Genomic DNA, 113781 nt, shown 5'->3' with positions numbered 1-113781 from the left:
CCCGTGCGCGGTGCCCTTGTGACCTGCTCGCATATACGTTTCACCAGCAAGATCGCGACGGGCGGCGGGTGGGGCGTGCGGCGGTTCTCCGGTCACACCGGTGTCAACAACCGAGAGGTTATCCACAGATCTTCCGACCTTTTCCCCACTGTGGATGTCCCTGTGGATAACTCTGTGGATGGTCGGGGCGAGAGGTTGACGCGGCCGTGGGCCCGCGCCTGCCGACCGCTGTCACACCTCCGGCTGGAGGAGGCCCCGCACGAGGGCCTCCCGCGGCACCGCTACTTCCACTGCGTCGAGACGACGAAGCCCCCCGCGATGAAGCCGAAGCCCACCACGATGTTCCAGTTGCCCCACGCCTCGATGGGCAGGTTCCCCGTGGTCACGTAGAAGACGACGATCCACGCCAGACCGATCAGGAACAGCGCCAGCATCAGCGGGGCGACCCAGCGGCGGCCCGTGTGCAACCTGAACGCTGCGGTGGTCTTCTCCGGCGGCGGCGTGAAGTCGGCCTTCTTGCGGATCCGTGACTTCGGCACGAGGGGCTCTCCTGTCGATGCGCTGCGGGACACGCAGGGCGGATGCGGTGTTGTTGCGCCAGGCGGGGAGCGTGGTGTGCCGCCCCCGGGCGTCCGTTAGCGTAGTGCTTCCGCGGGTGCGAAGGAGATAAGGGTCCCATGAGCGATTCCGCCGGCGCTCCGGTGCGCCCCGCCCGCCGCCCCGCACTGTCGAAGGTACTCTCGGCGGCGGTCTTCGCGCTCGCCGGTGTGCTGTTCTGGACCAGCTACGACACCGCGCACGGCGGCAACATCCGCACCGACGACTCGCTGCTGCGCACCTCCGACCTGATCCGCGCCAAGAGCCACCAGAACGCGGACCTGGAACAGCAACTGTCCGCACTGCGCGGCGACGTCGACGCCCTGGCCCACCGTGAGAGCGGCCAGAGCCCCGCCGAGCAGCGCAGGACCGACACCCTGGGACAGGCCGCCGGAACCAAGCCGTTGACCGGCGACGCCGTCACCGTGACCCTCAACGACGCGCCGCCGAACGCCACCGCCCGTATCCCCGGAGTCCCCCAGCCGCAGCCCAACGACCTCGTCATCCACCAACAGGACCTGCAGGCCGTGGTCAACGCACTGTGGCGGGGCGGCGCCCAGGGCGTCCAGGTGATGGACCAGCGGCTGATCTCCACCAGCGCGGTCCGCTGCGTCGGCAACACCCTGCTGCTCCAGGGCCGTGTCTACTCGCCGCCGTACACCATCACCGCCGTGGGGGACCAGAACGCGCTGCGCACCGCGCTGGACAAGGATCCGTCGATCACCAACTACCGCCAGTACGTGACCGCGTACGGCCTCGGCTGGAAAGTCGAGGCGCGCAACCAGGTGACTCTTCCTGGGTACTCGGGCACAGTGGACCTCCACTACGCACAGCCCATGGGATAGCTCCGGCAGCGCCTGGAGGGGATCCGCGTGACGCTGACAGTACGCGGGATCGTACGCACCGTCAGCGAACTGTGCGTCACCGTGGGGGCGTTGATCGTGCTTCTGGTGGTCTATCTCCTCTACTGGACCGGGGTGCGCGCCAACCACGCCATGGACGACGAGGTCGGCGCCCTCCAGGACCGCTGGGCCAGGACCCCGGTCAGCTCCGCACCCCCGTCGCCCGCCACCACCGCTCACGGCGCCGGTTCCCCGCCGCCCGCCGCGTACCGGGCGGGACAGCCGTTCGCGATCATGTACATCCCCCGGTTCGGCGCCGACTGGCACAAGCCGGTGATCCAGGGCACCGGCACCGACGACCTCCAGCACGGCCTCGGCCACTACACGGGCACCGCCCGGCTCGGCGCGCAGGGCAACTTCGCGGTGGCCGGACACCGCCGCACCTACGGCGATCCGTTCGAGGACTTCCCCGAACTGCGGCCCGGCGACAAGGTCGTCCTCACCGACGGCGTCGCCTGGTACACCTACGTGATCGACAGGCCGCCGTACCTCACGCTCCCGGACGACATCGGCGTCATCGACCCGCTGCCCGCCCCGCTGGACCGCTCCGCCATCCCGTACACCGCCCCCGGCCGCTATCTGACCCTCACCACGTGCGACCCGCCGTGGGGACACAGCCACCGGTTGATCGCCTGGGGCCATCTGGACGCCACCCAGCCCGTTGAACAAGGGATGCCGAGAGCTTTGCTCAGCTGACCCGCAACACCCACCCCTCTCCCCTTACTCTGGTGCGGAAGTGGCCTGGAGAAAACGGAAGGCACCGAATGTACGGCTGGATCTGGCGGCATCTGCCGGGCAACGTGTGGGTGAAGGCGGTCGTTTCGCTCCTGCTCGTCCTGGCGATCGTCTTCGTCCTGTTCCAGTGGGTGTTCCCCTGGGCGGAGCCGCTGCTGCCGTTCAACGACGTGACGGTGAACGGTGGAGGCAGCGCGGGCTGATGAACGCACGGATTCTGGTCGTCGACAACTACGACAGCTTCGTTTTCAACCTCGTCCAGTACCTGTACCAACTCGGCGCCGAGTGCGAGGTGGTGCGCAACGACGAGGTGACCACGGCGCACGCCCAGGACGGCTTCGACGGCGTGCTGCTCTCGCCCGGACCCGGAACGCCGGAGCAGGCCGGGATCTGCGTCGAGATGGTGCGGCACTGCGCGGCCACCGGCGTACCGGTCTTCGGCGTCTGCCTCGGCCTCCAGTCGATCGCGGTGGCGTACGGCGGCGTGGTGGACCGCGCGCCGGAACTGCTGCACGGCAAGACCTCGCTGGTGACGCACGAGGGCCGGGGGGTCTTCACCGGCCTGCCGTCCCCGTACACCGCGACCCGCTACCACTCGCTGGCGGTGGAACGGGACACCGTGCCGGACGAGTTGGAGATCACCGCGTGGACCGAGTCCGGCGTCATCATGGGGCTGCGGCACCGTGAACTGGCCGTGGAGGGCGTGCAGTTCCACCCTGAGTCGGTGCTGACCGAGTGGGGGCACCGCATGCTCGCCAACTGGCTCGACGCCTGCGGCGACAAGGGCGCCGTGGGGCGTTCGGCGGGGCTCGCGCCGGTGGTCGGCAAGGTCGGGGCGTGACGACCCTACGACCGGAGAACACGGCGGAACCTCCCGGTTTGCCAGGCGGCTTCGAGGACACCGCCGAGTTCGAGGCCGCCGTCGACCGGCTCGCCGATCCGCTGACCGACCCGCTGCCGATACCGGGCGCCGCCCCCTCCCGCTGGCCCCGCCCCACGTCGGCCGACCCGGCCGCTACGCCGTACCCGATGGGCGTGCCGCAGGCGCGGCCGGTACCGGAGGCCACCGCCCAACTCCCGGTGGTCGAGCCGCCCGCCCGCCGCCGCCCCGACACGACCGCACCGCTTCCCGTCGTACCGCCCGCCGAAGGGGACCCGGTACCCGGTGGCCGCGCCGCCCGCCGCCGTGCCGCACGATCCGGGCACGCCGCCCAACCACCGGGCGGCGACCAGGAGTCGCCCCCTACGCCGGGCGGCCGTGCCGCGCGGCGCAAGGCCGCCAAGCACGGCGGACGCGCCCCCGCACCGGCGCCCGTGGCACGCCAACCCGCCTCCCGGCTGGAGGCCAGACGCGCGGCCCGGGCCGCCAAGGACGGCCTCGGCGTGATCGCCTGCCGCGCCCTGGGGGAGGTCTTCATCACCCTCGGCGTGCTGATGCTGCTGTTCGTGGCCTACCAGCTGTGGTGGACCAACGTCCTGGCGCACGAGGCGTCCAACAGCGCCACCAACAGCCTCCAGCACCAGTGGAACAGCAAGCCCAGCTCCAGCGACGACCGCAACCCCGGCGCCTTCTCTCCCGGTCAGGGCTTCGCCATCATCTACATCCCGAAGCTCGACGTGGAGGCCCCGATCGCCGAGGGCACCGACAAGACCAAGATCCTGGACAAGGGCATGGTCGGCCACTACTCGGGCGCCCAGGAGACCGCGATGCCCTGGGCCAAGACCGGCAACTTCGCGCTCGCCGGGCACCGCAACACCCATGGCGAGCCGTTCCGGTACATCAACAAGCTGGTGCCCGGGGACAAGGTCGTGGTGGAGACGGCGAGCACGTACTACACGTACGAGATCACCAGCTGGCTGCCGCAGACCTCGCCCTCCAACGTCGGGGTGATCCAACCGATCCCGGTCGGCTCCGGGTTCACCAAGCCCGGCCGCTACATCACGCTCACCACCTGCACCCCCGAGTTCACCAGCACCTACCGCATGATCGTGTGGGGCAAGATGGTCGACTCCCGGCCACGCAGCGAAGGCAAACCGGACGCACTGCTCGGCGGATGAGCGCGGAACAGCAACTCGTACACAGAACGGGGTGACCGGTGGCTACCACCGAGCACGAGAACGACAGCCAGGTCGCGCCCGCGACCCACCGGCGCCGACGCGGTCGCGGCAGGATCGCCACCACCATCAGCGTCATCGGTGAACTGCTCATCACCGCCGGACTGGTGCTCGGACTGTTCGTCGTCTACTCGCTGTGGTGGACGAACGTCATAGCCGACCGCCAGGCGCAGAAGGAAGCCGACCAGGTCCGCCGGCACTGGGCGCAGCAGCAGACCGGCGGCGGCCCGCCCGGACCGCTGGACACCGCTGACGGCATCGGCTTCCTGCACGTCCCGGCGATGGGCAGGAACTACGAGGTGCTGGTGAAGAAGGGCACCTCGGTCGACGTGCTGAACGAGGGCGTCGCCGGGTACTACACGGACCCGGTGAAGTCCGCGATGCCGTGGGACAGGACCGGCAACGTCACCCTCGCCGCCCACCGGGACGGCCACGGCGCCAAGTTCCACAACATCGACAAGATCAAGGACGGCGACGCGATCGTCTTCGAGACCAGGGACACCTGGTACGTCTACAAGGTCTACGACATCCTCAACCAGACCTCGAAGTACAACGTGCACGTCATCGACCAGATCCCCAAAGAGTCCGGCAAGACCGGTCCTGGCCGCTACATCACCCTGACGACCTGCACCCCGGTCTTCACCTCCGAGTACCGCTACATCGTCTGGGGCGAACTGGTCCGCACCCAGAAGGTCGACAGCAAGCGAACGCCTCCGGCGGAGCTGGGCTGACCAACGACCAACGGCAGGGGCCGCGGACGATCACCGTCCGCGGCCCCTGCCGTATCAGTTCCACGGCGTCAGCCGAACGTGCCGCCGAACCAGCCGCCGCCGTTGTTGCCGTTGCCGCCGCCGCCCGGGGCGTCCATGGTCTGGAGGGTGACGGCCTGGCCCTGGGTGACCTGGCTGCCGGGCTGCGGGTTGCTGCCCACCACGATGGCCTTGTCGTCGTTCGGGCCGGAGACCGAGAGCTGGAGGTTCAGCCCGGACAGCTCCGACTGCACGTCCTTCAGCTTCTTGCCCACGATGTCCGCGGGCAGCGTCTGCGGGGTGGGAGCCTGGGCGATGGTCAGGGTGACCGTCGAGCCGATCGGCGCCTGGTTGTCGGGGCCGGGGCTCTGGCTGATGACCGTGTTCGGCGGCTGGGTCGACTGCTGGTTCTGGACCTGGACCTTGAAGCCGATGCTCTGCAACTGCGCCTGCGCGTCGGCCAGTTGCTTGTTGGTGACGTTGGGCACGGTCCTCGTCGTCGGCGCCTTGGCGACCGTCAGCGTGATCGTGGCGCCCTTGTCCGCCTTTGAGCCAGGTGACGGGTTCTGGTCGAGGACCGTTCCGGGGTCCTTACCGGAGGTGCCGTCGTCCTGCTTCTCCTGGACGTTGGTGAAGCCCTTGGACTGCAGGTCCTGCTGGGCGTCGTTGAAGGACTTGCCGGTCTCGTCGGGGACGTCGATCGGCTGGGCGCCCTTGGAGAGCACGACGCTGATCGTCTGGTCCTTGTTCACCGGTGTACCCGCGGACGGGGTCTGGGTGCACACCTGCCCCTTGTCGTACTTGGGGCAGTAGTCCTCGCCGCTCCTGACCACCTTCAGCCCGACGTTGCCCGCCGAGGTCTGGGCGTCCTGGAGCGACTGGCCCACCAGGTTGGGGGCGTCCACCTTGCTTGAGGCGCTGCTCCCCGAGAACAGCGACTTGCCGATGAAGATCGCGCCGATCAGCACCAGGATGGCCGCGAACACCAGCAGCACCGTGGAGGTGCGGCTCTTCTTCTGACGGCGGCGCCCGGGCCGGTCGTCGTACCCGCCGCCGTAGCCGTCGTCGTCGCTCAGCGGCGGCATCATCGACGTCTTGGGGCCACCGTCCTGCGGCGGCAGCGCGGTGGTCGGCGCGCCGTCGCTGTACGAGCCACCTCCGTAGCCGTAGCCGACCGCGCCCATCGCGGCGGTGGCGGCGACCGGCTGGCCGTCGAGGTACGCCTCGATGTCGGCCCGCATCTCGTCGGCGCTCTGGTAGCGGTAGTCCGGGTCCTTGGTCAGCGCCTTGAGGACGATGGCGTCCATCTCCGGCGTGACCTCGGGGTCGAACGCGCTCGGCGGCTGCGGGTCCTCGCGCACGTGCTGGTACGCGACGGCCACCGGGGAGTCGCCGACGAACGGCGGCCGCACGGTGAGCAGCTCGTAGAGCAGACAGCCGGTGGAGTACAGGTCGGAGCGCGCGTCCACGGTCTCGCCCTTGGCCTGCTCGGGCGAGAGGTACTGGGCGGTGCCGATGACCGCCGCGGTCTGCGTCATGGTCATGCCGGAGTCGCCCATGGCCCGGGCGATGCCGAAGTCCATCACCTTGACCTGGCCGGTCCGGGTGAGCATCACGTTCGCGGGCTTGATGTCCCGGTGCACGATGCCGTTGCGGTGCGAGTACTCCAGCGCCTGGAGGATTCCGACCGTCATCTCCAGCGACCGCTCCGGCAGCAGCTTGCGCCCGCTGTGCAGCAGCTCACGCAGCGTGGAGCCGTCCACGTACTCCATGACGATGTACGGGATCGAGACCCCGTCGACGTAGTCCTCGCCGGTGTCGTAGACCGCGACGATCGCCGGATGGTTGAGCGAGGCGGCCGACTGGGCCTCCCGGCGGAACCGGGCCTGGAACGACGGGTCACGGGCGAGGTCCGCCCGCAGCGTCTTCACAGCCACGGTGCGGCCAAGGCGGGAGTCATGGGCGAGGTAGACCTCGGCCATGCCACCACGGCCGAGCACCGAGCCCAGCTCGTACCGGCCGCCGAGGCGACGCGGCTCATCCATAGTCTTCCAGCCTCTCCCTTTTTTGCGGCGTTCGGCTGCGTTCTGCTCGGGCTTACGGTACCGGCCATGCCGCGGCGATCCTGGCCCTCACCACAAGCCGATATAGGACTGGTACCGCGACGTGCGGAAACGCAGCTAGCCCGGCAGCTGGACGTGACCGGAGTCACTTGTTCAGTACGGCCTCCATCACGCTCTTGGCGATCGGCGCGGCCAGACCGCCACCGGAGATGTCGTCCCGGTTGGCGTTGCCGTCCTCGACCACCACGGCGACGGCGACCGGGGAGCCCTGCGCGGTCTTGGCGTAGGAGATGAACCAGGCGTAGGGCAGCGCGCTGTTGTTGATGCCGTGCTGCGCAGTACCGGTCTTACCACCGACAGTGACGCCGGGGATCTTGGCCATGGTGCCGGTACCGTCCGAGACCACGGTCTCCATCATCTGCTGGAGCTTCTGCGCGGTCGCCGGCGACATCGCCTGGCTGAACTCCTTGGGCTGGGTCTGCTCGATCACGTTCAGGTTCGGCGCCCGCAGCTGGTCGACCATGTACGGCTGCATCAGCTTGCCGTCGTTGGCCACCGCGGAGGCGACCATCGCCATCTGCAGCGGGGTGGCGGCGGTGTCGAACTGGCCGATGGACGACAGCGCGGTCTGCGGCTTGTCCATCGAGGTCGGGAAGTTGCTGGCCGCGGACCGGACCGGGGTGTCGATGGTCTGGTCGAAGCCGAACTTCTTCGCCTGCGCCAGCATCTTGTCCTTGCCGAGGTCGGCGCCGATCTTGCCGAAGACCGTGTTGCAGGAGTACTGCAGCGCCACCTGCAGCGTGGCGTTCTGGCAGGGGATGTTCCCCTCGTTCTTCAGCTCGGTGGTGGTGTTCGGCAGGGTGTAGGGCAGCGGGGAGTTGGTCGGCTGGTCGATGCGGGAGTACAGGCCGTTCTCCAGCGCCGCGGCGGCGGTGACCACCTTGAAGGTGGAGCCCGGCGGGTAGGTCTGCCGCAGCGCCTTGTCGATCATGACGCTGTCCGGGTCGTTCGGCTTGAGGTTCGTCCAGTTCTGCTTGTCCTGGTTGGACATCCCGGCGATGCTGCCCGGGTCGTACGACGGCGTGCTGACCAGCGCCAGGATCTTGCCGGTCTGCGGGTCTATGGCGGCGACGGCGCCCTTCTTGTTGCCCAGCCCGTTGTACGCGGCGGCCTGCGCCTTGGCGTTCAGCGTGGTGACGACGTCGCCGCCCTGCTGCTTCTTGCCGGTGAGCATGTCGATCGTGCGGTTGAAGAACAGCCGGTCGTCCTGGCCGGTGAGGATCTTGTCCTCGATGCTCTCCAGCGCGTTGGAGCCGAACGCCTGCGACGCGAAACCGGTCACCGGCGCCCACATCGGACCGTCGGTGTAGGTGCGCTTGTACTTGAAGTCACTGCCGCTGACCGTGGTGGAGCCGGTGATCGGCTTGCCGTCCACGATGATGTCGCCGCGCGGCTGCGCGTACTCCTGCATCATCACGCGGCGGTTGTGCGGGTCGTTCTTCAGCGAGTCGGCCTGCACGAACTGCACCCAGTTGTCCCGGAGCAGCAGGGCGAAGACCAGCAGGCCGCAGAAGATCGCGACCCTGCGCAGGGGCTTGTTCACAGTCGGACCACCTGGGTCGGCTCGGCGTCGGGGGACGGGGCGGGCGCGGGCGCCGGGCGGCGCGCGGTGTGGCTGATCCGCACCAGGATCGCGACCAGCGCCCAGTTGGCGACCACGGAGGAACCGCCCTGTGCCAGGAACGGCATGGTCATACCGGTCAGCGGGATGAGGCCGGTGACCCCGCCCGCGACCACGAACACCTGGAGCGCCATGGCACTGGACAGCCCGATCGCCAGCAGCTTGCCGAACGGATCACGGGCGGCCAGCGCGGTGCGCACTCCGCGCTCGATGAGCAGACCGTACAGCAGGAGCACCGCCATCAGTCCGGCCAGGCCCAGCTCCTCGCCGACGGTGGCCAGGATGTAGTCGCTCTTGGCGCCGATGCCGCCGATCAGCCGGGAGAACCCCTGGCCGAGCCCGGACCCCAGCACTCCGCCGGAGCCGAAGGACCACAGCACCTGCGCGGCCTCGGTGGCACCGTGCTGGGCGACGCCCGCGAACGGGTCGAGCCAGTTCTGGATGCGCACCTTGACGTGCCCGGAGGTCATGCCGACCGCCGTGGCACCGCCGGACGCCAGCAGCAGTCCGAAGATCACCCAGCTGGTCCGCTCGGTGGCGACGTACAGCATCACCACGAACAGGCCGAAGTACAGCAGCGTGGATCCCAGGTCGTCCTCCAGGACCAGGATCATCATGCTCAGCGCCCAGATCGCCAGGATCGGGCCGAGGTCCCGGCCGCGCGGCCAGTACAGACCCATGAAACGGCGGCTGGCCAGGGCGAGCGCGTCCCGCTTGACCATGAGGTAGCCCGCGAAGAACACCGCCAGGATGATCTTCGCGAACTCCCCGGGCTGGATCGAGCCCACTCCGGGGATGACGATCCACAGCTTGGAGCCGTTGATCGCCGGGAAGAACACCGGGGCGACCAGCAGTACCAGTGCCACCGCGCCCGAGATGTAGGTGTAGCGCTGGAGGATGCGGTGGTCCTTGAGCAGCACCAGGATGCCGATGAAGATCGCCACCGCCAGCGCCGACCAGATCAGCTGCCCAGGCGCCTTCGGGCCGCCCAGGCCTCTGGTGGTGATCGACGGTTCCAGGTCGAGCCGGTAGATGAAGACCAGGCCGAGCCCGTTGAGCAGGGTGGCGATCGGCAGCATCAGCGGATCGGCGTACGGCGCGAACCTGCGCACCATCAGATGCGCCACCGCGGCCAGCAGTCCGAGCCCGAGTCCGTAGCCGAGCATTCCGCCGGGGACCGAACCGTCCTTGGCCAGGCCGACGTTGGCGTACGCCAGCACCGGGATCGCCACGGCGAACAGCAGCAGCACCAGTTCGGTGTTGCGACGGTTCGGCGCCCCGATCGAGGAGATCGTGGTCGTGTTGGTGACAGTGCTCACGGCAGGCCGCCCCCTCCTGCTATTGCGTCCCGCCGTCGCACTGCTTGGCCAGGTTCTGGTCTTCCACCGAGAGCGTTGGGCCGGGCGACGGAGCGGACTGGGTGGTCTGCGACGTCTTTGTCGTGTTGTTCGTGGTGTGCGGGAGTTCGGCGGAGCGGCTGGGGTCGGGGCTGGGCGAGCCGCCCTTGGTGTCGCCCGGCTTGCCCGCCGGGTTTCCGGAGGCACCGCTGGCGGGCTTGGACTTGGCGTCGGCCACCGCCTTGCAGATCGCGGCCTGCTTGCCCAGGTCGTCCGCCTTCTGCGTGGCCTGGTCCAGGTTGTCGGTGGCGATGGTGCCCTGCACCTGGGTGCGCTGGTAGCTCGGCAGGTACTTGAGTTCGATCTGCGGGTAGTCCTGGTGGACCTTGGACAGGTCCATCCCCAGCAGGTTCTGGCTGATGCCCTGGTAAACGGCCACGTGGTCGCCGTTGGCGCCCACGTAGTACTGGCTCTGGGTCCACTGGTAGCCGCCGTAGACACCACCGCCGATCAGTGCGAGCACCACCACGGTGATGGCCGAGCGCTTGAGCCACTTGCGCTTGCGCTTCGGCTTGGCGTGCCCCTCGGCGGCCGTCTCGTCGTACGGCCCGAAGCTGCCCATCGGCGGGGCGCCCACCGGCTCGCCGCTGTCCGGCGGGCCGAACGCGCCCTCGGGGGACGGGGACTGCTGCGGTACGGAACGGCCGAGCTCCGCGGCTCGGCCTGCCGGGGTCTGCAGGTGACTGGGGTCGTGCAGCGCGTGCTGGTTCTCGGCGACCGCGCCGACCACCACCGGGCTCTCGTTGAACTGCCCGGCGAGGCTGTCGCCGTCCTCCACGTCGAGGACGTCCGCCACGATGCAGGTGATGTTGTCCGGGCCGCCGCCGCGCAGCGCGAGCTGGATCAGCTCCTGAACCGTCTCGTACGGACCCTGGTAGCTGGCGAGCGTCTCCTCCAGCGTCTGGTGGCTGACCACCCCGGACAGGCCGTCGGAGCAGATGAGATAACGGTCACCCGCCCGCACCTCGCGGATCGACAGGTCGGGCTCGACCTGGCCGCGCCCGTCCAGCGCCCGCATCAGCAGCGAACGCTGCGGATGCGTACCGGCCTCCTCCTCGGTGATCCGGCCCTCGTCGACCAGCCGCTGCACCCAGGTGTGGTCCTGGGTGATCTGGGTGAGCACACCGTCCCGCAGCAGATAGCCGCGCGAGTCGCCGACGTGCACCAGACCGAGCCGCTGGCCGGTCCACAGCATCGCGGTCAGTGTGCAGCCCATGCCTTCGAGCTGCGGGTCCTCCTCGACCATCACCCGCAACTGGTCGTTGGCGCGCTGCACGGCGGTACCGAGCGAGGTGAGGATGTCGGAGCCGGGGATGTCGTCGTCGAGCGTGACGAGGGTGGAGATCACCTCGGAACTGGCGACCTCACCGGCCGCCTGGCCACCCATGCCGTCCGCGATGGCGAGCAGCCGGGGACCGGCGTAGCCGGAGTCCTCGTTGCCCTCCCGGATCATGCCCTTGTGGGATCCGGCGGCGAAGCGCAGGGACAGACTCATGCGCACCTCGCCGGTCGGCTCGGGGTACATCCGCAACGTCCCCACCCTCCGTTGATGAGCCTGCCGAGGCCACCCTGCCTCATTCGCTCGCCCATTGCGCGACTACTTCCGCAGCTCGATGACGGTCTTGCCGATGCGGATCGGGGCACCGAGCGGAACCGGCGTCGGTGTGGTGAGCCGCGTGCGGTCCAGATAGGTGCCGTTGGTGGATCCGAGGTCCTCGACGATCCACTGACCATCGCGGTCCGGATAGATCCTGGCATGCCGGGAGGACGCGTAATCGTCGTCCAGCACGATCGTCGAGTCATGCGCCCGACCGAGGGTGATCGTCTGGCCCTGCAGTGCGACCGTCGTACCCGTAAGCGACCCTTCGGAGACCACCAGCTTGGTCGGCGCGCCGCGCCGCTGGCGGTTGTTCCGGCCCTGCTGGGCCTGTGGCTGCTGCTGGCGCTGCTGCGGTGGCCGCTGCTCCGCGCCCGCGGCACGGCGGGTCCCGCGCTGGGTGACCTTGGTGCCGAACAGATCACTACGGATGACCTGTACGGCCACGATGACGAACAGCCACAGCACGGCGAGGAAACCCAACCGCATGACCGTCAGGGTCAGCTCTGACATTCTCCCCGCTTCACCCTTCGGCTTGCCGGTACACGATGGTGGTGCTGCCCACGACGATGCGCGAGCCGTCGCGGAGCGTAGCGCGTTGGGTGTGCTGCCCGTCCACCACGATTCCGTTTGTCGACCCCAGATCCTGGATCACACTCGGCGTTCCGACTCGGATCTCGCAGTGGCGGCGCGACACTCCGGGGTCGTCGATCCGTACGTCCGCCTCCGTGCTGCGGCCGAGCACCAGGGTCGGCCGGGAGATCTGGTGGCGGTTGCCGTTGATCTCGATCCAGCGCCGGGTGCTCGCCGAGGGGTCGCCGGTGCCCGGCAGCCTGGTGACCGGGGCGCCGCCGGGGCGTCCGGCACCGGGCGGGCTGGGCGGCATCGGCGGCGCACTGGCGGGCGGCGGCGGGAAGCCGTAGCCGCCCGGACGCTGCGGGGCCTGCCCGGCCTGCGTCGGCGTCGGCCCGCCGAAGTGCCCTCGGGGCTCGGCGGGGTGCGGCTGGGACTCGCTGGAGGCGAGGGTGCGACTGCGCACCCGGTACAGGCCGGTGTCGAGGTCGTCGGCCTTCTCCAAGTGGACCTTGATCGGTCCCATGAAGGTGTAGCGCTGCTGCTTGGCGTAGTCCCGGACCATGCCGGAGAGCTCCTCGCCGAGCTGCGACGCGTACGGGCTGAGCCGCTCGTAGTCCGAGGTGCTCAGCTCCACGATGAAGTCGTTGGGGACGACCGTGCGCTCGCGGTTCCAGATCGTCGCGTTGTTGTCGCACTCCCGCTGGAGCGCGCCCGCGATCTCGACCGGCTGGACCTCGGACTTGAACACCTTGGCGAAGGTGCCGTTGACGAGCCCTTCGAGTCGCTGCTCAAAGCGCTTCAGTACTCCCACGGGGCACCTCCCTCCTAGACGTTCTCGTACGTTGACGTGTCTGCGTTGTCGTACTGCTTACTGATCGTATCCACGCGGCGGGGAAACTAGTGGTTCCCCTTGGCTACCGACTACAACAGTGTCGACCCTCACAGAGTTCCCGGATCCCATGGTGGGGACGCCCTGGGACGCGCTCTGTCCGGTTCGCCGCACCGCGCCGCCGGTGTCTTCACAGGGATGGTAGATGCGCCCCCGGCCAGTGTCCCGCAAGTGCCGAGGGTTCCCCTCTCCCGGGGCCGGGAAACGGATGTGAATCCACCCTCCGGCACGTGCTAATGTTCTGCATGTCGGAAGGCGCGCCACACAAGCCCCGGAAGACCGGTCCAGCGGACCGGGCGCCTCGGAGAGTGTGGCAGAATCAACTGACAACACCCAATGCGCGGGTGGCGGAATAGGCAGACGCGCTGGATTCAGGTTCCAGTGCCCGCAAGGGCGTGGGGGTTCAACTCCCCCCTCGCGCACAACAGGTCCCTCTACGGATTCGTAGGGGGACCTTTTCTTTGTCCCGTTCCGCTGCCGCCCGTCGCGTTCGTCCGGGTCGCTGCGGGGTCGTTTCCCGGTCCGAGCCGTCAGTGCGCCTTCTGCTTGTGGTGGTGATGGCCCGTGGACGGTGCGTGTTCGCGGGGGGTCTTGTGGGCGGCGACCCAGGAGGCGTTGTCCTGCCAGGCGTACAGCTCCTTGCCCCTCAGCACGGCGTTGTACGTGCCGCCGCAGGTGGCCTGGGGCTTGTGGTCGGTGCCCTTGGGGAACCAGGAGGCCCTCAGATGGGCGCGGGCCTGGGTGCCGCCCGGCTTGCAGCCGTGCGGGAGCCTGGACTCGGAGAGGGTGGCCTTCAGCAGACGGTCGCCGCCGGTGGTGGACATCCGGTAGTGGACCGCGGTCGCGGTGTCCGGCAGCCAGCGGGGCATCGAGGCGCGGTCCGACTTGGCGACCCGGCCGTTGTCGTACGAGGCCTGCTGCACATGCCTTCCCCTGAACCAGTCGACGGCGCCGGGGCCGCCGATGACCGCCAGGCTGCCGAGGCCGACGGCACCGAGGGTGACGGCCGTTACGAGGCTCGCCTTGGGGGGCATGAGGGGTCCTTTCGCGGTCCGCGGGAGCGTCCTGGTCACCTCCAAGCGTTCCCGCTTCCCGGCCCGATTGCGTCCACCTGTGGTGCAAACGGGGTGTACGCCTTCTGGTTGACCCCGGGTCCGGCATACCTCGCAGGTCTGAGGGAAGCACCCCCCGAAGGAGGGGTGGCGGCCGGGAACGCCTTGCGCGGCAAGCCCGTTGAGCCTACAGGGCAAAGTAATCGTCAAGTGGCGTGGCCCGCGCCGGATTGCGCAGGAGATCCATGGGCGTCAGCCTCAGCAAGGGCGGCAATGTCTCGCTGACCAAGGAGGCCCCGGGCCTGGCCGCGGTCACCGTCGGACTGGGCTGGGACGTACGGACCACCACGGGCAGCGACTTCGACCTCGACGCGAGCGCGCTGCTGCTGGACGCGTCCGGGAAGGTGCCGTCCAACGGGCACTTCGTCTTCTTCAACAACCTCCGCAGCGCGGACGGTTCGGTCGAGCACGCCGGTGACAACCTCACCGGTGAGGGCGAGGGCGACGACGAGTCGGTCAGGGTGAAGCTCTCGGCCGTCTCTCCCGAGATCGAGCGGATCGTCTTCCCGGTCTCGATCTACGACGGCGAGGCGCGCGCCCAGAACTTCGGCCAGGTCCGCAACGCGTTCATCCGGGTGGTCAACGAGGCCGACGGCAGGGAGCTGGCCCGCTTCGACCTGACCGAGGACGCCTCGACCGAAACCGCCATGGTCTTCGGTGAGTTGTACCGCAGCGGCGGCGACTGGAAGTTCCGCGCCATCGGCCAGGGTTACGCCTCAGGGCTCGCCGGAATAGCCGGCGACTACGGCGTCCAGCTGTAACCGGCAGAAAGCGGAACGGGGTCGGCCGCTCCCGCCCCGGGGGGGGGCGGGCCCGACCCCGTGTGGCCCGCCGGGGATCAGCTCCCGTACGGGCCGGCGGGCTCAGGCGGCCAGGCGGCTGACCAGTTCCTTGGCCTTGGTGGCCGCGTCCTCGTGCGCCTTGGCCTTGGAGGCGTCGGCCAGCTCGATCAGGTCGGCCATCGCCGGGTTGGTGCGGGCCAGCGTCAGCTCCGGAACGATGAACTCGACCTCAAGGCCGAGCATGCCGCCCAGCACCTTCTCCAGGTAGGTCTGGACGAACTCGAAGCCCTCCCGGGGCGTGCCGGGCGCGTAGGAGCCGCCACGGCTGGCCACCACGACCACCGGGGTACCGGCGGCGGTCGGCTTCTCGCCCGCGGTGCGGCCCATGATGATCACCTGGTCCAGCCAGGCCTTCAGGGTGGAGGGAATGGTGAAGTTGTACATCGGCGCGCCGATGAGGACGGCGTCGGCCTCCTCCAGCTCGGCGGCGAGCTGGTCGCGCAGCACGAAGGCGGCGGACTGCTCGGGGGTGCGCTGGTCGGGCGCGGTGAAACCGGCCAGGGCGGCGTCCGTCTCCAGGTGCGGCAGCGGTTCGACGGCGAGGTCGCGGTAGATGACCTTGCCGTGCGGGTGCTGGGCCTCCCACTCCTTGCGGAAGGTGGCGGTGACATCGCGGGATGCCGAACCCTGCGGGTACAGGGACGAGTCAAGGTGCAGCAGGGTGGCCATGGGGGGTACCTCCGACAAGGAAGTTGAAATCCGTACGTCAGCTATAGATACCACACCTACTAACAAAACTGCAGCCCCTAACGGGGAGGGGGGTACGATGGAGGGCATGGTGGTCCCCCAGGAATGCAGCGCGGTCGACCAAGGCATCACGCGGGTGTTCGCGCTGCTCGGCAAGCGGTGGACCGGCGTGATCATCGCCGTGCTCATGAGCAACGGCCGCTCGCACTTCGCCGAGCTGCGCCGGTCCATCCCCGGGATCAGTGAACGGATGCTCTCGGACCGTCTCACCGAACTCGCCGGTGCCGGGCTGCTGGTGCGCCAGGTGGACGAAGGTCCGCCGCTGCGGGTGAGCTACGAACTCACTTCCGCGGGCGACGCGTTGGCCCCCGCGATGAACGAACTCGCCGACTGGGCCGCGAAGCACATGCCGGAGGCCCCGCCGTGCCCCCGCGGCCCGGCCGCCTGACCCTCCCTGCGGGCGTGGGTGCTCGGGGCTTGGGGGCTTGCCCCCGGGAAGGCCCTTCCGTCCCGGGGCGCGCGCACTTTCAGGACTCAGGACGCACGGATGTGCGCCCGTACCGCTCCAGGTACTCCGCGAACCGCGCCAGATCCTCCTGTGACCAGTCCGCGAGGCGCTCGCGGAAGACCGCCCGGCGGCTGGCCGCTACCGACGCCAGGGTCTCGTACCCCAGCGATGTGGGGTGCAGCACCTGCACCCGCTGGTCGTCCGGGTCGGGGCGGCGCTCCACGAAACCCAGCTTCTCCAGCGCCGCGACCTGCCTGCTGACCGTGGACTTGTCCAGCAGGTAGTGCGCCGCCAGGTCCGTCGCCCGGCATCCCTGCTGGTCGGCGAGGTGTGCCAGCAGGGTGAAGGAGACCAGCGACAACTCGGGGTGCATACGGGCGGCCGTCGCCCTGGCGCGCCGAGCGAAGGCGGTCAGTTCGCGCTGGATCGTCTCGACGGATTCGTCCCGGTTGGGCGGCATGGTGGTTCTCCCTTCAGATGGTTGTATAGTACAACGTGAATGTCGTTGCAAAAGCCAACCAGTTTCCTCGGAGGCCCCACCGATGACCGGGAACACACAGCCTGGCGCGATCCGCCATGTCCTCACCCATCTGCTGACCCCCCTGCTGATGTGCGTCGGCATGGGCCTCGGCTACCTGGGCGCCTTCGGCGATCCGGCTCCGCACCATCTGCCGGTCGCCGTCGTCGGACGGGCGCCCGCACAACTGGTGATGGCGCAGACCCTCCAGGACAAGGCCGGTGAAGCGCTCGACGTACGGACGGTGCCGTCCCGCCTCGACGCGGTGCGGCTGCTGGAGGACCGGCAGGTCTTCGGCGCGTACGTGGCCGGTGGTGCGCAGCCGGAACTGCTGGTCGCCTCGGCCGGTTCCGATACCAACGCCTCGGCCGTGGAGAAGGTCTTCACCCCGGTCGCCGCCCGGCAGGGCGCGCCGCTGAAGGTCACCGACGTGGTCCCGCCCGCACCGCACGACCCCACCGGGCAGGGGCTGTTCTTCCTGCTGGTCGCGGTGAGCATCGGCTCCTACGCCTCGGTCGCGGTGATCGGCGGGGCGGGCGCGGTGCTGCCGATGCGGATACGGGCACTGCTGGCCGTCGGGATGTCGCTGGCGGTGAGCGCGGTCGGCGCCCTGTTCGCCGGTCCGGTCTTCCACATCGTCGACCACGGGCTGCCCGGCGTGTGGGGGCTGGTCTGGCTGTACTCGGCCGGAATCCTGCTGGTCGGAACCGGTCTGCACACCTTCCTCAAGCGTTGGACCACGCTGGGGGTGATGGTGCTGTTCGTCATGCTGAACTTCACCAGCTCCGGCGGCATCTTCCGGCCCGAGTTGCAGAACGGGTTCTTCGGCGCGCTGCACGCCTTCTGGAACGGCGCCGGGTTCATCGAAGGCGCCCGCGACCTGGTCTACTTCGGCAGCCGCGGCCTGGGCGGCAACGTCCTCACGCTGGTCGTATGGCTGGCCGTCGGCGCCCTGGCGGTGGTCGCGGCGGCTCTCACCGAACGCCGCCGGCGCGTCGCCGAGGAGGCCGTGGCGGTCACGGCCATCGAGGCGGAAGAGGAAACGGAAGAGGAGATGGAAGAGGCCGTCGCGGTCTGACGCCCCGAGGGGCTCGGGGCGCCCCCGACTAGGCCGACGGCAGCGGAAGTTCGAACCACACCACCTTTCCCACCGCCTGGCGGCTCGTCCCCCAGCGGTGGGAGAGGTTGCTGACCAGGGCGAGCCCCCGGCCGTCCTCGTCGTCCTCGTCCGCGCGCCGCAACTGCGGCAGGTTGTGGTCGTCGTCGCTGACCTCGACCAGCAGCTTGCCCACCCGCATCAGCCGAAGATGCACCTCATGACCGGCCACCCGCAGCGCGTTGGTCACCAGCTCGCTGACCAACAGCTCCGCGAGGTCGCCGAGTTGGCCGAGCCCCCAGTCGGCGAGCTGCTTACGGGTGAACGCACGCGCCGTGCGCACCTCCGAGTGGTCGAGCCGCAGCCGCCGTTCGGCGACGTCCTGCGGCGCAATGCCCTCGAACCGCGCCACGAGCAGCGCCACATCGTCGCCGCGCTCCTCGTAGTGCACCTTGCTGAGGATCTGGTTGCACACGTCCTCGGGCGTCTGCTGCGGCTCGATGACGTTGGCGCACAGCGCGGCCAGCCCCGCGTCTATGCCCTGCCCGCGCACCTCCACCAGGCCGTCGGTGCACAGCACCAGCCAACTCCCGTCCGGCACCGGGATCTCCACCGTCTCGAACGGCACCCCACCGACGCCGATGGGCGCCCCCTCCGGGATCCGCAGCGGTTCGCTGCGCCCGTCGTGCCGGGCCAGCACCGGCGGGATGTGGCCCGCGTTGGCCACCGACAGGGTGCGGTGGATCGGGTCGTACACCGCGTAGACACAGGTCGCGAGGTGGTCCGTGGTGCCGAGCCGGTGCGCCAGGTTGTCCAGGTGGCGCAGCAGCTGCGCGGGCGGCAGGTCGAGCGCGGCCATGGTCTGTACGGCGGTGCGGAACTGGCCCATCACCGCGGCGCTCAGCAGCCCGTGCCCCATCACGTCGCCGACCACCAACGCCACTCGGCCGCCGGGGAGTTGGATGGCGTCGAACCAGTCGCCGCCGACCTGCGCCTGGCGGTCGCCCGGACGGTAGTGGTGGGCGATCCGCACGCCGGGGATACGCGGCGGACTACTCGGCAGCATGCTGCGCTGCAAGGTGGCGGCGGCGCGCGACTCCAGCCGGTGCAACCGCGCGTTGTCCAGGTGCACGGCGCCGCGCGCGGCGAACTCCACCGCGGTCGCGGCGTCCTTGGCGTCGAACGGCCGCCGGTCCGGGTCCCGTACGAACCGCATCTGGCCCAGCACCACACCGCGTGCGATGAGCGGGGTGACCAGTATCGAACGCCCGGCGAGCAGATCGCCGAGGGCCGCGGCGCCCAGATCGGCGGCCACGTCCTCGGCCAGCGCCGGATCCACCACCGGCACCAGCAGCGGTTCGGCCAGCCCGGACGCCTGCCCGCTCGGTCCCGCGGGCAACGAGAACAACTCGCCCTCCGGCACCATGGAATCCCACGACGTACCGGCGCAGTTGCCGGACACCGCCAGTCTGCGCACGGTGACGGTCCGGTCCCTGCCCCGCCCGGACGGCGAGCCGTCGCGCAGGGCGTCGGAGAAGAGGTCGTCGACGATGAGCACACTGGCGAAGTCGGCGAACCGCGGCACCGCCACCGAGCACAACTCGGCCGCCGTGGTCTCGGGTTCGAGGGTGGTACCGACCCGCGCACCGGTCTCCCGGAGCAGCGCGAGCTGCTGGTCCAGCACCCCGCCGGGCGCGGGCGACGGAAAGCCGGGTGGCGGTACGGGGGTGAGGGGCGGCCTTTTGCGGGTGCGGTGCCGTGGCGCGGCGGGGAGTTCGGCGCGCCGCCGGGCGGGCACGGCGGGGTCACCACGGCGACCGGTCCGCGACGACTGGCCCGCCTCGTACGGCAGGACGGCGAGCGGTGCGCTGCCCTCGATCTGGAGCGCGGGGGCGCCGAGTCGGGCGATCTGCCGGGTGATCCGGTCCAGCCGCCCGGGGCTGACCCGGGGCAGTGCATCGGCCAGCCGTATGGTCAGCCGCGGCTCGGCGCCTTCGTCGGGCGCGGGGGTGAACCGAGGCGTGAGCCGGACGCCGTCCGCCGCCGCCGTCTCGGCGAGCACATAGGGCAGCATGCGGTCGCCGATGGCCAGCCGCAGGGCGCCGGAGCGCAGCGGCTTGGCGTGCGCGGCCAGCACCAGCAGACCGCTGCCGACCGGTTCGGCCGTCCGGTACGACCACCACAGCGTGTCGCGCAGCGCACCGGCGTGGTCGGTGACCGGGAAGGCACCGCACCACCGGGGCTCGCTCAGGCCGTCCAGCATCTCGATGGCGTCCCGGTCGCCGGACGCGGGCGGTTCGGCGGGGGCGGGCAGCAAGCCCCTGGCGCGGTGGCCGAAGACGGATTCCCAGCGGTGGCCGAACAGCTCCTCCGCGCCCCGGTTCCAGTAGGAGACGTCCCCGTCGGCGTCGACGCAGACCACGGCCAGCCGCAGCAGGGCGGCGATTCCGTCGGGCGGCGGATGTCCGTCGTGGGACTGCTCGCCGAGCGGCTTGATCATCTTGTCCAACGTCGTGCACCCGAGGTCGTTGTGGGAGGCGGCCGAAGGAGTGGCGGCCCTGACAAGGCAAGCATGAAACGTCACAGGAGGTTGGGAAAATACCGAGTTTGACCGCCCGTGGTGGAAGCGAGCCGCTATGGCTCCGGACATCGGCTCACGCCGGTCCGCGCGGTACGCCCCGGACGGCGGTTCGGGGCGACGGTGGAACGGCCGGTGCGCGGCTCCTCGTAGGCTGGGCGGGTGATGAACCCGGAGGGCGTACAGCCAGAGCAGCAGGGTGCGGAGGACCGCCTGGAGAAGGCGGTGCGGGCCGCGGAGCAGGCGCTGATCGAGTTCGAGATCGCGGTGGAGACCTTCCGGGTCGAGGTGGAGAACTTCTCCCGGCTGCACCACCAGCGGCTCGGCCCCATGTACACCAGGCTGGACGAACTGGACGCGCTGATCGCCGAGGCGGTCGCCGCGCACACCGGTGAGCGCGAGGACATCGCGCGTGCCTGGGAGGCCCGCGCCCTGGTGATGCCCATGCCGGGCGTCGAGGAGCTGTTCGAGGGGCTGCTGGGCTCCGACGGCGTGCGGCAGGTGGACGACCCGCAGGCGCCGCGCCGGGTCCGGCCCGGCGAGGAGGCCCGCCGCCTCTACCGCGAACTGGTCCGCCAGGCCCACCCCGACCTTGCCCAGGACGAGGCGGAGCAGAAGCGGCGGGGCGACTTCATCGCCCGCGTAAACGAGGCCTACGGCTACGGGGACGAGGCCGCGCTGCGCGCGCTCGCGGAGGAGTGGGCGGCCGGTCCCCCGGCTGAGCGGCCCGCGCCCAGCAAGGCGGAGGAACTCTACGCACGTCTTGAGTGGCTGGCGGAGCGCAAGGAGGCGCTCGCGGCGGTCGCCGCCGAACTGGAGGCCAGTGCGATCGGCCAGATGATGAAGATAGCCCCCGAGGACCCGGACGGGCTGCTCAACGAGATCGCCGAGCAACTGCTCGCCCAGGTCGCGGAACGGGAGCGGCGGCTGGCGGAGCTGCTGCGTCCGGCCGCCGACTGACCGGGGCGACGAGATACGTTGGAACGGGATCGATCCCCAGGACCCTGGAAAGGCTGACCCATGAACTTCGCCCCGCTGCCCGAGGTGCAGGCCGCCGCCGTGCCGTCCGACGGGTTCCTGCTGGATGTCCGGGAGGACGACGAGTGGGCGGCCGGGCACGCCGAGCAGGCGGTGCACATTCCGATGAGCGAGCTGGTCGCCCGGTTCGGCGAGGTGCCGGCGGACCAGCGGGTGCATGTGGTGTGCCGGGTCGGCGGGCGCTCCGCACAGGTCGCCCAGTATCTGATCGCCCAGGGGCTGGACGCGGTCAACGTGGACGGCGGCATGCTCGCCTGGGAGCGGGCCGGCCGCCCGCTGGTCACCGACCACGGCGGCCCCGCGGTGGTCGTCTAGGGACGCATGGCGGCTACGCCGGGACGGAGGTCCCCTCCGCCACGACGCGGGCAGCCGCTTCGGGGGGAGCCGGTCCGGCGGTGCCATGGCGTCCATCAGCGGCCTTCGGCCGCGGGCACCGCACCCGCGACGAGGTTCGTGCCGGGGCCTGGCGGCAGCAGGCTCACAGCACCGCGCCGGAGGCGAACTCTCACCCGGTGTGAGCGGCCAGTAGCGCGCCCAGCCGTTCCTCATGGGCGGCGGCCGGGCCCAGGGACAACTCCAGCGTCTTGGCCCAGGCGTGATAGCGGTGCAGCGCGTAGTCGGTGTCGGCGCCGAAGCCGCCGTGCAGGTGCTGCGCGGTCTGTACCACGCGGCGCACGCCTTCCGCGGCCCAGATCTTGGCCACCGACACATCGGCGGTGACCGGCAGTTGGCCCGCGGTGCCGGTGCTCAGCCGCCAGGCGGCCTGCCAGAGGGTGACCTCCATCGCGCGGGTGTCGATGTAGCGGTCCGCGGCCTGTACGGCGACCGCCTGGAAGGTCGCGATCGGATGCCCGAACTGCTCGCGCTTACCGGTGTATTCGCTGGTCATGGCGACCACCCGGGTGGCCAGCCCGAGTGCCAGCGCACAGGTGCCGGTGGCCAGCAGATCGCGCAGCCATTCCCAGGCCCCGGCAGCGGTCACCACGTCACCGGCCGGGACCGCCACCGAGTCCAGCCGCAACCGCGCGTAGCGCTCACCGTTGGTGGACACCTGGTCGTCCAGGGCCAAACCCTCGTGCACCCGGGGCACCAGCGCGATCACCGTACGGTCGGCGGCGGTACGGGCCGGGACCAGCAGGTGATCGGCCTGCTGCGCCCACGGCACGGCGGTCTGCGCCCCGTCCAGCAGCCATGCTCCGTTCGACTCCCTTGCGGTGACGGCGAGTTCGGCCGGTTCGTGCCCGGTACGGCCGCTGGCGGCGACGGAGAGCACGGTCTCGCCGCGGCCGACGGCGGGCAGCAGCCGCGCCTTCAACTCGCCCTCGCCGTAGGTCTGGACGGCCAGTGCGGCGGCGCAGGTCTCCAGCAGTGGAACGCGTGCCAGCACCCGCCCGGCCTCGCGCAGCACCAGGCACAGCGCGACCGGATCGAGTCCGGCGCCGCCGTACTCGGGGTCGAGCACCAGGCCCAGCAGATCGGCGTCGGCGAGCCTGCGCCACAGCGCGCGGTCGAAGTCGGCGGCGACCGCACCGGGCGTCAGCGACGGGCTGGGTACCGCGTCGGGCGCCACCGACGAGAAGACCGCGCGCGCCGCCTCCACGGCGGCCTGCTGCTCCTCGCTGAAGCTGAAGTCCACTGCTCGCCCCTCCCGCCGCTGCACCACTTACTGACTGGGCGTCAGGTTAGAACAGGTTCTATCAACTGAACAGGCTCCGGAGCGCGGGGAGTTGGACTCCCAGGTGGGCGGCCTCGCGCCTTACGCGTCGAAGTCCACCGTCACGCGCTCGGTGGCCGGATGGGACTGGCAGGCCAGCACATATCCGGCCGCCAACTCATCCGGTTCCAAGGCGAAGTTTCGGTCCATCCGCACCTCACCCTCGACCAGCCGCACCCTGCAGGTGCCGCACACCCCTCCCTTGCACGCGTACGGCGCGTCGGCGCGGTTGCGCAGCACTGTCTCCAGTACCGACTCCCCCTCCCGGGCGGGCCAGCTGCCGCCGCGTCCATCCAACGTCGCACTGATCGTGGCGCCGGTGGCCTTGCCGGTCGCCGCCGTGCCGGGGGCCTTCGCGGAGCCCTCGTCCACATGGAAGATCTCCTGGTGGATCCGGGCCCTTGGCACCCCGAGGCCGCGCAACGCCCGCTCGGCGTCCTCGACCAGGCCGTACGGCCCGCACAGGAACCAGCCGTCCACGCTCTCCAGCCGCAACAGCGCGGGCAGCAGCTCGGTGAGCCGCTCCTGGTCGAGCCGTCCCGTCGGCAGACCGGCCTGCTGCTCCTCCCGGGAGAGCACATGGACGAGCTGGAGCCGGTCCGGATAGCGGTCCTTGAGGTCGGCCACCTCTTCCAGGAACATCGTCGAGGCCGTGGACCGGTCGCTGCGTATCAGACAGAAGCGTGCCTGCGGCTGCCGCTCCAGTACCGTCGCGGCGATCGACAGCACCGGGGTGATGCCGCTGCCGCCCACGATCGCCGCATAGTGCCCGGGACCGGACAGCGGCAGCGCGTGCCCGAACCGCCCCGCCGGGGTCATCACCTCCAGCGTCTCACCCGCCACCAGCTCCTTGAGGGCGTAGGTGGAGAACTCGCCGCCCTCCACCAGCCGCACCCCGACCCGCAGCCGCCGCGGCCCCTCCGACTCGGCAGCCGGTGCCGGGTCGCATACGGAGTAAGTACGGCGTATCTCCCCGCCGTTGGCGTACCGCCGTAGCGCGATGTGCTGGCCCGGCGCGAAGCGGAAGACGTCACGCAACTCGGCGGGCACCTCGAAGGTGAGCACCACCGCGTCGTCGGTGAGCCGCTCGACGTCCGCCACCCGCAGTGGATGGAAGGCGCCGTGCCGGGCGACGGAACCGGCCACCATCAGAACTCCTTGAAGTGGTCGAAGGGCTCACCGCACGAATCGCACCGCCGCAGCGACTTGCAGGCCGTGGACGAGAAGCGGTTCAGCAGCGAGGTGTCCAGCGAGCCGCAGTGCGGACAGCGCACCGACAGCGTCAACGGCACCGGCCCGCCCGCCCTGGTCGGTCGCGGTGGCGCTATGCCGAACTCCGCGAGCTTGCGGCGCCCTTCGGCGCTGATCGCGTCGCTGCTCCAGGGCGGCGACAGCACGGTCCGTACCGACACCTCCGCCATGCCGCGCTCCGTGAGCCGCTCGGTGATGTCGGCCGCCATCGCCTCCACCGCCGGGCAGCCGGTGTAGGTCGGGGTCAGCTCGACCTCCACCCGGCCGGGGCCGGTGACCCGCACCCCGCGCAGCACGCCCAGTTCGTCCAGGGTGAGTACCGGCAGTTCGGGGTCGGGGACGCTGCCCGCGATCCGCCGTAGCTCCTCCTCCAGCACCGTGGTCACCATGACGCTCCCGGGTGTGCGCGGTGCAGATGCTGCATCTCGGCGAGCATCCGGCCGAACGGCTCGGTGTGGATCCCCTGCCGTCCGGCGCCAGCGGCCCACGGGGTGTGGTCCGGCCCCTCCGGTTGGGTCAAGGTGGCCTGCCGTATCACCGCGCCGACCGCGTCCTGCCAGCGCTCGCGCAGCGCGGCGGGGTCCACCGGCAGTCCCTCCACCGGGGCGAACAACTCGCCGGTGTACCGCCACAGGGCGTCCAGGGCGCGCTGCATCCGTGTCCGACTCTCCGGCGTGCCGTCGCCCAGCCGCAGTGTCCACTGCACCGCGTGGTCCTGGTGGTAGGCCACCTCCTTGACCGCGCGCGCGGCCAGTGCCGCCAGTTCGCCCTCGACCGCCGCCAACTCCGCGTACAGCAGGCCCTGGTAGCAGGAGAAGTAGAGCTGGCGCGCGATCGTGGTGGCGAAGTCGCCGTTCGGCTGCTCCACCAACTGCACGTTGCGGAAGGCGCGTTCCTCCCGCAGATAGGCCAACTCGTCCTCGTCGCCCACCATCGAGTACAGGAAGCGGGCCTGACCCAGCAGGTCCAGCGCGATGTTGGCCAGCGCCACCTCCTCTTCCAGTGCCGGCGCGTGACCGATCCACTCGCCCAGCCGGTGGGAGAGCACCAGCGCGTCATCGGCGAGCGACAGGGCCGCGGTGGTGGGCACGGTCGTCGTGGTCACAGGTGCTTCACCCCCTCCGGGATCGTGTAGAAGGTCGGATGGCGGTACGTCTTGTCGGCCGCCGGTTCGAAGAACGGGTCCTTCTCGTCCGGGGACGAGGCGGTGATCGCGGCGGCGGGCACCACCCAGATCGACACGCCCTCGCCGCGCCGGGTGAACAGGTCCCGTGCGTTGCGCAGCGCCATGGTGGCGTCCGGGGCGTGCAGGCTGCCCGCGTGGCTGTGGCTCAGTCCCCGCTTGCTGCGCACGAAGACCTCCCACAGCGGCCAGTCGGTGTTCTCGCCGCTCATACCGCCATCGCCTCCTGGCCCGTCCTCGTCAGCTGTTTGGCCGCGTACGCGGCGGCCGCCTCGCGCACCCAGGCGCCCTCCTCATGGGCGGTGCGCCGCTGGTTCAGCCGCTGCTCGTTGCACGGGCCGTTGCCCCGCAGCACCTGCTGGAACTCCTCCCAGTCGATCGCCCCGAAGTCCCACCGGCCGCGCTCCTCGTTCCACCGCAGGTCGGGGTCGGGCAGTGTCAGGCCCAGCGCCTCGGTCTGGGGGACGCATATGTCCACGAAGCGCTGGCGCAGCTCGTCGTTGGAGTGCCGCTTGATGCGCCAGGCCATGGACTGCGCGGAGTGCGCGGACTCGTCGTCCGGCGGGCCGAACATCATCAGCGACGGCCACCACCAGCGGTTGACGGCGTCCTGCGCCATCGCGTGCTGCTCCTCGGTGCCGTGCGACAGCGTGTGCAGCAGCTCGTAGCCCTGGCGCTGGTGGAAGGACTCCTCCTTGCACACCCGCACCATCGCCCGGGCGTACGGCCCGTACGAGCAGCGGCACAGCGGCACCTGGTTGGTGATCGCGGCGCCGTCCACCAGCCAGCCGATGGCGCCCATGTCCGCCCAGGTCAGGGTGGGGTAGTTGAAGATCGAGCTGTAGCGCTGGCGGCCGGAGTGCAGCTTGTCCAGCAGTTCCTCGCGGCTGACGCCCAGGGTCTCGGCCGCTCCGTACAGATACAGGCCGTGCCCGGCCTCGTCCTGCACCTTGGCGATCAGGATGGCCTTGCGGCGCAGGCTGGGCGCCCGGGTGATCCAGTTGGCCTCCGGCTGCATGCCGATGATCTCGGAGTGCGCGTGCTGCGCTATCTGCCGGATCAGGGTGGTCCGGTAGGCGTCCGGCATCCAGTCGCGTGGCTCGACGCGACCGTCCGCACTCACCACCGCGTCGAACTCCGCCACCAGCTCGGCGGGTGCCGTCTCGTCGGCGGCGCCAGCCGCCGGTGCCGTGGTCATCACAGAAGCCTCCCTGCTCCCGACCGACCGTTCGGTTCAATGGTGGAGCCGGCGACGTAGGGTGTCAAGGCTGATCCAGGGCTGTGGAAAACCCTCGCCCCGGGGCCGCACCGCCCTGTGGAAAACCTGCACGGCCTGTCCTGCCGGCGGCGGCATGAGTACCGTTCCGGTGCGAACGGCCACAGCGAAGAGACGGGGAACGACATGGAGCCACCCGAGTCCAGGGCGGCGGACGAGACAGCGGGGTCCAGCCCACCCGACACCGTGGGTCCCCCGGCCTCCGGCGACGCCGGAACCGCCGCGGGCGACGCGGCGCGGACCGCTGACGGTGCCGAGGAACTGGGCGGGATATCCCGTCTCTCGGTGACCTCGCGGATCGTGCTCGCCCTCGCCGTGGCGGCCGTCACGGTGGGCGCCGCCGTCCACCTCGCGATGGTCTTCCTGCACGTCGCCCCGACGAACACGCTCTCCCAGAAGTACGCCCAGGCGATCAACGGCTACATCTATCCGGAGTTCGAGCAGAACTGGAAGCTGTTCGCGCCCAACCCGCTCCAGGAGAACAGCGATGTCCAGGCGCGCGCCGAAGTGCGCAAGCCGGACGGCACCCTCGTCACCACCGGCTGGGTCGACCTGACCGCGATGGACATCGCGCGGATACGCCACAACCCGATCCCCAGCCACACCGAGCAGAACGAACTGCGCCGCGCCTGGTCCTTCTACACCGACACGCACGACGACCAGAACCGCTCCAACGGACTGCGCGGTGACCTCGCCCAGTCCTACGTCCTGCGGATCGTGGCGCACCGCTTCGGTCCGCACCTCAACGGCGGCGACGTACAGCGCGTCCAGGTGCGCTCGGCGACCGCGGCGGTGGGCGCCCCGCCGTGGAGCACGGAGAAGATCGACACCCGGACCTACTACCGCGTCCTTCCGTGGTGGGCCGTCAGCCCCGAGGACTTCACGTGACCGACCAGCCCACCGCCGCCCGCCGCCCGTCGACCGGCCCGGCCACCGCGCCCGTACCGTCGCCGTTCGCCGGGCTGCTGCGCGGCGCCGACCGCACGGTCGCACGCGGCCTGTCGCGGATCACCGGCAGCGCCATCGCGCCCTACCAGTCCGCGGTCGTCCGCATCGGCTTCTCGCTGACCTGGCTGCTGTTCCTGCTCCGCGAGTGGCCGCACCGCGACGAGCTCTACGGGCCGGGCAGCCCGTGGAGTTGGGACATGGCCCGCACCCTGATCGGCACCAACCACGCCTTCAGCCTACTGATGTGGTCCGACAGCAGGCTGTGGTTCGAGGTCGTCTACACGGCCGCCATCGCGTTCAGCGTCATGCTGCTGCTCGGCTGGCGGACCCGTACCGCCTCGATCCTGTTCATGATCGGGGTGCTGGCGCTACAGAACCGCTCCGTGTTCGTGGGCGACGGCGGCGACAACGTCCTGCACATCATGGCCATCTACCTGGCGTTCACCCGCTGCGGACAGGTCTGGTCGCTGGACAGCCGGCGGGCCCGCCGTGCCGCCGCCTCCGCTGCGGACGGCCGTGATCCGGTGGGGCTCGCCCTGTGGATCGGCTCCGCCCTCGTGCTGGCCTGGGCCACCGCGGTCGGCGACCTCAGCGGCTTCTGGGCGGTCGCGCTGTGGGCGGCGCTGGCGACGCAGGCGGCCTGGCGGCTGGTGCGCCGCCACGCCCCCGGTGAGCCGCGAACCGTGCTCGACATGATCGCCAACCTGGTGCACGGCGGGGCGATGCTGGTCATCGTCGTCGAGGTGTGCCTGGTCTACGCGACGGCCGGCTGGTACAAGATCCAGGGCTCGCGCTGGGAGGACGGCACCGCCCTGTACTACCCGCTGCACCTCAACGACTTCACCCCCTGGCCCTCGCTCTCCCACGCGCTCGCGGGCAACGGCCTGATGGTCATGCTGATCACGTACGGCACGGTGATCGTGCAGGTCGCCTTCCCGTTCACGCTGTTCAACCGCCGGGTGAAGAACGTGCTGCTGGCCCTGATGATGTGCGAGCACGCGGGGATCGCGGTCATCCTGGGGCTGCCGTTCTTCTCCCTGGCGATGATCGCGGCGGACGCGGTCTTCCTGCCCACCGGGTTCCTGCGCTGGATCGGCGACCGCGTCGTCCGCCTGCTGCGCCCGGCCCGCAGGGCCGTCATCCCCCGGCAGCGCTCCGCGGACGAGCCGACGACGTCCACCTTGGTATAGCGGACGGGTCTACGCGTGCCGCGTGGTGGACAGCCAGTGGTACAGGCCCATGGCGACGCTGGTGGCCAGGTTGAAGCTGGACACCTGCGGTCGCATCGGGATCGCGAGCAACTTCGTCGCCTGGGCGCGCAGTTGCTCCGACACCCCGTGGCGTTCCGAGCCGAACGCCAGTAGCGCGTCGTCCGGGATGGTGGTCGAGCGGATGTCCTCGCCCTCCGGGTCGAGGACGTACAACGGTCCCTGGGGAAGGCCGGCGGGGTCCAGTCGTTCCACGGCCGTGGCGAAGTGCAGCCCGGCGGAGGCGCGCACGGCGTTGGGGTGCCAGGGGTCGAGGTCGCCGGTGGTGACCACACCGGTGGCGTCGAACCCGGCGGCGAGCCGGATGACGGCGCCGACGTTGCCCAGGTTGCGTGGATTGTCCAGCACCACAACGGGAGTTGGCCGGGGCAGCCGGTTCAGTGTCCCGATGTTGGCCTGAGTGCTGGGCCGGATCGCCAGGGCGGCGACACCGGTGGGATGGGCCCTGGGCACCAACTCCCGCAGCACCTCGGCCGGGACCTCCCGGGCCATCGCGTCCAGCCGGTCGGCGACATCGCTCGCCAGCTTCCCGGAAAGCGCCCGCACCGCCGCCCTGTCGCTGGTGAGCACCAGCCGTACGTCCGCGCCGAAGCGCAGTGCGTGCTTCAGCGCGTGGAAGCCGTCCAGCAGCACGGCCCCGGGGGCGATGGTGCGCCACTCCAGCGCCGCGGCCATGGCTTCGTCCTCGCTCATGGCCTCAGCCTACGGTCCGCCCCGCCGCCCTCGGGGCGGCCCCGGGTGGGGTCCGCCCCGTCTGGTCGGCGCGCCTTCGCTACTGCGGCCTGCGCACCTCCACCGTCCGGAACCGGCTCGCCACGAACGCCCCGTCGCACAGCGCCGCGTTGGCCGCCGGGTTGCCCCCGGTGCCGTGGAAGTCGGCGAACGCGGCGGTCTGGTTGACGTACACCCCGCCGGTCAGGTTCAGCGACAGCTGGGCCAGCTCCTCGACGCACACCTCCTCGATCGCCCGCTCCACCTCCGGCGAGGTGGTGTAGGCGCCGACCGTCATCGCGCCCTTCTCCCGGATCGTGCGGCGCAGCAACTCGGTGGCGTCCGCCGTGGAGTCCACCGCGACGGCGAAGGAGACCGGGCCGAAGCACTCGGACAGATACGCCGCCTCCGCGTCCGGCTTCGCCCCGTCGAGCGAGACGATCACCGGGGTGCGGACCACCGCGTCGGGGAACTCCGGGTGCGCCACGGTCCGCGAGGCCAGCGCCACCGAGCCCAGCGACGGCGCGGCCTCAAGCCGCTCCAGCACCTGCGGGTTGACGATCGCGCCCAGCAGCGCGTTGGCCCGGGCGTCGTCGCCCAGCAGCCCCTCCACCGCCGCCGCGAGGTCGGCCACCACTTCGTCGTAGCTCTTGTGCCCGGCGTCGGTGTCGATGCCGCCGCGGGGGATCAGCAGGTTCTGCGGGGTGGTGCACATCTGGCCGCTGTAGAGCGACAGGGCGAACGCGAGGTTGGAGAGCATGCCGCGGTAGTTGTCGGTGGAGTCGATGACCACCGTGTTCACCCCGGCCTTCTCGGTGAACACCTGCGCCTGCCGGGCGTTGGTCTCCAGCCAGTCGCCGAAAGCGGTCGAGCCGGTGTAGTCGATGATCCGGATCTCCGGGCGGACGGCGAGCGACTTGGCCAGCCCCTCGTCCGGCCGCTCGGCCGCCAGGCACACCAGGTTCGGGTCGAATCCGGCCTCGGCCAGCACCTCGCGGGCCAGCCGGACGGTGAGCGCCAGCGGCAGCACAGCGCGCGGATGCGGCTTGACCAGCACCGGGTTGCCGGTCGCCAGGGAGGCGAACAGGCCGGGGAAGCCGTTCCAGGTGGGGAAGGTGTTGCAGCCGATGAGCAGGGCGACGCCGCGCGGCACGGGCGTGAACGTGGTCCGCAGCCGCAGCGGATCGCGCTTGCCCTGCGGCTTGACCCACTCCGCCCCGCCGGGCACCCGGGTCTGCTCCTCGTAGGCGTAGGCCACCGCCTCCAGGCCCCGGTCCTGCGCGTGCGGCCCGCCCGCCTGGAAGGCCATGGTGAACGCCTGGCCGGTGGTGTGCATGACCGCGTGCGCGAACTCATGGCTGGCCGCGTTGATCCGGGCCAGCACCTCCAGGCAGACCATGGCGCGGGTCTCGGCTCCGGCCTCCCGCCAGCGCGGGATCGCCGCCCGCATCGCGGGCAGCAGCGCGTCGACGTCCGGGTGCGGGTAGCTGATCCCCAACTCGATGCCGTACGGGGAGGCTTCGGTGCCCGTCCAGTCGTCGGTGCCGGTCTGGTCCAGGTCGAAGCGCCGGCCCAGCAGCGCCTCGAAGGCGGCCTTCCCCTCGGCCGCGTCCAGTCCGCTGCCGTCTCCGTAGGCCTTCGGGTGCTCGGGGTACGGCGACCAGTACTCGCGCGTACGGATCGCCTGGAGAGCCTTGTCCAAAGTGGCTCGATGCCGTTCGATCAGCTGTGCGGCGGAAAGCTCTGCGGCCATGCGGCCACTCCTCGCTGAGTGGGTACGGGCAATATGGTGTGCGGGATCAGTCTTGACCGAATGGTCGGTCGGGGCAAGAGGGGCTTTCGGTCCTGTGGACAACTCTGGGAGCGGACACGATGAAAGAACCGGTCGCGCGCACCACCGTCGCCGTCGTCGGCACCGGCACCATGGGCCAGGGAATCGCACAGGTCGCACTGGTCGCGGGCCACCCGGTGGTGCTCTACGACGCGGTGCCCGGCCGGGTCGAGCAGGCCGCGGGGGCGATATCCGCCCGCCTGGACCGGTTGGTGGACAAGGGCCGGATCGGCAAGGCCGCGCGGGACGCCGCCGTGGCCGCGATCACCCCGGCGGACGAACTGGCCGGGCTCGCCCACGCCGGTCTGGTGATCGAGGCGGTGGCCGAGGACCTGTCCGTGAAGCAGCGGTTGTTCACCGACCTGGAAGCCGTCGTCGCCGACGACTGCGTGCTGGCCACCAACACCTCCTCGCTGTCCGTCACCGCCATCGCGGGCGCCCTGCGGCTGCCCGGTCGCTTCGTCGGGCTGCACTTCTTCAATCCGGCCCCGCTGCTTCCGCTGGTCGAGGTGGTCTCCGGGTACGCCACCGACGAGTCGGTGGCCGACTTCGCGTACGAGACGGCGGCGGCCTGGGGCAAGACACCGGTGCGCTGCACCGACACCCCCGGCTTCATCGTCAACCGGATCGCCCGCCCGTTCTACGCGGAGGCGTTCCGGCTGCACGAGGAGCGGGCCGCGGACCCGGCCACCATCGACGCTGTGCTGCGCGAGAGCGGCGGCTTTCGCATGGGGCCGTTCGAACTCACCGATCTGATCGGCCAGGACGTCAACGAGGCGGTGACCAGGTCCGTTTGGGAGTCCTTCTTCCAGGACCCGAAGTTCACCCCCTCGCTCGCCCAGCGCCGGCTGGTGCAGTCCGGGCTGCACGGCCGCAAGTCCGGCCGGGGTTGGTTCCGTTACGGGTCGCAGGACGACCAGCCGGAACCGCACACCGCGACTGCGGGCGACCCGCCGGAGGCGGTGGTCTTCACCGACGGTCCGGCGCCGGTCCGCGAGTTGGTCCAACTGGTGGCGGAAGCCGGAATTCCGGTGCGCCGCTCGGGGGTTGGTCGATACGGCTTCCTCGGGCTGCCCGGCTCCGGCCAGTTGATGCTCGCGGACGGCTCGCTCGCGGCAAGCCACGGCACGGACACCATCCAGTTCGACCTGGCCCTGGACTACCGGGGCGCCACCCGGATCGCCCTGGCCCCGGCGCAGGGCGCGGCGCCCGAGGCGGTGGCGGCGGCGGTCGGCCTGTTCCAGGCGCTGGGCAAGCGGGTCAGCGTGGTGCGTGACACCCCGGGGCTGATCGTCGCCCGTACCGTGGCGATGCTGGTCGACTTCGCGGCGGACGCCGTCGCACGGGGCGTCGCCTCGCCCGCCGACGTCGACACCGCCATGCGGCTCGGCGTCAACTACCCGCTCGGGCCCCTGGAGTGGGGCGAGCGGCTGACACCGAGGTGGGTGGCCGGAGTGCTCGACCGGCTGCACGGCAGCTACCCCACCGGCCGCTACGCGCCGTGTGTGGCACTGAGCCGCTGGAGCACGTCGCCGGGAGGTGTGCTCTCATCATGACCATGGCACAGCGCGGCACCTCCGACCCCAAGCGGGACACCTACACGCCCGAAACCCTCCTCGCGGTCGCCGTCGAGGTGTTCAACGAACGCGGTTACGACGGGACCTCGATGGAGCATCTGTCGCGCGCCGCCGGTATCTCGAAGTCGTCGATCTACCACCATGTGCGCGGCAAGGAGGAGTTGCTGGAGCGCGCGGTGGGACGCGCGCTGGACGGCCTGTTCGGCATCCTGGAGGAGCCGCGGGCGTGCCAGGGCCGGGCCGTCGAACGGCTGGAGTACGCGGTCCACCGCACCGCGGACGTGCTGATGGCGGAGCTGCCGTACGTCACCCTGCTGCTGCGGGTGCGCGGCAACACGCACACCGAGCGCTGGGCGTTGGAGCGGCGCCGGGAGTTCGACCAGCGGATGGCGGAGCTGCTCGACGCGGCGGTCGCCGAGGGCGACCTACGGGCGGACCTCGACGTGCGGCTCGCCACCCGGCTGCTGTTCGGCATGATCAACTCGATCGTGGAGTGGTACCGGCCGCCGGTCGGCGGCCCGGCGGTCAGCCCCCAGGTGTCGGACACCGTGGTGCGGCTCGCCTTCGACGGCCTGCGGACGTAGGCGGCCCCCGCGCGGTCCCGGTGGAGTCCCCGGGGCACCGGGGGCTCTACCGGGAGTGGTCGTCCACCACCAGGTCGGTCTCCTCGAAGACCAGCAGCGTCCGGCTGCTCAACACCTCCGGCACCGCCTGGATCTTGGTCAGGACCAGTTCCCGCAGGGTGCGGTTGTCGGCGGTGTGCACCAGCATCAGCACGTCGAAGTCCCCGCTGACCAGGGCGATGTGCGCGACGCCCGGCAGTGTCAGGAGCTGTTCGCGCACGGTGCGCCACGAGTTCTGCACGATCTTGAGCGTGATGTACGCGGACGCGCCCTGGCCCGCCCGCTCATGGTCCACGCGGGCCGCGAAACCGCGGATGATCCCGTCCTCCATCAGCCGGTTGATGCGCGCGTACGCGTTGGCGCGGGAGACGTGCACCCGGTCGGCCACGGAGCGTATCGACGCCCGCCCGTCCTCCTGGAGCAGGCGCAGGATCGCCCGGTCTATGGCGTCCAGAGAACGCGCGGGCCGCTGGAACTCGGCCATCTGTTCAGTCGCCATCCCCCCGGGCCTCCCTACCATGGACGTACTGCCTCCATCAGAGGGTGTGGAGAACCGTTTGTCCACAGGCTGAACGCGACTGTGGCCAAAATGCCGCCGACGACCGAACAATCGGTAGGCGAGTGGAACCCCACTCGCCCTGCGTGGCACTCGCCCTTCGGCGGGTGCGCGGACACCGCCCATGAGGAGGTGCGCAATGGCCCACCTGTCCCCACCGTCGCCGGCCGCCGCCGGTCCCGCGAAGCGCTCCGCGCGGCCCGCCGCGAAGCCGCCGGAGAGCAGCGGTTCCGGCCACACACCGCCGCCCGGCTGGCACGCCCGGATCGACCCGGCACCGCTGCTGCCCGAGCCCGAGCCGTACCGGCTGCTCGGTACCCCCGCGGCCCGGGACCTCGACCCCGCGCTGCTGTGCCGGTTGTACGAGGAGCTGGTGCGCGGCCGCCGCTACAACCGGCAGGCCACCGCGCTGACCCAGCAGGGCAGGCTGGCGGTGTACCCGTCGAGCACCGGGCAGGAGGCCTGCCAGGTCGCCGCGGCGCTGGCGCTGCGCCCGCAGGACTGGCTGTTCCCCAGCTACCGGGACACCCTCGCGGTCGTCGCCCGCGGCGTCGACCCGGTGCAGGCGCTGACCCTGCTGCGCGGTGACTGGCACACCGGCTACGACCCGCGGGCCCGGCATGTCGCGCCGCTGTGCACCCCGCTGGCCACCCAGCTGCCGCACGCGGTCGGCCTCGCCCACGCCGCCCGGCTGGCCGGGGACGACACGGTGGCGCTGGCCATGGTCGGCGACGGCGGCACCAGCGAGGGCGACTTCCACGAGGCGCTGAACTTCGCCGCCGTATGGCGGGCACCGGTCGTCTTCCTGATACAGAACAACGGGTTCGCCATCTCCGTACCGCTGGAGAAGCAGACCGCAGCGCCGTCGCTCGCCCACAAGGCGGTCGGCTACGGGATGCCCGGACGCCTGGTGGACGGCAACGACGCCCCGGCGGTGCACCAGGTGCTCACCGAGGCGATCGAGCGGGCCAGGACCGGCGGCGGCCCCACGCTGGTCGAGGCGGTCACCTACCGGATCGACGCGCACACCAACGCCGACGACGCCACCCGGTACCGCGAGGCCGCCGAGGTCGAGGCATGGCGCGCCCACGACCCCATCGACCTGCTGGAGCGCGAGTTGCGCGACCGGAACCTGATCGACGACGCGCGGACCAAGGCTGTGGCGGACGGCGCCGAGGAGTTGGCGGCCCGGCTGCGCGAGGAGATGAACGCTGACCCGGTGCTGGACCCGATGGAGCTGTTCGACCACGTCTACGCCGATCAGACCGCCCAACTCCGTGAACAAGCCGCTCAGTTGCGTGCCGAGCTGGACGCCGAGGAGGACCGATGAGCACCGCCACCGCCCCGGCGGCCGCGCCCGCCGGGCGCAAACCGGCCACCATGGCCCAGGCGTTGCGCCAGGCGCTGCACGACGCCCTGGCGGACGATCCCCGCGTCCATGTGCTGGGCGAGGATGTCGGCACCCTGGGCGGGGTCTTCCGCATCACCGACGGCCTCACCAAGGAGTTCGGCCCCGACCGGGTCACCGACACCCCGCTGGCCGAGGCGGGGATCCTGGGCACCGCCGTCGGGATGGCGATGTACGGGCTGCGGCCGGTCGTGGAGATGCAGTTCGACGCCTTCGCCTATCCGGCGCTTGAGCAACTGATCAGCCATGTCGCCCGGATGCGCAACCGCACCCGGGGCGCGATGCCGCTGCCGATCACCGTCCGCGTCCCGTACGGCGGCGGGATCGGCGGCGTGGAGCACCACAGCGACTCCTCGGAGGCGTACTACCTGCACACGCCGGGCCTGCACGTGGTCACCCCGGCGACCGTCGCCGACGCCTACGGGCTGCTGCGCGCCTCGATCGCCTCCGACGACCCCGTGGTCTTCCTGGAGCCCAAGCGGCTCTACTGGTCCAAGGCCGACTGGACGGCCGACGCGCCACAGAGCGTGCCCCCGCTGGGCCGCGCCGCGGTGCGCCGCGACGGGCGCTCGGCGACGCTCATCACCTACGGCCCCTCGGTGCCGGTGTGCCTTGAGGCAGCCGAGGCGGGACGGCAGGAGGGCTGGGATCTGGAGGTCGTCGATCTGCGCAGCCTGGTGCCGTTCGACGACGAGACGGTGTGCGCCTCGGTCCGCAGGACGGGCCGGGCGGTGGTGGTCCACGAGTCCAGCGGGTTCGGCGGGGCGGGCGCGGAGATAGCGGCCCGGATCACCGAGCGCTGCTTCCACCACCTGGAGGCCCCGGTGCTGCGCGTCGCGGGCTTCGACATCCCGTACCCGCCGCCGATGCTGGAGCGGTACCACCTGCCCGGTGTCGACCGTGTGCTGGACGCGGTGGCGCGTCTGCAGTGGGAGGTGAACTGATGGCCCAGGTGCTGGAGTTCACCCTGCCCGACCTGGGGGAGGGGCTGACCGAGGCCGAGATCGTACGGTGGCTGGTCGAGGTCGGCGACGTGGTCGCCGTCGACCAGCCGGTGGTCGAGGTCGAGACGGCGAAGGCCATGGTCGAGGTGCCGTGTCCGTACGGTGGCGTCGTCACCGCGCGCTTCGGGGAGCCGGGCGACGAAGTGCCGGTCGGCCGGCCGCTGGTGACGGTCGCGGTGGGCGGTCAGGAGGCGGCTGCCGGTGCCGTTGCGCGGCCCGGCGCCGAGTCCGGTGGCGCCGAACAGGGTTCCGGGAGCGTGCTCGTCGGATACGGGACGGGCGGTGCGGTGCCGCGCCGCCGCCGGGTCCGGCCCGGTGCGGAGCCGAGCGCCGTCGTGGAGCGGCCGGTCGTCGAAGGACCGGTGCCCGTGGTCTCCCCGCTGGTCCGCCGACTGGCGCGGGAACACGGCCTGGATCTGCGGACGTTGCGGGGCAGCGGCAAGGACGGCCTGATACTGCGGGCGGACGTGGAACGCGCCATCGCCGAGACGCAGCCGGTACCCGCCGCTTTGGCCAACGGCTTCGCGGTACGGGCCGACGCGCCGCAGTCCAGCGGCGCGGAGACCCGGGTTCCGCTGCGTGGACTGCGCGGGGTGGTCGCCGAGAAGCTGTCCCGCAGCCGCCGGGAGATCCCGGACGCCACCACCTGGGTGGACGCCGACGCCACCGAACTGCTGGCGGTGCGGGCCGCGATGAACGCCGCGAGCGGTGCGCCGAAGGTATCGGTGCTGGCGCTGCTGGCCCGCATCTGCACCGCGGCGCTGGCCCGCTACCCCGAGCTGAACGCCACGGTGGACACCGAGCGCAACGAGGTGGTCCGGCTGCCCGCCGTGCACCTCGGGTTCGCCGCGCAGACCGAACGCGGCCTGGTGGTACCGGTGATACGCAACGCCCACACCCGCACCACCGAGGAACTGGCGGCGGAGATCGCCCGCCTCACCGAGGCGGCCCGGGCGGGCACACTCAGCCCGGCCGAACTCACCGGCGGCACCTTCACGCTCAACAACTACGGGGTGTTCGGGGTCGACGGCTCCACGCCGATCATCAACCACCCCGAGGCGGCGATGCTCGGCGTCGGTCGTATAGCGCCCAAACCATGGGTGTTCCAAGGCGAGTTGGCGGTGCGGCAGGTGGTCCAGCTGTCGTTCACCTTCGATCACCGGGTGTGCGACGGGGGGACGGCCGGGGGCTTCCTGCGGTATGTGGCGGACTGCGTCGAGCAGCCCGCGGTGCTGCTGCGCGGGCTTTAGCCCGCGCGGGTCCTGGGGGCGGGTGGCGGTTCTTCCGGCACCGCCGGACTGCGCCGTGGCGGTCGCTCGCCCTCGCGGTGGGATCTCTCCGGGACGAGTCACGGCCCGCGGCCCTGAGCTGGGGGCATACTCGCGGGCATGGGGACCGAGAGCGGATTCGACGCCGTCGTGCTCGCCGGAGGGGCCGCGCGGCGGCTCGGCGGGGTGGACAAGGCCGCGCTGCGGGTGGGCGGCACGACGTTGCTGGACCGGGTGCTCGACGCCTGCGCCGGTGCGGGCGGCACGGTCGTGGTCGGGCCGCCCCGGCCCACCGCGCGGCCGGTCCGCTGGACCCGGGAGAGCCCGCCCGGCGGCGGCCCGCTGCCCGCGCTGTCGGCCGGGCTGCGGCACGCTTCGGCCGGGCTCGTCCTGGTCTTCGCCGCCGACCTGCCGTTCCTCACCCCGGCCACGGTCTGCGCACTGCTCGGCGGTGTGTCCGACGACGCCGACGGCGTCGTCCTGACCGATCCAGAGGGCGTCGAGAACCCGCTGGTCGCCGCGTACCGCACGGCGTCGCTGCGCCGCGAACTGGAGCTGCTGGAGCGGGAACGCGGCGCGCTGGCGGGCCTGCCGCTGCGGCTGCTCACCGCCCGGCTGGACCTTCGGCGGATGCCCGACCCCGGCGGCCTGGCCTCCTTCGACTGCGACACCTGGGATGCCCTGAGTACCGCCCGGGCGCGCATCAGGGAGCATGGACACGTGTTGGATGAATGGATTGCCGCGGCCAAGGCCGAACTCGGCGTCGATCTCGACGTCGACACCACGACCCTGCTCGACCTGGCGCGCGACGCCGCACACGGAGTGGCCCGCCCGGCCGCGCCGCTGACCACCTTCCTGGTCGGATACGCGGCGGGGCGCGCGGGCGGCGGTCCCGAGGCGGTGGCGGAGGCCGCCCGCAAGGCCGCGGAGCTGGCCCGGCGTTGGGCCGAGGAGGACACCGAAGGCGGCTCGGGCGGGTCCGGGGCGGGAACGTCCGCCCGATGACCGACTTCGCCGCATCCAGCCGTCCGGCGACCGGGGCGCGGAAGACCGCTCCGGCCGCCCTGTCCTGGCCCGAGGCCCGCCGCGTCGCGACCGGCGCGGGGCGACGCCTGGCGGGGGTGCGGCGGCCGTTGGACGAGGCCCTGGGGGGCGTGCTGGACGGACCGCTGGAGGCGCTGACCGACCTGCCCGCGTTCGACACCTCGGCCATGGACGGCTGGGCGGTCGCCGGAACCGGCCCGTGGCGGGTCGTCGGCGAGGCGCTGGCCGGACAGCGCCCGCACCCCGCACTGCTGGACGGCCAGGCGGTCCGCATCGCCACCGGAGCCGCGCTCCCGCCGGGGGCGACCGCCGTCATCCGCAGGGAACACGGGTGCGCCACCGATGACCAACTGCGCGCGTCCGTACCGGAATTGCCGGTTCCGGGGCAGGACATCAGGCCGCGCGGCCAGGAGTGCCGAGCCGGTGACCAGCTGCTGCCGCCCGGCGCCGCGGTCACCCCGGCGGTGCTGGGCCTCGCGGCGGCGGCTGGATACGACGAGCTGCGGGTCGTGCCCCGGCCCAGGGTGGAACTGCTGGTGCTGGGCGACGAGTTGCTGGGGTGTGGCCTGCCCCGCGACGGGCGGGTCAGGGACGCCCTCGGCCCGCTGCTGCCGCCCTGGCTGCGTCGGCTCGGCGCCGCGGTGGACGGGGTACGGAGGCTGGGCGATGACGCGGAGTCGTTGTTCCGGGCGGTTGACGGCAGCGATGCCGATTTGATCGTCACCACCGGGGGCACGGCGTCGGGACCGGTCGACTTCGTGCACCCCGTGCTGCGGCGAACCGGCGCACGGCTGCTGGTGGACGGTGTCGCGGTGCGGCCCGGCCATCCGATGCTGCTGGCCCAACTGCCCGACGGGCGGCCGTTCGTGGGGTTGCCCGGTAATCCGCTGGCCGCGGTCTCCGGCGTGCTGACGCTGGTCGCGCCGGTACTGCGCGCCCTCGGCGGTCGCCCCGAACCGGCCGCGGGCCGCGCCGCGTTGGCCGACGGTGTTCCCGCCCACCCCACGGACACCCGGCTGGTCCCCGTCGCGCTCGACGATCGCGCACGCACGGCCGAGCCGTTGCGCTTCCACGGCCCAGCGATGCTGCGCGGCCTGGCGGCGGCGGACGCGATGGCCGTCATCCCTCCCGGTGGCACGGCCGAGCGGGGTACTGAGGTCGAGGTGCTGGTCCTCGACTGGGAGTAGCGCCTAACCACCGGTCTGGGTGATGGTGATGACCCGGTCCGTCAGCTGGAGCGTCTCCGCCTCCGGGTCGTTGAAGCCCAGCAGCCGGTTGCCGCGCACCACGGCCACCACCAAATCGGCACAGGCTCTGGGCGATCGACCCGACTCGGACCTGGTCACCGGGCGTTCCCGCACCTCCAGGCCCTCGCCATGGGTGAGCAGGTCCTCCAGGACGGCGCCCACATGCGGGCTCATCATCGACATTCCCAGCAGCCGCCCCGCCGAACTGGAGCTGGTCACCACCACGGTGGCGCCGCTCTGCCGGAGCAGCGGAACGTTTTCCTCCTCTCGGACCGCGGCCACGATGGTGGCCCGTTTGTTCAGTTGCCGGGCGCTCAGCGTGACCAGTACCGCGGTGTCGTCGCGCTGGGTGGCGACCACCACCCTCGCGGCGCGCGGGAGTTCGGCGCGCAGCAGGGTCTCGGAGCGGGTCGCGTCGCCGAGCACCGCGGTCAGGCCGTCGCTGTTGGCGGCGTCCACCGCCTTCGGCTGCGGGTCGACGGTGACGATCAGGTCCTTGGGTACGCCCTGGCCGAGCAGGGTCCGCGCGGCGTGCCGCCCCTTGGAGCCGTAGCCGACGATGACGGTGTGCTCGCGCATGCGGGATCTCCAACGGCGGATTCGCAGTTGCCGACGGGTACGTTCGGTGAGTACTTCCAGCGTGGTGCCGACCAGGATGATCAGGAACAGCACCCGAAGCGGCGTCACCAGCAGGATGTTGGCCAGCCGGGCCCCAGCGCTGTACGGGACGATGTCGCCGTATCCGGTGGTGGAGAGGGTGACGGTGGCGTAGTAGAAGGCGTCCAGCAGACCGAGCGGGTGGCCGGCGTTGTCGTGGTAGCCGTCGCGGTCGGCGTAGACGATGAACGCCGTCGCGACCAGGACCACCGCGGCGACCGCCAGCCGGCGGGCCACCTGCCGCAGCGGTGCGACCGTGGCCTCGACGGGCAGCAGCACATGGCCGCCGCCGTCCGGCTCGGGCACCGTGGCGGCCTCCGTGCCGCTGCCCGTACGGCTCCGCGGTGACCGCAGCCGGGCGGCCCTGCCGGTCCTCGGTCGATGGTCTGTCATCTCGGGCACCTCGGCGGGTGAGCGGACGTAACGTATCGGTCGTTTGCTGGCAGAAGCCGCGACTTCGCGGGTGTTCCATGGTCGCTGATGCGACGGGACGGGCGGAGTAGCCTCGCGGTCATGTACGCGATCACGATTCCCGAACCCGGCGGTCCCGAGGCCCTGGTGTGGGCCGAGGTCCCCGATCCCGAACCCGGCGAGGGCGAGGTTCTGGTCGATGTGGCGGCCAGCGCGGTCAACCGTGCCGATCTGCTGCAACGGCAGGGCTTCTACGACCCGCCGCCCGGCGCGCCCCCGTATCCGGGTCTGGAGTGCGCCGGACGAATCTCGGCGCTGGGCCCGGGCGTCTCCGGCTGGTCGGTGGGCGATGAGGTGTGCGCGCTGCTCGCGGGCGGCGGCTACGCCCAGCGGGTGGCCGTACCGGCGGGCCAACTCCTGCCCGTGCCCAAGGGCGTTGACCTGGTTCACGCGGCGGCGCTGCCCGAGGTGGCCGCCACGGTGTGGTCCAACGTCTTCATGATCGCCCATCTGCGGCCGGGTGAGACGCTGTTGGCGCACGGCGGTTCGAGCGGTATCGGCACCATGGCGATCCAGCTCGCCAAGGCGGTCGGGGCGCGGGTCGCGGTGACCGCCTCCGGCGGGCGGAAGCTGGAGCGCTGCGCCGAGTTGGGCGCGGACGTGCTGATCGACTACCGCGAGCAGGACTTCGTGTCCGAGGTGCGCGCGGCGACGGACGGCGCGGGCGCGGATGTCATCCTCGACATCATCGGCGCCAAGTACCTGAGCCGTAACGTGGACGCGCTGGCGGTCAACGGCCGGCTCGCCGTCATCGGCCTACAGGGCGGTGCCAAGGCCGAGTTGGACCTCGGCAAGCTGCTGGCCAAGCGGGCCGCGGTGACGGCCACCTCGCTGCGCGGGCGTCCGCTGGCCGAGAAGGCGTCGATCATCGCGGCGGTACGCGAACACGTCTGGCCGCTCATCGAGAGCGGCCGGGTCAAGCCGATCGTGGACCGCGCCTTCCCCATGCGCGAGGCGGCCGAGGCGCACCGGGTGGTCGAGGCGAGCGAACACGTGGGCAAGGTCGTACTGGTCGCCTGAGCGGGACCTGTGGCGGCGGAGGCGAAGCGGCCTCCGCCGCACCGCCCTTGCCCGGGATGCCGGGTTTGTCGCTCTGTGTAACGCTGAAGGCACCGCATGATCAGGCCGTGGAAGGCGGAGGTGCCGTGCCGTGACGTCAGCAGCCCGAGCCCGGTGCGCGCCCCGAAGGGCCGCGGGCCTCGCCGTCGCCGCCTCCGCCCTGCTGACGTCGTTCGTGCTGCACGCCCCGCCCGCCGCCGCGCACGGCATGCACCACATACGGCACACCGCCCGCCCGACGGCGCCGCGCGCCGCGCACCGGCCCCCCACCGGCCGCCCCAGGCCCGGCGCCAGGCCGCTCGGGAACCGGAGGGCACAGGGCGCAGGGCACCCGGGCCGCCACACACCGTCCTCCCCCCACCCGGCCAAGCCCCCGCGCCGCGGTCCCGCCGCCGCGTCGCACGCCCCTGTGGCCGCCCGCCAGCCCCGGCCGGACATATCCCGGCCGGCCCACCAGCAGCCCGCCGAGCGGCGGCGGGACGCCGTCGACGCCGCACCGCCCGACCCCTGGCAGGACCTCGACCAGCGCCTGGACGACCAGCGCCCGGACCAGGAGGACCCGCCCCAGGCGGACCAGGCGCGGCCGTATGTCGCCAGGACCATGGCCCCGCCCGCCCTGCCCTTCCCGCCCCCGGCGGCGGCCCGCACGGCGCCCGCCATCCCCAGCGCCTCCCCCACCGGCACCGCCGACCTCATCGCCGCCTCGGGCGTCCGCCGCCCGGTCGGGCCGGTGCTCGACATCCTGCCGCTGGGCATCGGGTTCGCCCTGACCGGGCTCGGACTCGGTTTCATGGCGCTGCGACTGCGCCGCGGCTGAAGTTCGGACGCCGGGGTGGAAAGGTCCCGGGTCCGCGCACGTTGGATCACGGATGTGCCGGGGCACACCCATGGGTGAACCAGGTGTGCGAGACAATGGCGGCATGGAGATGCCGATGAACGAACGGTCGCAGCAGGACAGCCCGCACGTGCTGGTCGTCGGCCCGGACGGAATGGCCCTGGGCGGTGGCCACAACGGTCAGGAGACCGAGTCCCGCGAGACTCCGGTCACCGAGATGGTCGAGCAGCCCGCGAAGGTCATGCGTATCGGCAGCATGATCAAGCAACTGCTGGAGGAAGTGCGGGCGGCACCTCTGGACGAGGCGAGTCGGCAGCGCCTCAAGGAGATCCACCACAGCTCGATCAAGGAACTGGAGGACGGCCTGGCGCCGGAACTCGTCGAGGAACTGGAGCGGCTCTCGCTCCCGTTCACCGAGGAGAGCGTGCCGAGCGAGGCCGAACTGCGCATCGCCCAGGCGCAGTTGGTGGGCTGGCTGGAGGGCCTGTTCCACGGCATCCAGACCACGCTGTTCGCTCAGCAGATGGCGGCACGGGCGCAGCTGGAGCAGATGCGGCGGGCCCTTCCGCCCGGTCTCGTCTCCGGCCACGAGGACGAGGAGGGCGGCCACCCGGGCGCCACCCGCTCCGGCCCGTACCTGTGATCCCGCGGGGATGAAAGGGTCCCGGCACACCTCGGTGTGCCGGGACCTTCGCGTTGGGCGGCTTCAAGCGACGCCGGCGCGATGACCTGCGGGCGCCTCAGCCGCTGCTCTTGCCCGTGGACACGATCAGCGTGATGACGTCCGACTTCGGGTTGAACTCGCTGTACTTGTTCGGGGTTTCGCTCATCACGATGCCCTTGCCCCAGACGTTCTCGTCCTCGTGCTGGAGCTTGTACTTCCAACCCGCCGCGTCCATGCAGGCCTTGACCGAGTCGATGTACTTGAAGGTCAGGTCCGGCATGATGACCTTGCCGCCGCTGTCGGTGAACCCACCGGACGCCTGGGTGCAGGTGCTGGCGTCGACGGTCCGGCTCGGGTCGCCCATCTTGATGTCGCTGCCGCTGGTGCCGCCGGTGCCGCTCTCACTGCTGGACGAGTCGCTCTGCTGCGACACCGTGGTGGTGTTGTTGCCCTGCTGCTTGTTCTTGCTGTTCATCGACGCGATCACCGAGACCAGCACCACACCGATCACCGCCGCGACCCCGACGAAGACCAGCAACGGCTTCCAGTTGCCGCCGCTCTTGCGCGGCGCGGGCGGCGGGGTGCGGTACGCGGACGCCGTCGGACGCGTGGCGGGCGGCGGGGTCTGGTATCCGGCCGGGCTGTACGGCTGCTGCTGGTACTGGTTGGGCGGCGGGGTCGACGGCCCGTAGTTCAGCTGCGGCGCGGGCGCCTGCTGCTGGTACGGCGAAGGCGTCTGGGCGTGCGGATCGCCGGTGACGTTCGGGAAGACCGCGAAGGCGTCGGGCTGCGGGGTGGCGGCGGGCTGGTGGGCCCTGGGTCCCTCGCTGATCACCAGGGGGGTGGCGATGCCCTTGGCGGCCGCGGCGACCCGCTCGCACTCGTCCTGCATCGCGTCGGCGGTAGGGAAACGGTCCGCCGGGTTCTTCCGCAGCGCCCGCGCCACCAGCGCGTCCACCGCGGGCGGCAGCGACTGGTTGATCGACGAGGGGGCGGGCGGCTCCTCCTGTACGTGCTGGTAGGCCACCGACAGCGGGGAGTCGCCGTCGAACGGCAGCCGCCCGGTCAGTAGCTCGAACAGCATGCAGCCGACCGAGTACAGGTCGGAACGCGCGTCAACACCGCGACCCAGCGCCTGTTCAGGAGAGAGGTACTGAGGGGTACCGACCACCATGCCGGTCTGTGTCATGGACGTGACGCCGGACTGCAGCGCCCGGGCGATGCCGAAGTCCATCACCTTGACCACGCCGCGTTTGGTCAGCATGACGTTGCCCGGCTTGATGTCCCGGTGCACCAGGCCCATCTCGTGGCTGACCGCGAGCGCGGCCAGTACATCACCGGTGATCTTGAGCGCCTTGTCGGTCGGCATCGCGCCGTGCTGCGCCATGTCCTCGTCGAGGATCTGCCGCAGCGGCTTGCCGTCCACCAGCTCCATCACGATGTACGGGACGGAGCGGCCGTCGATCTCGTCCTCACCGGAGTCGAAGACCGAGACGATGTTGGTGTGGTTGAGCTTGGCGACGGACTGCGCCTCCCGGCGGAAGCGCTCGCGGAAGGACGCCTCACGGCCGAGTTCGCTGTGCAGGGTCTTGATCGCGACCGGACGTTCCAGCACAGTGTCGTAGCCGAAGTGGACGGACGCCATCCCGCCCTCGCCGAGCAGGCCGCGCAACTCGTACCGGCCGCCACCGACCGTAGTGCCCGAGAAGTCGCCCCGTGCGTCCCCGCTCATGTAACCGCTTCCCCCTCGGCGCACGCGAGCCGCACGCACAAGACACCGATCTTCATCCTGCTTGATCCTGCCCGCCAAGTCTGCCGAAGTCGGTTGACGCGTCAAGCTGCTTGACCGATCCGTCACCGGATGCCCGGGAAACCGTTCCCGAACTGTGAACAACGTGTTCGCCGCCGCTGTGAGCAGACTGTGCGCAATACGGTTTGCGCAGGTGAGGGCGGTACGGACGGGCTTGTCCCGAGTGACGCGTCCCATGGTTCACCGGGAAGGCGGTAGCGTTCATCTTCGGACCACGTAGGTCCACCCGAGTATGCAGCACCTGTACGAGGCGATGAGCGACGGCGAGGACTGATGGACCAGACGCAGCCCTCGGGCGACCCCGAGGAGTCCTCGGCCCTCGGCGCCGAGGCGTACGACACACCGGAGCTGTGGGGCGCGAACGGGTTCATGGGTGACGGCCGGTACCGGCTCACCCGACGCCTGGGACGCGGCGGCATGGCCGAGGTCTTCGCGGCCGAGGACGTGCGGCTGGGCCGTACGGTGGCGGTGAAGCTGCTCCGCAGCGACCTCGCGGAGGACCCGGTCTCCAAGGCCCGGTTCACCCGGGAGGCACAGTCGGTCGCCGGGCTCAACCACCACGCCGTCGTCGCGGTGTACGACTCCGGCGAGGACCGGGTCGGCAACAACGTTGTCCCGTACATCGTCATGGAGCTGTGCGAGGGCCGCACCATCCGCGACCTGCTGATCAACTCCGAGGCGCCACCGGTCGACCAGGCGTTGATCATCGTCTCCGGGGTGCTCGAAGCGCTCGCCTACAGCCACCAGCACGGCATCGTGCACCGTGACATCAAGCCCGCGAACGTGATCATCACCCACACGGGCGCGGTCAAGGTGATGGACTTCGGCATCGCCCGGGCGCTGCACGGCGCCTCCACCACCATGACCCAGACCGGCATGGTCATGGGCACCCCGCAGTACCTCTCGCCCGAACAGGCGCTGGGCAAGGCCGTCGACCACCGCTCGGACCTGTACGCGACCGGCTGCCTGCTCTACGAGCTGCTGACGCTGCGCCCGCCGTTCACCGGTGAGACCCCGCTGTCGGTGGTCTACCAGCACGTCCAGGACGACCCGCGGATCCCCTCGGACGTCAACGACCGGGTGCCGCCCGAGCTGGACGGCATGGTGCTGCGGGCGCTCGCCAAGAACCCCGACGACCGCTTCCAGAGCGCCGAGGAGATGCACGGGCTGGTGCAGTACGCCCTGCGCATGCTCCATGAGCAGGGCGGCTGGACCGGCGCCTGGGACACCGGCTACGTCGACCACTCGGCCTCCTCGGCGCCCGCCGCCGGGGCCGCGGCCACCACCGTGATGCCGCACGCGCAGGCGGGGCACACCGCCGAGCTCGGTCCGCCGTTGCTGATGGGCCCGCCCGGTGGCGGCGGCACCGGCGACTACGGCGGCCACGGCAACGGCGGCCGGGACGGCCGCAACGGCGGCGGCCACCGCGGCCGCAACACGGTGCTGCTGGTGCTTGCCGCCATCCTGGCGATCAGCCTGGGCGTGTTCATCGCGGTCAGCGCCAGCCACCAGGGCAACAAGGGCGGCACGACCAACGACCACAGCCCCGCGCCGAGCACGTCGCAGAGCGTCAGCCCGAGCGACTCGCCCAGCGACAGCACCTCGCCGAGCGACTCGCCCAGCGTGGACACCAGCAGCGGGCAGGGCGGCGACAACACGACGGGCGAGCCGAGCTATCCGACGCACAGCCGTCAGCCCAGCTCGGAGCCTCCGTCCTCGCCGCCGCCCTCCTCGCCGCCGCCGTCCTCGCCGGGAACGTCCGATGGCGGCGCGAACGCCGGCACCTCGCAGGGCGGCGCCAACAGCGGGACGACCAGTGGCTCCGGCGGCAAGGGCGGCACGACCAGCGGCACCAGCTCCGGCACCACGCAGGGCTCAACGGACGGTCAGTCCAGCGGTACCCAGGGCAGCGCCCAGGGCGCCATCCAGGGCACCATCGGCTGAGCCCCGCCCGGTGCCGCCGCTCAACCGGTGAACGCCGCGAGTACGGCCTCGTACTCGCGGGTCCACCACACCGCCAGCCCGGCCGCGGCCGGGAACAGCGGATCGGCCCTGAAGTCCTGCCGCTGGTAGCGCCAGCGCAGCATCCAGAAGTCGTTCAGCCGCTCCCACCACACCCGGTGCACGGCCGCCGCCAGCTCCGCCACGGGCACCTCGGCGGCCGCCTGGTAGGCGTGGGCGTACTCGCGCACCTTGGCCAGGTCGAGGGTGCCGTCGCAGTCCCGGACGAAGAAGATCACCGCGGCCCGTACCGCCTCCTCCGCCCGCGGCTGGACGCCGAGGCGGTCCCAGTCGACGATCGCGGCCGGTTCCGCGCCCTGGTAGAGCAGGTTGAGCGGATGGAAGTCGCCGTGCACCCAGCCGGTGACCCGGGTGGTGGCGTCGGCGGGACGGCGGTGGGCGTGCCGTTCGAGCAGCGCCCGGCGCTCCAGGAGGCGGTGCTCGGCCAGTTCGTCGAAGGAGTCGCGTGGCCGCCGTTCGCGGGCCAGCCGCAGTAGTTCGTCGATGAGCGCGTAGGTGTCCTCGGGCACCGCGGACGAGTGCGCGGCCGGGTGGGCGGCGTCGTCGGGCAGCACCCGGGCCAGCGCGGTGTGCACCAGGCCGAGCAGCGCGCCCAGGTGGCGGCACTGCCGTTCGGTCAGCTCCGTGCCCGCCCGGTGCCGTCCCTCGACCCAGGGGTACAGCGCGTACGGGCGGCCTCCGATGACCGCCACCGTGCGGCCCTCGGCGTCGGCCAGCGGCGCCGCGACCGGCAGCCCGAGGGCGCCGAGCCGCAGGGTGGCGCGGTGCTGGCGGGCGATGGTGGCGGGGTCGGCGGTGTCGCGGTCGGTGCCCCGGTCCGGATCGTGCAGATAGTGCTTGAGGAAGAACCGGCCGCGGGTGGTGGCGAGCTGGTAGCCCCGGTTGAGCAGACCCTGTGCCACCGGCTCGCAGGACAGCGGCGTCCCGGCACCGTCGTAGCGGCGGAGCAGTGCTCCCAGCGTGTGGTCGGTTGGCGGCGGCGCCGTCGCCGGGCTAGGAGGGGGCACCCGGCGAATGGTAGATCACCGCAGATCACGTGGTGTATCCGCGAGACCGCTCCCGAGCGGTGCCGAAGCCGGGCGCACGGCTCAAAGCGCAGGTGGCGGCGGTCGCCGCGACGCTTCCGTACGTTCCCCGAACGATACAATTGCGCGGAGCCGTGCTCACCTGAGTTATGACGGATCGGGTCCGGTCTGACGATCTCCGGTCCGCATGCGGGCCACATAGGCGGCCGCCTGGGTGCGGCGTTCCATGCCGAGCTTGGCGAGCAGCGAGGAGACGTAGTTCTTCACGGTCTTCTCGGCCAGGTGCAGCCGTTCGCCTATCTGCCGGTTGGTGAGGCCCTCGCCGATCAGGTCGAGGATCCTGCGCTCCCGGTCGGTGAGGTTCTCCAGCCGCGCGTCACCCCTGTCGTCACCGCGCCGCAGCCGCTCCAGCACCCGGGCGGTGGCCACCGGGTCCAGCAGCGACCGGCCGGCCGCCACGTCCCGTACCGCGGTGAGCAGATCGGTGCCGCGGATCGCCTTGAGGACGTAACCGGCGGCACCCGCCATGATCGCGTCGAAAAGCGCCTCGTCGTCCGCGAAAGAGGTGAGCATCAGGCACTTGATCTCCGGATGCGCGGAGCGCACCTCACGGCAGACCTCCACCCCGCTGCCGTCCGGCAGCCGCACGTCGAGCACCGCGACGTCCGGCCGGGTGGCCGGGATGCGGACGAGCGCGTCCGCTGCGGTGCCCGCCTCGCCCACCACTTCGATGTCATCCTCTACGGAGAGCAACTCATGGACACCACGGCGTACTACTTCGTGGTCGTCAACCAGGAATACCGTGATTTTTCCTTCATAAGGCACCAAACCAGCCTCGCACACAATTGGATCTGCTGACCTCTTACGCAGTTTCGATCCGCGAGATAGCGTGCCGTTGTCCCGGTGGCCTGCCGGAATCGCCAGTTACTAGGAAATCCAAGCAAAACCGCAGGTAGATGCCCCTTCGCGCATTTGCGGGAGTAGTGGGTAACGTGCTTTTTGCAGGCCGTCAGCCGGGGACAGAAGTCACTCCTGGCACGGCCCGCCGCACACACCCCGTGCGCCGCGCCGAGTCGGGTGAGCCCGCACTGGTTCCCGGCGGACCCCGGGGGCCGGACAGACGGAGGAGCAGACGTGAGCGTGAAGAGCACTGCCGCGCGCAGCAGCCGCGGTGGCGCGAAGCGTCGAGGGGGAGCCGGGCGCAAGCCCGAACTCGTACAGCTTCTGACCCCCGAAGGTGAACGCGTCGAACACAGCGAGTACTCCATCGACCTGACCCCGGAGGAGCTGCGCGGCCTGTACCGCGACATGGTGCTCACCCGGCGCTTCGACGGCGAGGCGGTCACGCTGCAACGCCAGGGCGAGCTGGGCCTGTGGGCCTCGCTGCTGGGCCAGGAGGCCGCCCAGATCGGCTCCGGTCGGGCCACCCGCCCGGACGACTACGTCTTCCCCACCTACCGTGAGCACGGTGTCGCCTGGACCCGTGGCGTCGACCCGCTGAACCTGCTCGGCATGTTCCGCGGGGTCAACAACGGCGGCTGGGACCCGAACCAGAACAACTTCCACCTGTACACGATCGTCATCGGCTCGCAGGCCCTGCACGCCACCGGTTACGCCATGGGCGTGGCCAAGGACGGGGCGGACTCCGCGGTCATCGCCTATTTCGGCGATGGCGCCTCCAGCCAGGGTGACGTGGCCGAGGCGTTCACCTTCGCGGCGGTCTACAACGCTCCCGTGGTGTTCTTCTGCCAGAACAACCAGTGGGCGATCTCCGAGCCCACCGAGCGGCAGAGCCGGGTGCCGATCTACCAGCGGTCGGCCGGATTCGGCTTCCCGGGCGTGCGGGTGGACGGCAACGACGTGCTCGCGGTGCTCGCGGTGACCCGGGCGGCACTGGAGCACGCCCGCTCCGGCGAGGGGCCGATGCTGGTCGAGGCGTTCACCTACCGGATGGGCGCGCACACCACCTCCGACGACGCCACCCGCTACCGGCTGGACGAGGAGACCGCGGAGTGGGCGGCCAAGGACCCGATCGCCCGGCTGAAGACCTACCTGGCCAACGAGGGCATCGCGGATGACGCGTTCTTCGCCGAGGTCGACGCGGAGAGCGACGCGCTCGCCAAGCGGGTGCGTGAAGGGGTACGCGCCATGCCCAATCCGGACCCAATGGCGATCTTCGACAACATCTACGCGGACGGGCATGCGCTGGTGGACGAGGAGCGCGCACAATTCGCTGCATACCAGGCCTCGTTCGAGGGTTCCGAGGAAGGGGCTGCGCGATGACGTCGCCGAAGTCCATGACGATCGCCAAGGCGATCAACGAATCGCTGCGCACCTCCCTGGAGACCGACCCCAAGGTCCTCGTGATGGGCGAGGACGTGGGCAAGCTCGGCGGTGTCTTCCGGGTCACCGACGGACTGCAGAAGGACTTCGGCGAGGAGCGGGTGATCGACACCCCGCTCGCCGAGTCGGGCATCATCGGCACCGCGATCGGCCTGGCGCTGCGCGGCTACCGCCCGGTCGCGGAGATCCAGTTCGACGGTTTCGTCTTCCCCGCGTACGACCAGATCGTCACCCAGCTGGCGAAGATGCACGCCCGCGCGCTCGGCAAGGTGAAGCTGCCGGTCGTCATCCGCATTCCGTACGGCGGTGGCATCGGCGCGGTGGAGCACCACAGCGAGTCGCCGGAGGCGCTGTTCGCGCACGTCCCGGGGCTGAAGGTGGTCTCGCCGGCGACCCCGTCGGACGCGTACTGGATGATGCGGCAGGCCATCGAGTGCGACGACCCGGTCATCTTCTTCGAGCCCAAGCGCCGCTACTGGGACAAGGGCGAGGTCGACACCGCCGCGGTGCCCGCGCCGCTGCACCGGGCGCGGGTCGTCCGCGAGGGCACCGATCTGACGCTGGCCGCCTACGGTCCGATGGTGAAGACCTGCCTTGAGGCCGCCGCTGTGGCCGAGGAGGAGGGCCGCAGCCTGGAGGTGGTGGACCTTCGGTCGATGTCGCCCATCGACTTCGACACCCTTCAGGCCTCGGTGGAGAAGACCCGGCGACTGGTGGTGGTGCACGAGGCACCGGTCTTCCTGGGCACGGGCGCCGAGATCGCGGCCCGGATCACCGAGCGCTGCTTCTACCACCTCGAAGCGCCGGTGCTGCGGGTGGGCGGTTTCCACGCCCCGTACCCGCCGGCCAGGCTGGAAGAGGACTACCTGCCGAACCTGGACCGGGTGCTCGACTCCGTCGACCGCGCACTGGCCTTCTGAGAGCCGAGGAGAGCAGTGACCGTGACCGAGACCGCGCAGCGCTTCCGCGAGTTCAAGATGCCCGACGTGGGCGAGGGACTCACCGAGGCCGAAATCCTCAAGTGGTACGTGGCCGTTGGGGACACCGTCTCCGACGGGCAGGTCGTCTGTGAGGTGGAGACGGCCAAGGCGGCCGTCGAACTCCCCATCCCCTTCGACGGGGTGGTCTCCGCGATCCGCTTCGACGAGGGTGCGACGGTGGACGTGGGTACGTCCATCATCACCGTCGACACCAACCCCGGCGCCCCCGCCGAGTCGGCGGAGCCCGCCTCCGCGGCGGCCGAGCCGGAGGCGCCCGCCGCCCCGGAGCCGCCGAAGCGGCAGGCGGTACTGGTGGGTTACGGGGTCGCCGAGTCCTCGACCAAGCGCCGCCCCCGCAAGGCGTCCGCCACCCCGGCCGCCCCCGCGGCGGCGCCCCAGCAGCCGGTGCTCAACGGGCACGGGGCCGCCGTTCCGGAGCCGCCGCTGACGGACGAGACGCCACGGCCGCTGGCCAAGCCGCCGGTGCGCAAGCTGGCCAAGGACCTCGGCGTCGATCTGGCCACGGTGGTTCCCACCGGCCCGGACGGGACCATCACCCGCGACGACGTCCAGGCGGCGGCCGCCCCCGCGGCGGCACCCGTCGAGCAGGTGGCGCCCGTCGCTCCCACCGCACCGGCCGCCGTTTCACGTGAAACACGTGAAACTCGCGTGCCGATCAAGGGAGTTCGCAAGGCGACCGCACAGGCGATGGTGGCCAGTGCCTTCACGGCGCCGCACGTCACCGAGTTCGTCACCTTCGACATCACCCGCACCATGCGGCTGGTGCAGGAGCTGAAGACCGATCCGGCGTTCGCCGGGCTCAAGGTCAGCCCGCTGCTGCTGGTGGCGAAGGCGCTGCTGGTCGCCATCAAGCGCAACCCGGAGATCAACGCCTCCTGGGACGAGGCGAACCAGGAGATCGTGCACAAGGGGTATGTGAACCTCGGCATCGCCGCGGCCACTCCGCGCGGCCTGATCGTCCCCAACATCAAGGACGCCCACGCCAAGACGCTCCCCGAACTCGCCCGCGCTCTGGGCGAGTTGGTGGCCACCGCCCGCGAGGGCAAGACCGCCCCCGCCGACATGCAGGGCGGTACGGTCACCATCACCAACGTCGGCGTCTTCGGCGTCGACACCGGCACGCCCATCCTGAACCCCGGTGAGTCCGCGATCCTCGCCTTCGGCGCGGTCAAGGACCAGCCCTGGGTCCACAAGGGCAAGGTCAAGCCCCGCCAGGTCACCACCCTGGCGCTCTCCTTCGACCACCGCCTGGTCGACGGCGAACTCGGCTCCAAGGTGCTCGGCGACACCGCGGCCATCCTGGAGTACCCGAAGCGCCTGATCACCTGGGCGTAGCGGCCGTTTCCGCGCGGGATCCGAACGCACACGACGCGTTCGGATCCCGCGCGTTCGCTTTATGACCGGTCCGTATCCCGGACACACGTTTCTCGTGCATACCTGTTGTATCTATGCTGTGCGCATCATGAATGCCGCCACTTCCACCAAGCAGCCGCCCGCCGCCGAGCGGGTCTACGCACACGTCAAACGCGCCGTGCTCGACCGCTCCTACGAAGGCGGCACGCTCCTCACCGAGGGCGATCTCGCCGAGGCGGTAGGGGTGTCGCGCACTCCGGTGCGCGAGGGGCTGCTGCGGCTTGAGGCGGAGGGGCTGATCAAGCTCTACCCGAAGAAGGGCGCGCTGGTGCTGCCGGTCTCCGCCCAGGAGATCGCCGATGTGGTGGAGACCCGGCTGCTGGTCGAGGAGCACGCGGTGCGCAAGGTCGTGCCCGCCCCCCTTCAACTCCTGAACCGGCTTGAGGAGTTGCTGGACGAGCACGAGGAGCACCGGAAGACCGGTGACCTGGCCGCCGCCGCGGCCACCGACCGCTGCTTCCACGCCACGATCGTCCGGGCGGCGGGCAACGAGATCCTCTCCCAGCTCTACGACCAGTTGCGCGACCGCCAGTTGCGGATGGGTGTGGCCGTGATGCACGCCGAACCGGACCGGATCGCCAAGAACATCGAGGAACACGCGGAAATACTCGCCGCGTTGCGCGCGGGCGACGGCGAACGGGCCGCCGCCGTGGTGCGGCAGCACGTCAGCCGGGTCAAGGCCATCGTCAGGGGGGAAGCATGAGTGCGCTCGACACGGGCCGAAGCCGGCTGCGGCTGCCCGGCGATCCACCCGGCGGGCCGCGCGCCTGCGCGGTCTGGGGCCTTGGCGTCCTCGTCTACTTCATCGCCGTCGTACACCGCTCCAGCCTCGGCGTGGCCGGGATCGACGCGGCGGCCAGGTTCCACATCAGCGCCTCTGAGCTGTCCACGTTCTCCATACTCCAGGTGCTGGTCTACGCCGGGATGCAGATACCCGTCGGCATGCTGGTGGACCGGTTCGGGACCAAGAAGGTGCTGACCGTCGGGGTCGTCCTGCTCACCGCGGGCCAACTCGGCTTCGCGCTCAGCCACTCGTACGCGATGGCGCTGGGCTCCCGCGCGGTGCTCGGCTGCGGGGACGCGATGACGTTCATCAGCGTGCTGCGGCTGGGCTCCCGCTGGTTCCCCGCCCGGCGCGGACCGCTGATAGCCCAGGGCGCCGCCCTCTTCGGCATGGCGGGCAACCTGGTCAGCACCATCCTGCTGGCCCGGCTGCTGCACTCCGCGGGCTGGACCCCGACCTTCGTGGGTACGGCGCTCGGCGGCGCCCTCGTCCTGGTACTGATCGTGCTGTTCATGAAGGACCACCCCGAGGGGTATGAACCCCTACCCAGCGGTCCGCGCCCGCGCGGTGCGGTACGGCGTCAACTCACCGACGCCTGGCGGGAACCCGGCACCAGGCTGGGCCTGTGGGTGCACTTCACCACCCAGTTCTCCGCGATGGTCTTCCTGCTGCTGTGGGGCATGCCGTTCCTGGTCGAGGGCCAGGGGCTGTCCCGAGGCGCCGCCGGCTCACTGCTGACCCTGGTCGTGCTGTCGAACATGGTGTTCGGCATGGTCTTCGGCCAGATCATCGCCCGCCACCACGGCGCGCGGATGCCGCTCGCGCTGGGCACGGTGGCGGTGACCGCGGCCAGTTGGGCCGCGGTACTGGCCTGGCCCACGCCGCACGCGCCGCTGTGGTTGCTGATCACGTTGTGCGCGGTGCTCGGCGCCAGCGGCCCGGCCTCGATGATCGGCTTCGACTTCGCCCGTCCGGCCAACCCGCCGGAGCGGTTCGGCACCGCCTCCGGCGTCGTCAACATGGGTGGCTTCACCGCCTCGATGATCGTGCTGCTGGCGGTCGGCGTACTGCTGGACGCGACCGGTGACAACTTCACCGTCGCGCTCAGCAGCGTCTTCGTCGTGCAGGCGCTCGGTGTCAGCCAGATCCTGCGGCTGCGCGGGCAGGCGGCGCGGCGCGAGCGCGAGACGATCACCGTGAGCCGGGTGGAGGCGGTGCACACCGCCGAGGCCACCGCCTGACCCCGGCACGACGGCTCAAGTCGTCACGGCTCAGGGCGTCACGGCGAGGGCGGCCAGCACCGCGTCCGCCAGCTCCTGGTCGCCCTCGACCTTGACCCGGTCCGCGACCCCCTCCGGCCGCACCCGCCCGCAGGTCAGCCGCACGAACGTCTCCCAGTCCATCGCCAGCGTCACCGTCGGCCCCAGCGACACACTGCCGTCGATGGTGCCGGTGCCCTCGGCGTCCACCCGTACCGTGCGCATGAACTCGACCGGGCCGTGCACGTCGAACACCACCGTCGAACCGGCGGGCGCGGCGGCCGTCTTGGCGACCACCTTCGGCAGCTGCGGCAGCAGGAAGTCCCGGGTGAGCGCGGCGCCCGGCGAGTCCAGGTTGCCGGGCCTGCCGAGCGCCCGGCGGATGTCCTGCTCGTGCACCCACACATCGAATGCCCGCATGCGCAGGGACAGTTCCAGCGTGCGCTCCGCGCCCATCGGGCCGCGCACCGTGGTCTCCGGGTCGCGGTTCTCGTTCCGCAGCTGCCGGGACCGGCGGATGATCGTGTACTCCAGCTCCGCGGTCATCTCCGGTCCGGTGTGGCAGCGCCGTACGTCCACCTGCACCTCCATGTACCGGCTGAACTCGTCGGTGACGTGGAAGAGGTCGCGCGGCAGCGAGTGGATGGGACGCGGGTCGCCCATCGCCTCGCACTCAAGCCCGATCACATGCGAGACGATGTCCCTCACCGACCAGCCTGGGCACTCTGTGGGCCGGTTCCACTCTCCCTCGGCGAGCGGCGAGACCAACTCCGATATCGCCTCTATTGAGTGGGTCCAGGCGTCGATGGAGGGCTGGAGCTTGCTGTGGACGGTCACGGTGCCCCTCGAGCGGATCGGTGCGGTCGTGGCTTGTTCTGTACTGGATGGTTTCGCGCTGGCGTGCTTAATGGTGACGTGCGCCCAAATTACGCTGTGCGCTGGCACCATGGCAGTGCTTTCGTGTGACGATGGTAGGCCCGCGTTGACGCGGCGAACTCTTGGGCGGTGGTACGGTGCGCGCTTCGCTCCTGCAGATCGATGTACGGCCCGACGAGCAGGTCGCGGACCGGCGCTCCAGGGTGGCCGCTCTCGTACGTGAACAGGCGGGCGCTGACCTGGTGGTTCTGCCCGAGCTGTGGCCGGTGGGCGCGTTCGCGTACCAGGACTTCGCGACGTACGCAGAGCCGTTGGACGGTCCGACCGCGCGGGAGTTGGGCGCGGCGGCGCGGGCGGCGCGCGTCTGGTTGCACGCCGGGTCGATCGTCGAGCGGAGCGCCGCTGACGGGCCCCTTTACAACACCTCGCTGCTCTTCGCGCCGGACGGTCAACTGCACCGTTTCTACCGGAAGATCCACCGGTTCGGTTTCGACCAGGGCGAGGCGGCGATGATGGCCGCGGGCGACGAGATCGTCACCGCGCGGCTGTCCGGGCCGCAGACCACCATCGGCCTGGCCACCTGCTACGACCTGCGGTTCCCCGAGCAGTTCCGGCTGCTGGTGGACGCGGGGGCGCAGTTGCTGGTGATCTGCGCGGGGTGGCCCGAGCGCCGCGGCGCGCACTGGTCACTGCTGGCGCGCGCCCGCGCGGTGGAGTCCCAGGCGTACGTACTGGCCTGCGGGACGGCGGGCACGCACGCGGGGGTCCAGCAGGCCGGGCGCAGCGTGGTGGTCGACCCGTGGGGCGAGGTCCTCGCCGAAGCGGGCACCGGCGAGGAGGTCCTCACCGTCGACCTCGACCCGTCCCGGGTCGAGAAGACGCGGGCGGAGTTCCCCGCCCTGCGCGACCGGGTCCTGGGCTTGCCCAAGCCGTAGCGCTCCGGCGCCGCGGATGTCCCCCGCGTACAGCCCCCGGGTCTGCTCGCCGACGCTACGGCAATCGGGTCCCGGTGACCGTCCCTGTGGGCGTGCCTGACGCACCCGTACGTCAGGTGATCGGATCATCGCATCCGGTAGTGCACGCCAGCCGGGGAGTCGCCATGTACCGCGCCAGAGCCCTGACCGCCGTCGTAGTGGCCGTCCTCGCGTTGTGCGGCGCGAGGACCGCGCCGCACGCCGTGCGGTACGTGGCCCTCGGTGACTCCGCCGCGGCCGCGCCCGGGGTCCCCAACCAGGTCGACGCCCGCTGTGCGCGATCCGACCACAACTACCCCGCCCTGGTCGCCGCCCGCCTGCGCACGGCCGGCTTCGCCGACGTCACGTGCAGCGGCGCCACCACCGCCGACCTCGGCGGCCAGTTCCGCGCGCTGTCCAGCCGGACCACCCTGGTCACTCTCACCATCGGTGCCAACGACGTCGGCTTCGCCGGAATCATCATGAAATGCACGGCACTCGGGCTGTTCCACCCCGACGGCGCCTACTGCCGCGCCGCGTACACCCGTACCGGGACCGACGAACTCGACGAGCGCGTCGCCGCCACGAAACCGAAGATCGCGGGCGCGCTGCGCACCGTCCACCGGCTGGCCCCGCACGCCCGCGTGCTGCTCGTCGGCTATCTGCGGCTGACCCCGCTGGACCACCACGGCTGCCGCCCGCGTGAGCTGTTCGGCAACGGTGACCTGGCGTACCTGGACGCCTTCGAGAAGAAGATGAACGCGATGCTCCGCCGCACCGCCCGGGCGAACGGCGCCGTCTTCGTCGACAACCACCCGGTCAGCGCCCAGCACGACATCTGCCGTCCTGGCGGCCTGCGCTGGACCGAGGGCCTGATCCCCACCAGTCCGACCGTCCCCTTCCACCCCAACGCACTGGGCGAACGCGCCATGGCGGAACGGGTGTTGGCGGCGGCCGGCCAGTGAGCGCCGGGCACCGCCGGGTCTCCGTCCCGGGCGGTTACCGGAGGACGGCACCTTTGGCGGCATGAACGCCTCCTCGGCCACACCGCGCCTGTGCCCGCCGAGACGGCCGGTAGGTTCCGCACGGAGGAGCGCCCCGCCGCGCGGGATGCTCGCGAAACCGCTGAACGGCCCCCCGTCCGTGCGCTGTGCCCCCGTGGCGCCGGGTGGGGCCTCCCCGTGGTGGTGCTCACAGCCGGGCCGGGCTGGAAGCTCGCGAGCCGGATGGCACCCTTGATCCCATGACCGACGCCTCGCCCGCACCGCGCCGTGCCCGTGTCCGTGCCCCCGAGCTGATCGGCAAGGGTGGCTGGCTGAACACCGGCGGGAAGCAGCTGTCCCTCGCCGACCTGCGCGGATCCATCGTCATCCTGGACTTCTGGACGTTCTGCTGCATCAACTGCCTGCACGTCCTGGACGAGCTGCGCGAGCTGGAGGAGCGGCACCGCGACACGGTGGTGATCGTCGGGGTGCACTCGCCGAAGTTCGTGCACGAGGCGGAGCACGCCGCGGTGGTCGACGCGGTCGAGCGGTACGGGGTGCACCACCCGGTGCTGGACGACCCCGAGCTGGCCACCTGGAAGCAGTTCGCGGTACGGGCCTGGCCGACGCTGGTGGTGATCGACCCCGAGGGGTACGTGGTCGCCCAGCACGCCGGTGAGGGGCATGCACACGCCATCGAGAAGCTGGTCGAGGAACTGGAGGCGGAGCACGCCGCCAAGGGCACACTGCGCCGCGGTGACGGCCCGTACGTCCCTCCGGAGCCGGAGCCGACCGTGCTGCGCTTCCCCGGCAAGGCGCTCTCGCTGCCGAACGGCAACCTCCTGGTCTCCGACTCGACCCGGCACGCACTGGTCGAGCTGGCGGCCGACGGCGAGACCGTGGTGCGGCGGATCGGGTCCGGTGAGCGCGGGTTCGCCGACGGCCCGGCCGAGCAGGCCCGGTTCAGCGAACCGCAGGGCCTCGCGCTGCTGCCGGGCGGTACCGCGGTCGTGGTCGCCGACACCGTCAACCACGCGCTGCGCGAGGTCGATCTGACCAGCGGCGCGGTGCGCACCCTGGCCGGTACCGGCCGGCAGTGGTGGCAGGGGTCGCCGACCAGCGGCCCGGCGCGCGAGGTCGACCTGTCCTCGCCGTGGGACGTGGCGTGGTTCGACGGCCGGGTGTGGATCGCGATGGCGGGCGTGCACCAGCTGTGGGCGTACGACCCGGCCACCGGGACCGTGTCCGTCGCCGCCGGTACCACCAACGAGGGGCTGGTCGACGGCCCGGCCGACGAGGCGTGGTTCGCGCAGCCGTCCGGGCTGGCGGCGACGCAGGACCGGCTCTGGGTCGCCGACTCCGAGACCTCTGCGCTGCGGTACGTGGCCAAGGGCGACGGGGACGGCTACACGGTCGGGACCGCGGTCGGCACCGGCCTGTTCGACTTCGGCCACCGCGACGGCGCCGCCGAACAGGCCCTGCTCCAGCACCCGTTGGGCGTCACCGCGCTGCCGGACGGTTCGGTGGCGGTCAGCGACACGTACAACCACGCGCTGCGCCGCTATGACCCGGTGAGCGACGAGGTCAGCACGCTCGCGACGGACCTGCGCGAGCCGTCGGACGCGGTCGTGGTGGACGGCGACGTGGTCGTGGTCGAGTCGGCCCGGCACCGGTTGACCCGGCTGCGGCTGCCCGAGGAGGCGGTACGGGTGGCCGCCGCCGCGCACCGTACCCAGCGGCCCGCGACCGAAGTGGCGCCCGGGCGGCTCCGGTTGGACGTCGTCTTCACCGCGCCCACCGGCCAGAAGCTCGACGAGCGGTACGGTCCCGCCACCCGGCTGCTGGTCGGCTCCACCCCGTCGGAGTTGATCGCCTCCGGTGCGGGTCAGGGCACCGACCTGTACCGCGACCTCACCCTCGACCCGGGCGTCGGCGAGGGCGTGCTGCACGTCTCCGCCATGGCCGCCTCCTGCGACGACGATCCCGGCAACGAGTACCCAGCCTGCCATGTCCATCAACAGGACTGGGGGGTTCCGGTCAGGCTCACGCAGGACGGCGCGACCAGGCTGCCGCTGGTACTGGCCGGGATGGACGAGAACGATGCGTGATCATCGGATTCCGCTGCGTGCAAGGTAATTCGGTCGAGCTACTCCCGTGAGCGAGACCGAGGAGCTGCGGCGTCGGCTGGCCGCGCTGGAGGCGGAGTTCGCTTCGCGACCGTCCGCACCGCCGTGAGGCGGTCGCCGACTGTCTCGGCGACCGCCCGGGCGGTAAAGGGCTAGCCCTCCAGGAACGCCTTCAGGGTGGAGGCGAGCAGGTAGGGGTCCCGGGCGCCGCACAGTTCGCGGGCCGAGTGCATGGACAGGATCGCCACGCCGATGTCGACCGTGGTGATGCCGTGCCGGGCCGCGGTGATCGGGCCGATGGTGGTGCCGCACGGCATCGCGTTGTTGGAGACGAAGGACTGCCACGGCACGCCCGCGCGCTCGCAGGCGGCGACGAAGATGCCGCGGCCGGTGCCGTCGGTGGCGTACCGCTGGTTGACGTTGACCTTCAGGATCGGGCCGCCGTTGGGCAGCGGCAGGTGGCCGGGGTCGTGCCGCTCCGGGTAGTTGGGGTGCACGGCGTGGCCGGTGTCGGAGGACAGGCAGACGGTTCCGGCGAAGGCGCGTGCCCGGTCCTCGTAGGAGCCGCCGCGGGCGAAGACCGAGCGCTCCAACACCGTGCCGAGCAGCGGGCCCTGGGCGCCGGTGTCGGCCTGGCTGCCGTTCTCCTCGTGGTCGAAGGCGGCCAACACCGGGATGTACGGCAGCGTTTCGCCCGCCACGGCGGTCAGCGCCGCGGTGGCCGCGTGCACTGACAGCAGGTTGTCCATCCGCGGCGCGGCCAGCAGTTCGCGGTCCCGCCCGAGGTAGCTGGGCGGCTGTACGTCGTGCGTCATCAGGTCCCAGCCGACGACGTCGGAGGCGTCGACTCCGGCCTCCTGGGCCAGGAATCCGATCAGTGCGCCCTCGTCCGCGCCGCCCAGACCCCAGATCGGCTGCATGTGCCGCTGCCGGTCCAGCGTCATGCCCTCGTTGACCTGCCGGTCCAGGTGGATGGCCAGTTGCGGCACCCGCAGCAGCGGACGGTCCACGTTCACCAGCCGGGTCGTGCCGTCCCGCAGGGCCAGGCGGCCCGCGAGCCCGAGGTCGCGGTCGAGCCAGGAGTTGAGCAGGGGGCCGCCGTAGATCTCCACGGCGACCTGCCGCCAGCCGTACGCCCCGCTGTCCGGGCGCGGCTTGACCCGCAGGTTGGGCGAGTCGGTGTGCGCGCCGACGATCCGGAACGGGGTCTGCGGCCCCGCTCCCTCCGGCACGTACCAGGCGACGATGGCGCCGCCGCGCAGCACGTACTTGCCCCCGGACGAGCCGTCCCACGCCTCCGTCTCCTCGACCCGCCGGAACCCGGCCTTCTCCAGCCGCTCGGCCGCGCTGGCCACCGCGTGGTACGGGGACGGGCTCGCGGCGATGAACGCGATCAGGTCGTCGGTGTGGGCGCGGTCAAAATGAGGGGTCATGCGCACCAGCATAGAAGCGGGCGGCGGCCCGCCACCGTGCTGGTGGCGGGCCGCCGGATCACTTGACCGAGCAGCTCAGAAGGCCTCTTCCGGCAGCTCCATCAGCTCGTTGGTGACCGACTCGGCGAGCTGGCGCTGCATGCCCACGCCCGGCAGCACGTTCTCCGCGAAGAACTTCGCCGCGGCGACCTTGCCGAGGTAGAAGGCCTTGTCCTTCTCGTTGGCGGTGGCCAGCTTCTCGACGGCGACGGCCGCGCCCTTGAGCAGCAGGTAGCCGACGATGACGTCGCCGGAGGCCATCAGCAGGCGGGTGGTGTTCAGGCCGACCTTGTAGATCGACTTGACGTCCTGCTCGGTGCCCGCGAGGTCGGTCAGCATCTGGCCGACGATCGCCTCCAGGTCCACCGCGGCCTTGGCCAGCGCCGCACGGGCGGCGGACAGCTCGGCACCGCCGGTCTCGGCGCCGAGGAACCGCTTGATCTCCTCGGACACGGTGGTGAGCGCCTGGCCCTGGTCGCGGACGATCTTCCGGAAGAAGAAGTCCTGGCCCTGGATGGCGGTGGTGCCCTCGTAGAGGGTGTCGATCTTGGAGTCCCGGATGTACTGCTCGATCGGGTACTCCTGGAGGTAGCCGGAGCCGCCCAGGGTCTGCAGCGACTGCGCCAGCTGCTCGTAGGACTTCTCCGAGCCGTAGCCCTTGACGATCGGCAGCAGCAGGTCGTTCAGCCGGTGCGAGGCGGAGGCGTCCTCGCCCGCGGCCTCCTTGACCAGGATCTCGTCCTGCACGCTGGCGGTGTAGAGCACCAGGGCGCGCATGCCCTCGGCGTACGCCTTCTGCGTCATCAGCGAGCGGCGCACGTCGGGGTGGTGGGTGATGGTGACGCGCGGCGCGGTCTTGTCCATGAACTGCGCCAGGTCGGCGCCCTGGACGCGCTCCTTGGCGTACTCAAGGGCGTTGAGGTAGCCGGTGGACAGGGTGGCGATGGCCTTCGTGCCGACCATCATCCGCGCGAACTCGATGATCTTGAACATCTGGCGGATGCCGTCGTGCTTCTCGCCGAGCAGCCAGCCCTTGGCCGGGTGGTTGGCGCCGAACGTCATCTCGCAGGTGTTGGAGGCCTTCAGGCCCATCTTGTGCTCGACGTTGGTGGCGTAGACGCCGTTGCGCTCGCCGAGTTCGCCGGTCTCCCAGTCGAAGTCGTACTTCGGCACGATGAACAGCGACAGGCCCTTGGTGCCCGGACCGTGGCCCTCGGGGCGGGCCAGCACGAAGTGGATGATGTTCTCGGCCATGTCGTGCTCACCGGAGGTGATGAAGCGCTTCACACCCTCGATGTGCCAGGAGCCGTCCTCCTGCTGCACGGCCTTGGTGCGCCCGGCGCCCACGTCCGAACCGGCGTCCGGCTCGGTGAGCACCATGGTGGAGCCCCACAGCTTGTCGGTCATCCGCTGCGCGATCTTGTGCTGCTCCTCGGTGCCCTCCTCGTAGAGCACACCGGCGAAGGCCGGACCGGACGCGTACATCCACACGGCCGGGTTGGAGCCCAGGATGGTCTCGGCGAAGCCCCACAGCAGCGAGCGCGGCGCGGTGGTGCCGCCGATGGCCTCCGGGATACCCAGGCGCCACCACTCGGCGTCCATGTAGGCGGAGAAGCTCTTCTTGAAGCTGTCCGGGACCGGCGCGGTGTTGGTCTCCGGGTCGAAGACCGGCGGGTTGCGGTCGGCGGCCGCGAAGGACTCGGCGAGCTCGTTCTCCGACAGACGGGCGATCTCGGCAAGGATGTCCTTGGCGGTGTCCACGTCCATGTCGGCGAACGGACCGGTGCCGTAGACCGTGTCCCGGCCGAGCACCTCGAACAGGTTGAACTCGATGTCGCGCAGGTTCGACTTGTAGTGGCCCATGACGAAAGGCTCCGTCTGTTCGTGAGGACACGCCTGAGGACATGCCTCGCACATCTACTGATTAGTAGTTCACGATGATGCTACCCGTCGGTAATAAGAAGCAAGCCCCTACCGCCGAAGTGTGACTCGCTACTCTTGGGCGCGTGTACGGCTACGACCAGACCGCTGCCCAGGGTGCCGCCGCTCCGCCCGCCGGAGGCTACGGCCCCCAGCCGCCGCTCTACCCCGAGCCGTCGCCGCCCTCGCTGGCCGACGCGGTGCGCGCCTTCACCACCGGTTCGATGTCGGCGGAGGACTTCCAGAGCATCTTCGCGACCGCCCGGGTCTACTGCCCGCGCGGCGACAACCCGGGTTTCCTCGCGCTGCACAACACCCAGCAGCCGGTCATCCCGATGTTCAGCTCGCTCAAGGAGCTGCGCCGCTACGCGGGCAAGGACTCCAAGTACTTCGTGATCACCGGCGCCGAGGTGCTGGACCTGCTGCCGACCGGCTACGGGTTCGTCCTCGACATGGAGGGTGACCACCGGATGGTCTTCGACGCGAAGGCCGTGGAGCAGATGGTCGACTTCGCCATGCGGCGGATGTACGGCTGACGCCTCCCGCGGGGTCCGCGCACGGTCGCGGCGGGTTCGGCACCGCCGCGGCGCCGTCGCTCGCTGTCGCGGCGCGTGAACGTCTCACGGAATCCGGGTGGGAACAGGTCCGCCTTGCGGGTTGTTCACTGTTCAACTAACTTGGACGGTGAGACCGAGGAGGTCCCATGCCCGCCGTGACCGTTGAAAACCCGCTGACCCTGCCGCGCGTAGCGGCGCCCGACGGGGCCGTGAACCGTCCGGTGCTCGCGGTGTCCACCGCCCCCGGCGGGTTCGAGGGCGAGGGCTTCCCCGTCCGCCGCGCCTTCGCGGGCATCGACTACCGGCACCTCGACCCGTTCATCATGATGGACCAGATGGGCGAGGTGGAGTACGCGCCCGGCGAGGCCAAGGGCACCCCGTGGCATCCGCACCGCGGCTTCGAGACCGTCACGTACCTGATCGACGGCACCTTCGTGCACCAGGACTCCAACGGTGGTGGCGGTGTCATCAACGGCGGCGACACCCAGTGGATGACCGCGGGCAGCGGACTGCTGCACATCGAGGCGCCGCCGGAGGAACTCGTCGTCAGCGGTGGGCTGTTCCACGGCCTCCAGTTGTGGGTCAACCTGCCGCGCGAGCACAAGATGATGCCGCCCAGGTACCAGGACATCGACGGCGGCCGGGTCGCGCTGCTGACCTCCGCGGACGGCGGTGCGCTGCTGCGGCTGATCGCGGGTGAGATCGCGGGCCACCGCGGTCCCGGTGTCACCCACACCCCGATCACCATGCTGCACGTCTCGCTGAACCCGGGCGCCCAACTCACGCTGCCCTGGCGGCCGGACTTCAACGCGCTGGCCTACGGGCTGGCCGGCCGGGGCCTGGCGGGAGCGGAGGAACGGCCGTTCCGCACCGGGCAGACGGTGGTGTTCGGCCACGGGGAGACGCTCACCCTGCGGGCGGACGCCAGCCAGGAGTCGCGCAGTCCGAACCTTGAGGTGGTGCTGCTGGGCGGCCTGCCGATCCGGGAGCCGATGTTCCACTACGGCCCGTTCGTGATGAACAGTCATGCCGAACTGGCCCAGGCCTTCGAGGACTTCCAGGCCGGACGCCTGGGCACGGTCCCGGCCACCCGGCGGACTCAGCCGGAGACGGACGCGTCCGCCTCGTAGAGTTCGAACCAGATCGACTTGCCATGCCCGCGGGGTGAAACCCCCCAGGCGTCGGCGAGTTGGTCCATCAACAGCAACCCCCGCCCGGACGACGCCATTTCACCCTGCGCCCGCCGGTGCGGCATGTCATCGCTGGGGTCGGCCACCTCGACGCGCAGCCTGCGCGAGCCGGGCCGCCCCAGCACCTCCGCGGACAGCACCGCGTCGCCCTCGGTGTGCACCAGCACGTTGGCAGGCCCGTACGGTGGCGGCGTGCACGGTGCGGGCGCCTGGCGGCAGGCCGAGCAGTGCGACGGCCGCGTCGTCCAGGGTGACGGTTCCCGAACCGTTGTCCCAACGCCACAGACCGGTGCCGACAGCGGCCAGCACATCCTCGGCCCGGCGCGGCTGCGTGTACATCGTCCTTACTTTAGTGATATGTCCGCCTACGGTACGCTCCCCGACTCCAGGCGTGCGCCCCGCCCACTCTGAGGGCCGCTCGCCAGGACCCCGGGGGACGCCATGTATATGCCAAGGGTTGACGCGGGGCGTCACGGTACGCTTGGGGGGCCTGCTGTGTTATTTCCGGGGTGTCCCGGATCCCAGACTTGGATGGACGATGCATCGGTACCGGTCCCACACTTGCGGCGAGCTGCGCGCCGCTGACGTCGACAAAGAGGTGCGCCTGTCCGGTTGGCTGCACAACCGGCGCGACCTGGGCGGCATCCTCTTCGTCGATCTGCGGGACCACTACGGCCTGGTGCAGCTGGTAGCCCGCCCGGGCACCCCCGCGTACGAGGCGCTGGACCGGCAGACGAAGGAGTCCGTGCTCCGGGTCGACGGCCGCGTGCTCGCCCGTGGCGCGGAGAACGTCAACCCCGAGTTGCCGACCGGTGAGATCGAGGTCGAGGTCACCGAGGTCGAGGTGCTGGGCGCCGCCGACCCGCTGCCGTTCCCGGTCTTCCCGGAGGACAACGCCAACGAGGAGGCCCGGCTCACCAACCGCTTCCTCGACCTGCGCCGTCAGCGCATGCACCGCAACATCATGCTGCGCTCCCAGGTCATCGCCTTCCTCCGCAGGGAGATGACCAACCTCGGCTTCACCGAGATGGCGACCCCGATCCTGTCCGCGACCTCCCCCGAGGGCGCCCGCGACTTCCTGGTCCCGTCCCGGGTCCACGCCGGCAAGTTCTACGCGCTGCCGCAGGCCCCGCAGCAGTTCAAGCAGCTGCTGATGATCGCGGGCTTCGACCGCTACTTCCAGATCGCGCCGTGCTTCCGCGACGAGGACAGCCGCGCCGACCGCTCGCCGGGCGAGTTCTACCAGCTCGACGTCGAGATGAGCTTCGTGGAGCAGGAGGACGTCTTCTCCGTCATCGAGACGGTGATGACCGACCTGTTCGAGAAGTTCGGCGGTGGCCGCCACGTCACCTCTCCGTTCCCCCGCATCCCGTTCCGCGAGGCGATGCTCAAGTACGGCTCCGACAAGCCGGACCTGCGCGCCGAGCTGGAACTGGTCGATGTCTCCGGCGTGTTCGCCGACTCCGGTTTCAAGGCCTTCGCGGGCAAGCACGTCCGTGCGCTGGCGGTGCCGGACACCGCGGGCCAGCCCCGCAAGTTCTTCGACCAGATGGGCGAGTTCGCGGTCGAGCAGGGCGCCAAGGGCCTGGCGTGGATCCGGATCGGCGAGAACAACGAACTCACCGGCCCGATCGCCAAGTTCCTCACCGAGGACGACACCAAGGCGCTGATCGAGGCCGTCGACGGCAGGCCCGGCACCGCCGTGTTCTTCGGCGCGGGCGAGTTCGACGAGGTCTCCAAGATCATGGGCGCGGTCCGTGTCGAGGCCGCCAAGCGGGCCGGCCACTTCACCGAGGACGTCTTCCGCTTCTGCTGGATCGTGGACTTCCCGATGTTCGAGCGGAACGAGGACACCGGCCAGGTCGAGTTCAGCCACAACCCGTTCTCGATGCCGCAGGGCGGCCTTGAGGCGCTGCAGACCAAGGACCCGCTGGACATCCTGGCCTGGCAGTACGACATCGTCTGCAACGGCGTCGAGCTTTCCTCGGGCGCGATCCGGAACCACGAACCGGACGTCATGTACAAGGCGTTCGAGATCGCGGGCTACTCGCGGGAGAGCGTGGAGAAGGAGTTCGGCGGCATGCTGCGCGCCTTCCACTACGGCGCTCCGCCGCACGGTGGCATCGCCCCGGGTGTGGACCGCATGGTGATGCTGCTCGCCGACGAGCCCAACATCCGCGAGACCATCGCCTTCCCGCTCAACCAGACCGCTCAGGACCTGCTGATGGGCGCCCCGAGCGAGGTCGACGAGGCGCGGCTGCGTGAGTTGCATCTCAGCATCCGCAAGCCCGCGGCCAAGCCGGGTGGAGAAAAGTAGGACATAGCACGACAAAGGCCCCGGAATCTCTCTATGGTTCCGGGGCCTTCGCGTATGCGGGCGCGCAGCCATGGCCACGGCATCTGGAACTGTCTACTAAGGTTCGCCTAAGCTAAGCCGCCGCCGGTTCGCGAGAGGAAGCGACGACATGTGGGACGACGCGTTTCCCAGCTTTCTGATCGGTCTCAGAGAAGGACTTGAGGCCGGTCTGATCGTCTCCATCCTCGTCGCCACCCTCGTGCGCGCCGACCAGAAGTCCCGGCTGCCGCAGGTGTGGACGGGTGTACTGGGCGCGGTCGCGCTCTCCATGAGCTTCGGCGCGGTGCTCACCTTCACCGCCGCCAACCTCTCCGCCACCGCGCAGGAGTCCTTCGGCGGCGCGCTGAGCGTCATCGCCGTCGCCTTCGTCACCGCGATGGTGTTCTGGATGCGCCGCTCCGCGCGCAACCTGTCCGGCGAGATCCGCGAGAAGGTCACCAACGCGCTCTCCATGGGCGCGGGCATGCTGATCGTCACCTCGTTCCTCGCGGTGGGCCGCGAGGGACTTGAGACGGCGCTGTTCCTGTGGACCACCGCTCGGGCCGCGGGCGAGTCCACCGGCCCGATGATCGGCGCCGGGATCGGTCTGGTGCTGGCGGCCGGACTCTGCTGGGGCCTGTACCGCAGGGTGTTGAAGATCAACCTCACCAGGTTCTTCACCCGCACCGGCATCGTCCTGATCGTCATCGCCGCCGGCGTGTTCGGCTACGGACTGCGCGACCTGCAGGAGGGCGGTGTACTGCCCGGCGCCACCTCGTTCGCCGTCCACCTGAGCCAGAGCGTGGACGCCAGCTCGTGGTGGGGCACCCTGCTCCAGGGCGTCTTCAACCTCACCCCGCAGATGACCTGGCTGCAGACGATCGCGTACGCCGGCTACCTCGTCGTGGTGATGACGCTGTTCGTACGCGGCCTCAAGGCGGCCCGTCCGGCCACCAAGCCGGAGAAGGCCGAGCCGCAGCAGCGGCCCGCACCGGACAAGCAGGCCGAGGCCGAACCGCGCCCCGCGCAGAAGCAGCCCCGCAAGCGCCCCGCGTGGGTCGTCCCCGCCGCCGTGGTCGCGGTCCCCGTGGTGGTCGCCGGAGGCGTCATCGCGGTGTCCGGTTCCAAGACCGACCAGTCGCAGACCATCGCCGTCTCGGAGGCCGACTGCGGCAAGGGGTTCAAGGCGCCCAAGCCGGGCCGCCAGAGCTTCCAGATGCACAACACCGGCAACAAGACCTCCGAGGTCTACCTGATCGACCCGTCGACCAACGCGGTCTACGGGGAGATCGAGGGCCTCGCCCCCGGCACCACCCGCGACCTGGTCGCCACCGTCGGAAGCGGCTCGTACGCCTGGCGCTGCGTGCCCACCGGCGGCAAGGTCACCACCTCCGCGGCGATCCAGGTCAGCGGCGGCGGCAACGTCACCGCGGTGGCCCCGGTCTCGGAACAGGACCTGCAACCCGCCCTCGCGTCCTACAAGACCTATGTCAACAAGGGCCTGGCCACCCTGGTCACCCAGACCCAGACCCTCCAGGACGACGTGAAGAACAACGACCTGGACGCCGCCAGGCGCGACTGGCTCACCGCCCATCTGACGTACTCCTCGCTGGGCGCCGCCTACGGCACCTTCCAGGACTTCGACAAGAAGATCAACGGGCGGGCCGACGGTCTGCCGCAGGGCGTCAACGACCCCGGTTTCACGGGCTTCCACAAGGTCGAGTACCAGCTGTGGCACGGCGCCTCCGCCTCTGACGTGCAGGGCAACGCCGACCAACTCGTCAAGGACGTCCAGGGGTTGCAGAAGGCCTTCCCCACCCAGGACTTCGACGTCTCCGACCTGCCGCTGCGCACCCACGAGATCCTGGAGAACACCCTCCAGTTCGAGCTGACCAGCGACACCGACGAGGGCAGCGGTACGAACCTGGCGACCGCCAACGCCAACCTCGCCGGTACGGGGGAACTCCTCGACGTGCTGCGGCCGTTGATCACCAAGCGCTCGCCGCGGCTGATCGGCACCGTGGACGCCGACATCGCACGGGTCCGCAAGCTCCTCGACGCACAGCACGACGGCGACAACTGGACGCCGGTCGAGAAGCTCGACGCGACCACCCGCGCCACCCTCAACGGCGCCACCGGCCAGCTCCTTGAGGACCTGTCCCCGATCCCCGACCTCCTCGAGATCCGGAAGTCTGCCTGATGTCCTGTCCTGTGAATCACGAAGCCATGTCCGCCGCCGCCCAGGGCGGCTGCCCGGCGGGGCACGGGCGCCGTTCGTTCATGAAGACGGCACTGGGCGCGGGCGCGGCCGGTGCCGTGCTCGCCGGTGGCGGCGTCGCGCTGAGCGCGGGCCGGGCCTCGGCCGAGACCGACGGCACCACGGAGCAGGGCGCGCCGATCACCAGCCGGGCGGGCGCGGTCGACTTCCACGGCCAGTACCAGGCGGGCATCCTCACCCCGCAGCCGACGGCCGCGACGTTCGTCTCGTTCAACGTGATCGCGCAGAACCGCAAGGAACTCGCCGACCTGTTCAGGACGATCACCGAGCGGGCGCGCTTCCTGACCGCCGGTGGCACTCCGGTCGACCTCGGCGTCGGCGCGCCGCCGTCCGACAACGGCATCCTGGGGCCGGTCGTTCCGGCCGACGCGCTCACCGTCACGCTCGGCGTCGGCTCCTCGTTGTTCGACGACCGCTTCGGGCTCGCCAAGGCCAAGCCGCGCAAGCTGACCCCGATGCGCACCTTCCCCAACGACAACCTCAACCCGGCCGAGTGCCACGGCGACCTGTCGCTGCAGATCTGCGCGGGCAGCCAGGACAGCGTGCTGCACGCGCTGCGCGACATCGCCAAGCACACCCGTGGCGCGATGCAGATCAAGTGGAAGATCGACGGCTTCCAGAGCGCACCGCGTCCGACCGGCGCCCAGCGCAACCTGCTCGGTTTCAAGGACGGCATCGCCAACCCGGACGTGAAGTCCCCGCGCGAGATGGACCACCTGGTCTGGGTGACCGGCTCAAGTGGTGAGCCCTCGTGGGCGGTTGGCGGCAGCTACCAGGTGATCCGCATCATCCGCATGCTCGTCGAGTTCTGGGACCGGGTCTCGCTCACCGAGCAGGAGAAGATGTTCGGCCGCCGCAAGGACACCGGAGCGCCGCTCGACGGCGCCAACGAGACCGACGTCCCGGACTACGCCAAGGACCCGCAGGGCAACGCGATCCCGCTGGACGCGCACATCCGGCTGGCCAACCCGCGCACCGCCAAGTCCGACGACTCGCGCATCCTGCGCCGGGGCTTCAACTACGACCGCGGCGTGGACAACGTCGGCAACCTCGACATGGGCCTGGTCTTCTGCTGCTACCAGCAGGACGTGGTGCGGCAGTTCGAGGCCACCCAGACCCGGCTCATCGACGAGCCGCTGGTCGACTACATCTCCCCGACCGGCGGCGGCTACTTCTTCTGCCTGCCGGGCGTGCGGGACAAGAACGACTGGCTGGGCCGCGGCCTGCTCTCCGCCTAGGCGGCGAGCCCTTACCAGTGGGGTTGCGGTTCGTTCGGCACCGCCGGGCTCTGCCCTCGTGGTGGCTCGCCGTCGCGGCGGAAAAGACTTGGGGCAGGCGCCCCAGCGAAACGCGTTACGCGGCTTCCGAGCCTCCGAAGCGCTCGCGGTAGGACTCCAGGTCCTCCTCCGTGATCTTGGCGAAGAGGACCGGGGGAACGGTGAACGGCGTACCGGCCGGGACCGCGTCCAGCGAACGGGCCTGGTCCGCGGTCACCCACCGCGCGTCGTCGTCCGACAGGTCGAACGACGAGCGCATGGCCCGCGCGGAGGCCGGGATGAACGGCTCGGAGACCACCGAGTACAGGTGGATCAGGTTCATGGCGGTTCGCAGGGTGAGCGCCGCGCCGTCCTGGTCGGTCTTGATCTCCAGCCAGGGAGCCTTCTCCTCCAGGTAGGAGTTGCCCGCACTCCACAGCGCGCGCAGCGCCTGCGCGGCCTTGCGGAACTGCAGGGCTTCCATGTGCTCCTCGTACTCGGCCAGCAGCTCCGCGATCTGCTCGCCCAGCTTGGCCTCCGCCTCGCCCGCTTCGCGGCCCGCCGGGACGGTGTCGCCGAACCGCTTGCGGGAGAAGGACAGCACGCGGTTAACGAAGTTGCCGAGGGTGTCGGCCAGGTCCTTGTTGACCGAGGAGGCGAACAACTCCCAGGTGAAGCTGGTGTCGTCGGACTCCGGCGCGTTCGCCATCAGGAAGTAGCGCCAGTAGTCGGCCGGCAGCAGCTCAAGCGCCGCGTCGGTGAACACACCGCGCCGCTGGCTGGTGGAGAACTTGCCGCCGTAGTAGTTCAGCCAGTTGAAGGCCTTGACGTAGTCGACCTTCTTCCACGGCTCACGGGTGCCGAGCTGGGTGGCCGGGAACATCACCGTGTGGAACGGGACGTTGTCCTTCGCCATGAACTCGGTGTACCGGACGGTGTGGTCGGCCTCGTACCACCAGGACTTCCAGTCCCGGTCCCCCTGCTCCGTGCCTCGCGCGGCGTCCGCCCACTCCTTGGTGGCGCCGATGTACTCGATCGGGGCGTCGAACCAGACGTAGAAGACCTTGCCCTCGGCCGCCAACTCCGGCCAGGCATCGGCCGGTACGGGCACGCCCCACTCCAGGTCGCGGGTGATCGCACGGTCCTGGAGGCCCTCGGTCAGCCACTTGTGGGCGATGGAGGAGGCCAGCGTCGGCCACTCCTTGCTGCCGTTGGAGTCCAGCCAGCCCTCGACCTCGGGCTGCAGCTTGGACTGGAGCAGGAACAGGTGCTTGGTCTCCCGGACCTCCAGACGGCTGCTGCCGCTGATCGCCGAACGGGCGTCGATCAGGTCGGTCGGGTCCAGCACCCGGGTGCAGTTCTCGCACTGGTCGCCGCGCGCCTTGTCGTAGCCGCAGTGCGGGCAGGTGCCGACGATGTAGCGGTCGGGCAGGAAGCGCTCGTCGTCCAGCGAGTACACCTGGCGGATCGCGCGCTCCTCGATGAAGCCGTTCTCCTTCAGCCGGCGCGCGAAGTGCTGGGTGATGTCGCGGTTCTCCGCGGAGGAGCTGCGGCCGAAGTAGTCGAAGGACAGCTCGAAGCCGTCGTAGACCGCCTTCTGCGCTTCGTGCTGCTGCGCGCAGAAGGTGTCCACCGGCAGTCCGGCCTCCTTGGCGGCGAGTTCGGCGGGGGTGCCGTGCTCGTCGGTGGCACAGATGTAGAGCACCTCATGGCCGCGCTGCCGCAGGTACCGCGCGTACACGTCGGCGGGGAGCATGGACCCGACCATGTTGCCCAGGTGCTTGATGCCATTGATGTACGGCAGGGCGCTGGTGATCAGGTGTCGGGCCATTGCTCGGGCTCCCAGGATTCGTCTGCGGCTGTAGACATCGTATATGCGGGCTCCGGGCGCCTGTCCCCGGAAAATCCCCCGTCACTCCCGCCTCAGCGGTCGCCGAGAAGCCGCTCAACGACCAGGGCGATCCCGTCCTCTTCGTTGCTCGCGGTCACCTCGTCGGCGACCGCCTTCAGCTCCTGGTGCGCGTTCGCCATCGCGACGCCGTACGCGGCCCAGCCGAACATCGGCACATCGTTGGGCATGTCACCGAAGGCGATGGTGTCCGACGCGGTGAGCGAGAGCCGACGGGCGGCCAGCGACAGGCCGGTGGCCTTGCTCAGGCCCAGCGGCAGCAGCTCGACGATGCCCTCGCCCGCCATGACCACGCCGACCAGGTGGCCCGCGGCGCCCCGGGCGATCTCGGCGAGCGCGTCGTCGCCGAGCCGCGGGTGCTGGATGAACACCTTGCCGATGGGCGCGGCCCACAGCTCGGCGCGCTCCCTCAGCCGCGTGATCGGCAGTTCGGTCGCCAGCCGGTAGCCGTCGCCCATCAGGAACTCGCCGTCCAGGCCGTCCCGGACGGTGGCGACGGCCAGCTCGCCGGTCTCCGCCTCGATCTTCGCCAGCGCCGTCGCCGCCGCCCGCCGGTCGAGCGTCACCGACGTCAGCAGCCGGTGCTCCCCGGCGTGGTAGACCTGCGCACCCTGCCCGCAGACCGCGAGGCCCTGGTAGCCGAGGGCGTCCAGTATGTGCTTCGTACGGGACACGGGTCGCCCGGTCACCACGATGTGCGCGGCGCCCGCCGCGGCGGCCGCGGCGAGCGCGTCACGGGTGCGCCGGGAGACGGTGCCGTCGCCGCGCAGCAGGGTGCCGTCGAGGTCGGTGGCGATGAGGCGGTATGGCGGCGTCACTTGGCGACGGGCTCCAGCACCTCACGGCCACCGAGGTACGGCCGCAGCACCTCGGGTACCACGACCGAGCCGTCGGCCTGCTGGTGGTTCTCCAGCAGCGCCACGATGGTGCGGGGCACCGCGCACAGCGTGCCGTTGAGCGTGGCAAGCGGCCGGGTGACCTGCTTGCCGTCCCGGTCCTCGCGCATCCGTACGGAGAGCCGGCGGGCCTGGAACTCGGTGCAGTTCGAGGCCGAGGTCAGCTCGCGGTACTTGCCCTGGGTCGGGATCCACGCCTCGCAGTCGAACTTGCGGGACGCCGAGGCGCCGAGGTCGCCGGTGGCCACGTCGATCACCTGGAACGGTAGGCCGAGCGAGCTGAGCCACTGTTTCTCCCAGGCCAGCAGCCGGGCGTGCTCCGCTTCGGCCTCCTCCGGGGCGACGAAGCAGAACATCTCCACCTTGTCGAACTGGTGGACCCGGAAGATGCCCCGGGTGTCCTTGCCGTATGTTCCCGCCTCGCGCCGGAAGCAGGGCGAGAAGCCCGCGTAGCGCAGCGGCAGCCGCGCGGCGTCGAGGATCTCGTCCATGTGGTAGGCGGCGAGCGGTACTTCGGAGGTGCCGACCAGGTAGTAGTCGTCCTTCTCCAGGTGGTACACGTTCTCCGCCGCCTGGCCCAGGAAGCCGGTGCCCTCCATGGCCTGCGGGCGGACCAGGGCCGGGGTGAGCATCGGGGTGAAACCGGCCTCGGTGGCCTGCGCGATGGCCGCGTTGACCAGGGCCAGCTCCAGCAGGGCGCCGACGCCGGTGAGGTAGTAGAAGCGCGAGCCGGAGACCTTCGCGGCGCGCTCCACGTCGATGGCGCCGAGCGCCTGGCCCAGCTCCAGGTGGTCCTTGGGCTCGAAGCCCTCGGCCGCGAAGTCGCGCGGGGTGCCGACGGTCTCAAGGACCGCGAAGTCCTCCTCGCCGCCGACCGGGACGTCGGGGTGGACGATGTTGCCGAGCTGGAGCAGCAGGCGCTGGGCCTCCTCGGCGGCCTCGTCCTGCTCGGCGTCGGCGGCCTTGACGGCGGCGGACAGTTCGGCGGCCTGCTTGAGCAGTTCGGCCTTCTCGTCGCCGGTGGCCTTGGGGATGCGCTTGCCGAGCGTCTTCTGCTCGGCGCGCAGCTGGTCGAAGCGGGAGCCGGACGACCTGCGCCGCTCGTCGGCGGAGAGCAGTGCGTCGACGAGGCCGACGTCCTCTCCACGGGCGCGCTGGGAGGCGCGCACACGGTCGGGGTCCTCACGGAGCAGGCGAAGGTCAATCACGGCTACAGGCTACCGGGACGCCGGCCGTGGCCGCGACAAGTTAAGTGCGTTATGTGGCGATTTGCCCGCTTTAAGGAAAGGGTGGGGAAAGTCGATAAGGGTGGGAAACTTATCCGTCAACCGAATTCACCGCATCCCTCCCAGGGGGGCATCTCCCCTGCGGAGCAGGGAAGTTGGGGCCCTGGTTATCCACAGGCAGGTGGGGATGCTTTTCGTTATCCACAGGGTGTGCGCGGCGTCTGTGGAGAACGGTCTTGATCGTTTTGTGGTACGAGCTGGCGGCAATGATTCCGGGTTTAAACCGGCCCCATACTCACTTTCGAGTGAGAACCACTCCGCTCGGCTCCCTCTATAGGGTTGCCTGCCGGAATTAAGCTGACGGATGATGCGTGCCTGCCTCTTACGCCCGGTTGTTCTTGTTGAACCGATTTGTCGACTAAGCCGCATTGCCCCCAACGCCGATCTGTCGACTTATCCCCAGCCCGGGCGGCACCTGTGGATAACTCCGTGGATAACGCGTCCGCCGCAGCTCTCCGCCCGCCGCGGCGGCGAGCAGCCACCACGGCGGAGGCGGGCGATACCGAACCGGCTCGCAGCGGTCGCGCCGCCGACCGAACGGCAGGCGGGCGCTACGCCCGGCCGTCCAGGGCTCGGGTCAGCCAGTCGGCCGCCGCCGCGAACTCCTCGTCCGTGGTGCCCGGCCGCACCTGCGGCGGCGTCTCGTCGGCCCGCGGGTACGAGCCGAGGAAGCGGATCTGCGGGCAGATCCGCTTCAACCCCATCAGCGCCTCGCCGACCCGCCGGTCGGTGATGTGCCCCTCCGCGTCCACCGAGAAGCAGTAGCGCCCGATGCCGCCACCGGTCGGCCGGGACTCGATGCGCAGCAGGTTCACCCCGCGCACCGCGAATTCCTGGAGCAGTTCGAGCAGCGCCCCGGGGTGGTCGTCGCCCAGCCAGAACACCGCCGACGTCTTGTCCGCGCCGGTCCGCGCCGCCGCCCGCCCGGGGGCCCCGACCAGGACGAACCGGGTCTGCGCGTTGGGTGCGTCGTGGATCTCGGTGACCAGCGGTTCGAGCCCGTACGTCCGCGCCGCGAACGCGCCCGCGAACGCGCCGTCGAACCGGCCCTCCTGGACCTGCCGCGCCCCGTCCGCGTTGGACGCCGCCGACTCCCACACCGCCTCCGGCAGGTTCGCCTTCAGCCAGTTGCGGACCTGCGGCTGGGCCACCGGATGCCCGGTGACCGTCTTGACGTCGGCCAGCGTGGTGCCCGGCCGTACCAGCAGTGCGAAGGCGATCGGCAGCAGTACCTCGCGGTAGATCATCAGCGGTGTGCCGGTGGCCAGTTCGTCCAGCGTCGCGGTGACCCCGCCCTCGACCGAGTTCTCGATCGGCACCAGCGCGCCGCCCGCCTCCCCGTTGCGCACCGCGTCCAGCGCGGCGGGCACCGAGACCATCGGCACCAGCTCACGGGTCGCCGCCTCCGGCAGCGTACGGAGCGCGGCCTCGGTGAAGGTGCCTTCGGGCCCGAGATACGTGTACCTGGCGGAGGACGAGGACATCATGGGGCCACCCTAGTGCGACGGCAGCCCGTCGGGGGCGCCCGTCCAGTACCTAGGACTCCAGCAGCCGCTGCCCCACGTACTCGCCCGGTGCGCAGCCGCCCGGCACCGCGAACAGCGCGCTGGACTCGTGCCGGATGAAGCGGGACAGCCCGTCCGCGCGGTCCAGCTTCTGCTGCACCTTGATGAAGCCGTTGAACGGGTCCGACTGCCAGGCCACGAACAGCAGTCCGGCGTTGGGCGTGCCGTCCTGGTCGTATCCGTCGTGGTACGAGAACGCCCGCCGCAGCATGGCCGCGCCCCCGTTGGAGGCGGGCGCGGCGACGCGGATGTGGGCGTCCCCGGGGATCGCCAGCGAACCGTCCGGGTTGATCTTGTTGAGGTCCACCGGCGTGGTCTCGGTCCCGCCCGACAGCGGAGCGCCGTCCGACTTGCGCCGCCCTATCACCCGCTCCTGGCGGTCCAGCGAGAGGTGGTCCCAGGAGTCCAGCAGCATCCGGATGCGCCGCACCACCGCGTAGGAGCCGCCGTTCAGCCAGCTCGCGGCGCCGGTCTGGCCGGAGACGAAGATCCTGGCGGCGAAGTCCTTGTCGGTCGGCTTGGGGTTGTTGGTGCCGTCGATCTGGCCCATCAGGTTGCGCGGCGTCCTGGGCCGCTCGGTGGCTCCGGGGGCGCGGTTGAACCCGTTCATCTGCCAGCGCAGCGTCGCCGTGCCGGCCGCCTCCTTCTGCAGCACGCGCAGCGCGTGGAAGGCGACCAGCCCGTCGTCACCGCCGATCTGCACCCACAGGTCGCCGTCGCTCAGCTTGGGGTCGAGCGCGTCGGAGGAGAACGGCGGGATCGGCGCCAGGTTCTCCGGCACCCGGTCGTTCAGCCCGGTCTTGTCGAAGAATCCGAGACCGAAGCCGAAGGTCACGGTCAGCGAGGACGGCCCGGCGTCCAGCGCGATCTGGTTGTCGCCGTTCGGTGCCCGTCCCGCCGTCATCGCCTCGGCCGCCGCCGACCAGCGGCGCAGCAGCGCGGCGGCGCCCTTGCGCCCGGCGCCCGGTGCCAGGTCGAAGGCGACCAGGTGCCCGGTGGCCTGCGCCGGGTCGACGATGCCCGCCTGGTGGTCGCCGTGGAAGGGGACCGCCGTACTGCCCACCGACGTCAGTGGCGCGCCATCGGACATCGCCGCGTAGCCGTACGCGCCGCCCGCGCCGCCGACCACCAGGCCCGCCGCACCGGCGGCCGACGCGGCCCCCAGCAGCCGCCGTCTCGTTATCTCCTGACGTTCCGTCAGTTCACTTTGTTCCGCCGCCGGTTTGGCCGTAGCTTTCTTCATCAGCCGATCGCCACATTCTTGGTCTCGGTGACCTCGTCGATGTCGGAGGTGCGCACGGTCAGGGACAGTTGCCACTGCCCGGCCATCGGCAACTGGACGGACTCCGCCGTCCACGCGCCGGTACCGGCGTGGCTGAGCTTCACCGGCAGCGGCCCTATGCCCCGGGACCTCAAGGTGAACGAGAGGTCCACCTCGGGCACGTCGACCGGGTTGCCCGCCGGGTCGGTCAGGATCAGGTGCAGCTCGTTGCTTCCGGTGCGGGCCGGGTCGATGTGCACGCTGGCGGTGCCCTTGCCGTTCGCCCCGCCGGTGTCGTACGGGATGGCGGCGAACACCGGTCCGCCGCTCACCGGCACCGCGCCCGGCGCGGCCCCCGCCGCCGCGGCCTCCTCCACCGCCCGGCCCGGCTCGGTACCGCTGAGCACGGTGGAGACCGCCAGCACGATCACCGCGACGGCCGCCTCGGCCAGCACCGATCGGCGCAGGCCGGTGCGCGCCGGATCGGCGTCCCGGCGCCTGCGCGCCCGTGCGGTGGCCAACGCGGCCCGCTGCCGGGCGAGTTGGGCGGCCCGCGCCGGATTCGTGGACGTCGTCTCGGCGGGCCCCGCGGCCGGTACCGGTTCCGGCTCCTCCTGCGGGACGTCCTGCTCGGCCAGTCGGCCGGTCCAGCGCCGGGAGACGTACGCGGCGGCGAGCACCACCGCGACCAGCGCGACCTTGGCGACCAGCAGTTGCCCGTACGAGGTCGTCAGCAGCGCGTGCCAGGAGCCGACCTGCCGCCAGGCCTGGTAGCCGCCGGTCGCCGCCAGCACGCACACGCACCCGAAGGCGATCCGCGAGAAGCGGCGCACCGCCTCCCGTTCGATACCCGCGGTCCGGTACAGCGCGGTCAGCAGCGCGGCGAGCCCGCCCAGCCAGACCGCCATCGACAGCAGGTGCAGCATGTCGAGCGGCATCGCCACGCCCGGCTGGATGCCGACCGAGGCGTGCTCGGCCAGCGACCAGGTCGCCGCCAGCCCTGCCGCGATCGCCGTGCCGCCGACCGCCAGCCCGACCGCCAGGTTCCGCCGTCCGGCCCAGGCACCCCTGGTGAACGCGGCACCGAACAGCACCGACAGGAACACCGCCGCCGCGGCGAGCAGCAGCAACCGGCACAGCAGCGCCGTTCCCGGCTTGGTGTCGACCACCGACCGCACCGCACCGAGGTCGAAGACCCCGCCAAGGCCGGTCCCGTTGACGTAGGGGCCACGCAGCAGCAGCAACGCCAGCGTGGACACCGCCATCGCCGCCCAGCCGCCGACCGCCAGCCGCCGCATCACCCGCAGCCGGGCGCCGCGCGGCCAGCACACCGCGAGGAACGCGCAGCAACCGACCAGCAGCGCGAACCCGCCGTACGCCACATAGCGCCCGATCCCGTACAGCACCCCGGCGGCGCCCCCGCCGACGTCCTGCCGGGGCAACGCCGCCGAGGTCTTCGACGGCGCGCCGATGGAGAACGTCCAGGCGCCCGCGACCGGATGGGTGTCCGCCGAGACCGCCTTCCACGCCACGGTGTACGTGCCGTTGCCCAGGCCGGTGCGCAGCGGCACGGTCGCGGTGTCCGTGGCGCCGTCGGCGTGCTGGGCGGCGCCCTGCTGGACCTCCTTGCCGGACGGGTCGAGCACCCGTACCGAGTCGCTGGACAGCAGCACGCCCTCGGAGAAGGTGAGCAGCACCCGCGACGGCGCCGAGGGCACCACCGACCCCTCGCCGGGGTCGGTACGCAGCAGCGCGGCGTGCGCGGACGCCGGGGCCGCCCCGGCCAGCAGGGCTGTCAGCAGCGCGGCGAGCACCAGCAGCAGTCGCCGCGCGGTCGTCCTTCCCCCTGTGGTGGTCAGCGGTTCGGCGGCCATGGGCGGATCAGCCCTTCGGCCGGTAGGTCGCCGGTTCCACCGGGACGGTCACCGTGATCGGCGCCGACTTGGCGAAGCGCAGGGTGAACGACACCTTCCCGCCCACCGTCGGCTTCTTCCTCAGCCCCATCAGCATCAGGTGGTTGCCGCCGGTGCTCAGCACGAGCCTTCCGTGCGCGGGCACGGTGAACGACTTGACCTCCTGCATCATGTCCGACTCCGTGCGGTGCATGGTGACGTCGGAGGCCACGTCGCTGGTGACACCGGTCAGTTGGTCGCCGGCGCCGCCGGTGTTGTCCACCGTGAAGTAGCCCGCCGCCATGTCGTCCATCGCGGGCTGCGGCACGTATCCGCCACTGACCTTCAACTCGGGCTTGGCGCTGGCTGGTTGGGAGGAGCCCGCGGGCTTTCCGTTGCCGGAATCGGAGGATCCGCATCCGGTAAGCGCCACCGCGCCGATCGCGAGAGCGGCCGTGGTCGCCGCGAGTCGTCTCACAGGTCCTCACCCTTGATCAACTTGGGGATGTCACGCTGGTACGTGGCCGAGTCCGCGCTGTCGGTGTACGCGTAGTGCGCCTTGTCGTCCTTGGGGGAGAACGCCAGGACCTCGGCGCTGTGCGTGACGGTGTAGCTGCCGTCCTGCTGCTTGACCGGCTTCTCGATCGTTATGCCGAGCGACTTGGCGCCAGCCTGGATGGTGTTGAAGTCACCGGTGAGCCCGATGAAGCCCTGGCCCTGGCCGGGCAGCCAGCTGGCAAGGCGCTGCGGGGTGTCCCGGTCGGGGTCGGTGGTGATGAAGATGACCTGGATCTTGTCCTGCTCGGCCTTGGGCAGCTTGCGCTTGGCGTTGCCTATGTCGGACATGATCAGCGGGCAGACGTCCGGGCAGTGCGTGTAGCCGAAGTAGAGCAGCACGGGCTTGCCCGCGGTCTCCTTGGCGAGGTCGAACTTCTGGCCGTGGGTGTCGGTGAGCACCAGGTTCGGCTTGGCCATCGGCGGGGTGAGCGGCAGCGCTCTGCCACTGCTGGCGGAGGCGGAGACCGAGGCGACCGGCTTGTCGTCGGTGGAGCTGCCGCACGCGGTCAGGGCGAGCGCGGCGGCCGCCGCGAAAGCCGCGCAGAGCGCGACCGTGCGGCCGCGGTGGTTACGTGTACGCATTCAGGGATTCCCCAAAGATGGTGCGGGCCCCGGTCCGCGCTGGACGGACCGGGACGACCGTACGGAGAGAAGGTCAGACGGCGGAGCCGTCACCGCGGCGGCGACCGGCGAACACGCCGTAGCCGACACCCGCGGCGCCGAGCACGATGCCGACGACGCCCAGCACCCGGGCGGTGTCGTCACTGTCGCCGGACGACTTCGCCGCGGTGGACTGCGCGGCGGTCTGGGTGGCGTCGCCGCTCTTGGCGTCGGTCAAGGTGATGGTCGGCGCGGGGTGCGCGGGCTCGGCGCCGCCCGGCGTCGAGGTGTCGATCCAGCGCACGACCTGGTTGTTGTCGTAGGTCTGGAGCGCCTTGAAGGCGAGCGTGCCGGTGTCGGTCGGCAGCGGGCCCAGCGCCACCGGGAAGCGCTGGAACTCACCCGGCTTGATCTGGCCGCCCGACCAGGTGATCTTGGTGACGGCCTCGGTGACCTGGCCGTCGTCGGTGCTGATCGGCTTGGCGAGTTTGGTCTTGGTGACGGAGGCGGTCCAACCCGGAACCGGCTCGGTCTGTACCGAGGCGAGCGGGTGGTCGGTGGGGAAGTTGACCTCGACCTTGACCGTGTTGGCGTTGTCCTCCTCGTTGGGGACCTTGAACTCCACCGTGCTGTAGCTGCCCTTGGCGGCGGTGGTCGGGGTGACGGTGACATGCGCGAAGGCCGGTGCGGCGAGCAGCAGCACGGAGGCGCCGGTGGCGGCGCCGACGGCCGCGAGACGGTTGACGGCGCGCTTGCGTGAGGTGGTCATGGTCATGATGTTGGAACTCCACGGATGCGGAAGGCGATCTTCAGGGTGACGCGCATGCGGCCGCGACCCCAGTAGCCGACGGGCGTGTTCCGCCGATCCGTGTGTTGGGGGGAGAGGTCGCGTCAGGCCGCCAGGGCCAGGGCGGGCGGACCCCGCCGGATCACCGAGTGCTGAAGGAGCACCGACTCCGGACGCGCGCAGCCGTACGCCGCACGGCCCCGCCGTACCCCCGTCAGCCGCTCGGCGAGCAGTCCGGCGACGAGGGCCAGGGTCCGTACCGCGATCAGCGCGACGCGCAGCGGCAGCAGTCCGGCGGCCTGCCGCACACCGTGGCCGGACAGCCGGACCAACCGCCACAGCGCGGCCTCACCGCGGCGTAGCAGCCATCCGGTGACCAGCGCGGCGGCCAGATGGCCGAAGATCATCGGCAGCGAGTACGCCAGACAGCCGTGCCCGACCGCCATTCCCGGCATCCCGGGCATGTTCTGAGGGGGCGTGGGAGCTGACGACGGGTCGATATGGGCCTGCCGCAGCAGACGCTCGGCGCTGTCCGGGGTCAGCCGCAGCAACTGGTCGTTGCAGAGCAGATGCCCGGCGAGCGCCATGAGCCGGCTCGACCGCCCGTCGGTCACCGGTTCGGCGCACCACTGCCCGGCGCTGAACAGGGCGTGCAGTCCCAGCTGTCCGCCCAGCATGGCCGCCGCGATGCCGGGCAGCGAACGCTCCCGTCCCGCCAGCGGCGCGGCCACCGCCACCACCGCGGCCCAACCGGCCAGCAGCGCCCACAGCGGGATGCCGCCCCCGGACGCCATGGAGTGCCCGGCCGCGGACAGCGTGACGCAGACCGCGGCGAACACCGCGGCCCTCAGCAGTCTCAGATCGGCGCCGGCGCGCACGGGGGCAGTCATGGCGGGCGTCATCATCCCACCCGCCCCGGGCACCCCGAACAGCAGGGTGCCCGGCTCGGGGCGGTGCGCGAAAGGTGCCCCATTACTCCGCTATGTCTGTTCTATGCGTCCGCCGAATGAGCGGCATCACGTCAACACCACGCTTACCGGTCGACTTTCGCGGCAATACGTATCCGTACATCGAGCCGCGGCCAGGAGGCTGGAGCATGAGCATCTGGTGGTCACTCCATTTGCGGCGCGAAGCTGCGAGCGTTCCGCTCGCCCGTCGGCTCCTGCTCGGCACGATGGAGACCGCGGGCGTCGATCCGGACATCTCCTACGACCTGTCGGTGGCGCTCTCCGAGGCCTGCGCGAACGCCGTGGAGCACGCGGGTGGCGCGAGCCCGGGCGGCGGATACCAGGTCACCGCCCACATCGAGGGCGACCGCTGCCGGATCGAGGTCACCGACTCGGGACCGGGCTTCCCCCTCGGCCGCATCCGGCGCACCGTGCGCCCGCTGAACCGCAGATCCCACCAGTCGGAGCACGGCCGGGGGCTGTTCCTGATCGAATCGCTGGTGGACCACGTCCACTTCCACAACAGGCCCGGGCACGGCGCCGTCGTCAGCTTCGACAAGGTCCTCAAGTGGCGCGAGGACTCGTTGCTCAAGGCATCCTGACCACGACCGCCACCATCCCGCCGACCGGCCCGCGCCGCTCAGGGCGGGCGAGCCCGGATCGCGGTGCGGGGCGCGCACCCCGCACCGCGATCGTCAGGCCGTCGGCCTCAGCCGCGCAACTCGCGCATCCACGCCTCGACTTCGTCCGCCCGCCGCGGCAGCGCCGCCGACAGATTGCGGTTGCCGTCCTCGGTGACCAGGATGTCGTCCTCGATGCGGACGCCTATGCCGCGGTACTCCTCCGGCACCAGCGTGTCATCGGCCTGGAAGTACAAACCGGGCTCCACGGTGAGCACCATGCCCGGCTCCAGCGTGCCCTCCACATAGGTCTCGGTGCGGGCCTGGGCGCAGTCGTGCACGTCGAGGCCGAGCATGTGGCCTGTGCCGTGCAGCGTCCAGCGGCGCTGCAGGCCCAGCTCCAGTACGCGCTCCACCGGGCCCTCGACGATGCCCCACTCGACCAGCTTCTCGGCCAGCACGCGCTGCGCGGCGTCATGGAAGTCGCGGTACTTGGCGCCCGGGCGGACGGCGGCGATGCCCGCCTCCTGCGCCTCGTACACCGCGTCGTAGATCTTGCGCTGCAACTCGGTGTAGGTGCCGGAGATGGGCAGGGTGCGGGTGACGTCGGCGGTGTAGAGGGTGGTGGTCTCCACCCCGGCGTCCAGCAGCAGCAGGTCGCCGGAGCGCACCGCGCCGTCGTTGCGCACCCAGTGCAGGGTGGTGGCGTGCGGACCGGCGGCGCAGATGCTGCCGTAGCCCACGTCGTTGCCCTCGACCCGGGCGCGCAGGAAGAAGGTGCCCTCGATGTACCGCTCCGAGGTGGCCTCGGCCCTGTCGAGGACCTTCACCACGTCCTCGAAGCCGCGCACGGTGGAGTCCACCGCACGCTGCAGCTCGCCGATCTCCCACTCGTCCTTGACCAGCCGCAGCTCGCTGAGGAACTCCTTCAGCTCCTCGTCCCGCCCGGCGTCCAGCGCCTCGGCGAGCGCCTGCTCAAGACCGGCGTCATAGCCGCGGACGATGCGCGTCGGTGCCGGGGCGGCGGCGGTCAACTCCTCGGCGGTCCTGCGCACATCGCGGGTGGGCAGCCCCAGCAGCAACTCGCCCTCGGCCAGGCTGTGCCGACGGCCGACCCACAACTCACCCTGGCCGTCCAGCCAGAACTCGCCGTTCTCCCGGTCGGAACGCGGCAGCAGGTACGCGGTCGCGGTGTGCCCGTCCGCGGTGGGCTCCAGCACCAGCACGGCGTCGTGGGTCTGGTCGCCGGTCAGGTGCACGTACTCCGACGAGGCGCGGAAGGAGTACTCGGTGTCATTGGAGCGGGTCTTCAGGTTGCCCGCCGGGATCACCAGCCGCTCGCCGGGGAAGCGCGCGGAAAGTGCGGCGCGGCGCTCGGCCGCGTACCGAGCCTGGGCGATCGGCCGCAGGTCACGCAGCTCGGTGTCGGCCCAGCCGGACTTCATCAACTCGGCCAGTTCGTCGGAGACGGCCGGGTACAGGCCGTTCTTCCGCTGCTTGATCGGCTCATCGCCTTCGGGGTTCTCCGGGGCGCGCTCCTCGGCCACGTCATGCCTCCTCGCACTAGGACGAATGCCATCGTAAGCGCGTGCGGGCGCGTGCAGACCGGCCTGTGGACAACACTTGCACCAGCCTGTGGACAACATCTGTCGGGACCGCGTCAAGCGGCTCTCCGCGGGTGCCGCTCGGTCGACGTTCAGTCGTCGAAGCGGGTGGCCAGCAGCACGATGTCGTCGACGCCCGGCGTCTCCCGCTCGTCCGGCAGGCAGACCCGCAGCATGTGGTCGGCGAGCAGCTCCGGGTCCTCCCGGGCGGCCCGGGGCGCGTCCGCCGCCGCCGCGTGCAGCAGCGCGAACGCCCGGTCCACGGGCTGGCCCATCCGGTGCAGCAGCCCGTCGGTGTACAGCAGCAGTGTCTCGCCGCGCTCCACCTCGAACTCCACGCTGGGCGCCTCCCAGCAGCTGAGCATCCCCAGCGGTGCGGACAGCGAGGTCTCCACGTACTCGGCGCGCCGCTCGCCGACGACCAGCGGCGGGCAGTGCCCGGCCCCGGCGAGCAGCAGCTTGCGGCTCCCCGGCTCCACGTAGGTGAACAGCGCGGTCGCCGACCGGGCCGGTTCCGTCACCCGCAGCAGCAGCTCCAGGTCGGACAGCACCGCGACCGGGTCCTCGCCCTCCATGACCGCGTACGCCCGCAGCGACGCCCGCAGCCGCCCCATCGCGGCCACCGCGCTGGGACCCGAGCCGGTGACCGAGCCGACCGCCAGGCCGAGCGCGGCCTCCGGCAGCGGCAGCGCGTCGTACCAGTCGCCGCCACCACGCGGCCCGGTCCGGTGCCGCACCGCCATCCGCACCCCCGGCACCCGGGGCAGCCTGCTGGGCAGCAACTCCTCGCGCACCACGGCGAGGGTGTCGTGCGCCCTGGTGTGCTCGATCTGCCGGGCGACCAGCTCGGCGGCGTACCGCACGTACAGGGCGGCCAGATGCCGCTGGCGCTCGGTGGGTTCGGCCGGTTCGTCGTAGAGCCAGACCACGGCGCCGAGCCGCCCGCAGCGGGTGGTCGACAGCCGCAGTCCGTAGCTGGCGCCGAAGCCGAGCTGCCGGGCGACCTCGCGATGGCGCTGGTCCAACTCGGGTTCCCGGGCCAGGTCGGTGTGCAGCACCTCCACCAGGCCGTCGGCGTAGCCGACCACCGGGCCGTCCAGCAGGCGGCCGAAGGCGGCCTCGCCGCGCGGCACCGTCTCCATGGTGCCGAGGTCGGCGCGCGGCAGCCCGTAGCCGATGGAGGTGTACGGGCCCAGGCCGTCGGCCGGTTCGAGGACCGCCAGGCCGCGGCGGGCGCCGACCAGACCGGCGCCGGTGCGCAGCAGTTCCTTGAGGGTGGCGTCGAGGGTGGCGGTACGGGCCAGTTCCTCGGTCAGCTCGTGCAGCGTGGTGAGGTCGGAGATCCAGGAGGCCATGCGGTCCTGGAGGGCGGCGAGCTGGTCGATCGACCGGAAGGCGTCGGCGAGTCCGTCGGCCGCGGGGGTCGTGGTGCGGTCGCCACGCGGTGCGGAGGGCGCCGTGCGCGAAGAGGCTCCGCTGGCCGCGGACGGTTTACTCGGGGCTTCGGCGGATGGCTCTGACGGGGTGCCGGCGGTGGTCTCGGCGGGGGGTGAGTCGGCCACGCTGGCGGGATTCTCGGTGACGCCGGTAGTGAGAGGATCGATTCCGGCCACTTTCGGGATGCGGGCTGCACTCATGGTCGGGGGCTTCCGCAGTGAATCCGGTCGCAGTGGAGGTTGCCCGGATTTCTACCGCTTTGCTGGTATTCGGGCGTGACGTTTGTCTCGGCGGCTGAACTGCCCTTTTCTGTCAATAGCATTGCAAACCCCCATGTCATGCTGCGCCGCTATCAATACCTCCCTTGTACACGCATGGATGAGGGCATGTCCAGGATTGCGCAGGTGGCCGCGCGGGTGTCTCTGAGGGGCCACAGAAGCGGCTCATGGTGAGAGGTTGACTTAAAATAGCCGTCGGCTAAGTCAATTCACGATCGACTGGCGCCAATCAGTGCCAATCACCAGCGTGTCCAACAGTGCGTCATATCCGCGTCGGCGGGTACGTACGTGATGGGACAGGGGCAGGGCCGCCCGATCGACCAGATCCGGCAGGAACCCGCGACCCGGCCCGCGCGTCCTACACGACGACGGCTGACGAACCCCTGTACAAGGGGTTGCGACAACAGAGGCGTTGCGAGCAGAGGGGTGTCGGCAAGCGGCACCGGCGTCGGAACTTTTGCAGGACAGCAAGCGAAACGCCATGTAAGCGCCACCCCTCGCCATGTTTCACGCTTGGCCGACGGCGTGATGCGCTGCCTCGTACGCGGTGTGCTGCCCTCATGGGGGAGACGCGTTCGGTTGGTAACGGGCAGATCCTGGAGCGTTTACGGGAAAGGAACGAGCGCACATGCGCGAGATCCTCGGAAGGCGACGCGGGTTCATGTGGTCCAAGTGGTCCAGGCGGGAGCGGTCGACACCGCGCGGCGCGGCACTCACCTACGCCGAGCGGTGGAGCTGGCCGGTGGTGCCCGGTGTCGGCACCGGCCTGGCGGCCGAGGAGCGGCGCGGTTCGTCCCGCGGTGATGCGGCGCTGACCTGCGCCTGCGCGCGGGTGGACTGCGCCGTGCCCGGCGCGCATCCGCACGACCCCGACCTGCTCGCCGCGACGACGGATGCACGGATGGTCGGCTGGTGGTGGACCAAACGCCCGGACGCACCCGTGCTGCTCGCCACCGGCCGCACGGTGTCGGCGGTCAGCCTGCCCGCCAGCGCCGGTGTCAGGGCGCTGGCCACGCTCGACGCGATGGGGGTGAGGCTCGGCCCCGTGGTCGCGACGCCGACCCGCACCGCGCTGCTGGTCGCCCCGTACTCCATGGAGGAACTCGGCGAACTGCTGCACCAGCACGACTGGGTGCCCTCCTCGTTGCGGTACCACGGGCGCGGGGGCTACGTGGTGCTGCCGCCCTCGCGCACCGGTGCCGGCCGGGTGGGCTGGGAGCGGGCGCCGCAGCCGGGGCCGGGGGGCGGGGCGCCGTGGCTGCCGGAGATCTCGGTCATCGTCGACACCCTGGTCGAGGCGGGATCGTCCGCGCCCGACGGCAGCCGTCTCGCGTACTGAGGCCTGACATCCGCGGCTGTTCACTCTTTCGGGTGTGAGAGGCCGCCCATAGCGGGTTGTACCGCGCGGCCACCGGAACAGCCCTGTTCCGCCCGATATGTTCGGCTCCATCAAGCTGTCCCCGGCACCGCAGGTGGTCCCCATGGAGCGCGCGTCGAATCTGCGCATGATCGCCCTGGCAAGCGTCGCAGCCCTCGCCGTGGCGCTGCCGCTCGCCGCCGCGACGGCGGGCCCGGCGGAGCACGGAAAGGCGTCGGCGAAGACGCCCGGGCTGGTCGGCGACGCGTCCCGGAACGTCTCCAGGGGCGCCGCCGGTGGCGCGCCCGGGAGAACCGCCGACGGCAAGCCGGGGGAATCACCGTCGGAAGCCGCCGGTCTGCTGGGCGACTCAGGGCTGGGCCTTCCGTCAATTCCCGGAGGGGGCGCGTTCGCCGGTACGCGATCCAATGCCGGAGGGCAATCTTCCGCATCTGCCGACTGCGGTCCGCAACTCACTTCGCGGAACGCGGTCGAGGCCCAGATCTGTGTTCTCACCGACGGCCGTGAGACCTGGGGCCGCACCTACTACCGGAATATGACCGGCGGCCCGCTCAACGCGGTACTCACCCTCATGCGACCCGACCAGCGAACCGTGGTGGTGCACTGCCCGATTGCCGCCGCGGCCGATCCACGGGTGTGCGAGACGCCGCACGACCCCACCGTGACCACCGGCCAGGACGCGCCGTCGTACCAGGCGGTGGCTGAGTTCGCGGCGCCGGACGGGGACCGGGTGTTGCTGCACGCGGGCAGCAACGAGGGCGGCGACTCGGATCAATAGGCGCTGGTCCGGTCCGGTATCGGTGCGACTGACCCGTCGGCGGCATCCGGACATGGAAAGGCCCGGTCGCTGGCGACGGGGGATGCACCAGCGACCGGGCTGTAATTAACGGTAACAAGAGATCGCCCGTTCGCAAATTCGTGTGCCGAGATCAAAACCCCTATTTACCAGCCCCTATGGGGAGTTGTGACGGGGATCACGCGGGAATCACGTGCCGATCACGCACTTGTGAACGTTTGAACCGATGGCGGTCAGCTGCCGTTCAGCTCAGCGTGATCTGCCGATTCGCCAGGCCGCTGCGCGCCCTGCGCTCCTGCGAGGTCAGCGGCGCGTCCGAGGCCAGCGCCTCACCGAGCCGCTCGCCGAACGCCGCGGCGGGCTGCTCGACGTCCTCCGCCCGCATCGACACCGGCAGGTCCCACACCGGCACGACCAGGCCGTGCGCGCGGAACGAGCCCACCAGCCGCGTCCCCTCGCCCAACGACGAGGCGTCCGCCGCGTGCAGCCGGGCCAGCGCGTCCAGCAACTTCTCCTCCGGGTGCGGCATCACCCAGCGCAGATGGTTCTTCTCCGGGGTCTCGCACCAGTACGCGGCCTCAACTCCGGTCAGCCGTACGGTGGGTAGCGCCGCCTCGTTCGCCCGCTCCAGGGACGAGGCGACCTCACCCGTCGCCTTCGCCGCCTCCTCCGGGCCGCCCAGCCAGAACTCGAAGCCGGTGTGCACAACCGGGTTGAACGGCTCGGTCAGGTCGAGCAGGTCCTGCAACCGGGGGGCGGACGGGTCCGGGCGCACCGCCTCCACCTGGTTGCCGGGCTTGGTCTCCAGCGCGCGCCGCAGCGTTTCGGCCAGATCGCGGCTGATGTCACCGGACGCGGTGTCGTTCTGCAGGCCGAGCAGTACGGCGCCGTCTTCGCGGCGCAACGCGGGCCAGGCCATCGGCAGCACGGTGGCCAACGTCACCGACGGTACGCCCTGCGGCAGTCCGCCCTTGAGCGCCAACTCCGCGGTGGCGGCCGGCACCAGCTCGCGCAGCGCCACCCAGTCGCACTCGCCGGGCAGACCTTCGAACGGCCGCCGCACCAGCTCGGTCACCGCATGCGCCGCCGCGCGCCCGTGGCAGGCCTTGTACCGGCGGCCGGAACCGCACGGGCAGGCCTCCCGCGCACCGACGACCGGGACCTCCCCGTCGCCTGGCGCTGCCGAGGGCTTGCGGTCCTTGGTGAGGGGGCGCTTCTTGGCCATGACTGGGTGTCTCCCGCGTGCGGTGTACGTTTCCCACGCGAGCCTAGTGCCCTACGGGCCGCGGACGTTGTCGCGCCGGTCGTGTCCACCGGGGAAGAAGCCGCGGCGGAAGTCGGGCCGCCGTCAGGCCAGTTCGTCGAAGAGGCCGCCGAGGTCGCCCAGCGCGGCGGGCACGGCCATGCGCGTGCCCACGGCGTCGCGTCGCGCGTGCCGACCGCGCACCGGCAGCACCGCCCACACCGTCACCTCGCCGGGCCGGTCCCTGACGCCCCAGTCGAGCGACAGGGCACCGACGATGCCGAGTCCCCGACCGCCGCGCGCGGTCAGCGAGGGGCTGGACGGCTTGGGGCGGGTGGGCCCGCCGCCGTCGGTCACCTCCAGGGTCAACAGCCCGTCCGCGTCGAGCCGCCAGGCCGCGCGTATGCCGGAGTCGCGCACTCCGTCGCCGTCACCGTCGATCGGGCGGCCGTGCCGACACGCGTTGCTCAGCAGCTCCGACAGGACCAGTACCGCGTCGTCGACCACCGTGTCCGGGGTCTGGCACTCGCCCAGTTCCTCACGTAGTCGCCGACGTGCCGCACCTAGCCCCGCCGGACCATGAGGCAGGGCCATGGTCGAGGATGCCGTTACCTGTCGGGCTGCCACCAACGCCACCCCCGCTACCTCCTTCACCCCGCGCCACGGATTGGATGCCCCAAAGGACTGGACCGGAAACAGGCCATTCACCGTCCCTTGGTGCACTCTTGGCAGTCGAACACGGTCCGAACGCGCCGGTGTACTCCGCGTGTGGGGCAGGTGCCGAAGTGATCCAGTTATCACCAAATCTTGTCGGCTTTCTCGGTTTATCGCCCGAGTTGTTCCAGTACTCGCCTGGGTCGGTTGGTGATGATGGCGTCAACTCCCAGCCGTACGCACAGCTCCACGTCCGCCGGATCGTCCACCGTCCAGACGTGAACCCGATGTCCGGCCCGATGCAATCGCGCCACATATCCGGGGTTGGCGCGCAGGATGCGGATACCGGGGCCGGCGATCCGCGTTCCGGCGGGCAGCCGTCCGTCGCGGTACCTCGGCAGCACGTAGCTCATCAGGAACACCGTGGGCAGTTCCGGTGCGGCGGTCTGGATCCGGCGCAGCGAGCGCGCCGAGAAGCTCATCACCCGTACCTGCGGGCGGCCGTCCACCGGGCGCAACAGGTTGAAGCGGCCCAGCAGTTCCAGCAGCCGCTGCTCCACCTGCCCCGCCCAGCGCGTCGGATGCTTGGTCTCGATCGCCAACTCGATGCGCCGGTCGGCGCTGACCACGAGTTCCAGCAGCCGCTCCAGGGTGAGTACCGAGCTGCGCTCCAGCGGGTCGGGCGTCCAACTCTCCCAGTCGGGGGCCTCGTAGGCGTCCTTCCACGATCCGAAGTCCAGTGCCGCCAGCTCGGACAGCTCCAGCGCGGACACCGCTCCGCGCCCGTTGGACGTACGGTTGACGCGTCGGTCGTGTACACAGACCAGGTGACCGTCGGCGGTGAGCCGAACGTCGCACTCCAGCGCGTCGGCGCCGTCCTCGACGGCCTTGCGGTAGGCGGCGAGGGTGTGTTCTGGAGCGTCTTCCGACGCTCCGCGGTGGGCGACGACTTGGATGGCCTTCGGGCCGGGCGGCGCATCTCCGGCCGGGTACGCATGGGTCACGGGGTTATCGTGCCATCGTCTGGTGACAGAGTCCGATTGGTCAGAGTTTTCCCCTTCGCGATAGATGACCGTTTCGCTGCTTGTAAAGGAAGGCGGCCACCTGGGCGGGGACTGCTTACGGTGGTCCGACGGCCCATGGGAAAAACTGTGCTACGGCACCCTTTCCCCTGTCAGTCAGCTGGCGGCCCCCGTCAGCCCCGCATCGCGTCCCATCGCGCACCTTCGAGGAGATACAGCTGTGAGCACCGAGAACGAGGGCGGCCTCCCCGCCTCCGGGCAGGACGGTGGCGGCCGGCCCTTGGAGGGCGAGCCGGGCGTCTCGGAGCAGCCCCGCGACACCGCGCAGATGCCCCCCGTCCCCCCGACGCACCCCAGCACGCCGCCTCCGGTACCGCCGTCGGCCTTCTCCGTCCCCGGCCAGCCCACCGCGCCACCGCCTCCGCCGCTGGGCCGGCCGCCGCTCGGGCAGCAGCCGCCGAACGGCCCGCAGGACCCGTACGGTTCGTACGCGCTGAGCCCCACGCCCGAACCGAAGCGCCGTGGCGCCGGCGGTCTGGTCGTCGCGGTCATCGTGGCCGCGCTGGTCGCGGGCGGCGTCGGCGGCGGCATCGGCTACTGGGCGGCCAACCGCGCCGACAACGGCTCGACCACGGTGTCGTCCGCCGTCGACCCCAAGGCGCTCAACCGCCCGCCCAACTCGATCGCCGGAATAGCGAACAAGGCACTGCCCAGCGTGGTGACCATCAACGCCAGCGGCAGCCAGGAGAGCGGCACCGGCACCGGCTTCGTCTACGACACGCAGGGCCACATCCTCACCAACAACCATGTGGTGGCCCCCGCCGCGGGCGGCGGCAAGCTGACCGTCACCTTCTCCAACGGCAAGACGTACGACGCCGAGGTGGTCGGCCGCGCCCAGGGCTACGACATCGCCGTGATCAAGCTCAAGAACGCGGGCGACGCCAAGCTGACCCCGCTGCCGCTCGGCAACTCCGACCAGGCCCAGGTCGGCGACGCGACGATCGCGATCGGTGCGCCCTTCGGCCTGTCGGGCACGGTCACCACCGGCATCGTCAGTGCCAAGAACCGTCCGGTCGCCTCCAGCGACGGCCAGGGCACCACCGCCTCCTACATGAGCGCCCTGCAGACCGACGCCTCCATCAACCCCGGCAACTCCGGCGGCCCGCTGCTCAACGCCAACGGCGCGGTGATCGGCGTCAACTCGGCCATCCAGTCGGCCAACAACGGCGGCGGGAACATGTTCGGCGGCTCGTCGCAGGCGGGCAGCATCGGTCTCGGCTTCGCCATCCCGATCAACGAGGCGAAGTACGTGGCCGACACCCTGATCAGGACCGGACAGCCGGTGTACGCGGTGATGGGCCTGTCCGTGAACATGAACTACAACGGCCAGGGCGCCCAGATCTCCGACAACGGCGCCAACGGCGGTTCCGCGGTCACTCCGGGCGGCCCGGGCGACAAGGCGGGCCTCAAGGCGGGCGATGTGATCACCAAGCTCGACGACACCATGATCGACAGCGGCCCCACCCTGATCGGCACGATCTGGCAGCACCGCCCCGGCGACCAGGTCCAGATCACCTACCAGCGCGGCGGCTCCACCCACACCACCACGGTCACCCTGGGCGAACGCAAGGGCGACAGCTGACCGACAAGATCCCACCGAACCGGCTAGGCTGTCCCTCGCGTCGCCCAGACGACGCGGGGGAGAGTTGCCCGAGCGGCCTAAGGGAACGGTCTTGAAAACCGTCGTGGCAGCGATGTCACCGTGGGTTCAAATCCCACACTCTCCGCGCAGGCCAGCGTAGGTGCTGGTCAGAAGGGGTGTCCTCGGATCGGGGGCACCCCTTCGGCGTACCCCCGTCCCTCGTGCCTGCGGCGTCCGCCTGGGTGGGTGACCCCTGTGGGCCGCTCCTCGTCGCGCGGGGCTCCGCAGTGCTCGACCGGTTTCGGCGACGCCGCGGCCTCACGGGTCAGCGCGGCGAGATCGTACGCGTCCGCCGTCGGGCTCAGACAGGCGGGATTCCAGTCGTGGGGACGGCATCAGCCATCTCCCTGACAGTGGGCGGCCGTTGATCCGGCCGCGTGGGCAAGGGCGGTGGGACCGCCTCGGCCAGGGGCCGCGGTGGCAGCTCGGCTGGCCTGATGCCGACGGGTGCGTTTCCGCACGTGACTCTCCCGCGTCGCCAAGTCGACTTCCTGAAGCCATGTTTATCGACAGATCGTCACGCTTGCGAGGTAAATGGAGTGCCCGGAGTGGTTCTTGGTGGTTCCCGTGGGCAAGTCTGGATTCGCGGCGCCGCAGAGGTGGCGAAGCGGTTGGCCGGCCGCTCGCCCACACCAGTTCCTGGGAGGAATTGAACATGAGCAAGATCCGTACCGCCCGTGTCCTGGCCGCCTTCGCCGCGTTGCCGCTCACCGCGGTTCTGTTCGCGGGCACCGCCTCGGCGGACAACGGTTCCTTCGCCAACGACCACTCGCAGTCGAGCGTCAACAGCACGGGACAGGTGTCCTCGGGCGCGGGCGCCACGAACCAGAGCAACACCGCGAGTGTGAACGGGTCCGGTGATACCCGAATCGAGCAGCAGAATGTGCGGGTGATCTTCTCCAGGTGCTGGTGAAGGCGGGGCGAGGCCTCGGCGCGCTTCCGTGGGTAGCGGCGCCGGAGTCCCGCGCGGCAGGTCGGTGAGGTGGCTGTGCGGCGGCATGATCGATGCCGTCGCACAGCCTTTTTGGTGCTGCCGTGGACGCCCGGAGGTTGTCCACAGGGTGTGGACAACCTCCCGGCGTCTTGACGCCTCCCGCTAATCTGACGGACAGTCAGAATATGGCGGATGCGGGGCTCTATGAGCGGATCAAGGCGTATGAGGGGCGGTCGGCCGTCACCGGGGGCGAGGGAAGGGATCCCGTCAACTCCCCCATGATCAGGCACTGGTGCGAGGCGCTGGGCCACCCCGTACCCGCTGACGGTTCCGCGCCCGCCACCATGCTGCAGGTGTGGACCATGGCTGGACTCCCCGGCCACGGCGACCGGTCCGGGCCGTACGACGAACTGCTGGGCGCCCTCGACGCCGCCGGGTTCACCGCCGTCGTCGCCACGGACTGCGAGCAGGAGTACCTGCGACCGCTGCGCCCCGGCGACCGGATCGCCTTCGACGCCGTCATCGAGTCGGTCTCGCCCCCCAAGGCCACCAAACTGGGCACCGGTTACTTCATCACCACCAGGATGGACCTGCGCTGCGCAGCGGAACCGGTCGGCACCCACCGCTTCCGGATCCTCAAGTACGCACCCGTACAACGGAAGGCGCCCGCCAAACGGCCGTGCCCGGTCGTCAACCGTGACAACGCCGGTTTCTGGGACGGGGTTTCGCGCCGCGAGCTGCTCATCCAGCGCTGCACGCAATGCGCTACGCCGCGCTTCCCCTGGCTACCGGGATGCGACCGGTGCGGCGGGCAGGAGTGGGACACCGTCAGGGCGAGCGGCTCCGGCACCGTCTACTCGTATGTCGTCATGCACCATCCGCCGTTCCCGGCCTTCGACCCCCCGTACGCGGTCGTGCTGGTGGAGCTGGCCGAAGGGGTGCGGATGGTCGCCAACGTGACCGGTGTCCCGTGCGACAAGGTGTGTATCGGCATGCCCGTGGAGCTCGAATTCGCCGATATCGACTCGGAGTTGACGCTTCCGGTGTTTCGGGCGAAGGAGGAGGTTTAGATGCGTGCCGGTGACGAACTGGCGCCGCTGCGCCTACCGATCACCCGAACCCTGATCGTCGCCGGTGCCATCGCCACCCGCGACTACCAGGACGTGCACCACGACGCCGAGGCCGCCCGCGCCAAGGGCTCCCCCGACATCTTCATGAACATCCTCACCACCAACGGCCTGGTCGGCCGCTACATCGCCGAGCGCCTGGGGCCGGCCGCCGAACTGCGCAAGGTCGCCATCCGGCTGGGCGTCCCCAACTACCCGGACGGCGAGATGGAGTTGAGCGGACGGGTCACGTCCATGGGCACCGACGCCGACGGCGAGACGGCCGTCATCGAGGTGACGGGCGCCAACGCGCTCGGTCAGCACGTCACCGGACAGGTCACCGTCCGTCTGCCACGGGGAGGCGGCCATGAGCCTGCACGGTCCTGACGCTCTGGGAGGGCGGGCCGCGATCGTGGGGATCGGCGCCACCGCGTTCACCAAGGACTCCGGCCGCAGCGAACTCTCGCTCGCCGCCGAGGCGGTACGCGCCGCGCTGGACGACGCGGGGCTGCGCCCCGCCGACGTCGACGGGCTGGTCACCTTCACCATGGACACCAGCCCGGAGATCACCGTCGCCCAGGCGACCGGCATGGGCGAGCTGACCTTCTTCTCCCGCGTCCACTACGGCGGCGGCGCGGCATGCGCCACCGTCCAGCAGGCGGCGCTCGCGGTGGCGGCGGGGGTGGCCGAGGTGGTGGTCTGCTACCGGGCGTTCAACGAGCGCTCCGGCCGCCGCTTCGGCTCCGGCGTCCAGCACCGCGAACCGTCCGCCGAGGGCGTGGCACTGGGCTGGGTGCTGCCGTTCGGCCTGCTGACGCCCGCCTCCTGGGTCGCGATGGCCGCCCAGCGGTACCTGTACACGTACGCGCTGGGCCCGGACGCCTTCGGGCCGGTCGCGGTCGCCGACCGCCGGCACGCCGCGACGAACCCGGCCGCGTACTTCCACGGCAGGCCCATCACCCTCGCCGACCACGCCGCCTCGCGCTGGATCGCGGAACCGCTGCGTCTGCTCGACTGCTGCCAGGAGACCGACGGTGGCCAGGCACTCGTCGTCACCACCCTGGAGCGCGCCCGTGACCTGCGGCAACGCCCTGCCGTGATCACCGCGGCGGCACAGGGCGCGGGCCGCGCGCAGCAGCAGATGACCAGCTTCTACCGCGACGACCTCACCGGGCTGCCGGAGATGGGGGTGGTGGCCCGCCAGTTGTGGCGCACCTCCGGGCTCGGGCCGGGCGATGTGGACACGGCCGTGCTGTACGACCACTTCTCGCCGTTCGTGCTGATGCAACTGGAGGAGTTCGGCTTCTGCGGGCGCGGTGAGGCGGCCGGCTTCGCCGCCGACGGCGGGCTGGAGATCGACGGGCGGCTGCCGGTCAACACCCACGGCGGCCAGCTCGGCGAAGCGTATCTGCACGGCATGAACGGCATCGCCGAGGCCGTGCGGCAGATGCGGGGCACCAGCGTCAACCAGGTCCCGGACGCCTCCTGTGCCCTGGTGACCGCGGGCACCGGCGTGCCGACCTCGGGGCTGCTGCTGGGCCGCGACGGCTGACGGCCGCCTCACGCCACTCACGGGGGACCCGATGGGTGCAGACGGCTGAACCCGACGTCCCACGGGGCGCGCCTCCCGCGTACCGTGCCCGTCGCCCTTTTGACTCCCCGTCATGCGTGATAACAACCGGATCATCCGACTTGTGCTTGTCATGGTGGCGTCCCTCGCTTGCGCTGTCGCGGGCATCATGCCGGTCGCGGCGAAGGGCTCGGCCCGGCGGCCGGGCCCGCACCAGAGGGTCACCACCACCGAGGGACGCCGCACCGGCCGGGCACCGTCGCGTAGACCCGGCGGCGTCAACCGCGCACCGTCGCGTCGGCCGCGTGACCCCGGCCCGGGGTCCGGACCGGCACAGCTCGGCCCCGGTCCGCTGCCCGGCCCCGGGCAGCCCGGCAACCCCTTCCCGGGCCCCGGCTGGCCCGGTGACCTGCGACTGCCGGACCTGGGCGACCTTCGGGACCTGGGCAACCTGGGCGACCTCGGTGACCTGGGCGGCGTGGGCATCGTGGGCGGCGTGGACATCCCCGGCGACCCGGGGCACACGCAGCCCCCCGCCTCACCGGCCCCGACCCCGCCCAGCACGCGCAACCCGCACCAGCGCGCCGCGCAGTCGCGGGTGTGGCCCACCACCGACGACCCCCGCCACCACGGCGCCCAGATCTTCCAGGGCTGGGGGTTCGACATCTGCTCCGCGCCCTCGCTGGACACCATGCGGGCCTGGCGGGACTCCAAGTACGGCGCGATCGGCGTCTACATCGGCGGGATCTCCCGTAGCTGCGCCCAGGACAACCTCACCTCCCACTGGGTGCGCAAGGTGACCAGCATGGGCTGGCGGCTGCTGCCGGTCTACGTCGGCTCGCAGTCGCCGTGCGCCACGGACGAGCGGCACCGGACCTACGTGATCGACGAGGACGACATCGAGGGCCAGGCGACGCACGAGGCCGATGACGCGGTGTACAACGCGGAGCGCCTCGGCATGGACCGCAACAGCCCCATCTACTTCGACATGGAGTCGTACGACACGAAGTACCGGTTCTGCACGCGTCCGGTGCTGGAGTTCGTCCAGGCGTGGAGCCGGGAAGTGCGCGCCCGCGGATACCTTCCCGGCTTCTACAGCAACGCCAACGCCGGAATCGCCCAGATGGAGCGGGCCCGCCGGCACGGCCACTCCGACCTGCCGGACCTGGTGTGGTTCGCGCACTGGGGCGTGGAGCCGGACGTCTACGAGGAGCCCAAGCTGTCCAGCGGCGCCTGGCGCCCGCACCGCCGCGTCCACCAGTACGCCGGTGACAAGCGCGAGACACACGGCGGCCGGACCCTCGTCATCGACCGGGATCTGGTCGACGCACCGGTGGCGATCATCCGCAAGGACGGATGACGCGGGGCCACGCACGGCGCGCGCCCGCCGTCGAGGGAGGCCGTCACTCAACGTGATGTGATCCTGTCGCGACCGGCAGGCAACGCGCGCCGTGGTCCGTGGCGTCCCTTCGGGTGGAACCCCGGACCGTGTCCACCCTCGGGAGGTAGGGAGACCCTCACCCCTACGACTTCAGGGTGACCCAGCTTCGGGACCTGCGGCCGATCCCCGACGCCGTCGGCGCTCATAGCGTTGAGCGCATGACCACGCCTGTGTGCACCAGCGCTCAGCAGCAGTTCACCAGTTATGTCCAGGACAGGGGACCGGTGCTGCTGCGCACCGCCCGTTCACTGACCGCCAACCCGTGTGACGCCGAGGACCTGCTGCAGACGGCGCTGGCCAAGACCTACCTGGCGTGGGACCGGATCGCCGACCACGGTGCGCTGGACGGCTACGTGCGGCGCACGCTGGTCAACACGCGCACCTCGCAGTGGCGCAAGCGCCGCGTCGACGAGTTCGCCTGCGAGGAGCTGCCGGAGAGCAGCGTCCCCGGCCCCGACCCGGCCGAGCACCAGGCGCAGCGCGACGCGTTGTGGACCGCCATAGGGCGGCTGCCGGCCCGCCAGCGCGCGATGGTCGTGCTGCGGTACTACGAGGACCTCACCGAGGTGCAGACCGCCGAGCTGCTCGGCGTCTCGGTGGGCACGGTCAAGAGCTCGGTCTCCCGGGCCCTGGTGAAGCTGCGCTCCGACCCGGAACTCCTCGCCTGGTAACCGGACGCCGTAGAAGGGAACGCGTGGCCCGCGGTGGCGCCGCTCGTCCCGGCTGCCCCGATCGGAAGCGGAAGGGGCACGCCGATGGCGGGCCAGGTCGGCCGAAAGGAACCCGTCGCGGCCTAGCCATACCGCACGGTATGCCAGCACAATCACGGGAAACCTACTCTCGCGTAGTGCGTCAACGAGGAGGCTCCCCGGTGCTGAGCACGATGCAGGACGTACCCCTGCTGGTCTCGCGGATTCTGACCCATGGCTCGACCGTGCACGGTCGAGCGCGGGTGACCACCTGGACCGCGGACGCTGGACCGCGGCGCCGGACCTTCGCAGAAATCGGCGCACGCGCCGCCCAGCTCGCGCACGCGCTGCGCGACGAACTCGGCGTCGCCCCCGACGACCGGGTGGCGACGCTGATGTGGAACAACGCGGAGCACGTCGAGGCGTACTTCGCGATCCCGTGCATGGGCTCGGTGCTGCACACGCTCAACCTGCGGTTGCCGCCGGAGCAGTTGACGTGGATCGTCAACCACGCGGCGGACCGGGTCATCCTGGTCAACGGCACGCTGCTGCCGCTGCTCGCCCCGCTGCTGCCGCGGCTGGAGTCCGTCGAGCACCTGGTCGTCGTCGGTCCCGGCGACACCTCCGTGCTGGACGGCTGCCGTGCGACCGTCCACGAGTACGAGTCGCTGATCGCGGACCGCCCGCAGCGGTACGAGTGGCCGGAGCTGGACGAACGGCAGGCCGCGGCGATGTGCTACACCTCGGGCACCACCGGCGAACCCAAGGGCGTGGTCTACAGCCACCGTTCCATCTATCTGCACTCGATGCAGGTGAACATGGCCGAGTCGTTCTCGCTGACCGACCGGGACACCACCTTGCCCATCGTCCCGATGTTCCACGTCAACGCCTGGGGCATTCCGCACGCCGCGTTCATGACGGGCATCAACATGCTGATGACCGACCGGTTCCTGCAACCCGCCGCCATCGCCGAGATGATCGAGGCCGAGCGGCCCACCCACGCCGCCGCCGTCCCCACCATCTGGCAGGGGCTGCTCGCCGAACTCGCCGAACGGCCACGGGACGTCTCCTCGGTGCGCCAGGTGATCATCGGCGGCTCGGCCTGCCCGCCCTCGCTGATGCGGGACTTCCAGGAGCGGCACGGCATCGAGGTCTGCCACGCCTGGGGGATGACCGAGACCTCGCCGCTGGGCACGACCTCCCACCCCCCGGCCGGAGCCACCGGTGAGGAGGCGTGGACGTACCGGTTCACCCAGGGACGGTTCCCCGCCTCGGTGGCGGCGCGGTTGATCGGCCCGTCCGGCGAGGTGATGCCGTGGGACGGCACGAGCACGGGCGAACTGGAGGTGCGCGGTCCGTGGATCGCGGGCGCCTACTTCGGCGGCGCCGGAGCCGAACCCCTCGCCCCCGAGGACAAGTTCCACGACGGCTGGCTGCGCACCGGCGACGTCGGGGCGATCTCGCCGGACGGCTATCTGACGTTGACCGACCGCGCGAAGGACGTCATCAAGTCGGGCGGTGAGTGGATCTCCTCGGTGGAGTTGGAGAACCACCTGATGGCCCACCCCGACGTGGCGGAGGCGGCCGTGGTCGCGGTCCCCGACGCGAAGTGGGGCGAACGGCCGCTCGCCACCGTGGTGTTGAAGGAGGGCGCCGTGGCCGACTACGCCACGCTGCGCGTCTTCCTCACCGAACGCGTCGCCCGCTGGCAGGTTCCGGAGCGCTGGACGATCGTCTCCGCCGTGCCCAAGACGTCGGTGGGCAAGTTCGACAAGAAGGTGATCCGACGCCAGTACGCGGACGGGAAGTTGGACGTCACGGTCTTCTGAGTCGCCGTCCTCGCCCGGTGGTTGGCACGGTCCGGCGGTCGCTGACCGCCGGACCGTCCTACAGCTCGGTGCCGATCTTGCTCAGCAGGTCCACGATCCGGCCCTGCACCTCGGCGCTGGTGGAACGTTCCGCGAGGAACAGCACCGTCTCGCCGGATCCGAGGCGTGGCAGTTCGGCCGGTTCGATGTCCACCGAGGTGTAGACGACGAGCGGGGTGCGGTTCAACAGACCGTTCGCCCGTAGCCAGTCGACGATCCCGACCCGGCGCCGCCTGATCAGCATCAGATCCATCACGACCAGATTCGGTCGCAACTGCGCGGCGAGCGTCGCCGCGTCGCCCTCCGACGCCGCGTGCGCCACCTGCATGCCGCGCCGCTCCAAGGTCGCGGTGAACGCCGCGGCGATGTCCTGGTGGCTCTCCACCAGCAGCACCCGCGGCGGGTGCTGCTCACTGTCGCGCGGCGCCAACGCCTTGAGCAGCACCGCCGGGTCGGCGCCGTACGCCGCCTCCCGTGTCGCCTGCCCGAGCCCGGCCGTCACCAGCACCGGAACCTCCGCGGCCACCGCCGCCGCCCGCAGCGACTGCAACGCGGTGCGGGTGATCGGCCCGGTCAGCGGGTCCACGAACAGCGCCGCCGGATACTCGGCGACCTGCGCGTCCACCTCCTCCCGCGAGCGCACCGTCACCGGACGGTAGCCGCGGTCGGTCAGCGCCTGCCGGGTCGACACATCGGGCTCAGGCCAGACCAGCAGCCGACGCGGACTGCTCAGCTCCGCCGCCGCGCCGTCCGCCGCCGGGGCGGCGCTGACCTCCACCGCGCCGTTCGGGCCGTCCAGATGCTCGGGGCCCTCGTCCCCCTCGGCGGGCGCGCCTATGGCGAACGCCTGGCCTTCGCCCTGGCTGTCGCTGGCCTGGAACGCCGGATTCGACGCCGCGGCCTGGTCCGTCGGGTGCTGCCGGGCGGGCTCGGCGGTCTGCGTCTGCGGGGGAGCGGTCAGCTTGCGGCGCCGCCCGGAACCACTGCCCGCCGCGGGCACCCCGCCGGGCGGCGTCGGCTGCCCGGGCTGGGCGTACGCCACACCCTGCCCCAGCGTCCGCACGCTGATCGCCCGGCCCTCCGACTGCGGCGACTCGGCGGCCTGCGGCGTTCCGTTCGCGGCCTGCCAACCGGGCGGATTGGGCTGGCCGTTGACCTGGTGCGGGACCGGACGTGCCGCGTCCGCCGGGCTCTCGCCCTCGCCCTGCGGCAGTCCCTGGTGCACGGGGTCGTCGACGGCCTGGGCGGCCGGGGGCAGCGCAGGCGGCAGCTCCGGACCGGCGGCGGGCTTCCTGGCCCGGCGGCCGGACGGCCGGGGCGCTTGCTCCGCCGCGGCCGACGGCAACGCCGGTTCGATCGCCAGCGGTTCTGGCTGCGCGGGCCGTGGACCCGCCTCCTGCGGCAGCGCGCCGGGACGCGCCCGGCGTCCGCGTGGCGTGGCCGTCGCCTGTTCAGGCAGCGCGGGCAGGGCCGGGCGCCCGGACTCGGCCTGCTGCGCAGCGCGCAGCGACTCGGCTGGTTCGGGATCGCTCTGCGCGGCGGGCAGCGCGGGCAGTTCCGGCTGCTGGCCCTCGGACAGTGCGCGCCGGGCCCGGCGACCGGTCGGCCGGGCCTGGGCCTGCGGACCGGCCGCGTTGGAGCCGTTGGCCTCGTTCACCGCGGCGCCGTCCGGGGCGGGCGGCTGCTCGACGCCACCGGGCTCAGCACGGCGCAGCGCACGGCGCCGCCCGGTGGGCTGCTCCTGTGGGGCGGCGTTCGCCGAGGGTCCGGCCGGAAGCGCGATCGGCGCGCCGGGGCCGCCGTTGCTCTCGTGGACCGGGCGCCGCGGCCGCGGCGCCCGCCCGGTGTTCTGCCCGGCCGTGTCGACGGGCCTCGGCCCGTCCGCCGTGCCCTGGGTGCCGCGCGCCGGGGCGGACGGCATCGGCAGCACCGTCGTCTCGGAGTCCCGCGCCGCCGCCTTGCCGTGCGCCGCGTCACCGCCGCCTTCGTCGACCGGCACCTCAAGCACATAGGCGCTGCCGCCCTGCCCGGGGACCTCGTGCGTCTGCAGCACTCCGCCGTGCCGCTCAACGATCCCGCGGGTGATCGGCAGATGGACCGGGCTGCCGCCGCTGTGCGGGCCGCGCACCTCGATCCGTACCACGTCGCCGCGCTGAGCCGCCGCGACCACGATCGTGGAGTCGCCACCTCCGGCGACCACCGCGGTGCGTCCGGTGGCGTCCACGCCCGCCACGTCGGCGATCAGGTGCGCGATCGCCTGCGACAGCCTGGGCCCGTCGACCACCGCCTCGATCGGCGGCGCGTGCACCGCGTACTGCGCGCGGCCGGGGCCGATCAGCTCGATCGCCCCTTCCACCCCCGCCGCGACCACGTCGTCAAGGCCGACCGCCGCCCGGTTCAGCTTCTCCTTGCCGGAGTCCAGCCGCTGGAAGGCCAGCACGTTGTCGATCAGCGTGGTCATCCGGGCGTATCCGGCGGCCAGATGGTGCAGCGTCTGGTTGGCCTCCGGCCACAACTGCCCGGCCGGGTCGGCCGCCAGCCCGGACAACTCGCCGCGCAGCTCGTCCAACGGCGCGCGCAGCGAGGCGTCCAGCACCTCGCGCAGCTGTGCGTGCCGGGCCGCCAGCGCGTCGAAGCGGCTGCGGTCGGTGAACGACATCACCGCGCCGACCAGTTGGTCGCCCTCGCGCACCGGCGCGGTGGTGAGGTCGACCGGTACCGCGCGGCCGTTCTTCGTCCACAGCACCTGGCCGCGCACCCGGTGCTTGCGCCCCGAGCGCAGCGTGTCGGCGAGCGGCGTCTCCTCCCACGGCAGCGCGCTGCCGTCGGCCCGGGAGTGGTGGATCAGCGGATGCAGCTCCTGGCCGCCCAGATCGCTGGCCCGGAAGCCGAGGATCTGCGCGGCGGCCGGGTTGACCAGGACGACCTTGCCCTCGGTGTCCACGCCGACCACGCCCTCGCTGGCGGCGCGCAGGATCATCTCGGTCTGCCGCTGCTGGCGGGCGAGTTCGGCCTCGGTGTCAAGGGTGCCGGTCAGGTCCCGCACCACCAGCATCAGCAGTTCGTCGCCGGTGTACAGATGGTGCGGATCGGCGTACGGGGTGCGCCCGTCCTCCACGTTGGCGCTGGTCACCTCGACCGGGAACTCACTGCCGTCGGTGCGCCGGGCGACCATCCGGGTCGGCTTGGTGCGCCGGTCCTCCTCCGAGTCCGGGCGGCGCATCGAACCGGGGATGCGCCGGGAGTCGAAGGCGGGCAGCAGGTCGAGCAGACCCCGACCGACCAGTGCGGTGCCGGGGGCCTCGAACGTTTCCAGGGCTATGGCGTTGGCGTTGACGACCGTTCCGTTGGCGTTCACCAGTAGCAGGGCGTCGGGGAGGGCGTCGAGTATTGCCGCGAGGCGAGCAGCGCCTCGGGATGGCCTGCTGCTCACGAGACGCGTCCTCCCTGATACCGCACTTGCTGTACCGCTCTTTGCTCAGCTGGCTCGGTGATCGCGGGCTGCTATCACCGATGGCCCATCTTGCCCTTCCCCCCGTGGCATGTCACCACAGGAGTGTAAGGGGCGGGCTCCTGGGCACGGTGGCGGATGACGTAGAGGAAGAAGAGGTTCCGTGACGATCTTGTCCGGGTCCGACTAACCCCGACTAATGCCGACCAAGCCGGATCGTTCCTGCCCGCGCCGGACCGTTCCCCGGCCTGGGATGAGCGAGTGCGCTGAGCGGTTGGCGGCGCGGGTGATTCCGGTACCCGGCTGGCTCGGCGGCGCGCCCGCGCGGCTCAGCGCACCGGGGCACCGGACACCCGGCCCGGCGCGGGCGCGGGCAGTACCGGCTCCATCCGCTGCCAGCGCGCGGCCTGGCAGCCGTCGTTCCTGTTGTACGTGTCCTCGACGTGCCGCCCGTGCCAGGTTCCGGTGATCCGCGCGCTCTGCGGTCCGCCGTACAACTCGGTGCACATCTGGTCGTGCGGTACGGGTCCGAGCGGGCCGTCGAGCGCGTCGAGCCGGTCGCACGCCGCCTGCGCGTTCGGCAGCGAGCCGCCGGCCGGGTGGCAGCTGAGGGTGTTGGTGACGGTGGCGCCGCTGCCGTCGTCGTACGTGATGGTCAGCTGGTCGCCCGCCGCCTCGGGCAGGGGCAGCGGCAGCGGCAGGGGCAGCGGCATCCGTGCGGCGGCGGAGGCCGGGACCGGCACGGCGGCCAGCGCCAGCACCACCGTGGCGGACAGCGAGCGGCCGAGCGCCCGCGGCGAACGGGTTCGAGCGTGGCCCTTGGTGTGAGCACGGTCACGGAGACGGAACATGGGGCGGCTCCCTGAGGTGGCGATGCGCCGGAGTGAAGGGTGCGGACGCGCCTCTCCTTACCGCCCACACCCGGCGCTGCCCCGGCATTGCACCCGATCGTGGGCATGTCGCCGCTCCGGTTCGCAACGGCTTTGCCCTCCCGACCGGCGTCCTTGTACCGTAGGCTGCGATTGGTAACGCCCTTCGGGGATGTGCCATCATCTGCACACGCCTTGCGCTCGCGTGGGCGTGCTGGAGGCTTCGCCTAGTCTGGTCTATGGCGCCGCACTGCTAATGCGGTTTGGGTTAATCGCCCATCCCGGGTTCAAATCCCGGAGCCTCCGCTCTTGCCGACAGCCCCGTCCGGATTCTCCGGACGGGGCTGTCGCGCTTCTCCGACCCGTCCGCCCCTCGCCCCACACCGGCTCGTTGCGGCGTTTCCGCAGGTCAGTGAGGGTCCGGGGAATGGATTTCGCCTGACGGCGGGGTTCATGTAATGTTGTTCCCGCAACGCCGACCGGCAAGAAAAACCGGGAAGCCAAGCACTCGTAGCTCAACGGATAGAGCATCTGACTACGGATCAGAAGGTTGCAGGTTCGAATCCTGCCGAGTGCACAGCAGCTCAGAGGCCCTGTCGAGAGATCGACAGGGCCTCTTGCATTAGGCGTGACGGCAGTGGTTGACGGCAACCGTTCCTAGACCCTGCCCCGAACTGGTCGTCCATGGGAGCGGTAACCGCGCTCAGCGCCCACGGATCACACGGCCCAGGAATCCGCTGGATCGTCCAGCCAAGCTCGCTGTCCCCCAGGCGTGATGGTGAGGCCGAACCGCGTGTGGTCCGGTTCGCCACGGTCGACCCACCAGCGGTAAGCCGCCTCGACTTCGTCCCACAGCCGACGCGGCCCTGACTGCCATACCAACGCCTCTTTTTCGCCGTCCCGGAACATCACCACCGCCCAGGACCGGTCATCCAGCCCGTAGAACCACACAGACCGGCGACCATCGCGTTTCTCAGCAACCGCATGGGTGCAACCGGGCACGCGAAGCCCCACGGCGAACTGAACGGCGGTGTACTGCCCCCCGGACGAACTCCGCCTCTGTGATAGCCGTAGCTGACGTATCAGCGTCGGCCAAGACATCCGCCGGAACGTACTCGGTGTGGTCAATTGGAGACGGCCGCTGAGCGCGCATCTTCATGAACTCCACCGGCCGCGTGAAGTGTCCGGAGGCCATGCCGTCTTGCACGACCAGGCGAGCCACGGCATCCGCGTTGGAGTAGTGCGTCCCCCACGGCGCAACGATCAGCCCGCCGGGACGGGTCTGTTCGATCCACGTTCCAGGGACCTCTCGAAGTCCCACGGTGACCAGGATGCGGTCATAGGGCGCGTTGTCGGCACAGCCCTCGAACCCGTCGCCCACGACGACATCTGGGTAGAGGCCGGCCGCGCACAGCCGTTCACGTGCACGGCGTGAGACGTAAGGGTCTACCTCAACCGTGGTGATCTGCCCATGTCGGCATCGGTGGAACAAGGCTCCGGCCGTTTCACCCGTGCCCGTGCCGATGTCGAGGACCCGCATGTCCTCCTCCACCGCCAGGGTCTGAAGCATCGCGTACACGACCGAAGGCATGGACGACGAGCTAGTGGACAACTCGCCCGGCTCGGTGCCCCTGTGCGTGCCGTCGTCCCACTGCGTCACGATGGGCACGTTGCTGTCTGCTGCCTCGTACCACGCGTCAGGGTCAGCGGCCCGATCCACCGCGACACTCTTCCCTGCGCTCATGTCGTAGGGCCACATCAGCTCGGGGAGGAAGACGGCTCGGTCAACGGCCGCGAACGTCGGAGCCCAGTCGGATGTCAGCGCGCGCGTTTCAAGGAGGAGCCGCCCCAGCTCCTTTCGGCCAGGACGGTCCACCCATACAGAGTCGGACATCACTTGCGGTGCGTCCCATCGCCAGGCGGCGTGTCGCCGTCAGGGGAGGGAGTAGGCGGCGTCCAGGGCGTACCCGGGTGTCCGTCGCCCCCGTCCCCTCCTCCTCCGCCATGGCCGCCATCGGCAGCAGTAACGATCTGCACGTTGAACATCCGCTCTCTCCTTCCACTGGTCAGATGTTGATGAGTACTCGCTGACCCGCACCAGCCGCCCACTTTCCGCCCCAGGACGAGCGGCCGGTACGGGAGTTGAATAGTCCGCCCTGGACGGAAACGAGGTGATTACTGCCCGCGAGAAGAAGCGGACGCTTGCCCAAGGCGGACCGGTCTACGGGGGCGACGACGCCGCGAAGGACAGCCCGACCGCCAAGCCGCAAGAGGCGCTGATTCCGATCATGAACAGGACGCCTGAGTACCGCCCGATCAAGCGAACTAACGCCATCACAGCCCCAATCGAACGGTGGATGCAGGACGGGAGTCCCGGCAGGCAGGAGGACCGCCATGCGGACCGTCTCCTCCCAACGCGCGGCACAACTCGGCATGTAGGACTTCCACCTCCACCAGGCTCATCCGCAACTGCCCATCACCGCGAGGCTTCCCGTTCAAGACGACCGAAAGGGGCAAGGACACCGAACCATCGGAGAGTCGCTCAACGCGCTTGCCGTGAACACGGTCCAACCGCCAGCCGTACGCTGGGTCATACGCAGCCATGTGCCCACCTCCGGAGTCGTTGACCTGCCCGTTGCCGTGTTGCTCGCCGGGCGCTTCGCCTGCACCAAGGGTTTCTCCTGCGACGGGCGAGCGGGAGTGTGTGTCAAGGTCGCCTGGCGTTGGGGCATTCACACACTGTGTGAATCCGACTTCGCTACTCTCAATCGCACTGAGTGATTTGGGGGCCACATGGAGCCAAACACCCTGTTGGACGCCCTACTTGACGAGGCGGGAATGTCCCGCGTCGGCCTGGCAACGAGGGTGAACCATGCTGCGCGAGCACGCGGGAAATCGACCCGCTACGACCACGCCTCGGTCATCCGCTGGCTACGGGGCCAACGCCCACGTGGAGTGGTGCCGGACCTGATCTGCGATGTCCTCAGCGAACGCCTGAAGCGGCCCATTACCGCCGATGACATTGGCATGGGGAAATCCCACAGGATGCAGGCGCCAAGCGGCGAGCTGAGCGGGTTCATCGAGCGGGCGACGGCTCTATGGCGCGGGGACCAGCAGCAACGGCCAGACCTTCGGCAAGCACCGGCCATCACGGGACTGCCTGCGGTCGCACCAGTGTGGGAGTGGGAGAACCCGCCGGACGACATCGACGTGTCGCGACCCGGGACGCCCCGGGTGGGGCTGGCCGATGTCGATGTCTTGCGCACTGCGCGTACGCACTACGAGCAGATGTACCGAAAGGCCGGTGGTGTGGCCACGCGCAGCCGCATCATCAACTATCTGAACTCGGAGACCGCCCCTCTCCTACGTGGGTCGTATTCCGACCAGACCGGGCGGGAGCTGCACCGCGCCGTTGGTGGTCTTGTGGCCGTCGCAGGGATCTGTAGCTACGACAGCGACACCCAGGGCCTCGCGCAGCGCTACTTCCACCAGGCATTACGTCTTGCCAAGGCCAGCAGCGACCGGGCATTCGGCGGTTACGTCATCGCACTACTGGTGAACCAGTCGATCTTTCTCAAGGAGTACCGCCAAGCCGTAGCCTTCGCCGAAGCCGGGCTCCGTACCGCTGGCCCGCACATCTCCCACGCTTTGGCCACTGACCTCCACGCCATGCAGGCCAAGGCATACGCCCGCGTGGGCGACCCGGCGAGCGCCCATCGCTGCATGCTGCTCGCAGAGACCCGCGCCGCGAAGATCCGCCGGGATGATGAGCCAGCCGAGACGGGATACGTTCAACCAGGGCTTGTCGAAGCACAGCTTGCAGAGGCACTCATGAGCCTAGGGACATGAACCCCGCCCAGGAGTACGCCCTCGAAGCGGTCCGTACCCAGTCACATGCCCGGGGGCGAGTCCACCGGCTTGCGACCTTGACGAACGTGCAACGCATGCTGGGATGGCTCCGTAACCGAGTGGAAGGCGCAGCGCGTGTCGGTCTGGAAGAACCTGAGCGAGCACACTGTGTACAAAACCCGTGGCTCTGCGTGAACCTCGCCGACGTTGAGCTGCCTGACGGACGCCACCTTGACCACTACCTGATCCGACAGCGGCCCGTCGCCTTGGGCACCGCCGTGAATGAGAAGAACGAAGTGCTTCTGCTCTGGCGACACCGGTTCATTCCAGACTCATGGGGCTGGGAGATCGCCGCCGGGGTCGTTGAGGATGGCGAAGACCTCGAAGCCGCAGCGGCCCGCGAGATGCTCGAAGAGACCGGATGGCGACCCGTCGGCCCCATGCACCACCTACTGACTGTCGAGCCCTCGAACGGCCTCTCGGACGCCCGACACCACGTCTACTGGGCCGAAGGCGCCGACTACGTGGGGCACCCGGCAGACGACTTCGAGTCGGAGCGCCGTGAGTGGGTGCCCCTCAAGGAGGTACCGGAGCTGGTGGCACGCGGCGAGGTGCGGGCGTCGAACGCGGCAGCTGCCCTACTGCTGCTGCACCACATGCGCCTCGGATAGCTCGATTCTGTCCGGCTGCGGAATGACGGCAACGCTGACGGCAACGACCGCACACGATGCCTGCCAAGTGCTTATTCTCACATCCAAGTCGCCAGGCCGCCGAGGCCACCGGCAGGGAGTTGCCCGATCCTGACGGATCAGAAGGTTGCAGGTTCGAATCCTGCCGAGTATTGCCCGGTGAGGTTGAGGAGCCGGAGCTGCCCGAGGGCGAGCTGGGCGACCCGCTCAGAAAGGACGGCCGCGACGCGGCCGCCTGCACCGGCTGATCGGTCAGTTTCGGAGAAGCGGCCGCCCGCACCCCGTGCCTACGCTGGGATCGCCGGCGGAACCCGCAGGTCCGCCGCAGGATCAACCCCGAAAAGCAGGAGCACCCACGTCATGAGCAGTGGCATCAGCGTGATCATCTACCACGTCAAGGACCTGGCCCGGGCCAAGGCGCTCTTCGGGACGTTCCTCGGCGTCGAGCCGACGACGGACTCGCCGTACTACGTCGGCTTCGAGCTGGGCGGCCAGCAGATCGGCCTCGTCCCCGACGGCCAGGAGCGCGGCCTCACCGGCCCGGTCTGCTTCCGCGACGTGCCCGACATCGCCGCCGCCTACCAGGCCCTTCTCGCCGCTGGCGCTGAGTCCGACGAACAGCCGCATGACGTCGGCGGCGGCCTGCTGGTCGCGTCCGTCAAGGACGCGGACGGCAACGTCATCGGGCTCCGCCAGCAGCCGTGAGCCCCGTGACGAGGTAGAAGGGCGAGGCAGCCGTCAGCCACGCCTGACAGTGAGGGGCGCGGGCGATCACGCTGTGCGTGGTGCCGGGACCAAGGGCGGACCGCACTGCGGACCGAACGCGCGACCGGTCGAGATTCCCTGTCGCCGGACGACTACCTCGGCCGAACCGTCAAAGGGCGCGGCGCGAGGCCGCTGTGCGCGGCGCGAGGCCGCTGTGCGCGCGGTGAGTTCGGTGGCCGGTGCGGGCGGAACGCGGTCCTCGGCTACAGCCCCTCGTGGCGTTCCGCGCGGTCGAGGACGTCGACGAAGCGCTGCCACTGCTGGGCCGACTCCTCGCCGTCGGCCACCGTGAACTCCTCGGGCGACAGGAACGGCACGCGCTCACGCGTCTCGGGATCCAGGGCTTCCCACGCGGCCCTGGCCTGCCGTGACCGCTCCGCACTTGTTGCACTGCCAGTTTCCATTGTTGAGTTGCCTGCCGTCCGTCGAGCCGCACATGGGACAGGTCACGTCTCCTCCTGAGGGTGAATGATGACAGGGCCTTGCGGCTGTCGGTAGAGCACTGGGCATACCCCCCCGGCCTGTTCACGTGCGCCCGCGCGTTGGGTGTGGGGCGTGCGCCTCTCTTGTGCGTCGAGCGCCCCGTGCGGCGTCCCGGTGGGGGTGTGGTGCACCGACGGGTCCCGATACCTGTAAGGTGGTGTTCACCGACGCGGGGTGGAGCAGCTCGGTAGCTCGCTGGGCTCATAACCCAGAGGTCGCAGGTTCAAATCCTGTCCCCGCTACCAAGGCCACGGTCCCGGCACTCACGAGTGCCGGGACCGTGGCGTTTTCCGTACGCCCTGGGTTCCGCGCTCACTTCGGCCAGGCGCGCATGGCCAGTTCGGCCAGGGCTTCGAGCTGTTCGCGGGTCGCGCCGTCGCGGGCCTGGGTGGACATGCCCTGGAAGACCGCGGCGTAGTACTGGGCCAGGGCCTCCGTGTCGGTGTCGGCGGGGAGTTCGCCGGTGCGGACGCCGGAGGTGATGCGGTCGCGCATCGCGCGCATGCCCGCTTCACGCTGGGCGCGCAGTGCCTCCTCCACATCGCCGGACTCCGGCCCGCAGTTGACGGCGGCGGAGACCACCAGGCAGCCGCGTGGCCGTCCGGGGGTGGTGAACTCGGCGGCGGCCTCACGCAGTACGCGCTCCATCGCGCTCCGGGCGGTGGACTCCTCGGCGAGCGCGTGGGGAGTGAAGGCGCCGTACGACTCCTGGTACCGGGCGACGGCCTCTTCGAACAGCGAGCGCTTGTCGCCGAAGGCGGCGTAGAGGCTGGGCGGGCTGATGCCCATGGCCTTGGTCAGTCCGGAGATCGAGGTGGCCTCGTACCCGTGCTGCCAGAAGAGGGTGAGGGCCCGCTCCAGCGCCGTCTCCCGGTCGAAGCTGCGGGGGCGGCCCTTCGGCCGCTCCTTCTCCTCCCGCCGCTGCCGCGGCTGTGTTCCGGTCATGGTGGAAATTCTATAGCGATCGATAGCCAGCGTGCTATGGTCTTTGTGTAGCGGTCATTATGGAATGGTCGCGGCAACGGGAGGGGTGTGCCATGCGATACGTGGCGAACGCTACGGACCTGGTGGAGTCCGCGACGGCGGGCAACGGTCCCGGGCTGGTGCTGGTGCACGGCACCGGCGGCGACGCGGAGAGCAACTACGGGCATCTGGTGGACCGCTTCTCCGATCGGCACACGGTGATCACACCCAACTACTCGGGCAGTGGCGGTACGAAGGACTCCGGCGGCCCGCTGACCGTCGAGGGCCTTGCCCGGCAGGTGGAGGCGGCGATCGTGGACTCGGGGGTGCCGGGGCCGGTGGCCGTGGTGGGGTTCTCGCTCGGCGCCGGCGTGGCGGCGGCCCTGGCGGCCGTTCGGCCCGAAATGGTCAGCAGGCTGGTGCTGGTGGCCGGGTGGGCGATCACCGGGCCGAGGCAGCGCCTGGCGTTCGACCTCTGGCGGCGGCTGTGGTCGGCGGATCCGGCGCTGTTCGCGCGCTTCGTCACCGCCGAGGGCTGGTCCCCGGCCTGGCTGGACGGTGCCGGGGACGCGGCGGTCGAGCGGACCGTGGCGGAGACCAGTTTCCCGGAGGGCATCCGGCGCCAGATAGACCTCGACGCCGAACTGGACATCAGCGCACTACTGCCCGAGATCACCACGCCCACCCTGGTCATAGGCGCGACCCGGGACCAGATGGTGCCGGTCACCTACACACGGCAGTTGCACAAGGCGATACGGGACAGCCGCTACGAGGAACTGGACAGCGGGCACA

Annotated in this window: 97 protein-coding genes, 5 tRNA genes and 3 pseudogenes (1 of these 105 only partly in view); 57 read left to right on the top strand and 48 right to left on the bottom strand. The window is 70.8% G+C overall.

Annotated features, from left to right (window positions below; translation table 11 throughout):
* Window positions 1-281: 281 nt before the first annotated feature.
* Complete coding sequence (gene crgA / locus P3G67_RS17150; protein ID WP_269855377.1) at window positions 282-539, bottom strand: cell division protein CrgA; 258 nt, start codon at window positions 537-539, stop codon at window positions 282-284.
* A 138-nt stretch (window positions 540-677) separates the two neighbouring features.
* Here crgA and P3G67_RS17145 point away from each other — a divergent pair, with 138 nt between their 5' ends.
* From P3G67_RS17145 to P3G67_RS17120, 6 genes are all read left to right on the top strand, one after another.
* Window positions 678-1442, top strand: a complete 765-nt coding sequence (locus P3G67_RS17145; RefSeq protein WP_269855376.1) for a DUF881 domain-containing protein — start codon at window positions 678-680, stop codon at window positions 1440-1442.
* 33 nt (window positions 1443-1475) lie between these two features.
* A complete protein-coding gene (locus tag P3G67_RS17140; RefSeq protein ID WP_276094288.1) occupies window positions 1476-2195 on the top strand; it encodes a class E sortase in 720 nt (239 codons plus the stop codon).
* A 68-nt stretch (window positions 2196-2263) separates the two neighbouring features.
* Complete coding sequence (locus P3G67_RS17135) at window positions 2264-2437, top strand: hypothetical protein (protein WP_269855375.1); 174 nt, start codon at window positions 2264-2266, stop codon at window positions 2435-2437.
* Complete coding sequence (locus P3G67_RS17130) at window positions 2437-3075, top strand: aminodeoxychorismate/anthranilate synthase component II (RefSeq protein ID WP_276094253.1); 639 nt, start codon at window positions 2437-2439, stop codon at window positions 3073-3075. Before P3G67_RS17135 ends, P3G67_RS17130 begins: the two co-directional genes overlap by 1 nt.
* A complete protein-coding gene (locus P3G67_RS17125) occupies window positions 3072-4292 on the top strand; it encodes a class E sortase (protein ID WP_276094252.1) in 1221 nt (406 codons plus the stop codon). Before P3G67_RS17130 ends, P3G67_RS17125 begins: the two co-directional genes overlap by 4 nt.
* A 38-nt stretch (window positions 4293-4330) precedes the next feature.
* Entirely contained in the window at window positions 4331-5080 is a 750-nt protein-coding gene (locus tag P3G67_RS17120) for a class E sortase (RefSeq protein WP_276094251.1), read from the top strand.
* 68 nt (window positions 5081-5148) lie between these two features.
* Here the strand turns inward: P3G67_RS17120 and pknB are convergent, their stop codons facing one another.
* The 6 genes from pknB to P3G67_RS17090 all read right to left on the bottom strand — a co-directional run bounded on the left by pknB (window position 5149) and on the right by P3G67_RS17090 (window position 13223).
* Window positions 5149-7143, bottom strand: coding sequence for a Stk1 family PASTA domain-containing Ser/Thr kinase (pknB, locus tag P3G67_RS17115; RefSeq protein ID WP_276094250.1), 1995 nt, complete (start codon window positions 7141-7143; stop codon window positions 5149-5151).
* Between the two features lie 163 nt (window positions 7144-7306).
* Entirely contained in the window at window positions 7307-8764 is a 1458-nt protein-coding gene (locus tag P3G67_RS17110; protein ID WP_276094249.1) for a peptidoglycan D,D-transpeptidase FtsI family protein, read from the bottom strand.
* Window positions 8761-10161: an FtsW/RodA/SpoVE family cell cycle protein gene (locus tag P3G67_RS17105; RefSeq protein ID WP_276094248.1), complete on the bottom strand. Its 1401-nt coding sequence runs from the start codon at window positions 10159-10161 to the stop codon at window positions 8761-8763. The genes P3G67_RS17110 and P3G67_RS17105 overlap by 4 nt, the downstream gene beginning before the upstream one ends.
* Before the next feature lie 19 nt (window positions 10162-10180).
* A complete protein-coding gene (locus P3G67_RS17100) occupies window positions 10181-11764 on the bottom strand; it encodes a PP2C family protein-serine/threonine phosphatase (RefSeq protein ID WP_276094247.1) in 1584 nt (527 codons plus the stop codon).
* A 72-nt stretch (window positions 11765-11836) separates the two neighbouring features.
* Window positions 11837-12349, bottom strand: coding sequence for an FHA domain-containing protein FhaB/FipA (locus P3G67_RS17095; RefSeq protein ID WP_269855366.1), 513 nt, complete (start codon window positions 12347-12349; stop codon window positions 11837-11839).
* A gap of 10 nt (window positions 12350-12359) precedes the next feature.
* The gene (locus P3G67_RS17090; protein ID WP_269855365.1) at window positions 12360-13223 is read right to left on the bottom strand and encodes an FhaA domain-containing protein; all 864 of its coding nucleotides are present in this window, start codon (window positions 13221-13223) and stop codon (window positions 12360-12362) included.
* Between the two features lie 416 nt (window positions 13224-13639).
* Here P3G67_RS17090 and P3G67_RS17085 point away from each other — a divergent pair.
* Window positions 13640-13723: transfer RNA gene (locus P3G67_RS17085), tRNA-Leu, on the top strand.
* A gap of 108 nt (window positions 13724-13831) precedes the next feature.
* On the opposite strand, the gene P3G67_RS17080 is transcribed toward P3G67_RS17085, so the two are convergent.
* Entirely contained in the window at window positions 13832-14335 is a 504-nt protein-coding gene (locus P3G67_RS17080; protein ID WP_276094246.1) for a hypothetical protein, read from the bottom strand.
* Window positions 14336-14598: 263 nt separating this feature from the next.
* Between P3G67_RS17080 and P3G67_RS17075 the strand changes: the two genes are divergently transcribed.
* Window positions 14599-15174: a TerD family protein gene (locus P3G67_RS17075; RefSeq protein WP_269855363.1), complete on the top strand. Its 576-nt coding sequence runs from the start codon at window positions 14599-14601 to the stop codon at window positions 15172-15174.
* A 102-nt stretch (window positions 15175-15276) separates the two neighbouring features.
* Here P3G67_RS17075 and P3G67_RS17070 read toward each other — a convergent pair whose 3' ends face one another.
* Entirely contained in the window at window positions 15277-15924 is a 648-nt protein-coding gene (locus P3G67_RS17070) for an FMN-dependent NADH-azoreductase (RefSeq protein WP_269855362.1), read from the bottom strand.
* A 106-nt stretch (window positions 15925-16030) separates the two neighbouring features.
* Between P3G67_RS17070 and P3G67_RS17065 the strand changes: the two genes are divergently transcribed.
* Window positions 16031-16390, top strand: a complete 360-nt coding sequence (locus P3G67_RS17065) for a winged helix-turn-helix transcriptional regulator (protein ID WP_276094245.1) — start codon at window positions 16031-16033, stop codon at window positions 16388-16390.
* Window positions 16391-16469: 79 nt separating this feature from the next.
* Here the strand turns inward: P3G67_RS17065 and P3G67_RS17060 are convergent, their stop codons facing one another.
* Window positions 16470-16910: a MarR family winged helix-turn-helix transcriptional regulator gene (locus P3G67_RS17060; RefSeq protein ID WP_269855360.1), complete on the bottom strand. Its 441-nt coding sequence runs from the start codon at window positions 16908-16910 to the stop codon at window positions 16470-16472.
* A gap of 82 nt (window positions 16911-16992) precedes the next feature.
* Between P3G67_RS17060 and P3G67_RS17055 the strand changes: the two genes are divergently transcribed.
* Window positions 16993-18045: a hypothetical protein gene (locus P3G67_RS17055; protein ID WP_276094244.1), complete on the top strand. Its 1053-nt coding sequence runs from the start codon at window positions 16993-16995 to the stop codon at window positions 18043-18045.
* A gap of 28 nt (window positions 18046-18073) precedes the next feature.
* Here the strand turns inward: P3G67_RS17055 and P3G67_RS17050 are convergent, their stop codons facing one another.
* Entirely contained in the window at window positions 18074-20563 is a 2490-nt protein-coding gene (locus tag P3G67_RS17050) for an ATP-binding SpoIIE family protein phosphatase (protein ID WP_276094243.1), read from the bottom strand.
* A 243-nt stretch (window positions 20564-20806) separates the two neighbouring features.
* On the opposite strand from P3G67_RS17050, the gene P3G67_RS17045 reads away from it, so the two are divergent.
* Window positions 20807-21601, top strand: coding sequence for a hypothetical protein (locus P3G67_RS17045; RefSeq protein ID WP_269855568.1), 795 nt, complete (start codon window positions 20807-20809; stop codon window positions 21599-21601).
* A gap of 60 nt (window positions 21602-21661) precedes the next feature.
* Entirely contained in the window at window positions 21662-21994 is a 333-nt protein-coding gene (locus P3G67_RS17040) for a rhodanese-like domain-containing protein (RefSeq protein WP_269855357.1), read from the top strand.
* Window positions 21995-22184: 190 nt separating this feature from the next.
* On the opposite strand, the gene P3G67_RS17035 is transcribed toward P3G67_RS17040, so the two are convergent.
* The 6 genes from P3G67_RS17035 to paaA all read right to left on the bottom strand — a co-directional run bounded on the left by P3G67_RS17035 (window position 22185) and on the right by paaA (window position 27025).
* Entirely contained in the window at window positions 22185-23315 is a 1131-nt protein-coding gene (locus tag P3G67_RS17035) for an acyl-CoA dehydrogenase family protein (protein WP_276094242.1), read from the bottom strand.
* A gap of 120 nt (window positions 23316-23435) precedes the next feature.
* Window positions 23436-24542, bottom strand: coding sequence for a 1,2-phenylacetyl-CoA epoxidase subunit PaaE (gene paaE / locus P3G67_RS17030; RefSeq protein WP_276094241.1), 1107 nt, complete (start codon window positions 24540-24542; stop codon window positions 23436-23438).
* Entirely contained in the window at window positions 24542-25033 is a 492-nt protein-coding gene (gene paaD, locus P3G67_RS17025) for a 1,2-phenylacetyl-CoA epoxidase subunit PaaD (RefSeq protein ID WP_269855354.1), read from the bottom strand. Before paaD ends, paaE begins: the two co-directional genes overlap by 1 nt.
* Window positions 25027-25749, bottom strand: a complete 723-nt coding sequence (gene paaC, locus P3G67_RS17020) for a 1,2-phenylacetyl-CoA epoxidase subunit PaaC (protein ID WP_276094240.1) — start codon at window positions 25747-25749, stop codon at window positions 25027-25029. The genes paaD and paaC overlap by 7 nt, the downstream gene beginning before the upstream one ends.
* On the bottom strand, window positions 25746-26039 hold the full coding sequence (gene paaB, locus P3G67_RS17015) for a 1,2-phenylacetyl-CoA epoxidase subunit PaaB (RefSeq protein WP_276094239.1): 294 nt from the start codon (window positions 26037-26039) through the stop codon (window positions 25746-25748). Before paaB ends, paaC begins: the two co-directional genes overlap by 4 nt.
* Window positions 26036-27025: a 1,2-phenylacetyl-CoA epoxidase subunit PaaA gene (gene paaA / locus P3G67_RS17010; protein WP_276094238.1), complete on the bottom strand. Its 990-nt coding sequence runs from the start codon at window positions 27023-27025 to the stop codon at window positions 26036-26038. The genes paaB and paaA overlap by 4 nt, the downstream gene beginning before the upstream one ends.
* A gap of 204 nt (window positions 27026-27229) precedes the next feature.
* On the opposite strand from paaA, the gene P3G67_RS17005 reads away from it, so the two are divergent.
* Window positions 27230-27991, top strand: a complete 762-nt coding sequence (locus tag P3G67_RS17005) for a DUF5819 family protein (protein WP_276094237.1) — start codon at window positions 27230-27232, stop codon at window positions 27989-27991.
* Complete coding sequence (locus P3G67_RS17000; RefSeq protein WP_391858277.1) at window positions 27988-29241, top strand: HTTM domain-containing protein; 1254 nt, start codon at window positions 27988-27990, stop codon at window positions 29239-29241. The genes P3G67_RS17005 and P3G67_RS17000 overlap by 4 nt, the downstream gene beginning before the upstream one ends.
* A gap of 9 nt (window positions 29242-29250) precedes the next feature.
* Here P3G67_RS17000 and P3G67_RS16995 read toward each other — a convergent pair whose 3' ends face one another.
* Window positions 29251-30012 carry a TrmH family RNA methyltransferase gene (locus P3G67_RS16995; RefSeq protein WP_276094236.1) on the bottom strand — a complete coding sequence of 254 codons (762 nt, stop codon included), beginning with the start codon at window positions 30010-30012 and terminating at the stop codon, window positions 29251-29253.
* A gap of 79 nt (window positions 30013-30091) precedes the next feature.
* Window positions 30092-31783, bottom strand: coding sequence for a phenylacetic acid degradation protein PaaN (gene paaN / locus P3G67_RS16990; protein ID WP_276094235.1), 1692 nt, complete (start codon window positions 31781-31783; stop codon window positions 30092-30094).
* A 119-nt stretch (window positions 31784-31902) separates the two neighbouring features.
* Between paaN and P3G67_RS16985 the strand changes: the two genes are divergently transcribed.
* Both P3G67_RS16985 and P3G67_RS16980 read left to right on the top strand, forming a co-directional pair.
* Window positions 31903-33417, top strand: coding sequence for a 3-hydroxyacyl-CoA dehydrogenase (locus P3G67_RS16985; protein ID WP_276094234.1), 1515 nt, complete (start codon window positions 31903-31905; stop codon window positions 33415-33417).
* Window positions 33414-34022 carry a TetR/AcrR family transcriptional regulator gene (locus P3G67_RS16980; RefSeq protein ID WP_391858276.1) on the top strand — a complete coding sequence of 203 codons (609 nt, stop codon included), beginning with the start codon at window positions 33414-33416 and terminating at the stop codon, window positions 34020-34022. Before P3G67_RS16985 ends, P3G67_RS16980 begins: the two co-directional genes overlap by 4 nt.
* 46 nt (window positions 34023-34068) lie before the next feature.
* On the opposite strand, the gene P3G67_RS16975 is transcribed toward P3G67_RS16980, so the two are convergent.
* A complete protein-coding gene (locus P3G67_RS16975; RefSeq protein ID WP_276094233.1) occupies window positions 34069-34560 on the bottom strand; it encodes an Lrp/AsnC family transcriptional regulator in 492 nt (163 codons plus the stop codon).
* A gap of 196 nt (window positions 34561-34756) precedes the next feature.
* Between P3G67_RS16975 and pdhA (P3G67_RS16970) the strand changes: the two genes are divergently transcribed.
* The 5 genes from pdhA (P3G67_RS16970) to P3G67_RS16950 all read left to right on the top strand — a co-directional run bounded on the left by pdhA (P3G67_RS16970) (window position 34757) and on the right by P3G67_RS16950 (window position 40528).
* The gene (pdhA, locus tag P3G67_RS16970) at window positions 34757-35947 is read left to right on the top strand and encodes a pyruvate dehydrogenase (acetyl-transferring) E1 component subunit alpha (RefSeq protein WP_276094232.1); all 1191 of its coding nucleotides are present in this window, start codon (window positions 34757-34759) and stop codon (window positions 35945-35947) included.
* Window positions 35944-36969 carry an alpha-ketoacid dehydrogenase subunit beta gene (locus P3G67_RS16965; protein WP_276094231.1) on the top strand — a complete coding sequence of 342 codons (1026 nt, stop codon included), beginning with the start codon at window positions 35944-35946 and terminating at the stop codon, window positions 36967-36969. Before pdhA (P3G67_RS16970) ends, P3G67_RS16965 begins: the two co-directional genes overlap by 4 nt.
* A complete protein-coding gene (locus P3G67_RS16960; protein WP_276094230.1) occupies window positions 36969-38279 on the top strand; it encodes a dihydrolipoamide acetyltransferase family protein in 1311 nt (436 codons plus the stop codon). Before P3G67_RS16965 ends, P3G67_RS16960 begins: the two co-directional genes overlap by 1 nt.
* A 138-nt stretch (window positions 38280-38417) precedes the next feature.
* Window positions 38418-39302 carry an NTP transferase domain-containing protein gene (locus tag P3G67_RS16955; RefSeq protein WP_276094229.1) on the top strand — a complete coding sequence of 295 codons (885 nt, stop codon included), beginning with the start codon at window positions 38418-38420 and terminating at the stop codon, window positions 39300-39302.
* Complete coding sequence (locus P3G67_RS16950; RefSeq protein ID WP_276094228.1) at window positions 39239-40528, top strand: molybdopterin molybdotransferase MoeA; 1290 nt, start codon at window positions 39239-39241, stop codon at window positions 40526-40528. The genes P3G67_RS16955 and P3G67_RS16950 overlap by 64 nt, the downstream gene beginning before the upstream one ends.
* A 3-nt stretch (window positions 40529-40531) precedes the next feature.
* Here P3G67_RS16950 and P3G67_RS16945 read toward each other — a convergent pair whose 3' ends face one another.
* Window positions 40532-41638: a potassium channel family protein gene (locus P3G67_RS16945; RefSeq protein WP_276094227.1), complete on the bottom strand. Its 1107-nt coding sequence runs from the start codon at window positions 41636-41638 to the stop codon at window positions 40532-40534.
* Window positions 41639-41758: 120 nt separating this feature from the next.
* On the opposite strand from P3G67_RS16945, the gene P3G67_RS16940 reads away from it, so the two are divergent.
* From P3G67_RS16940 to P3G67_RS16930, 3 genes are all read left to right on the top strand, one after another.
* The gene (locus tag P3G67_RS16940; RefSeq protein ID WP_269855339.1) at window positions 41759-42736 is read left to right on the top strand and encodes an NAD(P)H-quinone oxidoreductase; all 978 of its coding nucleotides are present in this window, start codon (window positions 41759-41761) and stop codon (window positions 42734-42736) included.
* A 130-nt stretch (window positions 42737-42866) separates the two neighbouring features.
* A complete protein-coding gene (locus P3G67_RS16935) occupies window positions 42867-43592 on the top strand; it encodes a hypothetical protein (protein ID WP_276094226.1) in 726 nt (241 codons plus the stop codon).
* A 103-nt stretch (window positions 43593-43695) separates the two neighbouring features.
* On the top strand, window positions 43696-44253 hold the full coding sequence (locus P3G67_RS16930) for a bacterial proteasome activator family protein (protein WP_276094225.1): 558 nt from the start codon (window positions 43696-43698) through the stop codon (window positions 44251-44253).
* A gap of 97 nt (window positions 44254-44350) precedes the next feature.
* On the opposite strand, the gene P3G67_RS16925 is transcribed toward P3G67_RS16930, so the two are convergent.
* On the bottom strand, window positions 44351-46006 hold the full coding sequence (locus tag P3G67_RS16925; RefSeq protein ID WP_276094224.1) for a Stk1 family PASTA domain-containing Ser/Thr kinase: 1656 nt from the start codon (window positions 46004-46006) through the stop codon (window positions 44351-44353).
* A 351-nt stretch (window positions 46007-46357) separates the two neighbouring features.
* Between P3G67_RS16925 and P3G67_RS16920 the strand changes: the two genes are divergently transcribed.
* Window positions 46358-48028: a protein kinase domain-containing protein gene (locus tag P3G67_RS16920; protein WP_276094223.1), complete on the top strand. Its 1671-nt coding sequence runs from the start codon at window positions 46358-46360 to the stop codon at window positions 48026-48028.
* 20 nt (window positions 48029-48048) lie between these two features.
* On the opposite strand, the gene P3G67_RS16915 is transcribed toward P3G67_RS16920, so the two are convergent.
* Complete coding sequence (locus P3G67_RS16915; protein ID WP_269855334.1) at window positions 48049-49113, bottom strand: phosphotransferase; 1065 nt, start codon at window positions 49111-49113, stop codon at window positions 48049-48051.
* A 165-nt stretch (window positions 49114-49278) separates the two neighbouring features.
* Window positions 49279-49956, bottom strand: coding sequence for a response regulator (locus P3G67_RS16910; protein ID WP_269855333.1), 678 nt, complete (start codon window positions 49954-49956; stop codon window positions 49279-49281).
* A gap of 309 nt (window positions 49957-50265) precedes the next feature.
* Between P3G67_RS16910 and pdhA (P3G67_RS16905) the strand changes: the two genes are divergently transcribed.
* The 5 genes from pdhA (P3G67_RS16905) to P3G67_RS16885 all read left to right on the top strand — a co-directional run bounded on the left by pdhA (P3G67_RS16905) (window position 50266) and on the right by P3G67_RS16885 (window position 55913).
* Window positions 50266-51414, top strand: a complete 1149-nt coding sequence (pdhA, locus tag P3G67_RS16905; RefSeq protein WP_269855332.1) for a pyruvate dehydrogenase (acetyl-transferring) E1 component subunit alpha — start codon at window positions 50266-50268, stop codon at window positions 51412-51414.
* On the top strand, window positions 51411-52394 hold the full coding sequence (locus P3G67_RS16900) for an alpha-ketoacid dehydrogenase subunit beta (protein WP_391858275.1): 984 nt from the start codon (window positions 51411-51413) through the stop codon (window positions 52392-52394). Before pdhA (P3G67_RS16905) ends, P3G67_RS16900 begins: the two co-directional genes overlap by 4 nt.
* Before the next feature lie 57 nt (window positions 52395-52451).
* Window positions 52452-53810: a dihydrolipoamide acetyltransferase family protein gene (locus tag P3G67_RS16895; RefSeq protein ID WP_276094284.1), complete on the top strand. Its 1359-nt coding sequence runs from the start codon at window positions 52452-52454 to the stop codon at window positions 53808-53810.
* Between the two features lie 127 nt (window positions 53811-53937).
* The gene (locus P3G67_RS16890) at window positions 53938-54591 is read left to right on the top strand and encodes a GntR family transcriptional regulator (protein WP_269855330.1); all 654 of its coding nucleotides are present in this window, start codon (window positions 53938-53940) and stop codon (window positions 54589-54591) included.
* Complete coding sequence (locus P3G67_RS16885; RefSeq protein WP_276094222.1) at window positions 54588-55913, top strand: MFS transporter; 1326 nt, start codon at window positions 54588-54590, stop codon at window positions 55911-55913. The genes P3G67_RS16890 and P3G67_RS16885 overlap by 4 nt, the downstream gene beginning before the upstream one ends.
* Window positions 55914-55943: 30 nt before the next feature.
* On the opposite strand, the gene P3G67_RS16880 is transcribed toward P3G67_RS16885, so the two are convergent.
* A complete protein-coding gene (locus P3G67_RS16880; protein WP_276094221.1) occupies window positions 55944-56768 on the bottom strand; it encodes a maleylpyruvate isomerase family mycothiol-dependent enzyme in 825 nt (274 codons plus the stop codon).
* A 176-nt stretch (window positions 56769-56944) separates the two neighbouring features.
* Between P3G67_RS16880 and P3G67_RS16875 the strand changes: the two genes are divergently transcribed.
* From P3G67_RS16875 to P3G67_RS16865, 3 genes are all read left to right on the top strand, one after another.
* The gene (locus P3G67_RS16875; protein WP_276094220.1) at window positions 56945-57742 is read left to right on the top strand and encodes a carbon-nitrogen family hydrolase; all 798 of its coding nucleotides are present in this window, start codon (window positions 56945-56947) and stop codon (window positions 57740-57742) included.
* Between the two features lie 164 nt (window positions 57743-57906).
* Window positions 57907-58725, top strand: coding sequence for an SGNH/GDSL hydrolase family protein (locus tag P3G67_RS16870; RefSeq protein ID WP_276094219.1), 819 nt, complete (start codon window positions 57907-57909; stop codon window positions 58723-58725).
* A gap of 278 nt (window positions 58726-59003) precedes the next feature.
* Window positions 59004-60851, top strand: a complete 1848-nt coding sequence (locus P3G67_RS16865; protein WP_276094218.1) for an NHL domain-containing thioredoxin family protein — start codon at window positions 59004-59006, stop codon at window positions 60849-60851.
* Between the two features lie 170 nt (window positions 60852-61021).
* Here P3G67_RS16865 and P3G67_RS16860 read toward each other — a convergent pair whose 3' ends face one another.
* Together P3G67_RS16860 and P3G67_RS16855 are read right to left on the bottom strand one after the other, a co-directional pair.
* On the bottom strand, window positions 61022-62302 hold the full coding sequence (locus P3G67_RS16860) for a M18 family aminopeptidase (RefSeq protein WP_276094217.1): 1281 nt from the start codon (window positions 62300-62302) through the stop codon (window positions 61022-61024).
* 75 nt (window positions 62303-62377) lie between these two features.
* Window positions 62378-64204: an acyl-CoA dehydrogenase gene (locus P3G67_RS16855; RefSeq protein ID WP_276094216.1), complete on the bottom strand. Its 1827-nt coding sequence runs from the start codon at window positions 64202-64204 to the stop codon at window positions 62378-62380.
* 143 nt (window positions 64205-64347) lie between these two features.
* Here P3G67_RS16855 and P3G67_RS16850 point away from each other — a divergent pair, with 143 nt between their 5' ends.
* Both P3G67_RS16850 and P3G67_RS16845 read left to right on the top strand, forming a co-directional pair.
* Entirely contained in the window at window positions 64348-64797 is a 450-nt protein-coding gene (locus tag P3G67_RS16850) for an SseB family protein (protein WP_269855322.1), read from the top strand.
* A 167-nt stretch (window positions 64798-64964) separates the two neighbouring features.
* The gene (locus P3G67_RS16845) at window positions 64965-65948 is read left to right on the top strand and encodes a pirin family protein (protein ID WP_276094215.1); all 984 of its coding nucleotides are present in this window, start codon (window positions 64965-64967) and stop codon (window positions 65946-65948) included.
* Here the strand turns inward: P3G67_RS16845 and P3G67_RS16840 are convergent.
* Window positions 65918-66178, bottom strand: a pseudogene (locus P3G67_RS16840) (ATP-binding protein); the annotation flags it as partial. The gene P3G67_RS16845 and the pseudogene P3G67_RS16840 sit on opposite strands and share 31 nt — an antisense overlap.
* A 368-nt stretch (window positions 66179-66546) precedes the next feature.
* Between P3G67_RS16840 and aspS the strand changes: the two are divergent.
* The 3 genes from aspS (at window position 66547) to efeB (P3G67_RS16825) (ending at window position 71859) form a co-directional block, all read left to right on the top strand.
* Window positions 66547-68325 (top strand): aspartate--tRNA ligase, encoded by a 1779-nt coding sequence (gene aspS, locus P3G67_RS16835; RefSeq protein ID WP_276094214.1) that lies wholly within the window; start codon window positions 66547-66549, stop codon window positions 68323-68325.
* 148 nt (window positions 68326-68473) lie between these two features.
* Window positions 68474-70543 carry an iron uptake transporter permease EfeU gene (gene efeU / locus P3G67_RS16830; protein ID WP_276094213.1) on the top strand — a complete coding sequence of 690 codons (2070 nt, stop codon included), beginning with the start codon at window positions 68474-68476 and terminating at the stop codon, window positions 70541-70543.
* 26 nt (window positions 70544-70569) lie between these two features.
* Window positions 70570-71859, top strand: coding sequence for an iron uptake transporter deferrochelatase/peroxidase subunit (gene efeB, locus P3G67_RS16825; RefSeq protein ID WP_276094212.1), 1290 nt, complete (start codon window positions 70570-70572; stop codon window positions 71857-71859).
* A gap of 115 nt (window positions 71860-71974) precedes the next feature.
* Here the strand turns inward: efeB (P3G67_RS16825) and metG are convergent, their stop codons facing one another.
* From metG to P3G67_RS16775, 10 genes are all read right to left on the bottom strand, one after another.
* On the bottom strand, window positions 71975-73708 hold the full coding sequence (gene metG, locus P3G67_RS16820; RefSeq protein WP_276094211.1) for a methionine--tRNA ligase: 1734 nt from the start codon (window positions 73706-73708) through the stop codon (window positions 71975-71977).
* Between the two features lie 92 nt (window positions 73709-73800).
* Window positions 73801-74604 carry an HAD family hydrolase gene (locus tag P3G67_RS16815; RefSeq protein ID WP_269855316.1) on the bottom strand — a complete coding sequence of 268 codons (804 nt, stop codon included), beginning with the start codon at window positions 74602-74604 and terminating at the stop codon, window positions 73801-73803.
* Complete coding sequence (gene serS / locus P3G67_RS16810; protein ID WP_276094210.1) at window positions 74601-75890, bottom strand: serine--tRNA ligase; 1290 nt, start codon at window positions 75888-75890, stop codon at window positions 74601-74603. The genes P3G67_RS16815 and serS overlap by 4 nt, the downstream gene beginning before the upstream one ends.
* A 629-nt stretch (window positions 75891-76519) precedes the next feature.
* Complete coding sequence (gene pheA, locus P3G67_RS16805) at window positions 76520-77452, bottom strand: prephenate dehydratase (RefSeq protein WP_276094283.1); 933 nt, start codon at window positions 77450-77452, stop codon at window positions 76520-76522.
* A gap of 52 nt (window positions 77453-77504) precedes the next feature.
* Window positions 77505-78776, bottom strand: coding sequence for an iron uptake transporter deferrochelatase/peroxidase subunit (gene efeB / locus P3G67_RS16800; RefSeq protein WP_276094209.1), 1272 nt, complete (start codon window positions 78774-78776; stop codon window positions 77505-77507).
* Window positions 78776-80668 (bottom strand): copper resistance CopC/CopD family protein, encoded by a 1893-nt coding sequence (locus tag P3G67_RS16795; RefSeq protein WP_276094208.1) that lies wholly within the window; start codon window positions 80666-80668, stop codon window positions 78776-78778. Before P3G67_RS16795 ends, efeB (P3G67_RS16800) begins: the two co-directional genes overlap by 1 nt.
* Before the next feature lie 7 nt (window positions 80669-80675).
* Window positions 80676-81164: a copper chaperone PCu(A)C gene (locus P3G67_RS16790; protein WP_276094207.1), complete on the bottom strand. Its 489-nt coding sequence runs from the start codon at window positions 81162-81164 to the stop codon at window positions 80676-80678.
* A complete protein-coding gene (locus tag P3G67_RS16785) occupies window positions 81161-81826 on the bottom strand; it encodes an SCO family protein (protein ID WP_276094206.1) in 666 nt (221 codons plus the stop codon). The genes P3G67_RS16790 and P3G67_RS16785 overlap by 4 nt, the downstream gene beginning before the upstream one ends.
* A 73-nt stretch (window positions 81827-81899) precedes the next feature.
* On the bottom strand, window positions 81900-82613 hold the full coding sequence (locus P3G67_RS16780) for a YcnI family copper-binding membrane protein (protein ID WP_276094205.1): 714 nt from the start codon (window positions 82611-82613) through the stop codon (window positions 81900-81902).
* A gap of 122 nt (window positions 82614-82735) precedes the next feature.
* Window positions 82736-83521 carry a hypothetical protein gene (locus P3G67_RS16775; protein WP_276094204.1) on the bottom strand — a complete coding sequence of 262 codons (786 nt, stop codon included), beginning with the start codon at window positions 83519-83521 and terminating at the stop codon, window positions 82736-82738.
* A 206-nt stretch (window positions 83522-83727) separates the two neighbouring features.
* Between P3G67_RS16775 and P3G67_RS16770 the strand changes: the two genes are divergently transcribed.
* Window positions 83728-84180 carry an ATP-binding protein gene (locus tag P3G67_RS16770; RefSeq protein WP_276094203.1) on the top strand — a complete coding sequence of 151 codons (453 nt, stop codon included), beginning with the start codon at window positions 83728-83730 and terminating at the stop codon, window positions 84178-84180.
* A 107-nt stretch (window positions 84181-84287) separates the two neighbouring features.
* On the opposite strand, the gene P3G67_RS16765 is transcribed toward P3G67_RS16770, so the two are convergent.
* Together P3G67_RS16765 and P3G67_RS16760 are read right to left on the bottom strand one after the other, a co-directional pair.
* A complete protein-coding gene (locus tag P3G67_RS16765; protein WP_276094202.1) occupies window positions 84288-85745 on the bottom strand; it encodes an aminopeptidase P family protein in 1458 nt (485 codons plus the stop codon).
* Between the two features lie 149 nt (window positions 85746-85894).
* The gene (locus P3G67_RS16760) at window positions 85895-87439 is read right to left on the bottom strand and encodes a PP2C family protein-serine/threonine phosphatase (protein WP_276094201.1); all 1545 of its coding nucleotides are present in this window, start codon (window positions 87437-87439) and stop codon (window positions 85895-85897) included.
* Between the two features lie 706 nt (window positions 87440-88145).
* Here P3G67_RS16760 and P3G67_RS16755 point away from each other — a divergent pair.
* Complete coding sequence (locus tag P3G67_RS16755) at window positions 88146-88856, top strand: bifunctional DNA primase/polymerase (protein ID WP_276094200.1); 711 nt, start codon at window positions 88146-88148, stop codon at window positions 88854-88856.
* A 142-nt stretch (window positions 88857-88998) separates the two neighbouring features.
* Window positions 88999-89673, top strand: coding sequence for a hypothetical protein (locus P3G67_RS16750; RefSeq protein ID WP_276094199.1), 675 nt, complete (start codon window positions 88999-89001; stop codon window positions 89671-89673).
* Window positions 89674-89935: 262 nt separating this feature from the next.
* Here the strand turns inward: P3G67_RS16750 and P3G67_RS16745 are convergent, their stop codons facing one another.
* From P3G67_RS16745 to P3G67_RS16735, 3 genes are all read right to left on the bottom strand, one after another.
* Window positions 89936-90916 carry a DUF5926 family protein gene (locus P3G67_RS16745; protein WP_276094198.1) on the bottom strand — a complete coding sequence of 327 codons (981 nt, stop codon included), beginning with the start codon at window positions 90914-90916 and terminating at the stop codon, window positions 89936-89938.
* 123 nt (window positions 90917-91039) lie between these two features.
* Window positions 91040-91528: an ATP-binding protein gene (locus P3G67_RS16740; RefSeq protein ID WP_391858274.1), complete on the bottom strand. Its 489-nt coding sequence runs from the start codon at window positions 91526-91528 to the stop codon at window positions 91040-91042.
* Window positions 91529-91758: 230 nt separating this feature from the next.
* A complete protein-coding gene (locus tag P3G67_RS16735; RefSeq protein WP_276094196.1) occupies window positions 91759-92592 on the bottom strand; it encodes a glycerophosphodiester phosphodiesterase in 834 nt (277 codons plus the stop codon).
* Window positions 92593-92830: 238 nt separating this feature from the next.
* On the opposite strand from P3G67_RS16735, the gene P3G67_RS16730 reads away from it, so the two are divergent.
* From P3G67_RS16730 to P3G67_RS16690, 9 genes are all read left to right on the top strand, one after another.
* Complete coding sequence (locus P3G67_RS16730; RefSeq protein WP_276094195.1) at window positions 92831-94252, top strand: S1C family serine protease; 1422 nt, start codon at window positions 92831-92833, stop codon at window positions 94250-94252.
* 58 nt (window positions 94253-94310) lie between these two features.
* A tRNA-Ser gene (locus P3G67_RS16725) sits at window positions 94311-94397 on the top strand.
* Between the two features lie 570 nt (window positions 94398-94967).
* On the top strand, window positions 94968-95225 hold the full coding sequence (locus P3G67_RS16720; protein WP_269855299.1) for a hypothetical protein: 258 nt from the start codon (window positions 94968-94970) through the stop codon (window positions 95223-95225).
* Window positions 95226-95431: 206 nt separating this feature from the next.
* Window positions 95432-96316: a Zn-ribbon domain-containing OB-fold protein gene (locus P3G67_RS16715; protein ID WP_276094194.1), complete on the top strand. Its 885-nt coding sequence runs from the start codon at window positions 95432-95434 to the stop codon at window positions 96314-96316.
* Window positions 96317-96739, top strand: coding sequence for a MaoC/PaaZ C-terminal domain-containing protein (locus P3G67_RS16710; protein WP_276094193.1), 423 nt, complete (start codon window positions 96317-96319; stop codon window positions 96737-96739).
* Window positions 96720-97904, top strand: coding sequence for a lipid-transfer protein (locus tag P3G67_RS16705; RefSeq protein ID WP_269855296.1), 1185 nt, complete (start codon window positions 96720-96722; stop codon window positions 97902-97904). Before P3G67_RS16710 ends, P3G67_RS16705 begins: the two co-directional genes overlap by 20 nt.
* 112 nt (window positions 97905-98016) lie before the next feature.
* On the top strand, window positions 98017-99282 hold the full coding sequence (locus P3G67_RS16700; protein WP_269855295.1) for a DUF1906 domain-containing protein: 1266 nt from the start codon (window positions 98017-98019) through the stop codon (window positions 99280-99282).
* A 239-nt stretch (window positions 99283-99521) separates the two neighbouring features.
* Window positions 99522-100034, top strand: coding sequence for a SigE family RNA polymerase sigma factor (locus tag P3G67_RS16695; RefSeq protein ID WP_276094192.1), 513 nt, complete (start codon window positions 99522-99524; stop codon window positions 100032-100034).
* A gap of 200 nt (window positions 100035-100234) precedes the next feature.
* Complete coding sequence (locus P3G67_RS16690; RefSeq protein ID WP_276094191.1) at window positions 100235-101881, top strand: long-chain fatty acid--CoA ligase; 1647 nt, start codon at window positions 100235-100237, stop codon at window positions 101879-101881.
* Between the two features lie 58 nt (window positions 101882-101939).
* Here the strand turns inward: P3G67_RS16690 and P3G67_RS16685 are convergent, their stop codons facing one another.
* Together P3G67_RS16685 and P3G67_RS16680 are read right to left on the bottom strand one after the other, a co-directional pair.
* Window positions 101940-105353, bottom strand: coding sequence for a response regulator (locus P3G67_RS16685; RefSeq protein WP_276094190.1), 3414 nt, complete (start codon window positions 105351-105353; stop codon window positions 101940-101942).
* A gap of 347 nt (window positions 105354-105700) precedes the next feature.
* Window positions 105701-106222 (bottom strand): SSI family serine proteinase inhibitor, encoded by a 522-nt coding sequence (locus tag P3G67_RS16680; RefSeq protein WP_276094189.1) that lies wholly within the window; start codon window positions 106220-106222, stop codon window positions 105701-105703.
* A gap of 234 nt (window positions 106223-106456) precedes the next feature.
* On the opposite strand from P3G67_RS16680, the gene P3G67_RS16675 reads away from it, so the two are divergent.
* Window positions 106457-106546, top strand: a tRNA-Ser gene (locus P3G67_RS16675).
* A 198-nt stretch (window positions 106547-106744) separates the two neighbouring features.
* A tRNA-Arg gene (locus tag P3G67_RS16670) sits at window positions 106745-106817 on the top strand.
* Between the two features lie 140 nt (window positions 106818-106957).
* Here P3G67_RS16670 and P3G67_RS16665 read toward each other — a convergent pair.
* Window positions 106958-108134: pseudogene (locus P3G67_RS16665) on the bottom strand (methyltransferase domain-containing protein).
* An 899-nt stretch (window positions 108135-109033) separates the two neighbouring features.
* Between P3G67_RS16665 and P3G67_RS16660 the strand changes: the two are divergent.
* The 3 genes and pseudogenes from P3G67_RS16660 to P3G67_RS16650 form a co-directional block, all read left to right on the top strand.
* A pseudogene (locus P3G67_RS16660) lies at window positions 109034-110229 on the top strand (transcriptional regulator); the annotation flags it as partial.
* A gap of 51 nt (window positions 110230-110280) precedes the next feature.
* Entirely contained in the window at window positions 110281-110760 is a 480-nt protein-coding gene (locus tag P3G67_RS16655; RefSeq protein ID WP_276094282.1) for an NUDIX hydrolase, read from the top strand.
* A gap of 378 nt (window positions 110761-111138) precedes the next feature.
* Window positions 111139-111483, top strand: a complete 345-nt coding sequence (locus P3G67_RS16650; protein WP_276094188.1) for a VOC family protein — start codon at window positions 111139-111141, stop codon at window positions 111481-111483.
* A 263-nt stretch (window positions 111484-111746) separates the two neighbouring features.
* Here P3G67_RS16650 and P3G67_RS16645 read toward each other — a convergent pair whose 3' ends face one another.
* The gene (locus P3G67_RS16645) at window positions 111747-111947 is read right to left on the bottom strand and encodes a hypothetical protein (RefSeq protein WP_269855289.1); all 201 of its coding nucleotides are present in this window, start codon (window positions 111945-111947) and stop codon (window positions 111747-111749) included.
* 247 nt (window positions 111948-112194) lie between these two features.
* Between P3G67_RS16645 and P3G67_RS16640 the strand changes: the two genes are divergently transcribed.
* Window positions 112195-112271 (top strand) — tRNA-Met (locus P3G67_RS16640).
* A 67-nt stretch (window positions 112272-112338) separates the two neighbouring features.
* Here the strand turns inward: P3G67_RS16640 and P3G67_RS16635 are convergent.
* On the bottom strand, window positions 112339-112971 hold the full coding sequence (locus P3G67_RS16635) for a TetR/AcrR family transcriptional regulator (protein ID WP_269855288.1): 633 nt from the start codon (window positions 112969-112971) through the stop codon (window positions 112339-112341).
* Window positions 112972-113063: 92 nt separating this feature from the next.
* Between P3G67_RS16635 and P3G67_RS16630 the strand changes: the two genes are divergently transcribed.
* Window positions 113064-113781 carry the 5' portion of an alpha/beta fold hydrolase gene (locus P3G67_RS16630; protein ID WP_391858273.1) on the top strand. Its footprint extends 59 nt past the window's final position, so only the first 718 of its 777 coding nucleotides appear in the window; the start codon lies at window positions 113064-113066; the stop codon falls past the right edge of the window.

This window comes from Streptomyces silvisoli (assembly GCF_029269905.1).
In the GTDB taxonomy this organism is placed as follows: Bacteria; Actinomycetota; Actinomycetes; order Streptomycetales; family Streptomycetaceae; genus Streptantibioticus_A; species Streptantibioticus_A silvisoli_A.
This window is presented reverse-complemented; position numbering and strand designations above follow the sequence as displayed.

What these genes read in the sequence shown, in the direction of transcription:
- P3G67_RS16940 (WP_269855339.1), top strand. Translation starts at nt 41,759, where the DNA reads ATGTACGCGATCACGATTCCCGAACCCGGCGGTCCCGAGGCCCTGGTG.
- paaB (WP_276094239.1), bottom strand. Translation starts at nt 26,039, where the DNA reads ATGAGCGGCGAGAACACCGACTGGCCGCTGTGGGAGGTCTTCGTGCGC.
- P3G67_RS17005 (WP_276094237.1), top strand. Translation starts at nt 27,230, where the DNA reads ATGGAGCCACCCGAGTCCAGGGCGGCGGACGAGACAGCGGGGTCCAGC.
- P3G67_RS16960 (WP_276094230.1), top strand. Translation starts at nt 36,969, where the DNA reads ATGGCCCAGGTGCTGGAGTTCACCCTGCCCGACCTGGGGGAGGGGCTG.
- P3G67_RS16870 (WP_276094219.1), top strand. Translation starts at nt 57,907, where the DNA reads ATGTACCGCGCCAGAGCCCTGACCGCCGTCGTAGTGGCCGTCCTCGCG.
- aspS (WP_276094214.1), top strand. Translation starts at nt 66,547, where the DNA reads ATGCATCGGTACCGGTCCCACACTTGCGGCGAGCTGCGCGCCGCTGAC.
- P3G67_RS16895 (WP_276094284.1), top strand. Translation starts at nt 52,452, where the DNA reads ATGCCCGACGTGGGCGAGGGACTCACCGAGGCCGAAATCCTCAAGTGG.
- P3G67_RS16770 (WP_276094203.1), top strand. Translation starts at nt 83,728, where the DNA reads ATGAGCATCTGGTGGTCACTCCATTTGCGGCGCGAAGCTGCGAGCGTT.
- P3G67_RS16705 (WP_269855296.1), top strand. Translation starts at nt 96,720, where the DNA reads ATGAGCCTGCACGGTCCTGACGCTCTGGGAGGGCGGGCCGCGATCGTG.
- P3G67_RS16700 (WP_269855295.1), top strand. Translation starts at nt 98,017, where the DNA reads ATGCGTGATAACAACCGGATCATCCGACTTGTGCTTGTCATGGTGGCG.
- metG (WP_276094211.1), bottom strand. Translation starts at nt 73,708, where the DNA reads ATGGCCCGACACCTGATCACCAGCGCCCTGCCGTACATCAATGGCATC.
- P3G67_RS16945 (WP_276094227.1), bottom strand. Translation starts at nt 41,638, where the DNA reads ATGACAGACCATCGACCGAGGACCGGCAGGGCCGCCCGGCTGCGGTCA.
- P3G67_RS17135 (WP_269855375.1), top strand. Translation starts at nt 2,264, where the DNA reads ATGTACGGCTGGATCTGGCGGCATCTGCCGGGCAACGTGTGGGTGAAG.
- P3G67_RS17065 (WP_276094245.1), top strand. Translation starts at nt 16,031, where the DNA reads ATGGTGGTCCCCCAGGAATGCAGCGCGGTCGACCAAGGCATCACGCGG.
- P3G67_RS16785 (WP_276094206.1), bottom strand. Translation starts at nt 81,826, where the DNA reads ATGCGTACACGTAACCACCGCGGCCGCACGGTCGCGCTCTGCGCGGCT.
- P3G67_RS16720 (WP_269855299.1), top strand. Translation starts at nt 94,968, where the DNA reads ATGAGCAAGATCCGTACCGCCCGTGTCCTGGCCGCCTTCGCCGCGTTG.
- P3G67_RS16965 (WP_276094231.1), top strand. Translation starts at nt 35,944, where the DNA reads ATGAGCACCGCCACCGCCCCGGCGGCCGCGCCCGCCGGGCGCAAACCG.
- P3G67_RS16645 (WP_269855289.1), bottom strand. Translation starts at nt 111,947, where the DNA reads ATGGAAACTGGCAGTGCAACAAGTGCGGAGCGGTCACGGCAGGCCAGG.
- P3G67_RS16740 (WP_391858274.1), bottom strand. Translation starts at nt 91,528, where the DNA reads ATGGCCCTGCCTCATGGTCCGGCGGGGCTAGGTGCGGCACGTCGGCGA.
- P3G67_RS16695 (WP_276094192.1), top strand. Translation starts at nt 99,522, where the DNA reads ATGACCACGCCTGTGTGCACCAGCGCTCAGCAGCAGTTCACCAGTTAT.
- P3G67_RS17075 (WP_269855363.1), top strand. Translation starts at nt 14,599, where the DNA reads ATGGGCGTCAGCCTCAGCAAGGGCGGCAATGTCTCGCTGACCAAGGAG.
- paaA (WP_276094238.1), bottom strand. Translation starts at nt 27,025, where the DNA reads ATGACCACGGCACCGGCGGCTGGCGCCGCCGACGAGACGGCACCCGCC.
- P3G67_RS16995 (WP_276094236.1), bottom strand. Translation starts at nt 30,012, where the DNA reads ATGAGCGAGGACGAAGCCATGGCCGCGGCGCTGGAGTGGCGCACCATC.
- P3G67_RS17040 (WP_269855357.1), top strand. Translation starts at nt 21,662, where the DNA reads ATGAACTTCGCCCCGCTGCCCGAGGTGCAGGCCGCCGCCGTGCCGTCC.
- P3G67_RS16890 (WP_269855330.1), top strand. Translation starts at nt 53,938, where the DNA reads ATGAATGCCGCCACTTCCACCAAGCAGCCGCCCGCCGCCGAGCGGGTC.
- pknB (WP_276094250.1), bottom strand. Translation starts at nt 7,143, where the DNA reads ATGGATGAGCCGCGTCGCCTCGGCGGCCGGTACGAGCTGGGCTCGGTG.
- P3G67_RS16755 (WP_276094200.1), top strand. Translation starts at nt 88,146, where the DNA reads ATGCGCGAGATCCTCGGAAGGCGACGCGGGTTCATGTGGTCCAAGTGG.
- P3G67_RS16775 (WP_276094204.1), bottom strand. Translation starts at nt 83,521, where the DNA reads ATGACTGCCCCCGTGCGCGCCGGCGCCGATCTGAGACTGCTGAGGGCC.
- P3G67_RS16985 (WP_276094234.1), top strand. Translation starts at nt 31,903, where the DNA reads ATGAAAGAACCGGTCGCGCGCACCACCGTCGCCGTCGTCGGCACCGGC.
- P3G67_RS17080 (WP_276094246.1), bottom strand. Translation starts at nt 14,335, where the DNA reads ATGCCCCCCAAGGCGAGCCTCGTAACGGCCGTCACCCTCGGTGCCGTC.
- P3G67_RS16975 (WP_276094233.1), bottom strand. Translation starts at nt 34,560, where the DNA reads ATGGCGACTGAACAGATGGCCGAGTTCCAGCGGCCCGCGCGTTCTCTG.
- P3G67_RS16715 (WP_276094194.1), top strand. Translation starts at nt 95,432, where the DNA reads ATGGCGGATGCGGGGCTCTATGAGCGGATCAAGGCGTATGAGGGGCGG.
- P3G67_RS16710 (WP_276094193.1), top strand. Translation starts at nt 96,317, where the DNA reads ATGCGTGCCGGTGACGAACTGGCGCCGCTGCGCCTACCGATCACCCGA.
- P3G67_RS16745 (WP_276094198.1), bottom strand. Translation starts at nt 90,916, where the DNA reads ATGGCCAAGAAGCGCCCCCTCACCAAGGACCGCAAGCCCTCGGCAGCG.
- P3G67_RS17060 (WP_269855360.1), bottom strand. Translation starts at nt 16,910, where the DNA reads ATGCCGCCCAACCGGGACGAATCCGTCGAGACGATCCAGCGCGAACTG.
- pdhA (WP_276094232.1), top strand. Translation starts at nt 34,757, where the DNA reads ATGGCCCACCTGTCCCCACCGTCGCCGGCCGCCGCCGGTCCCGCGAAG.
- P3G67_RS17100 (WP_276094247.1), bottom strand. Translation starts at nt 11,764, where the DNA reads ATGTACCCCGAGCCGACCGGCGAGGTGCGCATGAGTCTGTCCCTGCGC.
- P3G67_RS17095 (WP_269855366.1), bottom strand. Translation starts at nt 12,349, where the DNA reads ATGTCAGAGCTGACCCTGACGGTCATGCGGTTGGGTTTCCTCGCCGTG.
- P3G67_RS16930 (WP_276094225.1), top strand. Translation starts at nt 43,696, where the DNA reads ATGGAGATGCCGATGAACGAACGGTCGCAGCAGGACAGCCCGCACGTG.
- P3G67_RS17055 (WP_276094244.1), top strand. Translation starts at nt 16,993, where the DNA reads ATGACCGGGAACACACAGCCTGGCGCGATCCGCCATGTCCTCACCCAT.
- efeB (WP_276094212.1), top strand. Translation starts at nt 70,570, where the DNA reads ATGTCCGCCGCCGCCCAGGGCGGCTGCCCGGCGGGGCACGGGCGCCGT.
- P3G67_RS16925 (WP_276094224.1), bottom strand. Translation starts at nt 46,006, where the DNA reads ATGAGCGGGGACGCACGGGGCGACTTCTCGGGCACTACGGTCGGTGGC.
- P3G67_RS16980 (WP_391858276.1), top strand. Translation starts at nt 33,414, where the DNA reads ATGACCATGGCACAGCGCGGCACCTCCGACCCCAAGCGGGACACCTAC.
- P3G67_RS17130 (WP_276094253.1), top strand. Translation starts at nt 2,437, where the DNA reads ATGAACGCACGGATTCTGGTCGTCGACAACTACGACAGCTTCGTTTTC.
- paaD (WP_269855354.1), bottom strand. Translation starts at nt 25,033, where the DNA reads ATGGTGACCACGGTGCTGGAGGAGGAGCTACGGCGGATCGCGGGCAGC.
- P3G67_RS16635 (WP_269855288.1), bottom strand. Translation starts at nt 112,971, where the DNA reads ATGACCGGAACACAGCCGCGGCAGCGGCGGGAGGAGAAGGAGCGGCCG.
- P3G67_RS16760 (WP_276094201.1), bottom strand. Translation starts at nt 87,439, where the DNA reads ATGAGTGCAGCCCGCATCCCGAAAGTGGCCGGAATCGATCCTCTCACT.
- P3G67_RS17145 (WP_269855376.1), top strand. Translation starts at nt 678, where the DNA reads ATGAGCGATTCCGCCGGCGCTCCGGTGCGCCCCGCCCGCCGCCCCGCA.
- paaN (WP_276094235.1), bottom strand. Translation starts at nt 31,783, where the DNA reads ATGGCCGCAGAGCTTTCCGCCGCACAGCTGATCGAACGGCATCGAGCC.
- P3G67_RS16780 (WP_276094205.1), bottom strand. Translation starts at nt 82,613, where the DNA reads ATGACCACCTCACGCAAGCGCGCCGTCAACCGTCTCGCGGCCGTCGGC.
- P3G67_RS16900 (WP_391858275.1), top strand. Translation starts at nt 51,411, where the DNA reads ATGACGTCGCCGAAGTCCATGACGATCGCCAAGGCGATCAACGAATCG.
- P3G67_RS16955 (WP_276094229.1), top strand. Translation starts at nt 38,418, where the DNA reads ATGGGGACCGAGAGCGGATTCGACGCCGTCGTGCTCGCCGGAGGGGCC.
- pheA (WP_276094283.1), bottom strand. Translation starts at nt 77,452, where the DNA reads ATGTCCTCGTCCTCCGCCAGGTACACGTATCTCGGGCCCGAAGGCACC.
- efeU (WP_276094213.1), top strand. Translation starts at nt 68,474, where the DNA reads ATGTGGGACGACGCGTTTCCCAGCTTTCTGATCGGTCTCAGAGAAGGA.
- P3G67_RS16860 (WP_276094217.1), bottom strand. Translation starts at nt 62,302, where the DNA reads ATGACCCCTCATTTTGACCGCGCCCACACCGACGACCTGATCGCGTTC.
- P3G67_RS17045 (WP_269855568.1), top strand. Translation starts at nt 20,807, where the DNA reads ATGAACCCGGAGGGCGTACAGCCAGAGCAGCAGGGTGCGGAGGACCGC.
- P3G67_RS17070 (WP_269855362.1), bottom strand. Translation starts at nt 15,924, where the DNA reads ATGGCCACCCTGCTGCACCTTGACTCGTCCCTGTACCCGCAGGGTTCG.
- efeB (WP_276094209.1), bottom strand. Translation starts at nt 78,776, where the DNA reads ATGAAGAAAGCTACGGCCAAACCGGCGGCGGAACAAAGTGAACTGACG.
- P3G67_RS16650 (WP_276094188.1), top strand. Translation starts at nt 111,139, where the DNA reads ATGAGCAGTGGCATCAGCGTGATCATCTACCACGTCAAGGACCTGGCC.
- P3G67_RS16750 (WP_276094199.1), top strand. Translation starts at nt 88,999, where the DNA reads ATGGAGCGCGCGTCGAATCTGCGCATGATCGCCCTGGCAAGCGTCGCA.
- P3G67_RS16680 (WP_276094189.1), bottom strand. Translation starts at nt 106,222, where the DNA reads ATGTTCCGTCTCCGTGACCGTGCTCACACCAAGGGCCACGCTCGAACC.
- P3G67_RS17050 (WP_276094243.1), bottom strand. Translation starts at nt 20,563, where the DNA reads ATGATCAAGCCGCTCGGCGAGCAGTCCCACGACGGACATCCGCCGCCC.
- P3G67_RS16885 (WP_276094222.1), top strand. Translation starts at nt 54,588, where the DNA reads ATGAGTGCGCTCGACACGGGCCGAAGCCGGCTGCGGCTGCCCGGCGAT.
- P3G67_RS16865 (WP_276094218.1), top strand. Translation starts at nt 59,004, where the DNA reads ATGACCGACGCCTCGCCCGCACCGCGCCGTGCCCGTGTCCGTGCCCCC.
- P3G67_RS16845 (WP_276094215.1), top strand. Translation starts at nt 64,965, where the DNA reads ATGCCCGCCGTGACCGTTGAAAACCCGCTGACCCTGCCGCGCGTAGCG.
- P3G67_RS16855 (WP_276094216.1), bottom strand. Translation starts at nt 64,204, where the DNA reads ATGGGCCACTACAAGTCGAACCTGCGCGACATCGAGTTCAACCTGTTC.
- paaE (WP_276094241.1), bottom strand. Translation starts at nt 24,542, where the DNA reads ATGGTGGCCGGTTCCGTCGCCCGGCACGGCGCCTTCCATCCACTGCGG.
- P3G67_RS16920 (WP_276094223.1), top strand. Translation starts at nt 46,358, where the DNA reads ATGGACCAGACGCAGCCCTCGGGCGACCCCGAGGAGTCCTCGGCCCTC.
- P3G67_RS16795 (WP_276094208.1), bottom strand. Translation starts at nt 80,668, where the DNA reads ATGGCCGCCGAACCGCTGACCACCACAGGGGGAAGGACGACCGCGCGG.